The organism is Roseibium sp. RP-7, assembly GCF_053005225.1.
Genome location: NZ_JBRKQA010000005.1, coordinates 1 through 91,887 on the forward strand (window position 1 = coordinate 1; position 91,887 = coordinate 91,887).

Sequence of the window (91,887 nt, forward strand, 5' to 3'; positions counted from 1 at the left end):
ACCCACTTGGACCAAACGCGCAGCGCGCCAAGGACAAACAAAAAAACAACGCGGGATGGAGCAGCCCGGTAGCTCGTCAGGCTCATAACCTGAAGGTCGCAGGTTCAAATCCTGCTCCCGCAACCAAATAAAAAAAAGGCCGCCCAAAAGGGCGGCCTTTTTTGTTGGATCACGGCGGGGGCAGGGCGGAAGACCGGAAACCTAGGCCGTTTCGGAGAGAACCTGTCCCAGCGTTTCCACCATCTTGTCAATCATGCCTTCTTCTACAATCAATGGAGGCGAAAGGGCGATGATGTCGCCCGTCACGCGGATCAGCAAGCCTGCTGAAAAGGCAAAGAAGCCTTCAGGTGTAATGGCGTGCCGCATCCAATTGAAAGAACACGACACGCCTTTGAGTTACAGCATCCAGGTCGCGATGCCAGGGAAGAACAGCAAGATTGCGAGAACAAAGAGCTGCAGCACGATAAACGGAAGCAGAGCTCCGTAGATGTTGCCGAGCGTAATGTCCGGTGGTGCCACGCTTTTCAAATAGAAGGCCGCCGGTCCAAACGGTGGTGTCAGGTAGGAGACCTGCATGTTGACGGCAAACAGGATGCCGAACCAGATCGGATCATATCCTAGCTGAACGACAATCGGCACGAAGATGGGCAAGGTCAGAAGGGCGATCCCAATCCAATCCAGGAACATGCCCAGCACTAGCAGGATCAGCATCATGATCAGAATGACGGCCACCGGCGACGCGTCGAGACCAAGCATGACCGCGGAGACGAAGCGGTTGCCCCCCATCAGGTTGTAGACACCGACGAGCACGGCTGCGGCGATCCCGATCCAGATGATCATGCCGCAGGTTTCCAGCGTGTGGACCAGACTGTCCTGAAGCATACGGGCGTTAAGTTCCCTGCGAAGCAGTGCGATGATGAGCACTGACGAAACCCCAAGTGCAGCTGCTTCGGTGATAGAGGCGATGCCTCCATATATGGAACCCAGAACCGCTACCACGATGAACACAGGGGCGATCAGGGACCGGATCGCACTTCCTATTGTTTCTTCGGCGCGTTCTTCCGCGGAAATTGGTGGCCCGAGGTCCGGGTTTCGGAAACAGCGTACTAGAACATAAGCGATATAGCAGCCGAGCAGCATCAGGGCAGGTGTGACTGCCGCAACGAAGAGGTCGGCAATGGAAACACTTGCCACCAGCCCATAAATGATCAGAACGATCGAGGGCGGCATCATGGTCCCAAGCGAACCACCGGCGCAAACGACGCCTATCGAAAGGTCACGGTCATATCCAAGCCGCAGCATCTGGGGCAAGGCCAGAATTCCCAGTAGAACAATCTCACCACCGATGACGCCGGACATGGCGGCCATCAGGGTGGCGACGATCAGCGTTTGAACAGCGACACCACCTGGCAACCGTCCGGCAAGAACCCTCATTCCGTTGAAGAGGTCCTTTGCGATGCCTGATCTGTCGAGGAGCGCCGCCATCAGGATGAACATCGGAATGGCGACGAGGGAATATTCCGTAATGAAGCCGAAGATGCGAGCCGTAACCAGCGGTAACGCATTTCCTCCGAACCAGCCGAACGTGAAAACCAGGGCTACGAGCCCCGTCACCCAGGCGAGAGGCTGACCTGTAAGCAACAACACGAAGATGCTGCCAACGAGCAGAATTGTACCGTATTCAATACCCAGATCGTTGAGGCCCATGTCATTGGCCTCCGCGTTCGCTGTAGGCAGCGTCATCGCCGCGGATCGCCTTGATCAGGTGCATCAGGGTCTGAACGAACATCAGGCAAACGCAGATCAGAATAATGATTTTCAGCAGTGCCGGTGTCGGTGGGTTCCACGCCGTACCCGTGCCCTCCAGATGAATATCGCCGTTGGGTCGGTGGGTAGCCTTCCAGGCCATTGTCGCGCCCGCGTATCCCAGTCCTGCAAAGAAGATCATCGCGATCAAGGAATTGACGATATCCAGCCATCGACGCACCCGGGGCGAAACCGAGTCATAAATCATGCGCACGCGAATATGCTTGTCGCGAGCGAGCGCTACGGGGCCGCCGATCAGGAAGATGGCTGCTATGAGGAAGGTCGTGCTCTCGTGAGCCCAATACGTCGGGCTATCAAAAACGTAACGGGCGATAACCTCATATACGCTGATGGCAAACGCCAGAAAGATAGCCCAGGCAAAGAGCTTCGCGGACCCGGCAATGAACCGGTCGAGGCCGGTTCGCAGGTTCGCCTGGCCATTGTCCTCCAGGTCACTCACATCCGGATTGTCCGGCATGGATTCTTCTCCCGTCGCGCAGTTGGCAAGCTGTTGTGGAAATAGGGGATGGCCAATCAGTCTTGGCTGACGGCCACGCACCGGCATCTCGTTTCACCCGTTATGGACAGATAGAAACAAGGTCAGGCCGCACCCGGACCTTTCGGTCCGGGTGCGGCTGCGTCAACGGAACGTTGGTCAGATCAGAGCTGGTTCCGGCCCTTCAGATAAGCGACCACCGCATCGTAGTAGCGTTGGGTGAGGTCGTTCTTGCCGGCCCAGTTTTCCCATTCCTGCTGCGCGATCCTGCGGAACTTCGCTCGCTCGTCGCCGGACCAGTTGACAATTTCGATCTCCGGGTTTGCCTTGGCTTCCTCTACTGCGGCCGCATCGAGCTTGCGTACGGAATAAACGTGATCGAAAATGAACTGGTCAACGGAGGCGTTCAGGACGGCCTTCAGGTCGTCCGGAAGTTCATCCCAGATCGATTTGGTCATCGAAATGTCGATCAGCGGCAGGGAATGAAAGCCCGGATACAGCGGATAGTGGGCAACGTCGTTCATGCCCTGCGACTGGTTGGTTGCAAAAACCGTGTAATCGGCCGCCTGGACAACGCCCTTGTCGAGAGCCGTGAAGACCTCTGAACCGGGAAGTGCTACCGGAGAGGCACCTGCCTTGGAGAAGATCTCGTAGACCATGCCTTCCGGTGCACGCATCTTGACGCCCTTCAGGTCTTCCACGGAGCGGATCGGAACACTGGAGACGAAAGCTTCCGGCTCAGTTGCCGCCGCTCCGATGAAATGGACGCCATAGGGCTCGACCAATTCGGCGTAAAGCTCGTGACCGCCACCGGATTGCATGAACCCGATCAATTCGAACGGATCGCTCCAGGCACCGACCAGGTTGCCCATCATCGCGAAAGCGGGATCCTTGCCGGCGAAATAGCTCGGATCGGTCAGATGCCCCTGAAGAATGCCGGAGCCAACGGCGTCAAGCGTATCGGTATGCGGGACAACGGCACCAATCGGCAAAATCTCGATCTCGATCCGCCCGCCGGACATTTTCTCGACGTTTTCAGCCCACTTCTGCTTGTTGATGAATCCGGGTTCACCAGCCGTTTCCGAGGTCTGGAAGGTCCAGTTGTAGTCGGCGGCCGTTGCGGCGGTCGGTGCTGAAAAGACCGACAGGGCAAACAAGCTTGTTAGAATTCCGGTCTTCAGTGACGACAGACGCGCAAAACATCCCTCTCTAGTCACAGTTTGTTTCATGCGTGCTGCAAGGTGCTGAAATCGCACACCGCCGCGCAGCGTTTTCCTGTCTTGGTGATAATTATTCGATTGCATGTTTTCCTCCCACATACATCGCCACAAGTTGGCTAGCCAACGCCAGGCACGTCACGTTACGCGGCCAGAAACCAAATATGACAGGTCAATTCACGCAATCCATTTGCGGGAACCCGCAATTTGGGTGTCGTTGCCGGCATTGCATCTCAGGGATGTGAGGGGTGTTCCGAGTGCGGCGACCTTGCGTGACGGGGGGTATCGGGGGAGGCCTTCAGATCTTACCTTGATCGCATGGAGAGTGCGTGCGGCCGACTCCGACGCCAGCTGATTGCATTCCTCACGCCAGTGAAGGGCTACCCAAGTACAAAACGCCCTGGAAACGAATGCTTCCAGGGCGTTTTTCTTGTCATTTGGTCCAGGTTCAAGCGGTCGTGTTCTGCGCTTGCGGCTGCTCTGCTGGTTCCTCGTGTTGTGCAAGCGGGCGATTGCCCGAGAGCTTGCGGACCAGCACGTAGAACACCGGCGTCATGAAGATCCCGAAGAAGGTCACGCCGATCATGCCGGAGAAAACCGCGATGCCCATCGCGGCTCGCATTTCCGCACCGGCGCCGGTGGAAAGCACGAGCGGAACCACACCCATGATGAAGGCCATCGAGGTCATCAGGATCGGGCGCAGACGTAACCGGCTGGCTTCGACTGCCGCTTCAACCGGCGTTCGGCCTTCAAATTCCAGTTCCCTTGCGAATTCCACGATCAGGATCGCGTTTTTCGCAGAAAGCCCGACAAGCACCACTAACCCGATCTGGGTGAAGATGTTGTTGTCGCCATGTGTCAGCCAGACGCCCGTCAGGGCCGCAAGGACACCCATCGGTACGATCATCACGATCGCCACCGGAAGCATCAGGCTTTCATACTGGGCGGCAAGCACCAGGTAGACCAGAAGCAGGGCCAGAGGGAAGACCAGGAACCCGGAGCTGCCGGCAAGGATCTGCTGGTAGGTCAGGTCCGTCCACTCAAAGGCAATGCCTTTGGGCAGGGTTTCTTCCGCAATCCGCTCGACCGCTGCCTGGGCCTGGCCGGAGGAAAACCCGGGAGCCGGGCCACCATTGATGTCAGCCGCAAGGAAACCGTTGTAGCGGGTTGCCCGTTCCGGCCCGGTGGTGGCCTCCACCTTCAACAGGGCGGAGAGCGGGATCATCTGGCCGGTGGCAGAGCGAACCTTCAACTTGCCGATATCGTCGGCATGCGCCCGGTACTGGGCGTCCGCCTGCACCCGGACACTGTAAGTGCGACCGAAGGCATTGAAGTCGTTGACATATAGTGAACCCAGGTAGATCTGCAGCGTCTCGAATACGTCCGTTACCGATACGCCGAGCTGTTCCGCCTTGGTGCGATCAAGATCCGCATAAAGCTGGGGCACATTGATCTGGAAACTGGAGAACAGCCCAGCCAGTTCCGGCGTCTGATAGGCTTTGGCCAGGAAGGCCTTGTTGGCCGCGTCGAGTGCCTGGTAGCCGAGACCTGCCCGGTCCTCGATCTGCAGTTTGAATCCGCCAGTGGTGCCAAGGCCCTGAACAGGCGGCGGCGAGAACATGGCAATAAACGCGTCCTGGATCGTGCCGAACTTCTGGTTCAGCTGCATCGCAATGGCGTCGCCGGACAATTCCGGAGATTTGCGTTCCTCGAAATCCGTCAGGGTGGCAAAGACGATGCCCGCGTTGGAAGAGTTGGTGAAGCCGTTGATCGACAGGCCCGGGAAGGCGATGGCGTGTTCGACACCTTCCTGCTCCATGGCGATCTCGCTCATCCGGCGGATGACGTCTTCGGTCCGGTCCAGCGTGGCAGCGTCGGGGAGCTGGGCAAAGCCGATCAGATACTGTTTGTCCTGTGCCGGCACGAAGCCGCCGGGGACTGTTGTGAAGAGACTGTAGGTCGCCCCTGCAAGTGCCATGTAGACCACCATGACGATGGTCTTGCGGGACAACAGGCCGCCGACGCTCTTGCCATAGGCGTTGGAACCGGCGCCGAAGGCCCGGTTGAAGCCCTTGAAGAACCAGCCGAACAGGAAGTCCATCGAACGTGTCAGCCAGTCCTTGGGCGCATGGTGATCCTTCAGGAGAAGGGCGGCCAGGGCCGGGGACAGAGTGAGCGAGTTGATGGCCGAGATGACAGTCGAGATTGCGATCGTCAGTGCGAACTGGCGATAGAACTGACCCGAAAGGCCGGTGATGAAGGCCAGCGGGACAAACACCGCCACAAGCACCAGTGCAATGGCGATGATCGGTCCGGAGACTTCCTTCATGGCCTTGTAGGTTGCCTGGCGCGGGTTCAGCCCGTTTTCGATGTTTCGTTCAACGTTTTCAACGACCACGATCGCGTCATCGACCACGATGCCGATGGCGAGAACCAGCCCGAAGAGGCTGAGAGCGTTGATGGAAAAGCCAAAGACATACATGACGCCGAAGGTGCCGATGATCGACACGGGCACGGCGATCAGCGGAATGATCGATGCGCGCCATGTCTGCAGGAACAGGATCACGACGAGGACCACAAGCACAACAGCTTCCAGCAGCGTGTCGACAACCTTCTCGATGGAGGACCGAACAAACTTTGTGGTGTCGTAGACGATTTCGTATTTGACGCCGTCAGGCATGGCGACCTGAAGGTCGTTCATGGTCTCGACCACTGCGTCGGAGATCGCAATTGCGTTGGAGCCAGGTGCCTGGAACACAGGAATGGCGACGGCCGGTTTGCCGTCGAGCAGGGAGCGCAGCGAATAATCGGCTGCACCAAGCTCGATCCGGGCAACGTCGCGCAATCGGGTGACCTCACCGTTTTCACCGGTACGGACAATGATGTTGCCGAACTCTTCCGGTGTCTGAAGACGACCTTGCGCATTGACGCTGAGCTGAACGTCGACACCCTTCAGGTTTGGCGAAGCGCCGATAATGCCGGCCGCGGCCTGCACGTTCTGTTGACGAATGGCGTTGGTGATGTCGCTGGCTGCCAGGTTATGGCCGGCCGCCTTTTGAGGGTCGACCCACACACGCATGGAGTAATCGCCGGAGCCGAACACCTGCACTTGGCCGACACCCTGCAGGCGGGCCAGCCGGTCCTTGATGTTGAGGACGGCATAGTTGCGCAGGTAGGTGATGTCGTAGCGATTGTCCGGCGAAGTCAGGTTCACGACCATCATCAGATCGGGAGAACTTTTCACCGTGGTAATGCCAAGGCTTCGTACTTCCGCCGGAAGACGGGGTTCGGCTTGCGAAACGCGGTTCTGGACAAGCTGCTGAGCCTGATCGGGATCAGTGCCGAGCTCGAACGTGACCGTGAGTGTCATGACGCCGTCAGAGGTCGCCTGGCTGGACATGTAGAGCATGCCCTCGACACCGTTGATCTGTTCTTCCAGCGGCGTTGCCACCGTCTCGGCAATGACCTTCGGGTTCGCCCCCGGATAGGCGGCGCGCACGACGATCGATGGCGGTACCACCTCGGGGTATTCTGAGATCGGCAGCGCCCGCAGACCGATCAGGCCGGCGATGAGGATGAGGACAGACAGCACACCGGCAAAGACCGGGCGGTCGACGAAGAATCTCGAGATATTCATATCCAGGCCCTTTCCGGTCGGAAATCGGGACAACACGTCCCCGGCCGGTGGCGGCGCCACCGGCAATCATGACTTGAATTGTTGAAGAGGGGAGGTGGAGCGCCTTGCACTCCACCTGTTCACTCAGTTTGCAGCGGCAACGTCGTTTTCGAGCTGAGGATCGACGAGTGCACCAGAGCGGATCCGCTGCAGGCCGTTGACGACGATCCGTTCACCCGGTTCGAGGCCGCTGTCGACGATACGTGCACCTTCCGCGGTCCTGCCAAGGTCGATCGGCCTGTAGGCCACCTTGTTGTCGTCACCGACGACATAGACATATTTCTTGTCCTGGTCGGTGCCGATGGCGCGTTCGCTGATCAGGACCTTCTGTTCCGGCCTTGGTTCACCCATGCGGATGCGCACGAACTGGCCCGGGATCAGCCTGCCGCCCGGATTGTCGAAGACTGCCCTGACACCAATTGTGCCGCTGACGGCGTCAACCTGGTTATCGACCAGCTGCAGCTTGCCCTTCACCGGGTGTCCGGCGGTTGACGAGGTTTCGATTTCGACGGGGATCATGTCCAGTGGCGGTACCGCTGCATCTGTCTGCGGCAACTCGGCCAGAACCCGCGAGACCAGGTCTTCACTTGCGTTGAAGCTTGCATAGATCGGATCGACAGAGACAAGGGTTGTCAATGCCGGCGATGCGGAGCCCGCGGCAACGAGATTGCCGACGGTGATCTCGATCTTGCCGACACGACCCGACACGGGTGCCAGCACCTTGGTGTAGCCAAGTTCCAGCTTGGCCGACCTGAGAGCTGCCTTGACGGTTCTGAGGTTGGCCTGTGCTTCGGCGTAGGTGTTGCGGCGCTGGTCGAGGACGCTTTGGGAGATGGTCCGGTTTTCGATCAGCTTGTTGCCACGATCCAGTTCCAGCTTGGCGAGGTTGAGCTGCGTTTGCGCAAGTTCAACCTGACCTTCCCTCTGAGCGACGGCGGCCTCGTAGGGAGCCGGGTCAATGGTGAAGAGCAGGTCACCTGCTTCCACCAATGCGCCTTCACGGAAATCGACGGATTGAATGGAGCCGGCCACACGGGAGCGGATCTGCACCCGGTCAACGGCTTCGAGCCTGCCGGAGAAATCTTCCCACACGGTTATTTCGCGGGATTTGACCTCGGCAACGGTCACCGGCACCGCCGGGATGGCGACTGTGCCGCCCGCGGCCGTTGCAGGGCTGCTTGCCGGAAGGTTCATGATGAGGACAGCGGCTGAAACAGAGACAGCAACTGCCAGACTGGCGCCCGTCAGGGCCCAGCGCTTGCTTCTTGATGTCATTGGTCTCTCCTTGGAAACCCTGCTGAAAACACAATCTTCAGAAGGGTTTGGATATCAAATCAGTGGACGCTGACGGACTGCACGAAACCGGAAAACTGCGTGCTTACGGTTTCTTGCCAGGATGGGGTCTCGTCCGTCTTTCCGCCGTAGAGTGATGGCCAGCCTGTCCCGGCGGGGAGAACATGCTGGTGAACTTCAACGCCTGCATTTTTCAGGCAGGTCGCAAAGCCGAGTGTTTCGTCCTTGAGCGGATCGTCCTGAGAAGACAGAACAAGCGCGGGGGCAACGCCGGTCAGGCGTGAGCACATGCATGGGGCTGCATAGGGGTGGCACATGCCGGTGCTGAGATAGTGGCTCCAGCCGTCGGCCCAGATGTCCTTCATGCCGAACTCGCCGGCCTTCTGAAACGACGCAGAGCCCATGAAAGGATCAAGCAGGGGTGACAGAAGGATCTGTCCGTCAAGTTCATCGGCGAAATGATCCCGCGCCTTCAGCGCGACCGCTGCGGCGATGTTGCCGCCAGCTTCGACGCCGCCGACAAGAAGCAGGGATTTCCGATTCCCAAGGCCGGCGCGCTTTTTCGCCAGATAGGAGAAGATCGAAAACCCCGTTTCCAGCGGCTTCGGAAAAACGCTGCCAAGCGGTACATTGTAATCCGGCATCACGACAATGGCGCCGGTTTCGGCAATGAGATGCGCAAACTCGCTTTCCTGCGGGACGGTGCCTTGAAAAGCGCCGCCGTGAAAATAGATCAGGACTGGCGGCGACTTGCTGTATTCGGCACCCTGGTAGACACGTGCCGCCACGGGGCCGATGGCCACCTTGTCGAGTGTCATATCCTTGATCTGCACCGTCATTTTCAGCGCCGTTTCGTGTCTGTTGGTTGAGGGAGAACTGGGTACACCAGCTCTCTTGCATGTCCGATAGGTATTGTTGTTCCAACTCTGGAATAAGGGGTGTATTATTGGTTTCACTATTCGAATTTTCGAATAATAAGCCTATTTTTTGATCAGGACGCCCAGAAATGGATCAACTCTCCGCCATGCGCGCCTTTGTGAGGGTGGTTGAAACAGGAAATTTCACCCGAGCCTCCGATTCCCTTCAGATGCCGAAGGCGACGGTTACCAACCTGATCCAGAATCTCGAGAAACATCTGCAGACCAAATTGCTCAACCGGACAACGCGGCGCGTCATCGTGACGACGGACGGCGCGCTTTATTATGAGCGGGCCGTTCAGATCGTTTCGGAGGTCGACGAACTTGATGCCAGCCTGTCCCAGGCCCAGAGCAATCCGGGTGGGCGGCTGCGCGTGGAAATGTCAGGGGCCTTTGCTGACTGGTTCGTGATACCGGAGCTTGGCGGTTTTTACGAAAAATACCCGGATATCCGTATCGACCTCGGGATCGGCGACAGGACAGTCGACTACCTGGCAGAGAATGTTGATTGTGCCTTGCGTGGTGGTGCACCGGCTGATCAGTCGCTGATTGCACGGCGGGTGGCGGAGGTCGGCCTGACCACTTGCGCGGCAGCGTCCTACCTGGAGCGGGCAGGTACACCGGAAACCCCGGCAGACGTGAAGGCGAACCACTATTGCGTCAACTATTTCGTTGCCGCCACCGGACGCACACACCCGTTCACCTTCCGCAAGGACGGTGAGGAAATTCTGGTCGACGGACGCTATCATTGCTCGGTCAACGATGCCCGCAGCTATGTGGCGGCGGCTGTTGCCGGTCACGGTATCGCGCAGCTGCCTGACTTCATGGTGCGGGAAGAGCTGAAGCGCGGGGACCTCGTGCCGCTGTTGACGGAATGGTCTGCCGACACCATTCCGCTTTATATCGTCTACCCACCCAACCGGCACCTTTCGAACAAGGTTCGCGTTTTTGTCGACTGGCTGGTGCGCCTGCTTGCCGATGTGCCGGCGCCCGCCCAGTCTTCGGTATGAAATGCTGGCAAGAGGTGCAGCGCAAGAAGGCTATCCACCGCGAGGCTGACCCCAATCAGATGCCGAACCTGTCCCGCAGCCGGTAGACCAGCACCGATGGTGCCAGGAACCACGGATTGCCCTGGTACAGCGGCCGGGTCGGGAAGGGGATCTTCTCGAACGCGGAGAGTGATTTTTCTCGGCCGGCAGCTTTCTGGCCCATACGCATGCCGAGATAACTCGCCATACCCACCCCGGACCCGCAATAGCCGCCTGCGTGAAACAGGCCGTTGTCTTCGCCAGCATGGGCGAGTGTGTCGAAGGTGTAGCCGACAAACCCCATCCAGGCATGGCTGATCTGAACGGAGCCAAGTTCCGGAAAGAGGGCCGTCATATCGCGGTGGAGCTTGAGCGCGCTGTTGCGCGGGTCCGTTTCGCTCAAGGAGACCCGGCCGCCAAACAACACGCGCTTCCGGTCGGGGGACAGCCGGTAGTAATAGACCAGTTTTCTGGTGTCGGAGAGGACCCGGTCCGTCGGAAACAGCCGGTCGATCGTTTCACTCGGGATTTCTTCCGTAGCGATCACGTAGGAGCCGATCGGGATCAGCCTCCGCTGAAGCCAGGGCGACAGGGGGCCGGAGTAACCATTGGTCGCCAGAATGACCTTGCCTGCCTTGAGGGAGCCGTCGCTTGTCAGGACCTTGAAACCTGACGTCTCGCGTTCAAGCGACACCACCCGGCACTTGCCGCGCACCATCGCGCCTTCCGCCAGCACCTTGTTCAAAAGTGAAGGATGGTACTTGCTGACATCGATGCTGCAATGATGCGGATTGACGATACCGCCATGATAGGCATCGGTCCCAAGCTCCCGTGCCATGTCGCTTTTCGGCACCATGAAGGCATCGGTCTTCCACACGGGGTGTCCGGCGGCACAGTCTCTGGCAAGGCTCTCGTAAAGATGGGGCTTGTGGGCGCCGTGGAAGCGGCCGGTTTCCCGTAAGCCCATCTCCAGTCCATCTTCCCTTGAAAGTGAGTGCATGTAGTCGAGGGACGCCTGGCCTTCCAGGCAAAGCTGGGTGGCGAGCTCCCTGCCATAGCGGCCCGCCAGGTTGGAAAAGGACGGCTTGAGGCTGGTCGAAAGCTGGCCGCCATTGCGCATGCTGCAGCCCCAACCCGGGTCTTCCACATCGAGAACCAGTGTGCCGAGGCCTTCACGGGCGGTCTGCAGTGCGGCGTTCAGGCCGGTGTACCCACCGCCAACCACCAGCACATCGACCTCTGGGGGCAAACCTGTATCCGGCAGTACGAGTTTGGGCGCGATATCCTGCCAGTATGGTGTCGTCTTGTAGTTGTCCGCAAAAAGAGCCTGAGTCATTACGTGCCTTACGCCGCTCGTGTGTCTTCCAGGATAAGGTCCGCGCCTTTTTCGCCGACCATGATCGCAGGTGCGTTGGTGTTGCCGGACGTGACCGTCGGGAAAATAGAGGCATCGACAACCCGAAGCCCTTCGACCCCGTAAACCCGTAGGCGCGTGTCGACGACGTTTTCGTTCGCGTCCGGTCCCATGCGGCAGGTGCTGACAGGGTGGAAGACTGTGGAACAGCGGCTGCGGACATCCGCCAGCATGTCCTCGTCGGTCTGGACACCCGTGCCGGGTGTGATCTCCTCGTCGATAACCGATTGCATGGCAGGGCTTTCGGCGATCTTGCGCATCAGCTTGCTGCCTTCGATCATCTCCGTGAGATCGCGGTTGGTGCTGAGCGAGTTCGGGTGGATCTCCGGCATGTCGAACGGATCGGAGGAGCGCAGGCAGATATGGCCGCGGCTGGTAGGCCGCGTCGGCTGGAAGCCGAGGAGGAAGCCGGGGAACGGGTCCGGGTTCATCAGCGGACGTTTCCCCTTCGGCGCCTTGGTGTAGCTGACTGGCGAGAAATACAGCTGGATGTTCGGCCGTTCACAATCCGGATTGCTTCTGACAAAGCCACCAGCCTGATTGACACTGAGCGACAGTGGACCACTGCGGGTCAGGACATAGCGGATGCCCTGGGCGAGCTTGCCCCACCAGGGATAAAGCTGCTGGTTCAGCGTCGGCACTTTGGACCGGTAGAGATAGTCAAGACCGAGATGGTCCTGAAGGTTCTTGCCGACAGCAGGGCTGTGCAAGGTGGAGGAAATGCCCTTGGCCTGCAGTTCCGCGCCATCACCAATGCCGGACAACATGAGGATTTGCGGCGAGTTGACGGCACCTGCACTGAGGATCACTTCCCGGCGGGCCTTCACGGTCTGCTCGGTGCCGCCTCGGCTGTAGACGACACCGGTCGCCCGTCCGTTCTCAAGGATCAGCCGGGTCGTGTGTGCGTTGGTCAGGATGGAGACATTCTGACGTTTTTTCGCGCGTGAAAGATAGGCGCGGGCCGTCGACATGCGGAACCCGTTTTTTGCGGTTATCTGGTAGAGGCCGACACCTTCCTGGCTTCTGCCATTGAAATCCGGGTTACGGCTGAAGCCGGCTTCCTCGCTGGCTGCCAGGAAGTTTTGACACAGCGGGTGGACGTCCTTGTCCATGGAGGAGACATAAAGGGGGCCATCCCCGCCGCGATAGTCGTCGGCACCGTTGCAATTGGTTTCCGAGCGCTTGAAATAGGGCAGAACGTCCTGCCAGCCCCAGCCGGTGTTGCCGAGGGCCTTCCAGTCCTCGAAATCCGCATGCTGACCGCGGATATAGACCATGGCATTGATCGAACTGGACCCGCCCAGCACCTTGCCGCGCGGCCAGTAGCCGGAGCGGTCGTTGAGCCCCGGGTCCGCCTCGGTGTGGTACATCCAGTTGATGTTCCGGTTATAGAAAGCCTTGCCGTAGCCGATCGGCATCCAGATCCAGAAATTGAGATCCGAGCCGCCTGCCTCCAGAAGGCAGACGGTGTATTTGCCGTCTTCCGACAACCGGTCGGCAAGCACCGAGCCTGCCGAGCCCGCGCCGACGATGACAAAGTCGAACTCCGCCATGAATGCTCCTATTGAGAGGTCTTGTCGCGCTGGATGGCAATCGATAGCAGCGCAAGCAGTCCGGACCCGACCATGAGCACGAAGGAGACGGCATTGAGGACCGGCGTCGAGCCGACCTTTGCCATCCGATCATACATGGTGATCGTCAGTGGTGCTTCCGAGCCGACAAGAAATAGCGTGGTGTTGAAGTTCTCGAACGAGACCAGGAAGGCGACGATGCCGGCCGCGATCATCGCCGGTCGCAGGAAAGGCAGCGTGACGGTGCGCAACACGCGGACCCGGCTTGCCCCCAGGTTGAAGGCGGCTTCTTCCATCGTGGCGTCGAATTTCTTCAGCCGGGCCGTGATCACCAGCGAGGTGATGGTGGTGATGAAGGAAAACTGCCCGAACACGACAAGCAGAAGGCCTGGCCTCAGGAACTCAAGCTCCAGATCGAACCTGTTTTCCATGTAGTTCGCGGTGTCGCTGGCCAGGACCAGGATGGAGATGCCGAGGATGACACCCGGGATCACCAGCGGCACCACCATCAGAATGTAGAAGAAGTTCTTGCCCGGAAACTCGCCGCGCACGAACAGAAACGCATTGGTCGTGCCGACGAAGACGGAGAGCGCCGCCACGAAGATTGCGATGACGAAGGAATAATAAAGCCCCTGCAGCAAACGCCGGTCATGGAACATGCCGAGTTTTGGTTCGGTGTCGCTGAAGAACCAGTCCAGCGTGAAACCTTGCCAGGGTAGTGCCGGGAACAGGCTGTCGTTGAAGGCGAAGGCTCCGGCTGAAATCAGCGGCGCTGCCAGGAAGATGAAGAAGGCAACGACATAGAGCCGGTAGCCCATCAGGAACGGAGAGGAGTTCTTTTGCGCAAGCATCGTCTGTCCTCCTCAGCTCTTGGCCACGGTGTTGGCGAGGGTCTGGCCGGAGAGTTTCAGGCCGAGCCAGATCACGACGGAAGTAAAAATCAGGAGCAGCATGCCGAAGGCCGCGCCTCCCTCCCAGTTGAAGCGGGTGATGAACTGATTATAGATCTGTTCGGTAAACCAGCTCGAATTCTTGCCGCCGAGCAGGATCGGCGTCAGGTAGGAACCTGCCGTCAGCATGAAGGTGACGATACAGCCGGCCACGATGCCCGGCATCGCGTAGGGAATGATGATCCGGCGCAGCACGGTGAAGCCGCTGCCGCCCAGATTGTACCCGGCCTCGATCATTGAATTGTCCATGCCGTCCAGCGTCGAAACCAGTGGCACGATCATGAACAGGATCACGGTGTAGACGAGGCCGATGATGACCGCGATGTCGTTGTAGAGAAACTCGACAGGCTGGCCGACCAGTCCGGTCCAGAGCAGGAAATTCGAAATCACACCGGTTTCGCGCAACAGCAGGATCCAGCCGAAGGAACGGATCAGGTCGCTGACCCAGAGCGGGATCAGGCAGAGCAGGAACAGGCCACCGCGCGCCCTGGGGCCGGCGATCTTGGCGATGTAGTAGGCAATGGGAAAGCCGATCAGCAGCGCCAGTGCAGTGACCAGCAGGGACATGGACCCGGTTCGAAGAAGCGTGTTCCAGTAGATCGGTTCGTTGATGAAATCCAGATAGTTGGCGAAGCTGTACTCATAGACGCGCGGTGCCACTTTCTCGCGGAAGGAGAGGAGCACCATGCCGATGTGCGGCAGAATGATCAGAAGCAGGATCCAGAGCGCGAAAGGCGAAAACAGCAGGATCAGCGACAGCCGTTTGATGTCCTTGTTCTGCATCATGCGCTCTCCGCGCGGGCAAAACACATGGCCTGACGAGACGACCAGATCAGGCGCACGTCTTCTCCGGGTTTCAGGTCGTTGTTGCCGGTTACCGTCACATCGGACTCGATAAGCTCGCCGCTGCCGGTCCGTACGAGCACACGGCTGTTGGCACCGTTGAAGAGCAGGCTGTCGATGACACCGCTCATCTGGTTGTCGCCTTCTGTCACGGCCTGGTCCGCTTCGGATGCGCGCACCGTGCGGATGAATTCCGGCCGCACGAAAATCTCCACCTTGTCGCCATCACGAATGGTCTGATCCGCGCCGGCACTGAAACTCATCGAAAGGCCCTGGTCGGTTTCCACCTTGCCACCCGTGCCATCTGCGGATTTCACCGTGCCGGACCAGCGGTTGCTGTCGCCGACAAAGCCGGCGACGAAGGCAGTCTTGGGGTGATGATAGAGATCCTGCGGCGTGCCGATCTGTTCGAAAATGCCCTGGTTCATGATGGCGACGTTATCGGACATCACCAGTGCTTCCGACTGATCGTGGGTGATGTAGATAAAGGTCGTGTTGAACTGGTGCTGCAAAAGCTTCAACTCGATCTTCATCGCTTCGCGCAGCTTCAGATCGAGCGCGCCGAGCGGTTCATCGAGCAAGAGTACATCCGGATCGAGCACCATGCAGCGAGCAATGGCGATGCGCTGTTTCTGGCCGCCGGACAACTGGTGGATTTCCCGCTCGCCAACGTCGGGCAGGGCGATCCGCTCCAGCACGTCCTGAACCTTGCGTTTGATGTCGGCATTGCCCACGCCCGCGCACCTGAGGCCATAGGCGATGTTCTCGTAGACGTTCATCATCGGGAACAGCGCCAGATGCTGGAACACCATCTTGACGTTGCGCCGGTTGGGCGGCACGCCGAGTACCGACTTGCCCTTGATCTTGATGTCGCCGGAGGTCGGGTCCTCGAAACCCGCGATCATGCGCATCAGGGTTGTCTTGCCACAGCCCGACGGACCGAGAATGGAGAAGAACGAACCGCTCGGGATCTCGAAGGAGACACCCTTGACGGCGCGAAATCCTCCAAAACTCTTGGCAAGGTCGAGGCATTCAAGATCGTAGGCGGGTGAGGTGTGTTTCATCAATGCGGGCCAACTGGAAGGGATCGGGGTTTGGAGCGCCGGGTTGTGTCCGGTTGCTTCTCTCCGGTGTTTTGATTTTTTCAAAAAGGAAAGGGCTGCCGGAATGGTTCCGGCAGCCCCGAACCTGATCAGCCGCCTGTGGCAGCCTTGATCTTCTCGAGGGTCTTGCCTTCCATGTCTTCCACGCCGGGAGGAATGTTGGCAAAGAACTTGAGATTGTCGATGTCGGCTGCGGTGAAGGCCGCATTGACGGCTGCCTTCTTGTCTTCCGGCAGCAGGTCGGTACCACCCTTGACCGCGGCAATCGCGCCGGTGCTGCCGGACATGATGGTCACGTTTTCCGGCCGCAGCACGAAGTTGATCCACTTGTAGGCGGCATCATCCGCCTTGCCCTTGCGCGGCAGGGCGAAGGTGTCGATCCAGGCTAGTGCGCCTTCCTTCGGCGGAACGAAGACAATGTTCTGGTTCTGGTCGTAGAGCTTGTAGGCGGTGGAATCCCAGGTTTCGGATGCCACGATTTCGCCTGACAGCATCATCGCGGAAAGGTCGTCGCCGCCTTTCCAGTAGGCCTTGATGTTGTCCTTGCACTCGATCAGCTTGTCGGCGACCTTGTCCAGGATGCCCTGGTATTTCTCAAGATCCGCATAGGCCGCGAACGGGTCTTCGCCCATCGAGAAGGCCGTGCCGAGCAGGATCGTGCGCTTCAGGCGCATCGAGGTCTTGCCCTTGTAGGCCGGGTCGCACAGGTCGGCCCAGCTCGAAAGGTCCGGAGCCTTTGTCTTGTCGGCCATCAGGCCGGATGTGCCCCACTGGTGGGGAACCGCGTAGACTTCACCCTCGATCGTCGTGTTTGCCTTCACGCCGTCAAGCAGCTTGGCTTCCATCGCACCGGTGTCGATCTTTGAGAGATCCAGCGGCTTGTAGATGTCATATTCCAGCTGGGCCGCGTAGATGCGGTCGTGGCTTGGCTGGGCAAGGTCGAAGCCGGCACCACCGGTGGCGCGCAGCTTGGCAATCATTTCCTCGTTGTTGGAGAAGGTGACTTCAACATCAATGTCCGGATATTCTTCTTCAAATTTTTGGACCAGTTCGTCGGGAGCGTAAGACCCCCAGGTCAACAGGCGCAGGGTCTCTGCCTGGGCAGAGCCGGCACCGGCAAGCATGGTTGCGGCCAACAGGCCGGTTAGTGTTGTTTTCAAATGCATGACGTCCTCCTGAATGCACTCAGCGTACTAACCGGAAAAAAGCCTAGGTTGGAATTGGCCTGCCAAATATATCCATTGCAGATAATTTAGCAGTCCAATTGACCGAGGGTGCACCTTAGCTGGTGCAGCAAACAGGCAGGATTTTCTTGAGAACCTTCATGCCTTTGCGGATGTCATCCTGCGCGGAGCTGCCGAAGCCGAGGACAATGCCGCGCTGCGGTATCCGGCCGAGAGCGTAGCGAGACAGGGGGGCGGTGGTGATGCCGTGTTTGGCCGCTTCAGCGACGATCCTGTCTTCGTCGTATCGGTTCGACAAAAGGCCGACAGCATGAAAGCCACTGCTGGTTGGCTGCAGGTCGATGTCTCCTGCAAGACTGGCGCTTTCTGCCATCAAGGTATCGTGACGGTGCTTGTAGAGTTGGCGCATGGTGCGGATGTGGGTTGCGAACATGCCTTCATCCATGAATTCGGCAACGATCGCCTGGGTGACGGTCGGAACACCGGCAAGCCAGGTCAGGCAGACCCGTTCGAAGCTTTCCACCAAGCCTTCCGGCACCAGAACGAAGCCGAGCCTGAGTGCTGGAAACAGGGACTTGGAGAAGGTGCCGACATAGATTACCCGGCCGTGGGTGTCGATGCTCTTGAGTGTTGGTGGTGGCTGGTCGCCGAAATAGAACTCGCCGTCGTAGTCGTCCTCCACGATCATGGCGTCGGCTTCATTGGCGGCTTTCAGAAGCGCCAGGCGGCGGGAAAGGCTCATGACGTGGCCGAGTGGCTGCTGGTGCGATGGCGTTACGAAGGCGAGCCGAAAGTAGGGCGCCTTGGCAAGGCCGTCCTCGATGCAAAGGCCTTCCGCGTCAACGGCGACGGGAATTGGCCTTGCGCCAATGGCAACAAAAGCGTTGCGCGCACCAATTGCGCCAGGATTTTCAAACCAGATCGGCTCGCCCGGATTGACCAGCATGCCGCCGACCAGGGAAAATGCGCGCTGGGCGCCGTTGGTGATGAATATTTGTTCGGGGTCGCACTTGATTCCGCGGGAGGCATTGAGCTGACGGGCAATCGCCCGGCGCAGCGGCATGTAGCCGAAGGGCTCGCCGTAGCCGGCAATGTGGTCGCGGTCCTTGCGCCAGTGCCGTGCGGAGAGTTTTGCCCATTGCGCCATCGGGAAGGCGTCGAGTGCCGGCAGGGCTGTGACGAAGGCCTGCGATTTGTGCGGCAGGCGCGAGCGCAAGGTGAAGTCCGGGATGGCATGCCGGGTCGCGTGGGAAAGGCGCGGCACGACGGGGGTGATGTCGCTGGCCTCCTGTGACGGCTTCGGTGCAAGGCGGGCGTTCAGCGCTTCACTCACGAACGTGCCAGCGCCTACCCTTGCCTCCAGAAGACCCTCGGAAATCAGGCGGTCGGTCGCATCGATTACCGTCGTGCGGGAGACGCCGATCTCCTGCGCCAGGGTGCGTGTGGCCGGCATCCGGTCACCCGGGGTCAATGCCCCCGTCAGCAGCAGGTCGCGCAGGGCCATGTAGAGCTGGATCGAAATTTTCTTTTCGGCCGTCTTGTCGATCTTGATCGACGAGAGCACAGCGCCGGCATGCCGTTTCATCGCATTCTCCCAAATTGGTATGAGAGTTTGCGCAAAACGGACCTTCTATCAAGTCCAATTCTGGATAAGGGTCGGTTCACGAGCCAACCCCTATCCATCGGGACCGTCCGTCCGAGGACCGGATAAGACAATGAAAATACAATCAATAGAAACATTTACCAATGAGTTTGTCTGTTTCGTTCGTGCAACCGCCGAAAACGGTGCGACCGGATGGGGGCAGGTAGCGCCTTACTACGCGGATATCACCGCGGAGGTCGTCCACCGTCAGGTTGCACCTTATGCGCTGGGCGAAGACGCTTTCGACATTGAACACCTGATGGAGATCATCCCGGAACGGGAGCACAAGTTTCCCGGCTCCTATCTGCGCCGGGCGATGGGGGGACTGGACACTGCCCTGTTCGACCTTCGCGGCAAGCTGGAAGGTAAGCCGGTGTGCGAACTGCTCGGCGGAACGCCGGGCAAGGTGCGGGCCTACGGGTCGTCGATGAAGCGTGACATCACGGCGAAAGACGAAGCGGATCGCCTCAAGAAGCAGCAGGACCTTTACGGCTTCGACGCCTTCAAGTTCCGGATCGGTGCCGAATGCGGCCGCGACCAGGACGAATGGCCGGGCCGGACGGAAGAAATCGTGCCGACCATGCGCAAGGCCTTTGGTGACGACACCGCACTGCTGGTCGATGCCAACTCCTGCTATTCGCCAGCCAAGGCCATCGAGATCGGCCGGTTCCTGGAAGCCAACGGCATTTCTCATTACGAGGAGCCTTGCCCCTACTGGCACTATGACCAGACCAGGCAAGTGACAGATACTCTCGACATCGATGTGACAGGGGGGGAGCAGGATTGCTCTCTGGTGGACTGGCAGCGGATGATCGATGAACGGGTTGTCGATATCATTCAGCCGGACGTCTGTTATCTCGGTGGTATGGTCCGCACCATGAAGGTGGCACAAATGGCGCATGAGGCAGGCATTCCCTGCACACCGCATGCGGCCAACCTGTCGCTGGTGACGCTGTTCACCATGCATCTGCTGCGGGCGATCCCGAATGCGGGCAAATATCTCGAATTCTCCATCGAGGAAGCCGACTATTATCCCTGGCAATACGGCCTCTTCACCGCTTCGCCATACGAGATTGTCGACGGGCACGCCACGGTGACAGATGCGCCGGGGTGGGGTGTCGAGATCAGTCCGGAGTGGCTGGCGAAATCCACATACAAGATCAGTTCCCTGGAAGGCTAACGATGTCCGGAGCAAGCGAACTCATCGCGGAATATCAGGCTACGGGCACGCTGAAGGCGTTGCCCCTCGGCCATTTCATCGACGGCAGCTTCACGCAGCCGTCCCATAACCGCACCATGGAAAGTTTCGATCCGGGCCGGGGCGAAGCCTTCGCCCGCTTCACGGCGGGCACCGCCGAGGATGTCGATCAGGCGGTAAAGTCGTCAAAGGTTGCTTTTGAGTCCGTCTGGCGAGACATGGCGCCGGTGGAGCGATCCCGGATCCTTCTGCAAGCGTCCAGGCTTATCCTGGAAAATCTCGATCTTCTGGCCGTTGCCGAAACGCTGGACAGCGGCAAGGCACTGCAGGAAGCTCAAGGCGATGTGCGCGGTGCGGCTCGTACGTTCGAGTATTACGCGGGCGCTTGCGACAAGCTGCAGGGAGACAGCTTTCCCCTTGGACCGAATTATGTCGGTTACGCCATTCACGAGCCGGTCGGGGTCACGGCCCACATCATTCCGTGGAACTTTCCGATCTCCACCGCTGCGCGCGGATTTGCGCCGGCGCTTGCAGCCGGCTGCACGGTTGTGGCAAAGCCTGCCGAACAAACGCCGTTCACCGCACTGCTGCTTGCGAAGATCCTGCATGATGCCGGATTGCCGGCAGGCGTGTGCAATGTCGTGACCGGAACCGGCGCCGAAACCGGTGCTCCACTGACAGCCCATCCGGATGTCGACCACATCACGTTCACCGGTTCTGTCCAGACGGGCAAAGCGGTGATGAAGGCGGCAGCCGACGAGATCACCCGCGTGGTGCTGGAGCTAGGTGGCAAATCGCCCGTGGTGGTGCTTGGCGATTGTGACCGGGAACAGGCGCTATCCGGTGTTCTCGGTGCGATCTACGAGAATGCCGGCCAGATCTGTTCCGCTGGATCTCGTCTTGTGATCGAGAAGAACATTCACGCGGACTTCGTTGCGGAACTGGTCAAACGCACCAAGGCCCTGAAGCTCGGGCATGGCCTCGGCAACCCTGATGTCGGGCCGGTCAATTCGGTGGAGCATCTTGCGAAGGTTGCCGGTTTTGTCGACCGCGCAAGGGCGCGGGGAGCTGATATCGTGACGGGTGGCGCCATAGCCGCCGACCCGAAAACCGGCAAGGGCTGGTTCTATGAGCCGACAATCGTCGACAGCGTTTCTGCGAGTGACGAGTTGGCGCAGGAGGAAATCTTCGGGCCGGTGCTGACGGTGCAGGTGGCTGATGATGCCGATCATGCCCTGGCACTTGCCAACGATTGCCAGTACGGCCTGGTCGCAGGCATCTACACGTCGAATTTCGCAAAAGCCCATCAGCTCGCGCGCAAGATCGATGCCGGCCAGATCTACATCAACGAGTATTTCGCCGGTGGGATCGAGGTGCCGTTCGGTGGCAACAAGAAATCCGGTTTCGGCCGCGAAAAAGGTCTCGAAGGTCTCAAGAGCTACTGCAAGACCAAAAGCATTGCCGCCAGGATCGGCTAGAACTTGTCGCGTTTCGTCGGAAACGCTTTTCACTGCCTGAAATCGGGGATTTCGACGCAAGAAGCGATGCAAGATCTTTCCAGTTAGACGCGGCACGCTCCAGGGCAGAGTTCAGTCAGCCGGATCAGAGCGATCCGAACCTGCTCAAACATCCTGTTACCTCCCCTGAAAGGCCGGTTCGGTTTACCGATCCGGCCTCTTTTTTGTCGAGGCTGCGTGCAGCGCGGGAGGATCTCACACCGGAAACCTGCGCTGCTTGAAGAACTCCCAGAGCGACTTGTTCAGCGTCTGTGTCTTCTGGATCGTTTCCCTGACGAGCGTGATTTCCCGGGCATTGATCGGGCTGGACTTGCCGTATTCGATCTTGTGTTTCTGGTCGCTGATGCGCATCAGGATGGTTGAGGCATTGCGCCCCTCGTTGTCGAACGAATAGATGCAGTGATTATATTTGTTTTTCAATTTCAATGTCTTGTGCATGTCCCGCGTTAGGCTCAGCACCTCTTCCCTCAAGTCCGGTTTCTGCGCGTCGAGCTTGGCCAGCCGTTCGACCAGATCAATTCGGGCACGCGACGTGTTGAGGGTCAGGAAGATCACCGTCGCGACTTCCTTGGTGACGCCGGCGAGGCCCGCGATCATGTGGATCAGCAGGCTCTCCGTGTTGGTCCACGTATAATTCAGCCGGCCCATGAGGGCGAGAAACGTCTGGAATTCGTCCGCCATTGTGGGCGCATCTGCCGCGCTCATCTTCAGGCCTCTAGGTTGGGTGGTCGTTGTTCCGTCTGAATGTAGATCGCGGCTGCTTCCGTTCTGTTTGAAACGCCGAGCTTTGAAATGATGTGATGAATATGGAGCTTGATGGTGTGCTCCGACAGGGACAATTTTTCGGCGATGTTCTTGTTCTGATATCCCTCTGAGATGAGGCATAGAACTTCGGTTTCCCGTTTCGTCAGCTTGCCGAAGCGGTTCCTGGTACGGCTGCGGTGCCTGCGCTGATGCATGGCCGGGGCTGCGCCGTAAGGCCTTTCCATCCCCATGTACTTGATGGCATCAGCCGGCAGATAATGGCCGCCGTTGAGCATGAGACGGATAGCGCCTAGCCAGAGATCGATCCGAAGGTTCATCGGCAGCACGCTCTTGATCAGGCCTTCCTGGAAATAATCGCTGATGATCGAGGGGAACGACAGATCATCATTGATCAGCATGCAGAGGTTTGCTTCAGGGAAATTTTTCCGCAGGCAGGCAATAGCTTCCTTGCGCTCCGCGCTGAAGCCTTCGTCAATCAGGAAAAGGCGTTTTGAAAATTCCCCACGGCGCTCCGAGCGATAAAGATCGATTTTCTGAGTGATACGGATAAAACGTCCATCTTCTATTTCCCGGTCGATTACTCCTTCCAGTTCCTTCGGAAACTTTTCGGACGCTCCAATATAATAGATTGAACCTTTATTCTCGTAATTTACGCTAGTCATTACTGTCACCCCTACAAACTAAGATAAAATTTAATTTGGACTCTCTTTCACTTGCAATTGCCAGAAACAGGGCCTGGGAGAAGCGTTTTTGTAAATATTCATCCGGCTTATTCTGCCGTCGGCATTAGCCATGCGGTTTTTAAAATAATAAAATTTCTTATCTTGTTTGTTCAGACCAAGGATAGGTGCGGGAAATGGGTGGCTGTCGGAAAATGAACATGCCGTCCAAATCGCAGTATTAACAGGGATTTGTGCAGTGACCCCCTAGTCTGAATTTCTCCTCACCCATAACTTGTATATAACAAACTTACCTTAGGTTATATTAATAATTCGATTTAGTCGCGGATCAGATTTTGCTTCAAGATATTGCAATTAAATACTTTTTTGACCTCGCGTGATTTACCTATGTCGCTAGATATCCGCGAAACTTGAATGGTAAATGTTTAGTTAAGATTTCCGGCTTATTGCAATCTCCCTGTTCTGTCATTGTTTTCATCGGCTGGGAGATTCTCGTATTTGTGTAAATCCTCGGTTTGTGGATCCTTATCCTCAAATTTGACTTCCAGCCGAAGAGTAAATGGAACAGCTAAATCTATTTTGATTAGCTGATGTGGTTGTTTTTGCCATTTTCCATTTGATCTGGGGCGGTAACGCTCCTCTTAACCACGACAGCCCTATGCAAATCGATAGAAGACGATCTGCCGAGCTGTCCGATCTGAGGACAGAACCATGAGCGAATACGTTTGGCATAAAAACGAGCTGAACATCGATAAGTCGTTCAATCCGACTTATTCTAGCGAGTACAACACCAACTATAATCACGAAATAAACATCGACAATTCGAAGAGCTACGAGTGGGAATACTCGGACGACGACAACACCCAGGATGTGAACAACCAGGTGTTCAAGTATGTCGACAGTGACTTCGATCCCGTGATCAATGTGGATTTTGAGAACGGTCCTTCGGACGTCGACAACATTGACCTGGACATCGGCGACCATGCGAGTGTCGAGGACATTCTGATTGCGAAAGGCAACATCGACTTCGACCCGGGCGACGACATCAAGGTCGAAGACGTCCTCAATGATGCGCTGAACGGCCTTGGGAACGATACCGGCATTGCAATCAACAACAGCAACCAACTGGAAGACAACGACTGGGCAAAAGACACCTTTGTCGCCAATGAAGGGTCCTTCACGCAGAAGCTGACTGCCAACGGCGGTTCGGCGGAAGCTGATGACGGTCTGGCTTTCGGTGGGTCGTCAATGACCGTGGATGCCCTTGATGATGCGACGGTTATTGGTGAAGTGATGGCCGCTGCCAATGCCGCCAACGCAACCGAAGCGTTCGTCAACGAGCTGGTGCAGGGTGCGAACATTCTCAACAACTCGGTCGATACGACGATTGTCGGCGGCGATCTCTACACCGACAGCGTTGGTGAAGACGAGCTCTAAGATGTTCGATCGGCGCTGCGGTTTTCTGTTTCGAACCTGTTTCCGAAACGCCAGCTGCGCCCGTTTCCAAGTCAGAATGCGGTGTGAACGCCGGTCTTGCGAAACCTGGCTCGCCGCGATGAACAAGGACTATTATCATGTCTGGTAAGCGTGGAACTCAATTCAATTACTCTGATTTCGATGCAGTCGATGACTCGAAGATCATCAACAAGGCCGAAGTCGTGATGAACTTCGAAGAAGGTTTTGTTTATGACGACGACGATGTCGTGGACATCGACCTGGAAGAATGCGCTGAAGTCGACGAGATGCTCGTGAGCGTCAACGGCGGCATCGACTACAGCCCGGGCGACGACATCACCGTTGAAGACATTTTGAACGAAGCCCTCAATGGTGGCGGCAATGATGCCGGTGTCGTGCTCAACAACAGCAACCAGCTGGAAGACAACGACTGGGCCAACGGTACGACGGCAACCAACAACGCCGGCTTCAACCAGACCCTGAGTGCCAAGGGTGGCGATGCCGAAACCGATGACGGTATTTCGGCAGGGGGCTCCAGCGGGTCGGCATACGTCGATGCTGACATGCAGGCATTCGGTGGCCATGTCGGCACCTGGTTCGGTCATGCCGGTTTCCATGGCATGTCGGTCGACCTGGAAGGCAATCTGGAAATCGATGACCTCGGTTCCGGCAGCGTCAGCGTCATCGCTGATGACGATGCGCTCGTCCAGGGCATGAATGCAGCTGAAGCATCCGCTTCCAACGATGCATCGGCATTCACCAACACGCTGGTGCAGGGCGAAAACATCCTGAACAACTCTGTCGACATGACCATTGTCGGCGGCAACATGGACAGCCTGATGACCGGTGAAGATCTCGGCTCCCTGAGCTGATCCGGTTTGTTCCTGAATTGATTTTCAATTCCGGAAAACAGCAGCAGGCGCGGAGCTCACTTGCTCCGCGCCTGCTGAACGCGGTCTCTCGTATTTAGATTCGCGCGAGTTTGACCGCGAAAACGACCCTTCATTCAGATTAGGGGGCTGACATGTTTTTTTATGATGACCTTACGCGTGAAGCGATTTCGCATTTTGTAGGAAGCTTTTCCATGTCACTCGAGGAGGCCCGCGCCCGCCTTGAGTATCTTGAATTCCGCGCGGCACAGCTTGCTGCCGAACAGGCAGAGCAAGGTGAGACGATGGAGGCGCTGCCGACAGTCTGGCCGGACTATCAGCTGCTCGACCTCAATCCGAATATCCATTACGAATTCGATGGTTACAGCTACTATGACGACGTTCCCGCCGCCCTGAACTTTTATGAGTGGGATGGCATTGGCATGCGGGCACATCTGATGCCGCCGCCGGTTGAGGGGACTTTCAATCCCTACACCATCGCGCTGACAGGCGGTGTCCGCTTCATAACGTTCCAGCACGAAGTGCTGCCCAACAGCTTCGCCGTTGTGTCCCGGTCCGAAAACGTGCTGGAGGACAACGACTATCTGTCCAACACGGGTCTCCACTATCATTTCGATTACGAAGCACCATCACTCATCTCCTTCCTCGATGCGCTTGAGGCCGCCGGGATCACCGGCAGGTTCAGCTTTACGGAAGCAGACAATCCGGCTGGCAATCTGAGCGCGACCGTCGCAGCCTGGACGGAAACAGCCCAAACCATGCAAACCGGCGCTCCCGGTGTCGGGCAACAGGTTCTGGCAACCGGAGATGACACCGGGCAGCTCTATCAGAACGGTATCGTTGTCGAGGAAGCCGCCCGTCTTGATGAAGTCATCAAGCATTTGAGGGGCCGTGCTCCGGACGATGACGCCGACGCGAACTCCGATGACGTGGTGCTCGAGGGACCGCAAAGCGCCTCAGGCGAGTTGGCTTCGCTGGTGGACACCGCCGGAACCTCCGCTTCGCTGCAAATCAGTGCCGGCAACAACACACTGATCAATCAGGCCATTCTGGTGGACGTCTGGGGCAAGGCCGCGACCATAGCTGTGGCCGGCGATTATTACGATCTCGACATTATCAGCCAGACAAATGTTCTGGCAGCGACGCATCTGGCGGGTCTTGGCGAGTGGGCGACGGATCCGAGCACCGGCAGCTACAACATCGCATCGATCATGAACACCGGTTCGGATCTGCCCATGGATGTTGCTCCGGTCGGCAATCATTCACTCTGGGATATCACCTTCCACGACGGTGACATGACCTTCGTGAACTGGCTGACCCAGAAGAACTATCTGGTCGACAACGACACCATCGTCTACCAGGAAGACGGCTCGGGCACGACGATCATGTCCGGTGGCAATATTCTGACAAATGCTCTCAACCTCACGGAATTGAGCACCTTTTTCGATCTGATCCTGATCGGAGGCGACTATTACTCGGCCAATGTGATCAGCCAGACCAACGTCATGGTCAATTTCGATCAGGTCATTGCCGAAGGTACACAAGACGCTTCCATGCCGACGCCTGACGGGCAGATCGACAATCTGCTCTGGAACGAGGCCTATATCGTTTCCAACTACAACAGTTCCGTCGTCGACCTGGATCCGGCAAGCGCGAACCGGCTCGCAACGGCAGGTGAGGAGGATCTCGGCGACGACTTCCTGTCCGGGCTCTTCAGCGGGGAAGCTTCGCCTTTCAACCAGCTGAACGTTCTTTATATCTCCGGCGATGTCTACGACATCAATTACCTCGAACAGGTCAATATCCTGGGCGACAGCGACAGCATCGCCACGCTTGGGGTCGATGTCTCAAGCGAAGGCACCAGCATCAACGGCGATTCAAACCTTCTCTACAATGCCGCGGTGATCCAGGAAGCCAGCGTGGACAATGTTGTTCGCGTCGGTGGCGACACCTATTCGGAAGCTTTGCTTTACCAGGCGGAGATCCTGACGGCAGATGTCGAGCAACCTGATCACGGCGGGGCGGGTCTTGCGTCGGAGGCGGTTGTCTTCCTGGCCGACGGCATGCTGACCAATGGTGACAACGATCTTGAAACCGTCAACCTGAACCAGGTGCCGGACGAGGTCTGTGTCGATCCGATGGCGACGATGGTCGCTTAGGGGAGGCAGCTCATGACCATTTCATATGATGTTGCCGATGGGCAGCGGACGAACCGGGCGGGTGAGCCGCAGGTGCTGGGCCCCGATGCGAAAAAGGGTGATGCACGACTTGTCGGCGCAGAGGCAGCAGCCGCTGCGGGCGGACCAACCCTGAAGTCGGGAGACGCAAGAGCGAAACCGGCGGACGGCGGCAAGTCCGCCCGGACAGGCACAGGCACAGGCACAGGCTCTGGCAAATCCAAGGCTGAAAAGCCCGAGTTCCACCGACGGACGACACCGCCCGATCTTTCCAAGGCACTCGAAAACGGCGTCGCCGCCGTTCGACGCAATCTTCTCATCGTGCTGATGTTTTCCTGCGTCATCAATGTGCTTGTGCTGTCAATTCCGGTCTATCTGTTCCAGATCTCGGACCGGGTCCTGACCAGCCGCTCGCTGGACACGCTGGTCATGCTGACAGGCGTGATCGTCGGGGCGGTCCTGCTGCAGGCGGCCTTCGATGCCATCCGCCGCTTCATTCTTATGCGCACGGCGGTCGAACTCGCATCGCAACTGGGTTCACCCATCCTCGCAGCCGCCGCACGAGCTTCGCTCAACAGCAACGGCAAGGAGTACCAGATCCTGAACGACCTGCAGCAATTGCGGGGTTTTCTGGTGTCCGGCACCATGATGGCATTTCTGGATGGTCCCTTCGCGCCGCTTTTCCTGGTGGCGATCTACCTCATTCATCCGCACCTCGGGATGATCGTCGGTGGCACCTGTGTGATCCTGCTCGTGATCGCGGTGATCAACCAGAAGATCACGTCCCGGCATTTCAGCGATGCCAACCAGAACCAGAGCAAGGCGAACCTGCATCTGGATGCCATGTCCAGGAATTCGCAGATCATCAACGCCCTGGCCATGATCCCGGAAGCGGTTCACCTGTGGGGGCGCGATACGGCTGCTTCGCTGCGCGCGCAGGTCAGTGCGCAGGACAGAAACATTGTTTCGGCCTCCATCACCAAGGCTGTCCGGCTTCTGACGCAGGTGGCGATGCTCGGGTGGGGGTCATTCCTTGCCATCCAGGGTGAACTGACCGGGGGGATGGTGATTGCCGCCTCCATTATCGGCGGCCGGGCGCTGTCGCCCATCGAGGGGGCGATCGAAGGCTGGAACCAGTATCTGCTGTCGCGCAATTCCTATGGCCGGATCTCGACACTGCTGAAATCCTCGCCGCTCAACTCCGAACGTCTCGTTCTGCCCAAGCCGCAAGGCCGGCTTGATGTCGAACGCCTGCTTTACGTGCCCCAGGGGACCAAGCGGGTCGTGCTCAACAGCATCACCTTCTCGCTGAAAGCCGGGGACTCTCTTGCGATCATCGGCAACTCGGGAGCCGGAAAAACCACACTCGGCAAGATGCTGGTGGGATCCATCCTGCCGACATCGGGCGCGGTGCGTCTGGACCTGATGGACCTGCGCAACTGGAACCAGCGGCAGCTGGGTGAGAACATCGGTTATCTGCCACAGGACGTTCAGCTCTTCCCGGGCACGATCAAGCAGAACATCGGCCGCATGCGCGAAGATGCTTCGGACGAGCAGATCTACGAAGCCGCCTGTCTGGCCGACGTGCACGCCATGATTTCCGAATTGGCCCACGGCTACGAAACGGTCGTCGCGGCCGACGGTGCACCGCTGTCAGGCGGTCAGAAGCAGCGTATCGCGCTTGCCAGGGCGTTCTTCGGCAATCCACGTTTCGTCGTTCTGGACGAACCCAACTCAAATCTGGACACCAATGGCGACGAAGCGCTTGCACGGGCAATGGCACATGCCAAGGCCGAAGGCATCACCGTCGTCGCGATCACGCAAAAGCCATCCCTGCTGAAATGTGTCGACCGGATCCTTGTTCTGGCCGACGGCTCCATCAGCATGTTCGGCTTCCGCAACGAGGTGCTGGAACTCCTTGCCGACCGGAAGAAACAAAGAGCGGTTCAGCAACAAGGATAAGCGTTGGCAGCCGCCAGGGACGGCTCAAGCCAGGGGGAAAAGATGAGCAACGCTCTGACACATCACGAACCGATGGACTGGTATTCGGCAGTGCCGAGATCGATTTTCTGGCACACGCTGATCGGCGTTTTCATGCTGGTCTTCTTCATAGGAGGCTTTGCCGCCTGGTCCTTTACCGCGCCGTTGGCAGCCGCCGTAATTTCTAGCGGAACCTTTGTCGCAACCGGACAGAACAAGCAGATTCAGCACTACGAAGGCGGGATCGTGAAGGAGATCCTGGTGCAGGAGGGCGAGCGCGTTCAAAAAGGCGATCCGATTGTTCGTCTCGACGAAACCGTCGCATCCGCAAACGAGCGACAGCTGGGTCTCAAGCTGGCGCGGCTGGAAGCGATCAACGCCCGTCTGCGCGCCGAATATCTCTGGCTGAAGGAGGTGGAATTCCCGCAAACATTGCTGGACCTGAAGGACGATGAGGAAATTGCCACCATCATCGCCGGCCAGAAGCTGAGTTTCATCGGATCACAGGCCAAGCTGACGAGTGATATCAGGATTCTGGAGAGCACGATCGAATCCCTTCAGCACCGCCGCGACGGCTACCGTGAACAGCATGATGCCATGATCAGGCAGCTTGCGATCCTGCAGGAAGAACACACGGGCAAGAAACTTCTCTTCGAAAAAGGCCTTCTTCTGAAGCCGACCCTGAATGCACTGGAAAGAGCGATCGCAGAAGCGGAAGGGCAGATCGGGAGGCTGGCATCGTCCATGCAGGAGGCCAATGCCCAGGTCCTGCAACACCAGGAACAGGTCAAGCAGACACGGGCTGCCTATAACGAAAAGGTGCTTGATGACCTGCAATCGATCGAGGCCGAGCTGGATGCGGCAAGAGAGCAGTCCCGCAAGGCGCGCAACGTTCTCGAGCGTGCCGTCATTCAGGCACCGGTTTCGGGGACCATCGTACGCATGCACTACCACACAGCCGGTGGGGTTATCGAAAGCGGCAAGACGATTGTCGAGATTCTGCCGTCCGACGCACCGCTGATCATCGAGGCACTGATTTCGCGAACCGATATCGACAGCGTTCATATCGGCCAGCAGGCCACTGTTCGCCTGTCCGCCCTCAATCAACGCACCACGCCGGTGCTGGAAGGCGAAGTGCAATATGTGTCCGCAGATGCAATCACCGACAACAGCACGGGCATCATGCGCGAGGTTTACGTCACTCGCATCGATATCTCGCCGGGCGAACTGACAAGGGTGCTTAACTTCGTTCCGACCCCGGGCATGCCCGCGGAAATCATGATCCAGACGGCCGAGCGAACCTTCATGCAGTATCTGACCAAGCCGATCGTCGACAGCATGTCACGTGCCTTCCGGGAGGAGTAGGCAACTGGACGCATTTTACGGTCGACGGCCGCTTTTCAGCGCAAGATTGCGCGGGATTGCATGCGGTGGCTGATCAACCCGGATTGTCTGATGTGGTCTTCAGGCAATGTCCGCCTTGGCCGGTTCGTTAGTCGCGGACCGGCCGCTTTTTTGGGATTGTACCGGTTGAAGGGTGACAGCTGCAGTCAGGTGACGCGGCGAAAAGAGGGGTTGTTTTCGCAAGGTAATCCGCCAATTATGAAAGCGGTGTTTCCAGGACTTGTACCAAGCCGGAAACAGGGTTTTCATGTGATTGCGCCAAATGCGAAACCGGGTCGAACTGCTGTTGAAGACTTTTAAAATCAACGGATTGGCTGTCTGGTCTGTTGTGGTGTTTCTGGTGCTGACGGGCCTGTCAGCTCACGCGGCGACGGACCCGTTCGCGGAACGGCGCATGGCTCTTGTGGTCGGCATTGCGGGCTATGAGAACGCCCCCGATCTGAGCAACACCACCAATGACGGCAAGCTGATTTCGGATACCTTGAACGAACTGAATTTCGAAGTGTCCGAGCATTTCAACATCGGGCTTGCGGAGTTCCGGGAACTGCTGGACCGTTTCGCCTTCGAGGCGGAAACGGCGGATGTGGCTCTCGTCTATTTTGCCGGACACGGGATCGAAGTCGGCGGACGCAATTTCCTGGTTCCCTCCGACGCCAAGGCCGGCAGCCGGCAGCAGGTTGCCGATACCTCGATTTCTCTCGATGACATTCTGGAAGCGGTCGACAAGGCTCGGCAGCTCAGGATCGTGATCCTGGATTCCTGCCGGAACGACCCGTTTGCCGATGTGGGCGGGCAGGAAACGCTCACCGTAAATCAGGGGGCTTACGGCCGCGGGCTGGCAGCACCTTCTCCCGAACGCGGCACGCTGGTGGCCTACGCCGCCGAAGCAGGAGCCGTTGCACTGGATGGGGCAGGTGAAAACAGTCCGTTTGCATCGGCGCTGGCCCAGACCTTGAAGATCAGGGATCTGGAAATAGGCCTTGCCTTCCGGCAGGTGCGCGATTCCGTGCTGAAAGCCACCGCCAACGCGCAGGAGCCGCACACCTACGGCTCACTGTCCGGCAAACCCTACTTCCTTGCGGGCGGCAGCCAGGAGGTCAACGTGCTTGCGGCGGCAGACCGTCTTAACGCCTGGGGGCGCCTTGAAGTCAGCCAGGAAGAGCAGTTGCAGGTGGCGGCAAGGGAGGGCGACAGCAGGGCGCTGAAAGGCCTTGCCTACATGCGCCTCAACCCGAGCGAGGACCGCTACGATCCCTCCCGCGCGGCAGCATTTCTGGAAACCGCATCGGAAGCAGGTGATCCTGAAGCCATGTTCGAGCTTGCCCGCATGTATGAGCGCGGCATTGGCGTCGAACAGGATGTCGAAAAGGCATTGGAACTGTTTCGCAAGTCCGCAGACGAGGGCTTTGCGGATGCCATCAACGATCTCGGGTTCCTTTATTATCAGGGCGGCCTGGGGATCGCGCGTGATCCGAAAAAGGCAATCGAGCTGTTCGGAAAGGCTGCCGATCAGCGGCACCCGGAAGCGATGTTCAATTACGCAGCCCTGATCGATGACGGTGTGGTCGATGGCAAGGAACCGGACGATGCGGCAGAATATCTTTATCGCGCCTTGAGATCCGGCAACGAAGAAGTTTTGAGCCAGCTCTCGGAAAACCCGAAAATGTTCAAGGCCACGACACGGCGCTCCCTTCAACGGAAACTTTCAGAACGCTCTTTCTATACCGGGACCATCGACGGCCAGTTCGGCCCGCAGACCCAGAGAGGTCTGCGCAAAGCTTACGGGCTTTCCGAATAGGGGCCAAAGCGTTTGCCGGCTGAGATCGATTTCCACCTTCCAAAGCCTTTGTTGCGTGTTGCATGACGCAGGGTAATTTTTGACTTGTTCTTTTATTCCAAGGGGTTAAAATTGAAAAAGAACAATCAAAAGAAACATTTCGGGAAATATCAATCCCTGATTTCAATGTAGACAGTGCAGACGTTTTTCTAAGTCATATTGCAGGTTTTTTCTGCTTTTCCGCTAGCAGGTGTCGCGCCAATCGTGGTTGCTGCCCGGTTCGATCAGTTGTCTCTGGTGATTTGTTCGATGTGTTTGAATAGTTGATTGGAGGAAGTCATGTTTGGAAACAGGTTTTGCGCAGGTGTGGCCGTTGCCGTGCTCGCCGGACAAGTCGTGACGGCTGCCAGTGTGCCTGCTTATGCGGTCGCCGTGCCGGGTGGCCAGTCGCTTGCGCCGACAGATCCATTGGGTTCGGTTCTGGAGGAGCTTCTGCTTGCCCAGTACAGCTCTTCCATGAGCAGCGAACCGTCTGGCCCTTCCTATGATGTCGATCGGCAGGAACGCGACCCGAAGCTGAGCGCATCCTATGATCTCGACGAAAGGGTCACCCGCGGTGTCATCTGGATAATTCAGAACGGCAGCAACGAGTGCCGTAATTCCATCCGACCCGAATACCGCTTCGACTGTTTGAGGAATGTTCTGGGGCGCGCCGCCTCGACAATTGAAAACCGGCCAAACTATCGCGACGCGGCGCGGGAATTGCGGAGCCTTTCCCGCAAGCTCGATGGCATTGTCTCAAAATACCAGGACCGGAGCGCTCCGCGCGCGGCCGTGGGTCAGCGTACCTACCGGGCCGTTTCCACGGCCAATCTCGAGCAGGCTCGCCGTGAAGCATCGGAAGCCATCGACGAGAGCGTCACCAAGCTGCTGCGTTCTGCTGGAAACTCGGAAAAGCGCAAGACGCATTATTCCCAGATCGCAACCGCTGTCGGGTCCACCAAGCGTTTGCTGCGGTCTTAAGTATCATCGACCTGGCTGGCGGTCGCCTCAGTCCGCCGGCTGCTGATCCGGGATCTCCTCCGGAGTGATGACCGGCGTTTCACCGACATCGGGGGCAGGTTCGACAAGCTCGCGGTCTCCGACCGGGGCTGGCTTCAAAACACCATCGCAGTCCGAGAGGCTGGCAGTTTCTTCAGTATCGGTGGGAACCCTGTCTTGCGACTTTGCGCCGGGTTCAACCTTGCAGTCTTCGCTCTTGTCGTCTGCAAGAGCGGTGCCGCACACAAGGGTCAGTGCGGTGGCAAGGGCTGCAATCGTCCGGACATTTTCGTGCGGGCGCATACTATCCTCCAATGGATGTCTCTCCATTGGAAACGCCCGAACCGTCATCGGGTTCAATTCGAGTGGATTTACCGGCTCCGCCCATGGGTGGAACCGGCAAGTTGCTTGTACGTACTCTTCAGTCGATCAGGTGATGGTCTGGCCGGTCTTTGCCCAATCCGCAAGGAACTGCTCCAGTCCCTTGTCGGTCAACGGGTGCTTGACTAGCGCCTTGATCGTTGCCGGCGGCACGGTTGCCACATCGGCGCCGATCAACGCGGCTTCCTTGACGTGATTGACCGTTCGGATCGAGGCGGCAAGAATTTCGGTCTCAAAGCCGTAATTGTCGTAGATCTGCCGGATCTCGCGGATCAGCTCCATTCCGTCCATGACCATATCGTCCAGTCGGCCAATGAACGGGGAAATGAAGGTTGCTCCGGCCTTGGCGGCCAGCAGCGCCTGATTGGCGGAAAAGCACAAGGTGACGTTGGTCTTGAACCCTTCGGCAGTCAGTGCACGGCAGGCTCTGAGACCATCCAGCGTCAGCGGCAGCTTGATGCAGATGTTGGGGGCGATCCTTGCAAGGGTCTTGCCTTCTCGCACCATTGCCTCGAACTCGGTCGCCGTGACTTCGGCCGAAACCGGACCTTCGACAATGGAGCAGATCTCGCGGGTCACTTCTGTGATGTCCCGGCCGGACTTGAGGATCAGGGACGGGTTGGTAGTAACACCATCGATAAGGCCGAGTTCTGTGAGGTCGCGGATGTCGCTGACATCCGCCGTGTCGACAAAAAACTTCATGTCTCTCTTTCCGTTTGGAATGGCGGGCAGCGTTATCCGCGGATCTTGCGGGCGGCCTGCTGCAGCAGCTCGAAAGCCTCGTACCGCTTGTTGTGGTAGGATGTGGCCTCGGCGCCGCCGGGTGCATAGGTTTCGCCGGCAGCCGACATGGCGGCCATGGCGGCCGGAATGTTCTTTTGCAGGCCACCAGCGACAGCGCCGAGCATGGCCGAGCCGAGAAGGACCGGTTCCGCGGTTTTGGGAGCGGCGATCACGAGGCCCGTGGCATCGGCCAGAAGCTGACGCACCAAAGGGCTCTGGCCTGCACCGCCACTGACGACGATGGTGTCCGTCCGGATGCCCTTTGCGGTCTGCGCCTCGACAATCTGTCTGAGGCCGTATCCGAGACCGCAGATGCCCGCGACATAGAGCCTGACGAGAGCGGCGACGGATGTGTCCATATCAAGGCCCGCAATGATGGCCTTGGCTTCCGGATCGGCAAACGGCGCACGGTTGCCGAGAAATTCAGGGACCACATGCAGACCGTCTGCCAGCCTTGATATGTCTGTCCCCTCCGGTGCAAGCCGCTCGGCTTCAGCAGCAAGCCACTGGTTGAGGCCGAGACCTGCTTCCCTTGCCTGCTTGAGGGCCTCAGTGGAGGCCGGGTGGAAACGGACCAGATGGTCGATGGCGGCACCTGCCGCCGACTGGCCCGCCTCGTTCAGCCAGAGGCCTGGAACCATCGCGGAGAAATAAGGTCCCCAGACGCCTGGCACGAAGGCAGGTTCTGTTGTCGAGGTCATGGTGCAGGCGGAGGTGCCGAAGACATAGGCCATCCGGCTTGTCGCCGATCCCGCCTCTGTCTGGTCCTGCCACCCGACCGTGCCGACACCGCCCGCATGAGCGTCGATCAGCCCGGCAGCAACGGGTGTCCCTTCATGCAGACCCAGGTCTGCCGCCGCTTCTGCCGTCAGTCCGTTGCCCAGAGCCGTTCCCGCATCGACAATGGTGGTGCCGATGCGGTCAAAATCATTCGCGCAGAGTTCGGCAAGACCGATGGACTGGAAATAATCGGCGTCCCAGCGGCGTTCATGACCAAGGTAGGTCCATTTGCAGGTAACCGTGCAGATGGACCGTGCAAGGCTGCCGGTTGCCCGCCATGTCAGGAAATCGGTCAGGTCGAAAAAATGCTCGGCTTTGCCGAAGATCTCTGGCCGGTTCTCTTTCAGCCAGAGCAGCTTCGGAGTTTCCATTTCTGGTGAAATCTGGCTGCCGACATAGCGCAGCACGTCGTGGCCACCGGCGTTGATGCGTTCGGCCTGGTCAAGGGCGCGGTGATCCATCCAGACGATTATGTTGCGCTCCGGATGGTCCGTATCGCCTACCGGCAGCGGGCTGCCTTGCGGGCCGATGACCACCAGCGAACAGGTGGCGTCCATGCCGATCCCGGCCACATCGCCCGGATCGATCCCGGCCGTGCCAACCGCTTCGCGTACGGTGGCGGCCACGGCTTGCCAGATGTCGTTGGAAGATTGTTCGTAAAGGTTTGGCCCCCGGTTGAAGAGGGCGATGTCACGTTTTGCCGATGCAACCAGATTGCCGGACTGGTCGAACAGACCAGCCCTGGCACTGCCTGTGCCGACATCAATACCAATCAGAAATTTGCTCATGCCTCAAAGGTCCACACTTTGCGGCAGAATGACAAGGTCCCTGATGGTGACGCCGCGCGGGCGGCTGAGCATGAACAGCACGGCATCAGCGACTTCCCGGGGCTGCATCAGGCTGCCGTTGGCGAGGGCTTCGTCCATCTTTGCCTTGGGCCAGTCATCGAGAAGGGCTGTAACCACAGGTCCCGGCGCGACCGCTCCAACGCGCACCCCGTGTTCGGCGACCTGGCGCCGTACCGTGTGAACGAAGGCCTGCACGGCAAATTTCGAGGCGGTATAGATCGGCTCCCAGACGACCGGTACAAGGCCGGCGATGGAACTGGTGACGATGATGTCGCCGGTCTTGCGTTCCACCATATGTGGCAACACGGCGCGAATGGAGCGGAACGCGGCATTGATGTTGAGATTGAGAACCTTGTCCCACTGGTCCGGGTCGCCGTCGACGACGCTGCCGCCGACATATGCTCCTGCATTGGCGTGGAAGATGTCGAGGTGTCCGGTCTTTTCCACGATCCGGTCCAGCATGCCATCGACAGTGGGCCCGTCCATGAGGTCGACCACCAGTGGAATGGCGTCCGGCCCGAGCTCCTGGCAGATCGCGTTCAGTCTGTCTTCGGCACGGTCGATCAGGACCACCCGGCAGCCGGCTGCAAGCAGGCTCCTGGCGCATTCCAGGCCGATCCCGGACGCGGCACCAGTAATGGCCGCGACCTTGCCTTTGAGTTCATCGGTCATGTTCGAAATCCTTGAATTGAAATCCGGTCAGGCGCGGCCGTGAGAGACGCGGCTCTGGCGGGCGAGACTGTCGACGATGACGGCAATGGCGAGCACGCAGCCGGTGATCATGTAGCGGAGCGAGGACGACATGTTCAAAAGCGTCAGCCCGTTGGAGATCGACTGGATGACGATGATGCCAAGCAGCGCCGACCATGCCGACCCGCGTCCGCCGAACAGGCTGGTTCCACCGATAACGGCGGCTGCGATAGCGTTGAGGTTGACGTCACCGGTGCCCGCCTGCTGACTGGCGGAGGCAAGCCGTGCGGAAGACAGAACACCGCCGAGGGCCGCCAGCAGCGAGCACAGCGCAAAGGACGTGAGGTAGGTGAAGGTGACATTGATGCCGGCTCTGCGCGCAGCCTCCGCGTTGCCGCCAACTGCCTTCACGGACCGCCCCCACTGGGTGCGTGTGAAGACATAGTTCATGACAACGACAAGCAGGGCGAAGAGGCCGAACATCCAGGGCACGCCGCGACCGAGGTTCAGATAGAAGACGGCGGCTTCGAAGGCGATGGTGGTGAACAGCGCCTTGAACACTAGCCCGCCAACAGAGCCAACGGAGAGATTGGCTGCCTGGCGCTGGCGCCGGTTGCGAATTCCCATCACGAGAATGGCGACGCCAGGCAACAGGGCGACTGCGTGAGAGGCCCAGGCCGGCATCATCAGAAGTTGGCCGAAGTTCACCATCCAGGAGCCGTAGGGCAGGTTGATGGAGCCGGTGGAGCCGAGCATGTAGAGCTGCAGGCCGAGAAGCGCCAGCAGACCGGCGAGGGTCGAGACGAAGCTGGGCATGCCAAGCTGAGTGCGCAGCAGTGCATAGACCGAGCCGATGACCGCGCCGGTGCTGAGCGCCGCCAGGATCGCCAGTGGCAGGGGAACACCCTGATTGACCCAGAGCACGCCGATCAGGGCCGAGCCGACACCGCTCATGGAGCCGACCGAAAGGTCGATCTCGCCGAGCATCAGCACGCAGACGATGCCGAGCGCGATGACGCCGACTGTCGAGCAATCGAAGAGCAGGTTCACAAGGTTGTTCGGCGTAACGAACAGCGGATTGAGAATGGTGAAGACCGTCCAGATGACAATGAGGCCGACAATGACGGGCAGGGAGCCGAGGTCGCCTGCCTTCACACGATCGATGAAGGCGCTGATGACGTCGGTCAGGCTGCTGGCATGCTTGACGCGCGTATCGCTGCGGTCGAGCAGCCGGGGTTCGGGAGCGGAGCCGTTCATGGTGGTTTCCTTGTTTATGCCGTGGCGCCTGCGGCCGCCCGTTTGCTGGCGCGGCGGGTGACGGCATTGTCGGTTGCGCCGGTAATGGCTCCGACCAGTTCCTCGTTGGACGATTGCGGCGAGAACACACCGTTGTTGCGGCCAAGCCGCAGCACCACGATGCGGTCTGCGACCGCGCGCACGTCTTCCATGTTGTGGGAAATCATGATGACGCCGAGGCCCTTGTCGCGGACCCGCTCCACCAGGTTGAGCACTTCCGCCGTCTGGGCAACGCCAAGGGCGGCGGTGGGTTCGTCCAGCATGATGATCTTCGGGTTGAGCAGCAGGGACCGGGCAATGGCGACGGTCTGGCGCTGGCCGCCGGACAGCGATGCGATCGGTTCGCGCACGCTTGGAATGCGGGCCGCCAGCTCGTTGAGCAGCTCCCAGGAGCGGACTTCCATGGCCACTTCATCCAGATGCCAGGGACTGCGTTCCTGGCCCAGGAAGATGTTGGCAACGACGTCGAGGTTCTCGCACAGGGCGAGATCCTGGAACACGGTTGCGATGCCAAGGTGCAGGGCGTCGCTCGGCCCGTGCATCGTCACCGGCTTGCCTTCGAAGTGAATGGTGCCGGAAGTCGGCGCGTGGACGCCGGAGAGCACCTTGATGAGGGTCGATTTTCCGGCGCCGTTGTCACCGACAAGGGCAACGACTTCACCTGGATGGACGTCCAGCTCGATATCGGTCAATGCCGACACCGCGCCGAAGTTCTTCGAAATGCCCTTGAGGCTCAGGATCGGCTGCCGATCCGTGGCGGATTGGGGAGAAGTGGCGGTCATCTTGTCCGGCTCATGGTTTTCTGGGTCCTCTGGATGGCCACCCGGCCTTCCGGGTGTCGACCCTTGGGGTCGGGCGGCCTGCTTGGGAGGAGGAGTTATTGGATGCCGAGTTCCTTGCAGCCTTCGGCATAACGGCCCGTGCACAGTTCCTCAGCCGTCTGGATGCCCATATCGATGATCTCTTCCTTCAGGTTCTCGCGCGTGACCACGGCCGGAACGAACAGCTCGGAAGGTGTTTCGTAGAGCGTTGTCTTGGCTTCCGGCGTTTCCCCGTTCAGGAACTGCACGGCAACCTTGGCAGCCGCCGCGGCAACGATTTCAGAAGGCTTGGAGATCGTGTTGTACTGGTCGCCGGCAATGATCAGCTGCAGGGCCGCGATGGTGGCATCGTTGCCGGTTACAGGCGGAAGCGGGTCGACGCCGGCAGCCTTCAGGGCGGCAATGGCGCCGCCGCCGGTGCCGTCATTGGCCGCTACGATGCCGACGATCTGATCGCCGAAGCGCGTGATCTGGCCGCTGGCCCATTCCTGGGCTTTGGGCGGTGCCCAGTCCGGCGTGTCGAATTCGGCCAGCGTCTCGTACTTGCCGGTGGCGATACCTGCATGAATACCGTCCTTGATCAGGCCGGCAGCGGCATCGGTGGGCGAGCCGTTGATCTGCAGCAGGCCGCCTGCCTCCGGTGAGATGCCCTGTTCTTCCAGATGGCGCACCAGGGACTCGGCGATTGCCTTGCCGATGCCTTCATTGTCGAAGGAGACATAGTAGTCGGCGGTCTTGTCCGGGATAGGGCGATCGTAGGCGATCACTTTCACGCCCTGGCTCTGGGCAAGGGCGACGAGCGAGGCGGCCGCGCTGGAATCCACCGGATCAAGCACAATCACCTTGGCGCCTTGTGTCAGAACGGAGTTGAACTGCTGCTGCTGGCGCGCCACGTCTGCATCCGCGTTCTGGTAGATGACGGTGCAATCCGGGCAAAGCTTCTCCATTTCCGCCTTGAAGCCCGGGAAATCATGTTCCTCGTAGCGGGTTGATGCCTGGTCTGGCATCAGGAATGCAACGGTGCCGGATGCAGCCTGGACAGCGGTTCCCTGCAGCAGGGCGGCGGCAACGATGGCCGCGCCGGCAAGTTTCTTGTTCATCGGGTTCATTTCAGTTTCCTCCATCAATAAAACGGTCCGTCGGCCCCGTCCTCGGGTGCGCTCAAGACCGGTTGGTTTCCTGAAAGACCACTGCTAATCTTGGCCGAGCATGATCGAGTCCGCGCAGAAACCCTGACGCCTTAGCCGGTGCAACGGCACGGGGCGTCTTTACGGGTTCCGGCGGATGAGAGGATCTACCTGCCGCTTCGGTTAGTGGGTATTTCAGGACGATCTTGCCGACGCGCGGGGTTGCTCACCGCACTCCGCGCGTTTCTCGTCCGGATCAACGGGACTGATAGCGTTTGAGTGTCCGTTGATCCTGAAGTCCGATTTTCCTCCTCTTCCTCCCATGTGTCCGTGCGGTCTTTGCCGCCTGTCTGCCGTCGTGCCCAGTTTTGGCGGATGGCATCAGTGGATCTTCTTTTCCTGCCCTTCCGCCGAGGCGCTGTCCCTCGGTGCCGGGGTGTGTGTTTGCGAATGCATGTCTTCGCCTGCTTCGAGATCTCGCACCGAGGCACGGACGATCAGGCTCGCGTTCAGCACTGTCGGTGTAACGGGTGCCTTGCTGTCACCCTCGATCCGCTGCAGCAGCCGGCGCCAGGCGGTTTCCGCGATTTTGTCGACCGGCTGTCGGATGGCCGTCAGTCCGGTGTTGCGGGCGGACATCCAGGCATAGTCGTCAAACGCGACGACAGACGCGCGGCTCGGGATGTCGATCCGGTGTTCGGCGAGGGCGGACAACACGCTGAGTGTCGTGACGTTGGTAAGCGCGATGATTGCTTCCGGCAGGGGATTGCGTTCCATCCAGTCCAGGAGCGTTCTGGTGCCTGCGGTGATATCGGAACCCAGATTGAGAATGGTCGGCCGTTTGCCGGTTTGCGCCTCGATGATGGCGGCAGCCCCTTCCGTTCTTTCCAGAATCGGAGGGTGATCCAGGTCGGAAACGCCGATTGCAATGTTCTGGTGGCCACGCTCCAGCAGATGCCTTGCGGCAATCTCGCCCGCCTCGCGGTTGTCGATGGTCACCGTATCGGCAATTGCCCCTTCTGCAGCAACACGGTCGACCAGAACCATCGGCAAGGTGGATTTTGCTTCCTTCAGTTCCGGCGGCATGGTGCTTGAGCAGGGCACGGCAATCAGCCCTTCCGGCCGCCATGCGAGCAACGCCTTCAGACGTGAGGATTCCACCGCGCGGTCGTTGTGTGAGCTGGCGACGATCACGTCGTAACCTTCCGCTGATGCGGCGGTTTCCAGTCTGGAGACGATGGTGGCAAAAAAGGTGTCGGTGAGGTCGGGGACAATTACCGCGATGATACGGGTTCGGCCTGAGCGCAGCTGGGAAGCGGCCCGATCAAGCTGGTAACCGAGTTCGCGCGCAGCCTTGTGCACGCTCTCCTTCAGCTCGTCGTTGACCGGTTTGCGCCCGGAAAAGACGTTCGATACCGTCGCGATCGACACGCCCGCAAGAGCGGCGACTTCCTTGATGGACGGTTTTTTCCGGGACATCTGCCAGCGCCTCCCAACGCTGTTAAACGTTTTACAGTTAAACGTTTAACAGTGCAGTTTGAGGTTGGCAAGCGGAAAAATGGGAAAGGTAGGCTCAGCGGGTTTCAAAAAGGCGTTGCATCCCCCTCTGCGCGCCCTGGGAGGCATGGGCGCGGAGGGGGCTTGGCAAAAGGCGAAAGCGCGGTGTTAGCGCTTCCAACCCTCGGTTTTCATCAGGACCGCGGCTTCCGGGGTCTGGAGGAAGTCCAGAAAAGCCTTGGCTTGCGGGTCGGCGTCGGGGGAAAGCACGACGTTGACATCGCGCCAGATGCGACGGTTTTCGTCCAGTTCGACAAGGGACAGAACGTCCGGGTTGTTGATAGGCCAGTTCGGCCAGGTGATCCAGGCATCGGCCTCAAGGTCCTTGAAGGCCCGGAAACTGGCACCGGAGCCTTTTTCAAACGCGACGATGTTCGATCTGAACGCCGACACGTCACCGAGATTTCCGGTCCTTCCGGCGATGTCTTCCCAGACGCCTGTGCCGGATGTGTTGGCGACACCGGCGCCCTCGGTCACGACGATCTTGATCCCGTCCTTGAGCAGGTCTTCAAAGCCCTCGATCTTTTTCGGATTGTCTGCGCGCACGGCGATGATGGCGGGCCGGATGTAGATTGGCTGAACCTGGGAAGAGTCAAAATTGCCATAGGTTTCCAGAAACGCCGTCATCGATTGTTCGGATGTGCCCCAGAGGATATCGGCATCCGCCTGGGCTTTTGCGGACCAGGTGGTTTCCGGGCCGGCCGTGATTTCGACCTTGTTGCCGGTTTTTTCTTCAAAGGCCTTTGCAACTTTCTGGAACGCCGTGTGCGGGCCGCCCGCACCATAAAGCCTGACAACTCCGTCGGCGGGGCGGTGTTTGATGGATGGATCGGCGAGTGTGCTTTCCTGGGCGAGTGCAGGGCCGGCGCAAACCAGCAGTGCGAGCGCACAAAGGGAAGTTTTCATATCGGAATTCCTGAATTCTGTTGGCTTGTGACGCATGCGCGCCGAAGGCGGCCTTGCGCCGCCCCCGCACCTGACTACGCCAGCCGGTTGCCTGGTCTTCCCAAGAGCGGGGTCACGAAAGCGCGAGGTCTCTTTCAGAATGATCTGGCGACTTTCAGTTCGATTGTTGCGCCGGGTCGAGCTGGGTCTGGATCAGGTGGGCAAGGTTCAAAAGCTGTGAGCGCGGCATGTCGCCTGTCACCGCGTAGGTGAACCCGGTGTCGCTCCAGAAAAACGCCTGTTCAGTGCCGGATTCCGCGAACTGGAATTTCGGTTCACCGTCGACCCCGCGGCGCAGATAGACGGTCACCCGGTTGCCGTCCGCATCGTCATACATGAGCTGTGCTGCCGGATCCGCCCCGCTAGGCAGCAGGCGACCGCCCATCAGCGTCAGTCCGGCAACCCGCAGATCGGGAATGCGGAACGGATGGTTCAGCCGATTGCCGAGCCAGGTCGCCAGATGCCGCTGGTCGCTGGCTGCCACCTCGACCGGATGGGCAACCTCAACGGTGAATGTTCGGTGAGCCGTCAGGGCATCGGCCAGGAAGGGCTGATACGCTGGCAGGCTTGCATCCGGTTTCAGGGACCAGCCGGCAAAGACGCCAACCAGCAGGGCCGCAGCGATGGAGGCGGCCATGCCGGCGCGCGGCAGCCATCTGCCCCCTGAAGGCGCGGTCAGGCCGGGAGGTTCTGCAGTGACTCGGGAATAGGCTGTCTTCAGGTTTGCCGAGATCCGGCGGTCCGCCTCAACCCGGGCGGCAGCTTCCGGATTGTCCCGAAGATAGGTTTCGACCTCGCGTCTGCGATCCGCAGGCAGCTCGTCGTCGACGTATCGAACGAGGTCTTCCTCCCGGATGGGAGGCACCGTCTGGGAATTCATGTCACGCTCCTTAGATGGGGACGCTCGGAGGCGCGGGGGTCTTCTCTCAGTCTGGCACGAGCGCGGCTTATGCGCGACATGATGGTTCCTTCGGCAACGTTCAGGATTGCGGCGGCTTCTGCATAGGTAAAGCCTTCCACGCCGACCAGGAACAGTGCTTCGCGCTGGTCTTCGGGCAAGGCCAGCATGCGGTTCAGTAGATGCTTGAGCTCGGCGCTGTCCTGCTGCGAGGCGGGCGCCTGAAGCTGGTTTTCCAGATCGTCCAGGTCGATATGGTTCGAATGGCGCCGCAAGCGCCGCCAGCGGCTGACGTGAAGATTGCGCATCATACGGAAGAGCCACGGCCGCAGTGGTACAGACGACCGGCGAAGGCTCCATTTGCGCAAGGCCCGTTCCAGGCAGTCCTGCACAAGGTCTTCCGCTTCCGCCTGGTCGCAGGTCAGCGTTACCGCGTATCGATGCAGCGCCGGCGTCTCCCTGAGCAGGTTTTGGGTATTGTCGGGCAAGAGCTCTTCCTCGTGGACACTACTGACACCAACGCTTGTGCTGCGCGAATTATTCCGTCGCCGGCAAAAAAGAAATTTCGGCTCCTTCGGGAAGGAAAACACCACCACCTGCGTGGACAGCACCGGATGCGGCCGATCGCATCTGGAACAGTGAACGAATGGAGATCTGAAATGAAGCCGATCAGTCAATTTGCCGCTACTGCCTTCGCAGGTACGGTTCTGTTTGCATCCGCAGCCCTGGCCGGGCCGGGTGAAGACCTGGCACGTACCCATTTCAACAACATCGCAACCGGCAAGGTCGATGCCCTCAAGGCGTCCTATTCCGACAAGGCCGTGCTGGAATGGGTCGGTGGCCCGCTGGATGGTGTCTATACCGGTGCTGCAGACATAGGCACGGTCTGGGCCAAGTTCACAGGCGCGCAGGGCAAGCTGAAGGTCGATGTCTCGAATGTTCAGGAAAACGCAAATCCAGCTGGCGTGACGGTGACTGCCAATGTGCGCTTTTCCGGCAAGAACACGATCCCGGTCCGCTACGTCCTGACCTATCGGAGCGGCAAACTGGCAAGCGAAGTCTGGCAGATCGACCCCAAGCTCGCGAAGTAAGCCGGCATTTCCCTGCCTGCCGTTCCCGCCTGCATGGCAGGGGAAACCGGCGCGCAAGCATCCTGCGTTTGCAAGAACGCAGGATGTCTTTTTTTGCGCAGGGCAAGGCCTAGGTTCTGCAAAATCTGGCCTAGGTACGATCACTCCTCTCACCACGGTGACAGGAGGCCTGTGGTTGATAGGCGTTCTCTTGTTTTGGAAGATCGAAAGGACGCCCCATGAACAGAACACCCGTCAATCCCTGGCCCTGGTCGCTCAGGCTTGGCTACAATCAGGCCGAAATTGTTGAAGGCATGGGCAGGCAGCTGATCTGCGCCGGACAGACCGCTGTCGACGGGCGCGGAAATCCTCAGCATGCCGCGGATATGCGCGGTCAGATCGAACTTTCACTGAACAACCTGGAAGCCGTACTGGCCGAAGCGCGGATGACCCTGGCCAACGTCATTCAGGTCAAGGTCTACACAACGGATGTGGACGAGGCCCTGAAGAATTTCGACGTCCTGGGAGCGCGGTTCGGCCGCCTTGACGCTGCGCCGCCAATGACACTACTTGGCGTGAGCCGGCTTGCGCTACCTCCGCTCATGTTCGAGATCGAAGCGACCGCTGCCGACTGAGGCCCGACACCTGAACGCAGCTTCGAAGCGGCTGCATCCGGTTTTCTGGAGCGTGAGGAAACGGAATGCGACGCGCGGAAAGACTGTTTCGGATCATCAACGAGATGCGGACCCGCGACGTAATCCGGGGCGCAGAACTTGCCGAACGGTTCGAAGTCAGCCTCAGCACGATTTACCGGGACATCGCCCACCTTCAGGCGTCCGGCCTTCCCATCGAAGGGGAGGCCGGTATCGGCTATCTGCTGCGTCCGGGCTTCGATCTGCCCAACATGACGTTTACCCATGATCAGGTCGATGCGCTGGCGATCGGCCTTTCCTTTGTGGAACGCACGGGCGACCCGGCGCTGGCATCGGCGGCACATGAAGTGCGTGCCATGATCCAGGCCGGCATGCCGGATCCCGATAAACGCAAGCTGGCCGACGCGCCGTATTTCAGCCTGCAGATCAAGAACAGCGCCCCACCGACCGTCAGTCTGATCCGCGAGGCCATCCGGATGCAGCTCGTTGTCGATATTTGTTACGAGGATGCCGATGGAAAACCCACGGAGCGCAGCGTCCGCCCGCTTGTCATCTGGAATGTGACAGACGGGTGGATGTTCAGTGCGTGGTGCGAAATGCGGCAGGCCTTCCGCACCTTCCGTTTCGACCGTGTCGTAAAACTGAGTGTCACAAGCACGGTTTTCGAGGACGACGAGACAAGAGGACTGCGTGCTTTCCTGGCAACCGAGCCTTGCGAGGAAGAGGGGTGACGCCAGTTAGTTACAGGATGTGTCAGGCTTAGCTTCGGTCACGCCGTTCCAGATAACTAAAATTTCCAGCTGTTTGGATCGTTGTTTGGCTTCGACGAGACAAATTTGTCATCAATTTTGCCGCCAAGCTTTGCAAAATACATGAGTTTTTGAACATGAAACAGTTCAATACACTGGTCGCCTTTAGAGAAGTTGACTGCGGCAGTAACGAGGCGGCAGTTTTCGAGTGAATACACACCGTTCGAGTCAATTCGGTCAATGCTCATCCAGTGATCTCGATATCTACCAGTAGAGTTTGTCAACTGTTCAAAGTTTTTGTTCGTTTCTTCACACCTACCAGCGGCTCGAGTGACGAGAATGTCAAAGTCCTTCTCATTCAATAAAAATGGAATTTTTTTGTTCTTGGCCCTTTTTTGGGCTTGATAGTATACTTTTAACTCTTCTTTGTTGGCTGTGCGCGTTTTTTTTCTTGCTTCTTCAGTCTTTTGTTTAAGTTCTTGAATTAAATTTGGGATAATTGGCGCCATTTTTTGAGTTGCCTTTTTTGACTTGTAAAATTTTTTAAGCTGAATCTTAGGAAATATTAGTCAAAGAGATTGATTTGCAGTAAATTGCAAGTGGTACATATTTGTCTTATTTATTCAAATTTGCATTTGGGTTGATACCAAACAGTTTATTCTTCGTCGTAGTCAGCTGTATCCTGTCAGGAATTCTTACTGGCTGCACTTGATGACTCGGGTTTCAGTTATTTAGACTCGCGGGAACGGAGTACCCACTGAGCTAGCAGATACTCCAAGGGAAGCTAATGGAAAATTCTGGGATAGCTGCACTTCCAAGTTCAGGCTGCCAGGCTGGTCATCTCTTCCTCTGCCCAGGAGCCATCCGGCTGGTAGCGCGCGGCCATACGTCCGTTCCGAAGCGTGAACAGATGCAGCCAGCCGTGTTCGAAAAGGTTCCGAACATCCGGGTGCGCATCCAGAATGGCAGATATTGCCTCTTCGGGGGCTTCGATCAGAACCGACAACCGGAGAGGGGTGTGCATCCCTTTCTCGCCATCATGCAGTGCCTGTGCAGGTAGGCCGGGCCGCAGGCGCCCGCCGTTGCCTTCCACAACGCCAATGCCGCCAACCACATTGTGGATGAGTTTGTTGCCGCCACCGAAGACATCCGGCGCGACTGAAGAGCCATAGTATTGAAGGCTGATCCAGCTCGCCACGACCACCGGGGCGGTGAGGATGAGTTCAAGCGTCTTGAAGTCCTCGTCCGTCTGCCAGTCGTAGCTGTGAAGGAAGGCCCGGCCTTCCAGATTGGCCTTCGACGTCAGATGTCTGGGGGCTGCGATGAACGCGGCACAGTCTGCAAGTCCCCACTCCGGCCTGATTTCGGCCCAGTTGAATGCTCTGGCAGCAATGGAGGCAGCATTCGTGCCCGGCAAGCGCAAGGCGCGCTCGGCCCGTGCCTCGGCTCCCGCCCGTTTCAACCATTTTTGCAGAAGGTCGAATTCATCCACCGGGCCGGATTGGTCCTTGTCGAACAGGGTGATCTCGTCCGTTGTCGTGTCGTGGAGCGCCGCGACAAACCGGGTGTCGTCAGGAAGGTCGATACCGTGAGCAGCAAGGCCGGAGCGGGTTTCGGCATCGTTCAGCAAGCTTGCAAGCAACCGCGCTGAAACCTCACCTGAATGACCACCGCATGCGCCGCAATGATAAGCGCTTTCATGCGGATTGTTTTTCACATTGGCTCCGTGGCCAACAAGCAGAACCACCTGCGCATGATTGTTCGTGAGGCTCATGGCCTTCAGGATCGCAGCGGCGGTCGCTGATTTCGTCTCGGCATCAAGCGCCGGGTCGAGCCTTGGGGCGGCACTCGTCGAGACCTTTCTTGTGGGGCGGCCGAGGGAATCCTTCACCAGCTTGGTTACATACAGAGGGCCGGCAGCTTCCACATAGGCGAAGGACGAGACAGCGGCCTGGCGGAACCTGTCCAGTGCCCGTATGGCCCGCGCACCGATGCGTGCCGTCTTTTCCTCACCGGGAGAACCGTGGCAAGTTGAGGTCATGGACGGTTTCAGCAAGACCGGCAGGAGATTTTCTTCAACATCGGAGCCGTGGTCCCTGTGCGCAGCAGGAAGACCGAAGAAACCCGCAAACCCGAGTGTTTCGATCGATGGGCTCTGGTTTTCCAGCGCCCGACGGAAGACTTCAGAGCGCACGTCGATGCAGAACGCCGCCTGAAGGGCAGGGCGCTCCCCGGTGTTCTTTGTCGGCGCCTTCAACTGTTGGCCGAGTGACCGCTGGTATGCCCGCTCTGCCGCGTCCTGCAAAATGGCATCGATAACCTGGTCCCGATCCGGAACAAGAGGTGCGGCATGAAGCTGATGCGTGGCCTGCCATTGGTCGGCGACAGCCGGGAAGCGGTTGAAAAGCGCCTCTTCCCAGATCAACCGGACGGCCAGCAGGTCGCCGAGCGTGCCGTCCGTGGTGCCGTTCTGTTCTGCACGCCACAGCAGCCAGCGTGCATGTTGCGCCCAGCCTCCAAGGTCCATCAGCAGCCGGTGAAACAGGGTTTCGGCAGCCGGAACGCTGATGCTCAGCCGGTCGGTTACCCGCAGGATTGCCTGTTCGGAAGTGTCCGGAGACGTGGTTACATGGGAGCAGAAGCCCGTCAGTCCGGCAATTTCGGGTGTCAGGTCACGGCTCGCCCAGGACCGCCAGGCAGCATAAGCGCCCTCACCCGGGGCTGGAGACCAAAGCGCCTGGCCGCGGTCGAAGTAACCGGCGGCCCACAGACCAACGGTTTTTTCGATAACCGACGGCCAGTCGATGCCGGATACAGAAGCTGCGAGTTCGGCAATGGTTGGTACGGCTGCCGGTACCGGTCCATCCATTTGGGCGAATGCCTTGAGCTGCGCGACATCCGTTGGCTTGTTGCCGGCGTTGCTTGCCTCAAGGGCGGCCGTCAGGTCTTCATCCAAGATGCGGCCACAGGCGATCTCGGTGCCGTAGCTGCTTCTGGGCCGGGTCAGGCTGATGCCGCTCGTTCTGGCAAGGCGCGCGGATGCTTCCGCGAGGCCTTCTCCAACCTGGCCGAGGAACGGATTGACGGCAACGGTTGCATCCAGCGGAAAGGCGGGCGGGATGGCCCGTATGGCTGACGTGCCTGCCTCGAGGATGCCCGAAACCCGTAGCGAGCTGAATTGGGTGTGCTTGATAAACATCTGAAGTGCCTCGTCTTACTTGGAGTTTGCAACCCGGTATCCGCCGATGAAACGGTCGAGGAGGGCGTTGAGGTAAAGGCCGTTGGCGATGTGAACGCGCAAGCCGGCGGTCGACGGGTGGTGTGACCAGAGCGGGAAAAGCGTCTGAGCAACGGCAACGATGCCGAAGGAAAGCACCGCCAGGACGATCAGCGCCCATTCGAGGGGGCCGGCGACAGGTGCCTGCGGCAGAGCTGCGCCCCACAGAAGGTTGGCAAGCTGCTGGAAGCCGAAATAGGCAAAGGCAACGATGACTGCGGCCAGCGAGGTGCGATACGTCAGTTCAGCGGGGGCCGCATCTGCAAGACCTTGCGCCACCAGATAGGCCACACCGAAGATGAGCATTGCTCCGATGGCAAGCGCCTGAGGGGTTTTCGGGCCTGCGATCATCGAGAAGGCGAAGGAGACTATCGCGTAGAGAAACAAGGCGATCGCGAAGGACCGGAGCACGTTGGCAACGCTGGGAATTGCGATCGGGCCGGGGCGCCGCAGCTTGGCCACGGCCAGAACCGCTCCACCCGAGGACAGGAAGGCGTGGGCCTTGTAGAGGGAGTGCGCGACCACATGGAGCAGCGCGAGTGGCCAAAGACCGAGACCACACTGCAGCAGCATGAAACCCATCTGGGAAATCGTTGACCAGGCAAGGGCAGTCTTCACCGCGCTTTGGGTCAGCATGACCACTGCCCCGAAGAGAGCGGTCAGGCCACCAAGGGCCACGAGTGTGCCCATGGCGCCAGGACTGGCCTGAACCAGATCTGCCGTCCTGATCAGAAGAAACCCGCCGGCGTTGATGATGCCTGCATGAAGCAGGGCGGAAACCGGGGTTGGCGCCTCCATGACTTCCGTCAGCCAGCCGTGCAGGGGGAAGGCGGCCGATTTCAGTACGGCTGCCAGCACCAAAAACACCACAGCCAGATGTTCGACGAAGGAGAGATCAGGCCCGACCGTTTCAGAAAGCTGTCCAAGCTGTGCGGTGCCGGTGCTTGCCATGAACAGCCCGGCGGCCAGCAGCAGCGAGATGTCACCTGCATGCCAGACAATCGCGAATTTTGTGGCGGCCCGTTGGGCGGCGGCGCGCTGCGGGTAAAACAGCAATAGCCTGCGCAGGCAGAGGCCGATCCCGGCAAAGCCGAGGACAAGCAGGAACAGGCTGCCCGACTGGACGACCACCAGTACGGCCGCAAGTGCCGTGAGCATCAAGCCGTGGAAGGCCCCTTCTCTCGTTTCGCCGTCGAGGTAGGTCCGGGAGTAACGCATCACCACCCAGCCGATGAAGGCGACCAAAAGGGTCATCGTCACGCTGATGGGGTCGAGCCGCACAACAAGCGTAAACGGACCTTCGAACAAGGTTGCTTCCGTTGCTCCCAAGACCAGAAGCTGCACCAGACCGGCAAGGGCAAGCACAAGGGCGATAAATGCACTTGCTTCCGAAGCCTTGGGATAGAGCCCTGGGCGGCGGCCCGGACACATTGTTGAAACGGCCGCTGAAGCCAGCAACAGCACCGGCGCAAGAAGGGGTAAAGGGAACAGGTACGGCATGGGAACCTCACGAACGCTGAAAGACGCCGTGGATATACCGTCTCGTTTTCTTGCAAAAAATTACATATTATAATCGAAATCGTTCTATAATTTGGAAGTATTGTCGTGCTGAACCTTCATCATCTGCGGCTTTTCCGGGCAGTTGCGCGGGATGGAACACTGACGGGGGCTGCCAGGGTGCTGAACCTGTCGCAGTCGGCGCTATCCTCGCAGATCAAGACGCTGGAAGCCTCCCTTGGACACGATCTGTTTGAACGACGTGGACGTGGGCTGGTGCTGACGGAGGCCGGGCGGATCGCCCTTGATCACGCGGAAGCGATCTTTCGGACCGCCGAGGACCTGACGGCGACCCTGCGCAACACGGGCACCGAGCGCAAGGCTTTGCGGGTGGGAGCACTCGCAACGCTTTCGCGAAATTTCCAGATCGGCTTCCTGGAACCCCTGATCGGACGATCGGACGTCGAAGTGGTGCTGCGCTCCGGAGCGCAGGCAGACCTTTTGAGGGCCCTGGAAGCACTGGCGATCGACGTGGTCCTGACGAACCTTGTGCCAGCCCGGGATGCCTCCAGTCCCTATCTCGTACATGGACTTTCCGAACAGCCGGTCAGTCTGATCGGACCCGCAACCGCAGCCGATCTGGCGGGGCTGCCCTTGCCGGAGCTTCTGTCTTCGCAGCCGCTGATCCTGCCGACGCCGGAATCGGCCCTGAGGGCATCTTTCGACGCGATGGTCGAGCAACTGGGTGTCGTCACCAAAGTTGCCGCGGAAGCCGACGACATGGCGATGATCCGCTTGCTTGCGCGCACGCACGCGGGGCTTGCCGTCATTCCGCCGATCGTCGTGAGGGACGAGCTTGCTTCGGGACGGCTGATCGAACTGGGCAGGCTGGAAGGGCTCAAGGAGGAGTTCTTCGCCGTCACGCTGCACCGGCGCTTCCCGAACCCGCTGGTCGCCGACTTGCTTCAGGCTTTCAAAAACAAGACGGACTGAGCAAGGGTTTCAAGCCTTTGCCCAGTCCGAAACGTGGTACCGAGGTCGCGTCAGTACGCAACCGACAAATGCGGGCCGGTGTTCTTGTCGACCACTTCCGGCTTGTCGGTTTCCACCTTGCCGGTCCAGCCGCCGCCAAGCGCCTTTTGCAGGGCGATGTAATAGGTGGTCAGGCGGACACGGCTCTGGATGAGCGTGTCTTCGGCGGAGTAGGTCGAGCGTTCAGCATCGAGGGCATCGAGGAAGCTGGCGGCACCGGTCTGGTAGAGCGATCTGGAAAGCTCGGCGGCCGACTTGTAGCTTTCCGCCGAACGCCGCTGACTGGCGACACGCTTGCGTTCCTGGGTGAAGCCGACAAGAGCGTTCTCGACATCTTCCAGTGCTGTCAGCACCGATGCCTGGTAGGCGAGGAAATACTGATCGCGCTGGGCTTCGGCAATCTCGACGCCTGCCGCCAGTTTGCCTGCATTGAAGATCGGCACGGACAGCGACGGGCCGAAGGCCCAGCTGATCGAGGAATTCTTGCCGAGATCGCCAATGTCGGCTGCGGCGGTGCCGATGGAACCTGTCAGGCTGACGGAGGGATAACGCGCTGCCGTTGCCTGACCGATTTTCGCGGTTGCCTCGGCAAGCTGGCGTTCAGCCAGGCGAACGTCCGGGCGGGTCAGCAGGATGCTTGCCGGAATCCCGACAGGGATAGGCAGTTTCGGTGTCGGAATCCGGCTGCTTGCCAGCAACCGGTCGGTAAGGGCTGTCGGCTGTTGACCGGTCAAAACGCTCAGCCGGTGCATGGAAGCGGCAAGAGCTGTCTTCAGGGCCGGAATATTGGCCTCTGTCGACGCCGCCTGACCTTCCGCGTTGGCAACGTCGAGACCGGAGGACGAACCAGCCTGGAACCGCTTGCGGATGAGATCGGCCGAGGACTGCTGCGATTTCGCGGTGTCCTGCGCCAGTTTCAGCCGCTGCTGAAAGCCGCGCGCTTCGACATAGTTGGTGGCAAGGTCACCGATCAGGGTCAGCAAGCTTGCCCGCAGCTCTTCCTCGGCAGCATCAAGACCGTATTTGGCTGCTTCCTTTGCTCGGCGGTTGGCGCCGAAGATGTCGATCTCCCAGGCGGCATCGAAACCACCGTTCCAGAGCGTGCCGACGCTATCGGACCCACTCGATTTGGAGCGGGTCACGCTGGCCGCACCGTCAAGGCTCGGAAAGAGCGATGAGGAGGCCTGTTTGTAACTGGCCCGGGCTTCACGCACCTTGGCCTTGGCTGTGCGGACATCCAGGTTGTTCTGAACCGCGAGCGAGATCAGGCTGTTGAGCTGGGCATCGCCCAGCTGCGTCCACCAGTTGGCAAGTTGCGGCACGGAGGCAGGCGTTTCGCCTGTCGTGTTGCGCCACTTGCCGGGCACGGAGACATCCGGGCGCTGGTAGTCGGGGCCGACGGAACAGGCACCCAGCAGGGTCGCCGCCATCAGGCCCGCACCCAGCCGCAACCAGGTCTTGCGGCGTTGAGAGGGGACGGCGCAGGCAGAGCCGGTCTCAGGTTTGAAAAGGGTCATCGAAACTCTCTCAATGGGCTTTGCTGCCTGAAGTGTCGGGGGCTGCTTCGTTCGTCTGCTTGCGGCTGAAGATGCGCCGCACGGTGACGAACAGAAGCGGCACGAAGAAGATGCCGAGCACGGTGGAGGCGATCATGCCGCCCATGACGCCGATGCCGATGGAGTTCTGCGCACCCGAACCTGCCCCGGTGGCAATCGCCAGTGGCGTCACACCCAGGATGAAGGCGAAGGACGTCATCAGGATCGGCCGGAGCCGCTGGCGAGCGGCGTCCAGTGTCGCCTGCAGCAGGTCCTTGCCCTGGCGTTGTTGTTCGATGGCGAACTCCACGATCAGGATGGCATTCTTCGCCGCCAGGCCGATGGTCGTCAGCAGGCCGACCTTGAAGTAGACGTCGTTGGTTTGCCCGAAAATCAGGGCCGCCGCCAGGGCGCCGAAGACGCCGATTGGGACCGACAGCATCACCGCGAAGGGGATCGACCAGCTTTCATAAAGGGCGGCAAGGCACAGGAACACGATCAGGATCGAGATCGCATAAAGCGATGCGGCCTGATCGCCTGAAAGCCGTTCCTGATAGGACAGGCCGGTCCATTCATGAACGAAGCCTGCCGGAAGCTGGGCCACGAGCGCATCGATTTCCGCCATCGCGTCACCCGAGCTGATGCCGGGAGCCGCCTGGCCCTGCAGTTCCACAGCCGACGCGCCGTTGAAGCGCTCGAGCCGCGGGGAACCATAGGTCCAGCGCGATGAGGCGAAAGCGCTGAAGGGCACCATGTCGCCATTGGAATTGCGCACGTGCCACAGGTCCAGATCGGACGGCTGCATGCGGAACGGGGCATCGGCCTGCACATAGACCGGCTTGATGCGGCCACGGTCCATGAAGTCGTTGACGTAGTCGGACCCCCAGGCAATCGACAGGGTGTCGTTGATGTCCGGAATGCCGAGGTCGAGCAGGCGCGCTTTCTGCGTGTCGATGTCGACCTTGAACTGTGGCTGGTCTTCCTGGCCGTTGGGCCGTGTCGCCGCCAGTTTGCCGGATTGTGCCGCCATGCCCAGCAACTGGTTGCGAACCTCCATCAGCCGGTCATGACCGGCGCCATTGATGTCCTGCAGGTAGAACGAAAAGCCGTTTGTGTTGCCCATGCCCTGAATGGCAGGCGGGGCAAGGGCGAACACACGGGCGTCCTTGAACTGCGAGAAGGCTCCCATGGCACGGCCTGCAACTGCCTGGGCGGCAAGCCGCGGGTCTTCGCGCTCGGTGAAGTCCTTCATGCGGATGAAGGCGAGGCCGACATTCTGTCCCTGACCGCCGAAACCGAAGCCGGCGACGGTGAAGACGCTGTCGACCGCATCCGGCTCGTTCTCCATGAAGTGGGTGCGTACCTTGTCGAGCACGGTCAGTGTCCGGCCCTGGGTCGCGCCAACGGGCAGGTTGACCATGGCAATCAGAATGCCCTGGTCTTCCTGCGGCAGGAAGGAGCTTGGCAGGCGATTGAACATCCAGCCCATGGCAACGCCGATTGCGATGAACAGCACAAGGAAGCGCTTGCCGCGTTTCAGGATGCCGCCATTTGCCGCCCTGTAGCCGTTTGCACTTGCGTCGAAACCCCTGTTGAACCAGGCGAAGGGACCACGCTTGTGGCCGTGGTCACCCTGCTTCAGCATGGTGGCGCACAGCGCAGGCGTCAGGATGAGCGCAACGAATACCGACAGCACCATGGCCGAAACGATGGTGATCGAGAACTGGCGGTAAATGATCCCGACGGAGCCGCCGAAAAACGCCATCGGCACGAAGACGGCGGACAGCACCACCGCAATGCCGATCAAGGCGCCGGTGATCTCGTTCATGGATTTGCGGGTCGCCTCACGCGGCGGCAAACCTTCCTCCGCCATCACGCGTTCGACGTTTTCCACCACGACGATGGCGTCATCCACCAATAGCCCGATGGCGAGCACCATGGCGAACATCGTTAGCGTGTTGATCGAATATCCGAACAGCGCAAGCACCCCGAAGGTGCCGAGCAGAACCACGGGCACGGCAAGTGTCGGAATGATGGTCGCGCGCAGGTTCTGCAGGAAGAGATACATCACCAGGAACACCAGCACGACTGCTTCCAGCAGTGTGTGGACCACCTTCTCGATGGAGAGCTTCACGAAGGGGGTGGTGTCATAGGGATAGACCACATCGACCCCGGCAGGCAGCGTCGAGGAGAGCCGGTCGATGGTGTCGCGTACCCGCTGGGCGGTGTCGATGGCGTTTGCACCGGTCGCAAGCGAGACCGCAAGGCCGGACGCCGGCATGCCGTTGTAGAAGGCAGAGGTGCTGTAGCTTTCGTTGGCAACTTCCACCCGGGCGACATCGTTGAGGCGAACGACAGAGCCGTCTTCGGAGCTCTTCAGAATGATGTCGCGGAACTGCTGTGCAGTCTGCAGGCGGCTGGAGGCGGTGATGGTCGCGTTGAGCTGCTGACCCTCGGCCTGCGGCAGACCGCCAAGCTGGCCGGCGGAAACCTGGGTGTTCTGGGCCTGGATTGCGGAACTGACATCGCTCGGCATCAGGTTGTATTTCAGCAGTTTCGTCGGGTCGAGCCAGATGCGCATGGCATAGCCGGAGCCGAACAGCCGGGTTTCACCGACGCCCTCGACGCGTTTCAGCGTGTCGTTGAGCGTGTTGTCGACATAGTCGGCAATGTCGGTGGAAGTCAGGCGTCCGTCCGTCGAAACGAAGCCGAGCACCATCAGGAAGCCGGAAGTCGACTTGGTGACGGTGATGCCCGTGTTCTGGACGATCTGCGGCAGCTGGCTGGAGACGAGTTGCAGCTTGTTCTGCACCTGCATCTGGGCAACGTCCGGATCCGCCTTGGAGGAGAACGTCAGCGAAATCTGGGCTGAACCGGAGTTCGAAGACGTCGCGGTCATGTAGTCCAGGTAATCGATCCCGGACATGCCCTGTTCGATCACCTTGGTAATCGAGTTTTCGACCGTCGCCGCATCGGCGCCCGGATAATTGGCGCTGATGTTGACGGTGGTCGGTGCAATTTGCGGATATTGCGAAACGGAAAGGGTCGTGATGGCCAGTGCGCCTGCCAGCATCGTGACAATGGCAATAACCCAGGCAAAGATCGGCCTGTCGATGAAGAAAGCTGACATCAGTCGGAAGTCTCACTTGTGTTCGACACCGCCTCACCGCGGCTTTCCACCTCCCCCGTCGCTTCGTCAATGGTCACCAGAGTGCCTGTTGCCTCCTGGCCGGCCCGTACGAACAGCGAGCCTTCAACGATGACCCGGTCTCCCTCCGAGATGCCTTCGTTGACCAGCCAGTTATTGCCGATGTCGCCTTCGACCCTCAGGACGCGCTCTTCCACCTTGCCGTCCTGGTCGAGGAACAATGCCGTCGGTTCGCCCCTGGCGTTGCGCGATACGGCGCGCTGCGGCACGAGGAACGAGTTCTGCGCAATGCCCTCCTCGACGATCGCCTGGACGTACATGCCCGGCAGGAGCAAACGATCGGGGTTCGGGAATTCGGCGCGCAGCGTGTAGGTGCCGGTTGTCGGGTCAACGTGGGCTTCCGAAAATTCCAGCTTGCCGGTTTCGGAGTATTCTTCCCCTGTTTCCAGCAGCAGGCGCACCTGCACGTTATCGCCGGACAACTTGATCCGGCCTTCGCGCACGGCCTTTCGCAGCTTCAGCAGGTTGGTGCTCGACTGGGTGACGTCGACATTGATCGGGTCAAGCTGACGGATGATGGTCAGCGGTGCCGACTGGCTGGCGGTCACCAATGCGCCGACATTCAGCGTCGAGGCTTCGATGCGACCCGAAATCGGTGCCTTGATGACGGTGTTGTCGAGATTGATCCTTGCAGTCTGCACGCTGGCCTTTGCGGAGGCGATGTCCGCCTTTGCCTGGGCGAGCGCCGCTTTGGCGTCGTCCAGCTCCTGCTTGGCCACGGCGTTCTGCGTGATCAGTTCCTCGTAGCGCTCAACCTTGGTCTGGGCGCTCGGCAGGGCCGCTTCGGCTTTCTGGAGAGCTGCCTGGGCGCTGTCGTGTGCTGCCTTGTAGAGATCGTCCTCGATCCGGTAGAGCACGTCTCCGGCGGTGACCTCCGTGCCTTCCTTGAACAGGCGTTCCTTGATGATGCCGCCGACCTCGGGCCGGACTTCCGCGTCCAGGGACGCTGCGATCCTGCCCGAAAGCTTGGCCGTGATCGCGACCGACTCGGGCTCAAGTTCGACAACGCCGACTTCCGGTTTGGGCGCGGCGCCTCGCATCTGCTGGGCCTGAGCAATGCCGGACCCCAGGCTGGTGGAAATCAGGAAAGCGAAGAGAAAAGCACGGAACGGCTTCTTCGTAGAGCACAGGTACGCAGTGCTCGAACCGAGAGGGGTACACGTCATTTCCGGGAGGAACCTCTTTGGAAGCGAATGCTGTGGAGTATTAGAAAACTCTCGGGTACCATTATTCGCTTCAAGGTTCCCTCGTCAATCGAATTTCGGTATCAGTTCGTAACGGGGAGGAGACAAAATGAGCTCTTCAAGAACAAAAATTGTGCAAATGGGTTCCTGTCCAGGCGGACTTGATGACTGTAACGAGCAGCGGCAACGCGGACGGCAGAAGGTCCATGACGAGGCGACGCTGAAGGCGCGCGTTGTCGAGGTCGCCTTCGGCACGTTCCAGAAGCATTCCTACAACGGCACGACCATGGCACTGGTCGCCAAGAATGCCGGGATTTCCAAGCGGACGCTTTACGAGTTGTTTCCGTCGAAAATCGAGCTCTTCGCGGAACTCGCGATACGCCACCGTGCCAATCTTCTTGATGTGCCGGCAGGCCGAAAGGCCGAAACCCTTGAAGAAGCCCTGAGGGCGGTCTTCAAGGTTGACCAGAGCGATGAAAAACACAATCAGCAGGCTGCCGAAATGCGTCTGTTCTATGTGGAGGCCGTCGCGAACGAAGAGCTGGGCATGCTTTTGAGGAAACACTGCGGCAGCGAACTGCATGATGTGGTGACTGCCTGGGTGGAGGACGAGGTCGAAAAAGGCCGGATCGTGGTCCAGTCTTCGCGCGACACGGCAAAGTATCTTCTGGATGTCCTCATTGCGGCTCGGCTGTTCCGCCCGAAGACACCCGACATGATCACGGGCCTGTCGGATATTCGCACCTACCTCAATCACACGATCCAGCTCATCCTGAACGGCCTGCTGCCACGCTGACCGTTCAGGAGGGATGCATCAGGATGCCTTGGCCTTGCGAAGAGGGGCGGGATCGGCTCTTTGCAGCCAGTGACCGAGATCCAGCGTCGACCGCTGACCAAGTTCTGCACGGTTCTTTTCAAGAAACTCATCGGCAGCAGTGCGGCCTTCCTCGCGCAGTTCTTCCAGGAACGGCCAGGTGGAGTTGAGTTTGGATTGACCGCTGCGGCCATTCATGCCGGCACCTGCAATCCGGTGGATCCGCAGGTTGGCGACCGGATTGGAAACCGGGCTGGCGGCACGATTGGCGTTGAGGCCTGTCAGGCTCGGCAGGAAACCTTGCCGGGGCGACTGTGTGCCAGCGCCAGCTTGATGTTGCAATTCCGCCAGCAACCGCAGTTCCTTGATCAAAGGCGCATTGAAGGAGATCTCCTTTTCGCGCGCCGCGATCTGCTGGGCATCCTGCGGCAGGGCAGCTCGTTCGGTGGGGCTCGTCTGGACCAGCAGCAGATCCGCATCGCCCGGCTCCAGAACCAGAGGCATCAGGCTGGGGTTGCCGGTATAGCCGCCGTCCCAGTAATGCTCGCCGTCGATTTCGACCGCGTGAAAGAGGGACGGGAGACAGGCGGATGCCAGAAGCACATCGGTGCTGACGGCGCCGTTGGAAAAGATGCGCGCTTCACCCGAACCGACATGGGTCGCGGTCACATGCAGCGGTATGGCCGAGCGGGCAATGGCGTCGATGTCGATCGTTTCGTCTATGATTTCCCGTAAAGGGTTGAAGCCTGCCGGGTTGAGATCGTAGGGCGACAGGAAGTTCATTCCCGCGCCGAAGAGAAACGGCAGGCTTTCGAAATCTATTCCCAATCCACCGAGCACAGCTCTCGATGTCGTCATGTTGAAGGGGGTAAACCGGCTTCGTTTGGAAACCGTTTTCCAGAAGCCCTCCAGTGACGTTCGCGCTTCGTCGCGCCCGCCTTTCATTAGGCCGGTCAGCAGTGCCGCCGCATTCATCGCGCCGGCGGATGTGCCCGAAAGGGCGTTGATCTCGAGTGTCTCTTCCTCCAGGAGACGGTCCAATACGCCCCAGGTGAAGGCGCCATGGGCACCGCCACCCTGGAGCGCCAGGTTCACACGTGTCCTGCGCGCTCCTTTGGCGCTATGTGAAACAGTATGTTTCAAGGTCCGGGTTCCTTTCCACGAAGTAGTGTCCAGCCCCGAAACGTTTCCTCGTGATATTTTTTGCTTGAGTTTCGTGCCCGGCCGCTGGTGAGCGGATTTCGGCGGTAAACCATTTTACGGCCTGCCGGTGCATCGGAAGACTAAGATATGCTGCAATGCAGCATCTTTCAATGCGTGCACGCGTTTCGACAGGCTTTTACGGTGAGAAACGGCAGCCTTCCGCGGGAAAAATACTGCTGCGATGCGATGTTTCGAAGTCTGCGCGACAAAAGGGAGGCTTGCGCAAGTTCCTGATTCCATGCCTGAATTCAGATACCTTCCCGGAATGCACGGGCAGGTGATGTCGTTTTGGCTGAAACTTTGTGCAGACGATCGGGAGGATGCAGCGCAATGAGCGTGAAACTGACTTTTCTCGGAGGCGTCGGCACTGTTACAGGTTCGAAATATCTGCTGGAGAAAGACGGCACGCGTGTGCTGGTCGATTGCGGCCTGTTCCAGGGTTACAAGCAATTGCGGCTCAAGAACTGGGCGCCTTTGCCTGTCGATCCGAAAACGATCGACGCGGTCATCCTGACACACGCCCATCTGGATCACTCCGGCTATCTGCCCCTCTTGGTTCGCAACGGATTCAAGGGGCCGGTAGTCTGCACAAGGGCGACGCGGGATCTGTGCGCGATCCTCCTGCCGGACAGTGGGTTCTTGCAGGAAAAGGACGCGGAATTCGCCAACCGTCACGGGTTCTCGAAGCACCGTCCGGCCCTGCCGCTCTACACGAAAAAGGATGCGGAAGTGTCACTGGACCGGTTCCGGCCAGTGGACTTCGATGACGTGCATGAAATGCTGGGCGCTTTCAGCGTTACCTTCCGCAAGGCCGGGCATATTCTGGGGGCGGCGATTGTGGAGCTGACCTGGGGTGGCACAAGGATCGTCTTTTCCGGAGACCTCGGGCGCTACGGTGATGCGACGATGTTCGATCCGTCGCCGATCCGCGAGGCGGATTACCTGCTGGTCGAATCCACCTATGGCAACCGCCGGCACGAAAACCTTGATGCCGAGGACATCCTGGCCGAAGCCATCACCAAGACCGCGCGGCGCGGTGGCACCGTTGTCATCCCCTCCTTTGCGGTCGGCCGGGCGCAATCACTGCTGTTCCACATACAGAGCCTGAAGGAAGACGGCCGAATTCCCGACCTGCCGATCTTTCTCGACAGTCCCATGGCCGTCAGCGCCTCCAACATCTACGGCAAACACCCGGACGACCACCGGTTGACGCCGGAAGAATGCGACTGGTCCAACGGGGCGGCGCATTATGTGGCCGATGTGGAGGAATCCAAGGATCTCGATCGCAATCGCATGCCCAAGGTCATCGTTTCGGCCAGCGGCATGGCGACCGGCGGCCGGGTGCTGCATCACCTGAAACACTATGCGCCCGACCATCGCAACATGATCCTGTTCGCGGGGTTTCAGGCGGGGGGAACGAGAGGCGCGGCGATCACGTCCGGTGCGGCAAGTGTCCGGATCCATGGCTCCGACGTGCCGATCCGGGCTGAGGTCGGCAACCTGCACATGCTGTCAGCGCATGCGGATGCGGACGAAATCATGCGGTGGCTGGGAAACTTCGAGCGGCCGCCAAAGATGACCTACATCACGCATGGCGAACCGGATGCCGCCGACACCCTGCGCTACAGGATCGAGAGCGAGCTGGATTGGCCGTGCTGGCTGCCGGACTACCGGGAAGACGTTGAACTGGAATAACGATCGCCAAGCGCTCCTTCTCCCAGGTTCCGTACAGCAGAAATGAATGCCGGTATCGAAACCTGCAAGGCACTGGAAATAATTGTTTCTGCTATTTGCCGTTGCGTCAGAATTGTCGCAGTGTTTAAGGTAGGGGCCAAGGTGTGTAGGGAGTACTGGCTGTGTGGCGTTCTGTTCTCATGTCCTCGATCATGGCGGTCGCCGCCGTCACGTCTGCCAAGGCCGATGCCGTTGTGATCGGCGTGCCCGCCTGGCCCTCGGCTCAGGTCACCGCCTACATCATCGATGATATTCTCAAAGAGCGCCTCGGTGTAGAGACGGAACTGCGTGATCGAGGCACCCTGACAATTCTCTCCGATATCGGCCGGGGCGAGGTCCAGGTACATCCGGAAGTCTGGTTCCCCAACCTGTCTGCAATGGCAGGGCGGTTGAGCGAGGAAAAGCATGTTCTGTCGCTCAGCCCCAAGAGCGTCGCCGCGACGCAGAATATCTGCGCGACACGCGCAACGGTTGAACAAACCGGCATCAAGGCGGTCGCCGACCTCGTGAAGCCCGAGATGGCCGCGCAATTCGACAGTGACGGCGATGGCAAGGGCGAGATCTGGATTGGCGCTCCGAGCTGGTCGTCAACGGAGATCGAAAAGATCAGGGCGCATTCCTACGGCTACGACCAGACAATGACGCTGCTGGAAATGCCGGAAGATGTCGCCATGGCCGCCGTTGATGCGGCCGTATCCTTCGGCAAGCCCGTGGTCTTCTATTGCTACGGACCGCACCATGTTTTTGAACTTCATGACATCGTGAAGCTGGAAGAGCCAGCGTACGACCCGGCACGCTGGACAATCGTCACCCGCGCCCAGGACAACGACTGGCTGGAAAAGTCACACGCCGACACCGCCTGGGATGCGTCCAGTTTCAAGATTGCCTTTGCGACTTCCCTTGAAAGCGGCATGCCCGAAGTGGCTTCGTTCCTGTCAGCCATGGAACTGACACCGGCCGATGTGACCGGGATGAGCTATGCCGTCGTTGTCGAGGGCAAACCGGCAGAAGATGTTGCAAGGGACTGGATTGCCGCGAATGCGGACAGGATCGGGGAGTGGACCAAATGATCAAGCTGCCGAGCGCATTTCGCACTGTCTTGAACTGGGTGCCGGCCATTGCGGTGCTGGCCTTTGCCGGCGTGGCGCTGGCACAATCCTTCCAGACGCAGATCTACGATCCGACGACACGCAAATGGGTGGACTATACCCCGCGCGCGGCGGCGAAATTCTATAACCGGCATGGCCAGTCGCCTGAAGAATTCCGGCGGCAGGTGGTTCCGTTCCGCACGGCTGAAAAGCCCGGTACCATCATCATCGATGGAGACAGGCACTTCCTTTACCTGGTTCAGCCCAACTTTCAGGCGATCCGATACGGGATTGGCGTGGGCCGCGACGGCTTCGGCTGGGCCGGCATCGTCAAGATCGGCCGCATGCAGGAATGGCCGACCTGGACACCGCCACCGGAAATGATTGCCCGTGATCCTGAATCCGCCCAGTGGGCGGGTGGCATGCCTGGCGGGCCCGACAATCCGCTCGGCGCCCGTGCGATGTATCTTTATATCGGCAACAAGGATTCCATCTACCGCATCCATGGCACCAACCAGCCCTGGACGATCGGTCTCAATATCTCATCGGGCTGTATTCGCCTGAACAACGAGGATGTCGCGGATCTTTACAGCCGCGTGGAAGTTGGCGCGAAGGTGATTGTGCTGATGCAGGGGGCTGCCCTTTACAAGGGCGTCTGAGAGCTGGCGGTGAAGGGTGGGAGAAACTTGAAATGAACATCAGGGTATCGAACAGGCTTGCTGCGGGACTGGCTGCCGGGCTTTGTCTTTCCGTCGTCGCGGGCTGCAACACCAGCTCCAACCAGACACCGACCGCCGGTGCCGTGCGTTCGTCAGGCGAAACCGCACCAACCGACCTGCAACTGCTTTGTGCCTCGAAGGCCGCCGAAGAGCTGCAGGTTACCGGCGGCAATGTTCTGCCCGTCAGCTCCATGCCTTCGGGCGAAAACGCCTACCAGGTCAACCTGACCTTCGATGGCGGGCAGGCGGTTTGCGTCATTGACGAAGCCGGCACCGTTCAGTCGATCAATCGCGTTTAAGGAAGAGCCGGGCGGCTTCAGGCCTCCGGCAGATGCTTCAAGAGTGAAGCCTTGGCCCCGTGGATGTGTTCCCGGGTGAGGTTGGAGGCGAGGTCCGCGTCGCCTTTTTCGCAGGCTTCCAGAATGGCGAAATGTTCGCGTCCCGCCCGTTCCATGCCGTTGGACATGACCAGCTGGGCCCGGATCTGCCGTTCCACCCGGTCGATGGCGTTGTCGGCAATCTCCTGAAAAAACTTCAGATCGCTGGCGCTGTAGAGCGTTTCGTGAAAATCGCGGTTGAGGTCGCCATAGGCCATCGGATCGGTGGCCGAGGAGAACGCCGCGCATTTTTGCCTTGCGTCTGCCAGCAGCTCCTTCGACATCAGCGGCACGGCATTGCGAATGATTTCCGGTTCGACCAGCGCACGCAGGTCAAAGATTTCCGCCGTTTCCCTGGGTGACAGACCGGCGACGACAGCCCCCTTGTAGCGCTGCGTCTTGACGAGGCCCTGTTCCTCCAGGCGGGAGATAGCTTCACGTACCGGAATGCGGCTGGTGTTGAACAGGCGGGCGATTTCGTCCTGGCGGAGAGGTTCGCCTTCTTCAAGCTGGCCCTCGATAATGGCTTTCCGCAGCGCGTCGAACACAATCGACGATGCCGAAGCAGTCGCGGAAATATCCATCGTTTTCAGTTTCATAGGACCAATTCTCCCTGAAGCCACCTTTTACGGGATCGCCCTTGATTGGTGAAGTGAAAATGATTTCGAATATTTTATATTGAATATTGGATCCAATCTGGTTTATCAATCTCGAGCCCAAGGGAACGCAGCAGGCAGCAGTTGACGGAACAGCTGGTGCTGCGAGGTCCGGGTGCGGTGCACCGAAGGCTGGAAGGCCCGGCGCACGATGAGCGAAGTCCGACGGGAGGCGCATCTGCCGTCCGGCGGACGAGACGGAATACCCCGACAGCTCGGGAGGCTGTCGGGCAAAGACCTGGTCCGGATCGAGCGGGAAACCCGCCGGCCGGGCAAGAAAAAACCCGGAGCGTGCAAGCGCCGGGGCCAGAATGCTTCAGAAGGAAGAGGGGAACTCATGATCAGGAAATTTGTGGCTGCCGCAGCCCTTTCACTTGCCGCCGCGCTGCCGGTCAAAGCCGACACGCTGGACGATGTTGTCGATCGTGGTCAGCTGAAATGCGGCGTCGTGCTGGACTTTCCGCCGATCGGCTATCGGGACGAGAACAACGAGCCGGCCGGTTTCGACGTGGAATATTGCAATGACCTCGCCGCAGCGCTTGAAGTCGAGCCGATCATCTATCCGGTAACCTGGGCCGAGCGCCTGCCGGTGATCGTGACCGGCCGCGCGGATGTGGTGTTCGGCGCAACTTCCGACAGTCTCGCCCGTGCCCGTACCGTCGGTTTCACAATTCCCTACGCGATCTATTACGCGCAGGGCGTCGTCAACACGGAAAGCGGGATCAGCGCATTTGAAGATATCCGCGGCAAGCGTGTCGCTGCTGCCATCGGCACCGTGCCGGAGCAGGAGTGGCTCAAGATCGCGGCCGAATGGGGCGAAGAGCATCTCTACCAGGGCTATCAGTCCGAAAACGAAGTGTTTCTTGCTGTTGCCCAGGGCAAGGCCGATATCGGCCTGACCACCAACACCGCCGTCAAGCCGGTCACCGACCAGTATGAAACGCTGGAGCCCGGCCCGCGCATGCCTTGGACCACGGATTACACTTCCGTTGTCGCCAAGCGCGAAGACGTGACCTGGCTGAACTTCCTCAACCTCTTCGTCACCCACCAGGTCCGCTCCGGCCGCTATGCCGAGCTGTGGGGCAAATATGTCGGTGGCGAAGCTCCGGAACTGCGTATCCCGGGCGTGATGTACTGAGGGTGAAGCCTTGACGGGTGATCCTATCCTCCTCGGATGAGCGCGGGGTCACCTGCAACTTGCAACAAATACAGTGCCACCCCGGGCGACCTAAGGGAGACCCGGGGCTCACTCACCCCCGGAAAGTTTGAAGCGTGTGCTGATCCTCGGCGAAGAGATCCGCGGCTTCAGCAAGTTTCACCAAGAGTAGGCCCCGGATCTGCGCCGCGCTTGTCCGGGGTGACACCCGGAACAACAACCTCGGCAGTGCTCTTGTCTGACGGGATCTCACGAATGCGTATGCCTTGCCCCGATAAGGCGGGATAGCCGGAGCAATTCGTAACAAATGTTCGACTATAATTTCCATTGGCGGCCGGTGGTGAAAAGCCTGCCCGATCTGCTGGAGGCCGGGTTGCTGACGCTTGAAGTCGCGACCCTGTCGATGGTGATCGGCATCGTGGTCGGTCTTGCGCTGGCACTGATCCGGCTGAAGCTGAAGGGGCCGCTCTACTGGCTTGCGACAACGTGGGTGGAACTGGCGCGCAATACGCCTGCGCTGTTCCAGCTGTTCTTCTTCGGCTTCGGGCTCGGCGCCTTCGGCATTCACCTGACGCCGTTTTTCATCGTACTTGCCGGGCTCAGCTTCAACTGTGCCGGCTATCTGGCGGAGAACTTTCGCGGCGGCTTTCAGGCTGTGCCCGAGACGCAGCTGCGGGCGGCACGGTCGTTGGGAATGACCTCCTGGCAGGCCTATACCCGCATCGTCATCCCGCAAGTTTTTCGCATCGTCTATCACCCGGTCACCAACCAGATGGTCTGGGCGGTGTTGATGTCTTCACTCGGCATGCTGGTCGGGTTCCGCGAACTGTCAGGCGAGACCCAGTTCTTCGCCAGCCGCACCTTCCGCATCTTCGAATATTTCGCAGTCACGGCCGTCATCTACTACGTGATCGTCAAATTCATCCTGGCGGCGTCCCGGCTCCTTGCCATGCGCCTGTTCCGGTACTGAGGGGGCTGACATGAAAGAATCCATCAGCTTCTTTTCAGGCTTCAACATTCACGATTTCTGGTTCCTCGGTGAAGCTGCACTCCGGACCCTCTGGATCTCGGCTGTTTCGATTACCATCGGGACCGTGCTCGGCGGTCTGTTCGGCTGGATGCTTTACGAGGGCCGGCTGGCGGCGACGCTGCTGCTGGGGCCGGTGCTGGATGTGTTCCGCTCCGTGCCGCTGATTATCCAGCTAGTGCTGTTCTACAATTTTGCGCCCATCGTCGGTCTGGATTTCGATCCGTTTGCGTCGGGCGTGGTGATCCTGACCGCCTACACCGCTTCTCTGGTAGCCAACGTTGCCCGCGGCGGCATCGAGGCTGTCGGCAAGCCGATGCGCCGGGCGGCGCGTTCGCTGGGGCTCAGCTACTGGCAGGACATGCGCTACGTGGTGTTGCCCATCGGCGGGCGGGCCGTCTTTCCGGCCTGGGTCGGTGTTGCGCTCGGCGTCATGAAGGATTCCGCGCTGGTGTCCGTGCTCGGCTATGTCGAGCTGCTCAAGGCCAGCCAGATCCTGATCACGCGGACACAGGAACCCTTCCTGATCCTCTCCCTCGCCGGCGCGTTCTACTTCGCGCTGTCCTTCCCGATCTCGCGCTATGCCGCAAAACTGGAAAAAAGGTGGGCCCAATGATCGAGATACGCGGCCTTGAGAAATATTTCGGCGCTCTTCAGGTGCTCAAGGGCATCGACCTTGATGTCGAAAAGGGCGAAGTGCTTTCCGTCATCGGCGCGTCCGGGTCGGGCAAGTCGACACTGCTTTATTGCATCAACGGCCTGGAGCCGATCCAGAAGGGATCGGTGGTGGTCGACGGCACCGACGTTCACGCCAAGGCGACGGACATCAACAAGCTGCGCCAGAAGCTCGGCATGGTGTTCCAGCAATGGAACAGCTTTCCGCATCTGACCGCGGTGGAAAATGTTGCGCTGGCGCCGAGGATCGTGAAAGGCAAATCGAAGGCGGAAGCAGAGGCGATTGCGGAAAAGCAGCTTCGCCATGTCGGCCTTGCGGACAAGCTGAAAGTGTATCCGAACAATCTGTCGGGCGGGCAGCAGCAGCGTCTCGCGATTGCGCGGGCACTGGCCATGGAGCCGACCTACATGCTCTTCGACGAGGCGACATCCGCTCTCGATCCGGAGCTGGTCGGCGAAGTGCTGGACACGATGCGCCTGCTGGCCGAGGAAGGCATGACGATGATCTGCGTTACCCACGAAATGGGCTTTGCCCGGGACGTCTCCGACCGGGTCGCCTTCTTCCACAAGGGCGTAATGGAGGAGATCGGCCCGCCGGCCCAGATCTTCGGTCAGCCTGAATCCGAGAACACCCGAAAATTTCTTGCTAACGTGCGCTGACCCGGCGCAACTAGACCTTACCGTCAGGCCTCAAGGCCCGTGCTTCGCACGTGGGAGCCAACCGACAGGCCTGACCCATCCAGGAGTGAATGATGACGTCCAATATCTTTTCCGGCTGCATGCCTGCCCTGATGACCCCGTGCAAGGCCGACCGTTCGCCCGATTTCGACGCCCTCGTGAAGAAGGGCAAGGAACTGATCGAAGCCGGCATGTCCGCCGTCGTCTATTGCGGCTCCATGGGCGACTGGCCTCTCCTGACGGACGAGCAGCGCATGGAAGGCGTCGAGCGTCTGGTGAAGGCGGGCGTGCCGGTGGTCGTTGGAACCGGTGCGGTCAACACCAAATCCGCCGTTGCCCATGCCGCCCATGCGGCAAAGGTTGGCGCACATGGTCTCATGGTCATCCCGCGCGTTCTGTCTCGCGGCATCTCCGTGTCGGCGCAGCGCAACCATTTCAGCGATATCCTGAAAGCGGCTCCGAACCTGCCGGCGGTGATCTACAACAGCCCCTATTACGGTTTCGCCACCCGCGCCGACCTGTTCTTCGACCTGCGCCGGGAATTCCCGAACCTGATCGGCTTCAAGGAATTCGGCGGCCTTGCGGACCTGCGCTATGCGGCTGAAAACATCACTTCGCAGGACGACCAGGTGACGCTGATGGTCGGTGTCGACACCGCTGTCTATCACGGCTTCATCAACTGTGGTGCGACCGGCGCGATCACTGGCATCGGCAATGCCATTCCCAAGGAAGTCCTGCATCTGGTGGCGCTTTGCAAGAAGGCCGCAGAAGGTCATGCGGAAGCGCGCCTGCGGGCAAAGGAACTGGAAGAGGCGCTGGCTGTTCTGTCCAGTTTCGATGAAGGCCCGGACCTGGTGCTCTACTACAAGCACCTGATGGTGTTGAACGGCGACACCGAATACACGCTGCACTTCAACGAGACCGATGCCCTCAACGATGCGCAGCGCAACTATGTCGAAGCGCAGTACAAGCTGTTCAAGACCTGGTACGCCGACTGGAGCACGCAAGGCGGCGTGATCGCCGAATGCGCGTAATCGACAGCCATACCGCGGGTGAACCGACCCGTGTCGTGCTCGACGGTGGCCCCGATCTCGGATCGGGGACACTGGCGGAACGCGCCGGCCGGCTGGAGGCCGAGCATCTCGATTTCTGCGCTTCGGTCGTTCTGGAACCGCGCGGTCACGATGCCATTATCGGTGCGCTGCTGGTGCCGCCGTCCGATCCGGATTGTGTTGCCGGGGTGATCTACTTCAACAACCTGCAGAACCTTGGCATGTGCGGCCACGCCACCATCGGCCTTGGTGTCACCCTGGCGCACCTCGGCCGGATCGGGCCGGGGCGGCACAAGTTTGAAACGCCGGTGGGCGTGGTCGAGATCGATCTGATCGACGCCAACACGGTGTCGGTGGTCAACATCGAGAGCTACCGGCTGGCGAAGGATGTCACGGTCGAGGTCGAAGGCATTGGTCCGGTCACCGGTGATGTTGCCTGGGGCGGCAACTGGTTCTTCCTGGTCAAGAACAGCCCGGTTGCCCTGACGGGTACCAATATCCGCCCGCTGACCGACCTCACGCTGAAGATCCGCGATGCGCTGGAAAAGGCCGGTGTTACCGGTAAGGACGGTGCCTGGATCGACCATATCGAGCTGTTCGGGCCGGCCGAAGACCCGTCCGCGCAAAGCCGCAACTTCGTGCTGTGCCCGGGTGGTGCCTATGACCGCTCGCCCTGCGGAACAGGCTGTTCGGCCAAGCTGGCCTGCCTTGCCGCTGATGGTGCGCTGGCACCGGGTGAGGACTATCTGCAGGAAAGCGTCATCGGCAGCGCCTACAAGATCAGCTACCAGCCCGGCCCGGGCGGCGGCGTTATTCCGACCATCACCGGACAGGCCTTCGTCACGTCCGATGCCAACCTGATTTTCAATCCGGCGGACCCCTACCGCGCAGGGATACGCCTTTAAGCCCCGGATAAGCCAAGTCATGGATTACAGGAATTTTGTCGGCGGGCAGTGGCTCGAAACAACCGACAGCACGCCCAACGTCAACCCGTCCGATATCAGCGATATCCTCGGCTACGCGGCGAAGGCCGGTGTCGATCAGCTGGACCAGGCCATCGATGCAGCGCATCAGGCGGCACCCGGCTGGGCGGCGTCGACGCCGCAGCAGCGTTTTGATGTGCTGGATTTCGTCGGGACGGAACTTCTGGCTCGCAAGGCCGAATTAGGCCGTCTGCTTTCGCGTGAGGAAGGCAAGACACTGCCGGAAGGTATTGGCGAGGTTGCGCGCGCCGGGCAGATTTTCAAATTCTTTGCCGGCGAAGCATTGCGCCTCGCTGGCGACAGACTGGCATCCGTCAGGCCCGGTATCGAAGTTGACGTCACCCGGTTTCCGATCGGGGTTGTCGGGCTGATTACACCTTGGAACTTCCCGATTGCAATCCCTGCCTGGAAGATCGCTCCGGCACTTTGCTACGGCAACGCAGTCATCTTGAAACCGGCTGAGCTGGTGCCGGGTTGCGCGCATGCGCTCATCGAGATCCTGTCCCGGTCCGGCTTGCCGGAAGGCGTGGTCAACCTCGTGATGGGACGTGGCTCGCAGATTGGTCCGCGTCTGGTGGAAAGTGCGAAGGTGAAGGCGATTTCCTTTACCGGCTCGGTGCCGACGGGGCGGGGGATCGCTGCGGCCTGTGGTCAGCACCTGAAGAAGGTACAGCTGGAAATGGGCGGCAAGAACCCGATGGTGGTTCTGGACGATGCCGACCTTGCCATCGCCGTCGAAGCTTCGCTCAACGGTGCCTTCTTCTCGACCGGTCAGCGCTGCACGGCAAGCTCGCGGCTGGTCGTGACCGAGGGCATTCACGACCGGTTCGTCGAAGCCCTTGCCGAGCACATGCAGGCGCTGAAGGTCGGCAACGCCCTGGAAGATGGGGTGCAGATGGGGCCGGTGGTTGATGAGCGGCAACTGCAGCAGAACCTTTCCTATGTCGATATCGCGGCAAAGCAAGGCGGCAAGGTTCAGGGTGGGGAACGGCTCAACCGCGACACGGAAGGTTTCTACATGGCGCCGGCCCTGGTGAGCGAAACCGACAACGCCATGCGGATCAACACCGAAGAGGTCTTCGGTCCGGTCGCATCCGTTATTCGCGTGAAGGATTACGAGGAAGCGCTGTCTGTCGCAAACGATACGGAATTCGGGTTGAGCGCTGGTATCTGTACCACGTCGCTGAAACATGCCAGCCACTTCAAGGCCAATGCCGAGGCCGGCATGGTGATGGTGAATCTGCCGACGGCAGGTGTCGATTATCACGTGCCTTTTGGCGGCACCAAAGGATCCAGCTTCGGCTCGCGCGAGCAAGGCCGTTACGCGGCAGAATTCTACACTTCGGTCAAGACTGCCTACACGCTCCCCTAAAGTGTGGCCAACGGGCAGCAAACTGCCTGCGGGGCACTTCGCCCTGCCTCGCAGGCCTTTTTGAAAGACTTTGAAAATGGCGGACGAGACCGTCCAGGATATCATCGTGATCGGCGCCGGCATCATCGGCATCAGTTCCGCGCTTGCCCTGCAGGCAAGGGGGCGGCAGGTGCTTGTGCTGGATCGGCAGGCGGAAACAGCGCGCGCATCGGAGATGAACGCCGGAGCTTTCGCCTTTACCGATATCGTTCCGCTGGCAACGCCCGGCATCATGCGCAAGGCACCGAAATGGTTGCTCGATCCGCTTGGTCCTCTCTCCGTTCCGCCCGCCTATGCCCTCAAGATCGCACCCTGGATGTTGCGGTTCTGGCGGGCAAGCTGGCCGGATCGCTACCAGGCGTCGATGTCGGCACAGGCCGCCTTGATGAAGCTGGCGCAGGAGGCGCTTGCCCGGCAGGTTTCGGACACCGGAGCAGCCTCCCTGATCCAGGACGAAGGGCAGCTGCAGCTTTATGAAGGCGAAGCGGAATTCCGTGCCAGCCTGCCCGGCTGGGAGCTGCGCAAGCAACATGGCATCCGCTTCGAACTGCTTGAGAGCCCGGAGGCTATCGCCGCCGTTCAGCCGGGTCTTGACCGTCGCTTCACTCATGCCGCCTTCACGCCGGACTGGACCAACACTTGTGATCCAGCCCGCTGGCTGGCGCATCTGACGTCTGTCTTCCTGCAGCGGGGCGGACGGATCGAAAGCGCTGACGTATCAGGTCTGAAGCCAAGTGAAGACAGTGTTCAGATCGAAGCTTCCGATAAGGCCTGGATGGCGAAACAGGTCGTCGTGGCGGCAGGTGCCTGGTCGCACCGCCTTGCAAAGACGATCGGCGACCGCATCCCTCTTGAGACCGAACGCGGCTACAACACGACGCTGCCGGAAGGCTCCTTTGACCTGAAAACCCACCTGACCTTTTCCGGTCACGGCTTCGTCGTCACCAAGATCAATGGCGGCGTCCGTGTCGGAGGGGCCGTCGAACTGGGTGGGCTGACGCTTCCACCGAATTTCAAACGCGCCGACATCCTGCTGGTCAAGGCCCGGCGGTTCCTGCCCGCCCTGAAGACAGACGGCGGCAAGAAATGGATGGGCTTCCGGCCCTCAATGCCCGACAGCCTGCCCGTCATCGACCGCTCACCCGGTGACCGCCGGGTCGTCTATGCCTTCGGGCATGGTCACCTCGGCCTGACGCAGTCCGCGGGGACGGCCGAACTGGTCGCCAATCTCGTATCCGATACACAAAACCCCGTCGATATGGCCGCCTTTTCCGTGCGGCGCTTCTAAACTCTTTTGGAGGAGGAACTTCATGAAAATTACGGCCATCAACGTCTTTCAGGTCGACCTTCCCCTGAAAGAAGGGCGTTACAGCTGGTCCAACGGCAATTTCGTGGAAGTCTTCGACAGCACTGTTGTCGAGATCGAGACCGACGAAGGCCTCAAGGGCTATGCCGAATGCTGCCCGCTCGGGTCTGCCTATCTGCCGAGTTATGCCCTTGGGGTGCGGTCAGGGCTTCAGGAACTGGCGCCCCACCTGATCGGGAAGGATCCGCTCAATATCGGTGCAATCAACCGGGTGATGGATGCTGCGCTGCGCGGTCATCCCTATGCCAAGGCGCCGATCGACATCGCCTGCTGGGACCTGCTGGGCAAGGCGACGGGCCAGCCGCTTTATACGTTGCTTGGCGGTGCAGCCCAGGACGACGTGGTGCTTTACCGGGCGATCAGCCAGGAAGCGCCGGAAATCATGGCAAAGAAGATCGAAGGTTATGCCGCCGAAGGCTATACCAAGTTCCAGCTGAAGGTCGGCGGCGATGCCAATGACGATATCGACCGCATCCACGCCACCCGCGAAGTTTTGAAGAAATCGGATCTGCTGGTGGCCGACGCCAACACCGGCTGGACCCGGCATGAAGCCGCGCGCGTCGTCGGGGCAGTGTCCTCGCTTGATGTCTATATCGAGCAGCCCTGCCTCACATATGAGGAAAGCGTCTCCATTCGCCGCCGGACGGCGCTGCCCTTCGTTCTGGACGAGGTGATCGACGGTCCGAACACGCTGGTGCGCGGCATTGCCGAAGACGCGATGGATTGCATCAACCTGAAGATCTCGAAGGTCGGTGGCCTGACCAAGGCCAAGCTGATGCGTGATCTCTGCATTGCCCACGGTATTCCGATGACGATCGAAGACACCTGGGGCGGGGACATTGTCACGGCGGCGATCGCCCATCTTGCGCGCTCGACCCCATCGGATTTCACCTTCTCGGCAACGGACTTCAACAGCTACGGCACGATTGATATCGCGGAAGGCGCACCCAAGCGTGTCAATGGCCGCATGACGGCTTCCGAGCTGCCGGGCCTCGGCATCACGCCGATCTTTGATGCTTTGGGCGAACCTGTCGCTCGCTATTCCTGAACCGGCTGACCTCAAGGGCAGAGACATGCGCAGCAGCAAGACCATCCATGTGATTTCCTGCCACGCGGAAGGCGAGGTCGGCGACGTGATCGTCGGCGGCGTCGCCCCTCCGCCAGGCGAAACGCTCTGGGAGCAGAGAAGCTTCATTGCGAAGGACCAGACGCTGCGCAATTTCGTGCTGAACGAACCGCGCGGCGGTGTGTTCCGTCATGTGAACCTGCTTGTCCCGCCCAAACATCCGGAGGCGGATGCCGCCTTCATCATCATGGAGCCGGAAGACACGCCGCCGATGTCAGGATCCAACTCCATCTGCGTCTCCACGGTACTGCTTGACGGCGGTATTGTTCCGATGGCCGAACCGGTCACGGAGATGGTTCTGGAAGCGCCCGGCGGACTGGTGCGGGTGAAGGCCGAATGCCGGAACGGCAAGGCGGAGCGCATCTTCGTCCAGAATGTCACCAGCTTTGCCGACAAACTGTCAGTGCCGCTGGAAGTGGAAGGCATCGGCACGCTGACGGTCGACACCGCCTATGGCGGCGACAGTTTCGTGGTCGTCGACGCCGAGGCGCTCGGGTTCGGGATCGTCGAAGACGAGGCCAAGGACATTGCCCGCCTGGGAGTCCGGATCACCAATGCAGCCAACGAACAGCTCGGCTTTTCCCATCCGGAAAATGCCGACTGGAACCACATCTCCTTCTGCGCCTTCTGCGGCCCACTGTCGAAGACGCCGACGGGCCTTTCCGGACGGTCCGCTGTTGCCATCCAGCCGGGCAAGGTCGACCGCTCCCCAACGGGTACGGCCGTTTCTGCCCGGATGGCGCTGATGGCGGCGAAGGGGCAAATGAACGTCGGCGACACCTTCGAAGCCGTTTCCATCATCGGGTCCACCTTCACCGGCCGCATCGTTTCACAACAGATGGCGGGCGACCGGGCCGGGATTGTTCCGGAAATTTCCGGGCGTGGCTGGGTCACCGGCATTCACCAACACATGCTCGACCCAAGCGACCCCTGGCCGGGCGGCTACAAGCTCAGCGACACCTGGGGTGCGTGACGGCTGAAGACTGGTGAAGCGTGAGCGCCAATATTGATCGGAGAGATTGCCGAAAATTCAGTTTGCGGAGGGTGGCCTCAAATTGGCTCGATTGAAGCATTAGCTGTTGGTGTGCCATCTCCTCCGAGTAAGCAATATGCGACTTGTTAAGACACTATTTTTTGCCATCTCACTCGGTCTGGTTTTCGGACGTGTCCAGGCGAAGGACTTTGATCCTCCTTCCGCTCAGGAGGTTGAAGATGCCGGAGTTCAATGTGAGAAAGCGCTCTCGAAGGACTGTCTGCACACTTTGGCACTAGGCCAAGCTTTTGAGGAAGACCGGCGTACCGGTTCGAGCAAGCAGTTCAAGGCGTACCTTTGGCGAATTTATTCGGTCGACGAAATTCGCTCCGAGCAACTCAGGGATATGAGCCCGCCAACGGTGGAAACGCTGCTTGATGCCGGACAATGGGCAGAAGCCGAAAAGCTATTTCTTGAATACCATAAAAGTACGATCTTTGAGTTCGGATCGCCGAGGGGAACCTTCATAAATCAAATGATACTCGCTCAACTTGAGCAGGGAGAAATCGAGCTGGCGATACAGGCTGCTGGAAGCCTTGGTGATGTTTGGAATGAGCGGCTGGAAGCTCATCTGATCATAGTGAAGCACCTGCTTGATCGCGGCAATCATGAGCAGGCTCTGAAAATTGCTGACAACCTTACCCGCCATTTTCATAGAGCGGCTGTTCTGAGCGAAATCCTGGTGAGGCTCGTTTTCAGAAAGGAATTTGAGGCGGCACTCAGAGTGGCGCATTCGCTAAAAACCTTGGCGCTGGTTGATCCTCATTTTTTGCCCCGTGCTTATAAGGCTTATCTCGCTATAGCGCGTGGCCAGCTGGAAGCAGGGGATGTCACCGCCTCAAAACGAACGATGGGATTGATTCCCGACCTCAACGACGCAACAGACACAGAGTTTGAAGTCTTCGTAGAGGCCGCAGATTTGCTGCTAAAGCTTGGAAACAGAAAGTCTGCTCAGGTTATGTCATTAAGAGCTTCTGGGGCAGCAAAGCAGACAACAGGGACTTCCAATGATGACAAAGTTCGGCGTCTGGCCGTTGCGGGGCGCTTTCTCGTTTGGTCTGGCATGGTTGATAAAGGGCGTGCCGCCTTTGAGCAGGCTGAACAACTTCTTTTGGATCGAAGTGCCAAGGGGCTAGAGGCCCGCATGGCATTTCACGTTAACAAGGTTCTGGCCGGATCTCGTGAGGCCACGCAATCCGACCGGAAAGTCATCTACAGGATCCTTCGCACAGAGAAGACTTTTGAGCGATCTCTGTTGTCCGAAGTGAAGCCTTTGCTCGATGCTGGATTCGACGAGGAAATGTATCAGGCGATTATTGCGCTTGATGCAAATGAGCGCCGATACAATGTTACCAATGATCTGATGTTGTCTCTTATCGAAAAAGACATTGAAGCTGGAAAGTTCGAACGCGCTGAACAAGTCGCTGAAAGCGCAAATACCTGGGTTGTCAGGGCAAGAGGTGTCTTTGCCGTTGCCAGCAAAACGTCGACTTCAGAAGCACGCAGGTTGCTAAATGAGCTGCATGAATGGGCCAGAAGCAATCACAGGATCAGAAATTTCGAATGGACAGCAAGCCGAATTGGCTATGATCTTTTCCGCTTATGCGGCATAGGTGCAAAACAGGTTCAGCTAGGCTTTGTGGACGATGCGCATGCCACGTTGAAACAAGCTTACGTTTTGGCAAACAAGATGAGTTTTAAAGCCAAGGCTGCGTCCTTTCTGTCCATCGCCGAAGCATTAGACGGCACTCTGCCTGCCAAATATACTCAATAATCCACTTCAGCAGCTGGTCATCGAAAGTATGCTGGTGTGTCTCGATTGAGACTATTTTTCTTTGCATTCTAAAGACTGTCTCTTCAGTTGCATTCACCAACACATGCTCGACCCAAGCGACCCCTGGCCGGGTGGCTACAAGCTCAGCGACACCTGGGGTGCGTGATTGTCGGGTTGAGGTGACGTAGAGAATGACTGGTCTTGTTGGGGTGTTTCCCTAGCGGGACTTGTCATAAATATCGGTATGGCTCTACTGGCAAGCTTCCTTACGTCATTCGTCTATAAGGAAAAACGTCAAGTAAACTGAATTCCTCAACTCCATTCCTCTAAAGCGAATTTTGGAGGAAAGGAAAAATTATCAGTATCGGCCGGTTAAGACTTGTGAGTGGTGCAGGAAAGCATTTTAGTAGCGCCAAGACCTGAATATTTGCGAACGCATGATTATGGACAAATTGGCGAAAAGAGGCGTTTGCCTCATTGGTTGCGGTTTCATGGGCAAGGCTCTGGTGGAAGCCTGGCTGGCAAAGGGAATGCCTGCCGGTTCCATCTACGTGCGCGATCCCCGACCGTCCGGCTGGCTGCAAAGCCAGGCGGGCGTCAACATCAACGAGCCTTTCCCGGCGTCTCCGGCCGCGATTGTCATCGCCACTCGTCCGCAGATCGTGGAGAAGGTTCTGGCGCCGCTCGGCTCCTTCGGTGGTGGCGAAACGGTGATCCTGTCGATTGCGGCCAGCAAACCGATTTCGGTGCTGGAAAAGCAATTCCCGGATGGAACGCCAATCATTCGCGCGATGCCCAACCTGCCGGCAACGGTCGGCTCTGCTGTCTCGACCTTTGTTGCCAACGAGGCGCTGACTGCCAGCCAGAAGGTGGAAGCCCTCAAGCTGATTGCCGCCTTCGGCTCGGTTGTCGAATTGCCGGACGAAGGCCTGCTGCCGGTGGTTACTGCCTTGTCCGGTGCAGGGCCTGCCTATGTGTTTGCCATGGCCGAGGCCTTTGCCGCGGCAGGGGCACGCCTTGGTCTGCCGGAGGACCTTGCTCATGAGTTGGCCGTGCGTACAGTGGCCGGCGCCGGGCGCATGCTTGCGCAGCCGGACGCGGATGCGACCGGGTTCCGCGTCGCCGTGACGTCCAAAGGCGGCACGACCGAAGCAGGCATGCTGGAGTTCATGGCTGACGAGAACGGCATTCAGGATCTCGCCCGCCGCACGGTTGAAGCCGCTGCCGAGCGCTGCAAGGAACTGTCCGGACTGAAACCTGCCGAGCAACCCCGGACCCTGCGGCTCGTCAGGGACTAGCGGCGGTTTCCAGCAGAAGCCGCCTGGCTCTTCCGCACGTCTCTAGGCTTTCAGAACTGAGGCTATATCCGAGGTTTGCAGCCGCTGGTAAGCGGATTGGATTGTGCTGCCAAAGGCCGCTGACCCTGGCAGGTCGTCGCCGAAAACCTCCGAGAGCGACAGCATCCTGTCGACATACGCGTTGCCGTCCGTTTCCTGCACAATGGTGCTAATCCTTGCGGACAGGGGGTCGTTCAACGGCAGCGAGGCGCCCGTTCTTGAAACACCGCGGCAATAGAGCATCCATGCGGCAACGGCGAGTGCCGATAGCGGCCAGGGGCTGTTGTCCTTCAGATGTTGCCGGATCGGTGCCAACAGCCGTTGCGGCAGTTTCTGGCTGCCGTCAGAAGCGATCTGGGTGGTCTTGTGATGAAGCGCGGTGTTTTCAAACCGGGCAATCAGGGCTTCGGCATAGGCCTTGATATCGACACCGTCCGGCACGGACAGCGTCGGGGCCTGTTCACTCAGCATCAGGGTGAGGGCTGCCCGCCGGAAGGCCGGATCGGCCATGCAGTCGGCAATCGTTTCCTTGTCTGCCAGCGCCCCAAGATAGGCGAGAAACGAATGGCTGCCGTTCAGCATCCGAAGTTTCATGTCTTCAAACGGCGCCACATCTTCAACGAATTCAGCACCTGCCAGATGCCAGTCCGGACGTGGGCCGGCAAACCGGTCTTCAATTACCCACTGGCGGAAGGTCTCGCACAGGATACCGTTCCGGTCAGCGTGACCTAGTGCGTTCTCAAGCGTTGCGAACGAACTGTCGGTCATTGCCGGTGTGATGCGATCGACCATGGAGCAGGGGAAAGTGCAATTGCCTTCGATCCATTCTGCCAAATCCGGGTTGAGCCGCGCGGCGAAATCCAGAACCGCACGGCGGCACAGCTCGCCGTTTGCTGGGAGATTGTCGCACGACAGGATCGTCAAACCGGCGAGACCTGCTGCATGTCGCCGCCTGAGGCCTTCCACCAGCACGCCGATGGCCGTGGAAGGGGCATCTGGCGTTGCAAGGTCTCGCCGGATGCCGGCGTTGTCTTCATCCAGCCTGCCGTCCTTCAGGCAATACCCTTTCTCGGTAATAGTCAGTGTGATCACGGCGAGATCCGGATCGGCGATCCGGTTCGGCAAGGCATCGACGCCATCACGCTTTGGGTGGACCGTCGCACAGATCGCGCCGACCTTGCGCAAGGAGAGGTCGTCACCGGCCATCTCGCCGACAGTGAAAAGTCCGTCCGCCTCGTCAAGGCTGGTGAGTTCGTCCGCACCGGAGTTGAGCCGGGCAACTGCGACACCCCAGTCGCTTGCCGTTCGGCGTAGCATCTCGTCGTGAAACACCAGAACATGCGCCTTGGCAAAGGCACCAAAACCGATGTGCAGCAGTCGGATGCGCAGCTTTGTCCGGTCGTAGTCGACCGTTTCAACCAAGTGACTGACGCTGCTCATGACTGGCTCACCGTGAAGTCGATTGTTTCGCCCGTTTTCCGCTCGGTCCCGTTGACGGCCAAGGTGCCGGCACCGGCCAGCCAAAGGGTGACCTTGTCGAAGGCGGGTTGCCAGTTGCCGGATCTTTGCCAATCCAGATGGACTGTTTCCCCTGTTCGGGAGAGGCAAAGCCGGGTCAAGCAGCTCTCGCCAGCCAGTGCGTCCACCGTGTCACCGTCATCGTCATAAAATTGCGAGTGCCTGTCCGGAGTTCCTTCCGGCTGTGGGTAGATACGCCACGTGCGCAAGGTGTCGGAAGACGGTGTCGACCTCAGGTTTTCGGCTGCCATTGGCAGCACCGTACCGCCTCGAACGAACAGCGGAATGGTATCAAGAGCCACCGGCACGTCCACCACCTGGCCGCCTTCATGCCAGCTGCTGCCGTCAAAGGCCCACCAGCCTTCTTCGTTGGCAGGCAGCGTGACCCGCCGCGACGTTGCGCCTTCCTCGACCACTGTCGCGACCAGAAGATCCCGGCCCAGCAGGAAATCGAATTCAGCCTCCCGGCAGGTAGGGTCGTTCGGATAATCCAGGAACAGAGGCCGCAGCATCGGCTCGCCTTCGGTCACGGCACGGTGCAGCAGGCCGTAAAGATAAGGGATCAGCTGCGCCCGGAACTTCAGCGCGTTGCGTACGAGCGGCGTTATTTCCGGATACATCCAGGCTTCGTTGGCGGTGCCGTCGTCGTTCCAGGAATGGATCGTGAAACGCGGATGGAAGATGCCGTTCTGTACCCAGCGCAGGAACAGCTCCGGCTCCGGCCGGGGGCCGGCAAAGCCGCCGACATCGTGGCCGATGTTGTAGAAGCCGGAGAGGCTGAGGCCGAGGCCCATCGGAATGTTCCAGCGCAGCGTGTCCCAGCTGGTGAAATTGTCGCCCGTCCAGGTCTGGGCATAGCGCTGCGTGCCGGGGCAGGCGCAGCGGGAAATCAGGTAGGGCCGCTTTTTCGGCTGGTGGGTAACCTGGGCCTCAAACGAGGCCCGTGTCATCAGCTGGCTGTGCAGCGGACGGATCAGATTGACCGGTATCGGTTTTCCGAAACCGGCGCAGACCGCTTCGTCGTCCCACACCTCATATTCGTTGTTGTCATTCCAGGTGCAGGGTATGCCTCTGGAAAAGAGCTTTTCTTCAAGGTTCTTCTTCCACCAGCGGACGGTGTCCTCGTTGGTGAAATCAAGGTGTGAACCATAGCCGTCCCAGAAAGGTGACTGCTCGGGTGTGCCGGTTTCACTGTCGCGAATGAAGAGCCCGGCCTCGGCTGCTTCCTTGAATAGCGGGTGGTCGTCCAGAAGCACCGGCTTGATATTGGCGATGAGGTTGATGCCGGCCTCGGCATAGGCCCGGGTCATGGTCTCGACATCGGGGAAGCGGTCGGTGTTCCAATGGAACACGTAGCGCTTGCCCTTGATGGCTGTATAGCCCGACGACATCTGGAAACTGTCGCATGGCATGTCTTCTTCCGACAGCTTGCCAAGGAACTCCATCAGCCGTTCCTGTGCATTTTCGGAATCGGTATAGGCCATGGTCGAGCCGGAGTACCCAAGTCCCCACCGTGGCATGAAGGCGGTGCCGCCTGTCAGCCGGTGATGCTGCTTGACGATATCCAGAACGCTCGGTGCCCAGCTGAAGTAATAGTCAAGGTCACCATCGGCGGCGCGGAAGGCGCGGAAAGGCAGGTGGTAGTTGTCTTTCTCGTTGCCGAGGTCGAACCAGCAGGGAGCCAGCGTGTCGTAGTAGAGCCCGACTGCGCCGAGCCGGCCCTTGTCGGTGATGGTGAAGGGAATGTGCTTGTAGAGCGGGTCGGTGGTTTGCGCGTCGTAGCCCATTGCATCGAGATTGCGCATCTCGAACCGCCTGCCGGTGCGCTCCAGGCCACCGGCCTTTTCGCCGAGACCGTAGTATCGCTCATCCGGGTTTCGCCGCATGAAATGATGATTGCGATGGTCGCGGCGCCCGATCATGTAGGCGTCCTGGGGCCGGTCGCGGGCGATCTCCTGCCAGGGTTCGCCGGCAGCGGGCCGGCTTTCCCAAACGAAGGCAAGCGGAGTATTGATGGTCAGACGCAGGTTTTCCGTTTCCAGGACAAGCCTGCCGTCCTGCTCTTCCAGCACGAAGTCGGGGCAGGAAAAGCCTGCGAGGTCGTCCCGCGTACGGCCGTCGAACGGCACGTCGCCTTCCGGTGCGATGGCCCAGGTCCGGTCCAGACGATAGGTCCCGTCCTTCAGAAGAACAACGCGGATGAGCGCATTTTCGAGAACCTTGACCACCAGGCGGTGCCGGTTCTCGACTTCAAGTGCGATCCCGGCGCTGGAGCGGCCCAGGTAACGCCAGTTTATGAGGGCTTTCATGACAGATCCTAGTAGCCGAGGAGAACGCGCGGCAGGAACAGGCTGAGGGCAGGTACGTAAGTGACCAGCAGCAGGAGAGCGACCAGCACCGCGTAGAAGCCGAGCATGGGTCTGAGTACCTGGCCGATCTTCACCCCGCCGACCGAGCAGCCGACAAAGAGTGCCGACCCCACTGGCGGTGTACAGATGCCGATACACAGGTTGAAGGTCATGACGACGCCGAAATGCACCGGGTCCATGCCGAGATCTTCCACCACCGGCAGGAAGATGGGGGTGAAGATCAGCAATGCGGGCGTCATGTCCATGAAGGTGCCAACCACAAGCAGCGCCAGGTTGATGATCAGCAGCAGGACGAGCGGATTTTCAGAAAGGCTCAGCAGCGTGTCGGAGATCGAATAGGGGATATCCGCAAAGGCCATCGCTTTCGACATGGCGATGGAACAGCCGATCATCAGCAGCACGATGGACGTTGTCACCGCGCTTTCCAGGATGATGCCCGGAAGTTCGCGCGGCGAGATTTCCCTGTACCAGATCACGCCCAGGAAGAGCGTATAGACAACAGCAACGGCTGAAGCTTCGGTTGCCGTGAAGATGCCGCCGATGATACCGCCCATGACGATCACGATCAGGCCAAGCGGCAGCATGGCATCCAGCGTCTTGGCGATAACTTCCTGGCCACTGGGCCGTTCGGCAACCGGGTATCCCCTGCGCTTGGCAATAATGCCGGCGACGACCATCAAGCTGAGCCCCATCAGGATGCCCGGAATGTATCCGGCAACGAACAGGGCCGCGATGGAGGTGCCGTTGGTAATCAGCGAATAGACGATGAAGGTTGCGCTCGGTGGGATCAAAAGGCCTGTCGGGCAGGAGGCGATGTTCACCGCCGCGCTGAACGCCGGATCGTAGCCTTCCTTCTTCTGAAGGGGAGACATCACGCCACCGACAGCGGCGGCCGAGGCAACGGCGGAGCCCGAGATGGAGCCGAACATCATGTTGGCGATGACGTTGCAGTGGGCAAGCGCGCCGGGCAGGCGGCCGGCCAGAACCTTGGCGAACTCGATCAGGCGCATGGCGATGCCGCCCCGGTTCATGATGTTGCCCGCCAGAATGAAGAACGGAATGGCCAGCAGGGTGAAGCTGTCGAGACCGGAGGCGACCTGCTGCGCGACGATATAGACCGACTGGTCGAACGACATGAACAGCAGGAAGGTGGCGAAAGCTGCAAGACCGATGGCGAAGGCGATCGGTACGCCCAGGATCATCAGAATGGCGAATGTCCCGAACAGGACGAGGACAGATTGGATATCCATGAAGTTACTCGTTCCCGGTCAGGTTTCAGTCCAGAGGGCCGCCGACGCTGGCTGTGCCTTCCTGCTCGTTCGGGCCGCGGCCAGTGCGAAAGAGGTCGGCCAGAAATGTCAGGCAGTAGTAGAGAATGCAGAGCCCGGAGAACGGGATCGCGATATAGACGAGGCCCATGGGAAGGCGCAGCGCCGGGGATACCTGCTGGGTTTCCAGTGTCCGGCTGACCAGGTCGAGCCCGCCGTAGACCATCACGACCCCTGCAAAGAGTGCGATGGCGGCAATGATGCCGACATTGACAAGAAGGCGCAGGATGCCGGTGGTGATGACGGGCAGCAGGTCGATGGCAAGGTGTCGTCGCTGGCCGAAGGTGTAAGCCCCGCCCAGCAGAGCAACCCAGATGAACAGGAAGCGGGCCATTTCATCTGTCACCGTGCTCGGGCTTTGCAGCACGTAGCGCGAGACGACCTGCCAGACGACACAGGCAACCAGGACGGCGAAGGCGATGGTGATGACGAGACGCAGGACCATGTCCACGCCTCTGGTGATGACTGTCACGATATTCCTCCCGCGCAGGCCTCGTTCTTGCCGCGGCAACAGGCGCGGCGTGGGCTCCGACACATTAAGACATGCGTCAGGAAATTAAATTGGTCAACCAATTTTCCAAAAAAGGTTGACTGATTTTGAAAATTGGACGAACAATTCCTCATCCGCGGCGGTCTGGCCTTGCAAGTCCCGCGGCCAACCGATCCGTTCCGGCACGGAACGCAAGTCCTGCGGCCAAGGCTGCAATTGGGAGGAAATCATGTCGAAATTCGTTAAGCTGGCGGCTGTTCTTGCCGCGGGCGTCGTCGCTCTGGGTTCTGCCGCCAGCGCCAAGACGCTGCGCCTCAACCACAACAACCCGGAAGACCATCCGCTGCACAAGTCGATGCAGTTCATGGCCGAGCGCGTTGAAGAGCTGACAGACGGCGATCTGAAAATCCGCATCTATGCCAACGCCCAGCTTGGCACCCAGCGTGAATCCATGGAGCTGATGCAGAACGGTTCCCTGGACATGGCCCGTTCCAACGCATCCGAGCTGGAGGCCTTCGAGGAATCCTACGGTGCGCTCAACCTGCCCTACATCTTCGTCAGTGCCGACCACTACTACGATGTTCTGACCAATGACATCGGTGCGGATATTCTTGCCTCGTCCGAAGACAAGGGCTTCATCGGCCTTGCCTATTACATCGAGGGCGCACGTTCCTTCTACGCCAACAAGGCGATCCATTCCCCGGCCGACCTGAAAGGCATGAAGATCCGCGTTCAGCCGAGCCCGTCCGCCATTCGCATGGTTGAGCTGCTCGGTGCCAACCCGACCCCGATTGCCTGGGGCGAGCTTTACAGCGCCCTGCAGCAGGGTGTTGTCGATGGCGCTGAAAACAACCCGATCGCGCTTACGTCAGCCCGTCACGGCGAGGTTTCCAAGGTCTATTCCGACGACGGCCACACCATGATCCCGTCCGTCGTGATGATTTCCACCAGCTCCTGGAACGATCTGACCGACGAGCAGAAGGAAGCCATGCGCACGGCCGCACGTGAATCCATGGATTTCCACCGCGAGCAGTGGGATGCCATGAGTGCGGAAGCGGTCGAGACCGCGAAGAGCGAACTCGGCGTGGAATTCGTCGAAGTGGAAAAGGGCCCGTTCATCGAAGCGGTCCTGCCGATGCATGAGGAAGCGGCGGCCAAGTCTCCGGTCGTTGCCGACCTGATCAAGCGCATCAAGGCAGCTGCGCAATAACATCTGAAAACACCTGAAAGTCCCGCCGGAGACCTGACCGATGCTCGAACGCTCCCATCTCGCCGACAACGCCTTGCAGGCGCTGCATGACGAAGACTATGACGTGCCCTTCAACACGCAGTCCTTGTGTCATGACGGCCTGATCTTCATGGGTGGGCGGGCATCGGAAAGCCTTGATGGCGACTGGACTTTCTGTGTCGATCTGCTCGACACCGGCCTCCGGCAGAAATGGTTCGCCATGCTGCCGGAGGCGCCGGAAAACCGCACTGAACCCTGGGACTATGATCCCTACATGGGGGAAACGGTGCCGGTTCCATCCAACTGGGCGACGATTAAGGAGAAGTGGTACTTCTTCGAAGGCAGCGCCTGGTACACGCGGGCTCTCGACATGGAGACGGTGGACAGTTCCAAACGCCAGTTTCTGAGGTTCGGTGCCGCGAGCTACGACTGCAAGATCTTCCTGAACGGCGAGTTCCTTGGCAACCACTACGGTGCGTCGACACCTTTCTGCGTCGAGCTGACAGGCAAACTGAAGACCGGCCGCAACTGGATCATGGCCTGCGTCAACAACACCCGGACACGCGACCGGGTGCCGATGCGCAATACCGATTGGTTCAACTACGGTGGTCTCTATCGGGAAGTGGCATTCTTCGAAACACCGAAGACCCTTATCAAGGACTTCTTTCTCTACCTTGTGCCGGACGGCACATACTCCACGCTGCGAGCCGAAGTCACCGTCGACGGTGTGCCGGCTGGTGCTGTGACGCTTTCCATTCCCGGGCTTGGCATCAAAAAAGATATTGTGCTGGATGCGGACGGCAAGGGAACGCTCGACATTTCAGCCCGGCCGCAATTATGGAGCCCGGAAGCGCCCGTCCTTTATGATGTCAGCGTTTCGTGCGGCGAAGACCGTGTGTGCGACCGGATCGGTTTTCGCCAGATCGAGCGCCGCGGCACGGATATTCTGCTGAACGGGGCGCCTCTGTTCCTTCGCGGGATTTCCGTTCACGAGGACGATGCACTCCTCGGCAAGGTGACAAATGAGGATGATTTGCGCCGCCGCTTTGCCCATGCGCGCGAACTGGGCTGCAACTATCTGCGACTTGCACATTATCCGCATCACGAACGGGCGGCTCAGATTGCTGATGAACTCGGCTTTTTGCTGTGGGAGGAAATCCCGGTCTACTGGGCCATCGATTTTGCCAATTCGGCGACCTATCGCGATGCTGAAAACCAGTTGTCGGAACTGATCAAGCGGGATCGCAACCGGGCAAGTGTCGTTATCTGGTCCGTGGGAAACGAGAATCCTGACACGGATGCCCGGCTTACCTTCATGAAAGGCCTTGCCGAAACCTGCAAACGTCTCGACCCGACCCGGCTGACTTCCGCAGCCTGCCTGGTGAACCACGCCCGGAACCGGATCGAGGACAGGCTCGCGGCGCATATCGATATCATCGGCCTCAACGAATATTACGGCTGGTATGAAGAGAATTTCGATGACCTTGCCGCGATCGGGGAGAATTCGGACCCGGACCGTCCAGTGGTGATTTCGGAAACTGGTGCTGACGGCGTTATCGGTGAGAAAGGTCCGAAGTCTGGCCTCTTCAGCGAAGATTACATGGCCGAAGTCTATATCAGGCAGATCGCAACTCTGCGCGAACTTGGATATATCAAAGGCATGTCGCCGTGGATACTTTACGATTTTCGTGTTGAACGGCGCCAAAATATTTTCCAGAACGGCTATAACCACAAGGGGCTGATTGCCGCCGACAAGAAAACCAAGAAAAAAGCATTCCATATCCTGGCCGACTATTATCGCGAGATTGCAGCTGCCGGGGAGGGTGCAAGGAAGGCCTCATGACCAGCGATGCTGCAAAGCGCCGGTACCAGGAAATCGCCGAACTTCTCGCAAGGCGTATCGAGGAGGAGGGCTACAGGCCCGGCGACAAGTTTCCGACCGAGCGGCAGATTTCCGTGGAACTCGGCATCAGCCGGTCCCTGGTGCGCGAAGCTTTCATCGTTCTTGAAATCGAGGGCTATCTTGATGTGCGCAAGGGGTCCGGCAGCTATGTGGCCGCCGGCGAGAAGATTTCGCTTCATATTCCGAAAGCAGACTACGGACCCTTCGAATTGCTGCAGGCCCGCCAACTCCTGGAAAGCAGCATTGCCGGCTTTGCCGCCACCACGATCACCAAAAGCGACATCATTCATCTGCGGGAGACGCTTGATCTGGAGCGCAGGGCGATCGAACACGGTGAGGAAGATTACACCGCCGACCGGCAGTTCCACCGGCAGATCGCCGAAGCAACCCAGAACAGTGTTCTGGTGGACCAGGTGGAAGACCTCTGGAACAAGCGTGAAAACAGTTCCATGTGGGCTCGGCTGCATGACCGCATCTTCGATCTCAGCTACCGGGCCAAATGGCTGGATGATCACGCCGAAATTCTGGAGGCATTGCGCCACCGTAACTCCGAGAAGGCGCGCCTTGCCATGTGGCAGCACCTGGAAAACGTTCGCCTGACCCTGCTTGAGCTTTCCGACGTCGGCGACCCTGATTTCGACGGTTACCTTTATACCCCGGCACAGGCCGCGCCCTGAACGCCGGCGAATGATGTGCGCCAGACGCAAGACCCCAAACACAAAACGCTGCAGCGATAACAACAAGAAAGACTTCAGGCGATGATCGAAAGCTGGCGCTGGTTCGGACTGCAGGACCCCATCTCCCTGAGGGATATCCGCCAGACAGGTGCACGCGGCATCGTCACCGCCCTGCATGACATTCCCAACGGCACCTTCTGGCCGGAAGAGGAAATCGCGTCCCGCCGCCGCATGATCGAGGCAGCCGGCCTGGAATGGGTCGTCACCGAGAGCATCCCGGTGCATGAGGACATCAAGACCGGGGCGCCCGGATGGGAAAAGTGGGCGGTAAACTGGGCGGAGACGGTTCGCGCCCTGGCGCGCCAGGGCATCAGGACGATTTGCTACAATTTCATGCCCGTGCTGGACTGGACCCGGACGGATCTCGACTACGAACTGGAAGACGGTGCAACCGCCCTGCGGTTCGAGTTCGCGGCCTATGCCGCTTTCGATCTGTTCATCCTGCAGCGGGAGGGCGCTGAGGCGGACTATGATGCTGCCGATATTGCGCTTGCCGAGGAACGCTTTGCCCGGATGTCCATCGAGGAGCGGGACAGGCTGACCGCAAATATCATTGCAGGACTGCCCGGTTCGGAAGAAAGCTACACGCTGGAGACATTCCGGGACCGCCTCGCGTCTTATCGCGGTATCGGCCGGGAAGAGCTTTTCCGGAATCTTCAGAACTTCCTTGAAATCGTCGTGCCGGCCGCCGAGGAGGAGGGTGCCGTCCTGGCCATCCATCCGGACGACCCGCCGAGGTCTCTCTTCGGTTTGCCGCGAATTGTCGGGTCGATCGATGATCTGCAGCGAATTGCCGGCATGAACCCGTCAATGGCAAACGGCTTTACCGTCTGCTCCGGGTCGCTTGGTGTCAGCGCCGGCAACAATATTCCCGAAATCATCGATGCATTGGGTGAGCGGATCCATTTCGCCCATCTGAGGGCAACCAGGCGCGAGCAGGATTCTCGCAGTTTCCGCGAAGATGCGCATCTTGAGGGCGACGTCGATATGGTCGCCATCATTCGTGCACTGCGGCGCATGGAACGACAAACGGGTAAGTGGATCCCGATGCGGCCGGATCATGGGCATCGTATATTGAACGATCTCAGTGGAACCTCGACGCCTGGGTATCCAGCGATCGGCCGGTTGCGGGGACTGGCGGAGCTGCGCGGTGTGACCCGGGCGGTTGATATTCTGGACACAGTCGAAGCGGCGGCTGAATAGGTCATTCGGGCAAGGCAACAACCTTGACCGGGCGCGGTATCCGATTACATCCATCTGCTGAGAAACTTCACGGCAATGGCGATGGCACCGGTCATGCCCGAGATCCCGGAGACCTGAATGGAAAAGAATGTCGATACCCTTGTAGAGGACGGGCACGATGTCATCCTCATAGAAGGACTGAAAGTCGCGACGCAGATCGGCATTCTGGACAGCGAGAAAAACCGGACACAAACCGTCTGCTTCGATATCGAAATGCAGACCGTTACCGGCTATCGCCGGATTGTGCGCGAAACGGGTGCGTTTGTTTCCTATGCCGACGCGGTCGAATTCATTCTGCAGAAGGCAGCCTCCGGCGGTCATATCGACCTGGTCGAGGATTGGGCTGAAGCCGTTGCGGATTTCGTTTTGACGAATGAGCTGGTTGAAGGCGTCAGCGTGAAGGTCACCAAGCCGGACATCTTTGAGGAAGCTGCGGGCGTCGGCATTCGCATCAAGCGCCGCCGGCCGTCCCGTTGACCTTGCCCTCTCACCGCATTTTCCTATCTGCACTGAAACCTGCCTGATCCCGCCCGGCTTTTCCGGGCAAGAGGTTCGACACCGGGAGCCCCGCCTCACATGATTTCCGCCGACCGCCTGCTTCCTCTCTGGCTCAAATATCGCGATGCTCTCGAAGCACCGATCCGAACCTTCGAATTTGAAAAGTTTGGCCGGCGGTTCGAGGACCGCACCTATCAGATGGGCGTCCTGAACCTGTCACCGGACAGCACCTATCGCGAAACGGTCTGCCATACCTTCGAAGCGGCGCTTTATCGTGGTCGGCGCATGACGCTGGAGGGGGCGGCGATGGTCGACATCGGCGCGGAGTCGACCGGCGAGACCGCAGACATCGTCGCGGCCGAGCGGCAGATCGACCGCATGCGCCCGGTCGTAAAGGCTCTTGCCGACGAAGGCATTCTTGTTTCCGTTGAAACCTATCATCCGGAAGTGGGCGTCGCCCTGCTGGAGGCCGGAGCAGGAGTGGTCAATCTGACGGGACGCGTTGACGACCCGGCCTTCTACGAGGCGATTGCGAAGCATCAGGCCGGTATCGTCCTGTGTTACACGCCGGGCAAGAATGCCCGTTCCGACGATTACCTGCCGCCAGCTGAAGATATCTTCGATCACCAGCTCACATTCTTCCGCGAGAGGGTCCATCTGGCCACGGAAGCCGGGATCGAGCGGCTGTGGGTTGATCCCGGCTTCGGCTTTGCGCTGCACTTGCCGGACGGGCCGGACCGGATCCGGTATCAGACAGACAGTATTCTCCAGTCGTTCCGCCTGCGGGAACTCGGTTGGCCGGTGACCGTGCAGTTGACCGGGGCAGTGTATCTGTTCCGTGATGAAGTTCGGGTGGCGCAGACCAGCGCGGCAACTCTGGCCGTCATGTCGAGGGCAAACCTGGTGCGCAGCCATGAAGTGCCACGCGTGCAGCCGGTCCTGAACCTGCAGGATTTCGCCTGAACTGTTGGCCGCTTCCTAGAGTCTGTTTCTTGAAGGGCGAGCCGAGACAAACCCGAGCCAACCGGAGGAGTGCATATGGCAACCGACAGGATCGCACTGGTGACAGGGGCCGGCAAACGGCTCGGCAAGGCCATCGCCAGGGGGCTGGCGAATGAAGGTTATGCCATGGGCCTCCATTACAACTCTTCTGCCGAGGGTGCGCAGGAGCTTCACGACGAGATTGTCGCCGAGGGCGGCAAGGCCGCACTCTTGCAGAAAGACCTGAGCCGGCCCGAGACGGCCGGTGGCCTGATTGAGGACACTGCCGCTGCACTGGGTGGACCGGTCGAGGTGCTGGTGAATTCCGCATCCGCATTCAATACAGACAGCTTGTCTGACCTGACGATCGATACCTGGCAGTTCCTGATGAACGTCAATGCGGCCGCGCCGGTATTCCTGATGCAGGCATTCGCCAACCAGGATCCCTTGCCGGAAGGCGGAGCGATCGTGAACATGCTCGACACACAGATGCTGTCGGCGTCCCCGGAACGGTTCAGCTATTTTTGCGGAAAGTTCGCGCTCGACGGGGCAACCCGTCTGGCGGCCTACGATCTGGGACCCAGGGGCATCCGCGTGAATGCGGTTGCTCCGGGCCTGATCCTGCCGAGCGACCAGACCCAGGAAAACTTTGACGCAAGGCAGAAGCTGACGCCAATGGGGCCGGGCCTCGGGCCCGATGATGTGGTTGATGCGGTGATCTATCTGGTTGGGGCCAAACAGGTGACCGGACATACGCTGGTAGTGGATGCCGGGCAGCGGCTGATGGGCTTCGGAAACGCGCCAATCGGATGAAATTGAGGAAATCCTTGGGATTTCATGGTTAGCGAATGGTTAATATCCACTGCCACGAAAATGGGGCGAATTTTCTTTCAAAAAAAATCAAAACCGGTGTTGACGGGTTGGGTTGGTCTGCGTATAACCCGGTTCATCGACGGCGGCAACGTCGCTGGCGACAGGGTTTTGTGACCTTAATTCCAGAAAATTGGTCCTAGTGGCCGGGCTTGATGG

At 59.4% G+C, this 91,887-nt stretch carries 77 protein-coding genes and 1 tRNA gene; 39 read left to right on the top strand and 39 right to left on the bottom strand.

All coding sequences use genetic code 11. The features are described 5' to 3' along the window. Positions 1 to 49 precede the first annotated feature (49 nt). Positions 50 to 126 (top strand) — tRNA-Met (locus tag ACVDG9_RS28130). Between the two features lie 75 nt (positions 127 to 201). On the opposite strand, the gene ACVDG9_RS28135 is transcribed toward ACVDG9_RS28130, so the two are convergent. From ACVDG9_RS28135 to ACVDG9_RS28165, 7 genes are all read right to left on the bottom strand, one after another. Further along, positions 202 to 366, bottom strand: coding sequence for a hypothetical protein (locus ACVDG9_RS28135; RefSeq protein ID WP_447239655.1), 165 nt, complete (start codon positions 364 to 366; stop codon positions 202 to 204). Between the two features lie 30 nt (positions 367 to 396). Continuing rightward, entirely contained in the window at positions 397 to 1,743 is a 1,347-nt protein-coding gene (locus ACVDG9_RS28140) for a TRAP transporter large permease (RefSeq protein WP_208984788.1), read from the bottom strand. Next, positions 1,709 to 2,284: a TRAP transporter small permease subunit gene (locus tag ACVDG9_RS28145; RefSeq protein ID WP_031268996.1), complete on the bottom strand. Its 576-nt coding sequence runs from the start codon at positions 2,282 to 2,284 to the stop codon at positions 1,709 to 1,711. Before ACVDG9_RS28145 ends, ACVDG9_RS28140 begins: the two co-directional genes overlap by 35 nt. 182 nt (positions 2,285 to 2,466) lie before the next feature. Continuing rightward, positions 2,467 to 3,531 (bottom strand): TRAP transporter substrate-binding protein, encoded by a 1,065-nt coding sequence (locus ACVDG9_RS28150; RefSeq protein WP_051990202.1) that lies wholly within the window; start codon positions 3,529 to 3,531, stop codon positions 2,467 to 2,469. A gap of 436 nt (positions 3,532 to 3,967) precedes the next feature. Then, a complete protein-coding gene (locus ACVDG9_RS28155) occupies positions 3,968 to 7,156 on the bottom strand; it encodes an efflux RND transporter permease subunit (protein ID WP_447239614.1) in 3,189 nt (1,062 codons plus the stop codon). A gap of 123 nt (positions 7,157 to 7,279) precedes the next feature. Then, a complete protein-coding gene (locus ACVDG9_RS28160; protein WP_023000087.1) occupies positions 7,280 to 8,470 on the bottom strand; it encodes an efflux RND transporter periplasmic adaptor subunit in 1,191 nt (396 codons plus the stop codon). A 59-nt stretch (positions 8,471 to 8,529) separates the two neighbouring features. Next, a complete protein-coding gene (locus tag ACVDG9_RS28165) occupies positions 8,530 to 9,327 on the bottom strand; it encodes an alpha/beta hydrolase fold domain-containing protein (RefSeq protein WP_023000088.1) in 798 nt (265 codons plus the stop codon). Positions 9,328 to 9,494: 167 nt separating this feature from the next. Here ACVDG9_RS28165 and ACVDG9_RS28170 point away from each other — a divergent pair, with 167 nt between their 5' ends. Further along, positions 9,495 to 10,415, top strand: a complete 921-nt coding sequence (locus ACVDG9_RS28170) for a LysR family transcriptional regulator (RefSeq protein WP_023000089.1) — start codon at positions 9,495 to 9,497, stop codon at positions 10,413 to 10,415. A 55-nt stretch (positions 10,416 to 10,470) separates the two neighbouring features. Here the strand turns inward: ACVDG9_RS28170 and ACVDG9_RS28175 are convergent, their stop codons facing one another. The 7 genes from ACVDG9_RS28175 to pdxR all read right to left on the bottom strand — a co-directional run bounded on the left by ACVDG9_RS28175 (position 10,471) and on the right by pdxR (position 19,083). After that, positions 10,471 to 11,769 carry an NAD(P)/FAD-dependent oxidoreductase gene (locus ACVDG9_RS28175; protein WP_447239615.1) on the bottom strand — a complete coding sequence of 433 codons (1,299 nt, stop codon included), beginning with the start codon at positions 11,767 to 11,769 and terminating at the stop codon, positions 10,471 to 10,473. A gap of 8 nt (positions 11,770 to 11,777) precedes the next feature. Further along, positions 11,778 to 13,400: a GMC family oxidoreductase gene (locus ACVDG9_RS28180; RefSeq protein ID WP_447239616.1), complete on the bottom strand. Its 1,623-nt coding sequence runs from the start codon at positions 13,398 to 13,400 to the stop codon at positions 11,778 to 11,780. Between the two features lie 8 nt (positions 13,401 to 13,408). Next, positions 13,409 to 14,269: an ABC transporter permease gene (locus ACVDG9_RS28185; protein WP_055661526.1), complete on the bottom strand. Its 861-nt coding sequence runs from the start codon at positions 14,267 to 14,269 to the stop codon at positions 13,409 to 13,411. Positions 14,270 to 14,281: 12 nt separating this feature from the next. Beyond that, positions 14,282 to 15,154 (bottom strand): ABC transporter permease, encoded by an 873-nt coding sequence (locus ACVDG9_RS28190; protein WP_023000093.1) that lies wholly within the window; start codon positions 15,152 to 15,154, stop codon positions 14,282 to 14,284. Beyond that, positions 15,151 to 16,275: an ABC transporter ATP-binding protein gene (locus tag ACVDG9_RS28195; RefSeq protein WP_447239618.1), complete on the bottom strand. Its 1,125-nt coding sequence runs from the start codon at positions 16,273 to 16,275 to the stop codon at positions 15,151 to 15,153. The genes ACVDG9_RS28190 and ACVDG9_RS28195 overlap by 4 nt, the downstream gene beginning before the upstream one ends. Positions 16,276 to 16,403: 128 nt before the next feature. Continuing rightward, on the bottom strand, positions 16,404 to 17,480 hold the full coding sequence (locus ACVDG9_RS28200; RefSeq protein WP_023000096.1) for an extracellular solute-binding protein: 1,077 nt from the start codon (positions 17,478 to 17,480) through the stop codon (positions 16,404 to 16,406). A 115-nt stretch (positions 17,481 to 17,595) separates the two neighbouring features. Further along, complete coding sequence (gene pdxR / locus ACVDG9_RS28205; protein WP_447239619.1) at positions 17,596 to 19,083, bottom strand: MocR-like pyridoxine biosynthesis transcription factor PdxR; 1,488 nt, start codon at positions 19,081 to 19,083, stop codon at positions 17,596 to 17,598. A gap of 130 nt (positions 19,084 to 19,213) precedes the next feature. Between pdxR and ACVDG9_RS28210 the strand changes: the two genes are divergently transcribed. Together ACVDG9_RS28210 and ACVDG9_RS28215 are read left to right on the top strand one after the other, a co-directional pair. Further along, complete coding sequence (locus ACVDG9_RS28210; RefSeq protein WP_447239620.1) at positions 19,214 to 20,320, top strand: mandelate racemase/muconate lactonizing enzyme family protein; 1,107 nt, start codon at positions 19,214 to 19,216, stop codon at positions 20,318 to 20,320. A gap of 2 nt (positions 20,321 to 20,322) precedes the next feature. After that, a complete protein-coding gene (locus ACVDG9_RS28215; RefSeq protein ID WP_447239621.1) occupies positions 20,323 to 21,816 on the top strand; it encodes an aldehyde dehydrogenase family protein in 1,494 nt (497 codons plus the stop codon). A 234-nt stretch (positions 21,817 to 22,050) separates the two neighbouring features. Here the strand turns inward: ACVDG9_RS28215 and ACVDG9_RS28220 are convergent, their stop codons facing one another. Together ACVDG9_RS28220 and ACVDG9_RS28225 are read right to left on the bottom strand one after the other, a co-directional pair. Then, a complete protein-coding gene (locus ACVDG9_RS28220) occupies positions 22,051 to 22,560 on the bottom strand; it encodes a hypothetical protein (protein WP_286189704.1) in 510 nt (169 codons plus the stop codon). Between the two features lie 2 nt (positions 22,561 to 22,562). Next, positions 22,563 to 23,282, bottom strand: a complete 720-nt coding sequence (locus ACVDG9_RS28225; RefSeq protein WP_023000101.1) for a helix-turn-helix transcriptional regulator — start codon at positions 23,280 to 23,282, stop codon at positions 22,563 to 22,565. Between the two features lie 729 nt (positions 23,283 to 24,011). Between ACVDG9_RS28225 and ACVDG9_RS28230 the strand changes: the two genes are divergently transcribed. The 7 genes from ACVDG9_RS28230 to ACVDG9_RS28260 all read left to right on the top strand — a co-directional run bounded on the left by ACVDG9_RS28230 (position 24,012) and on the right by ACVDG9_RS28260 (position 34,006). Next, a complete protein-coding gene (locus ACVDG9_RS28230; RefSeq protein ID WP_023000102.1) occupies positions 24,012 to 24,737 on the top strand; it encodes a hypothetical protein in 726 nt (241 codons plus the stop codon). A gap of 137 nt (positions 24,738 to 24,874) precedes the next feature. Next, positions 24,875 to 25,627, top strand: coding sequence for a hypothetical protein (locus tag ACVDG9_RS28235; RefSeq protein ID WP_023000103.1), 753 nt, complete (start codon positions 24,875 to 24,877; stop codon positions 25,625 to 25,627). Positions 25,628 to 25,839: 212 nt separating this feature from the next. Then, a complete protein-coding gene (locus ACVDG9_RS28240) occupies positions 25,840 to 27,804 on the top strand; it encodes a hypothetical protein (protein WP_447239622.1) in 1,965 nt (654 codons plus the stop codon). Positions 27,805 to 27,816: 12 nt separating this feature from the next. Continuing rightward, positions 27,817 to 29,784: a type I secretion system permease/ATPase gene (locus ACVDG9_RS28245; RefSeq protein WP_447239623.1), complete on the top strand. Its 1,968-nt coding sequence runs from the start codon at positions 27,817 to 27,819 to the stop codon at positions 29,782 to 29,784. A gap of 42 nt (positions 29,785 to 29,826) precedes the next feature. Next, positions 29,827 to 31,167 carry an HlyD family type I secretion periplasmic adaptor subunit gene (locus ACVDG9_RS28250; protein WP_031269001.1) on the top strand — a complete coding sequence of 447 codons (1,341 nt, stop codon included), beginning with the start codon at positions 29,827 to 29,829 and terminating at the stop codon, positions 31,165 to 31,167. A 325-nt stretch (positions 31,168 to 31,492) separates the two neighbouring features. Next, positions 31,493 to 33,004: a caspase family protein gene (locus ACVDG9_RS28255; RefSeq protein ID WP_208993872.1), complete on the top strand. Its 1,512-nt coding sequence runs from the start codon at positions 31,493 to 31,495 to the stop codon at positions 33,002 to 33,004. 318 nt (positions 33,005 to 33,322) lie between these two features. Beyond that, entirely contained in the window at positions 33,323 to 34,006 is a 684-nt protein-coding gene (locus tag ACVDG9_RS28260) for a hypothetical protein (RefSeq protein WP_447239624.1), read from the top strand. A 27-nt stretch (positions 34,007 to 34,033) separates the two neighbouring features. Here the strand turns inward: ACVDG9_RS28260 and ACVDG9_RS28265 are convergent, their stop codons facing one another. The 11 genes from ACVDG9_RS28265 to ACVDG9_RS28315 form a co-directional block, all read right to left on the bottom strand. Continuing rightward, entirely contained in the window at positions 34,034 to 34,327 is a 294-nt protein-coding gene (locus ACVDG9_RS28265; RefSeq protein WP_447239625.1) for a hypothetical protein, read from the bottom strand. A gap of 126 nt (positions 34,328 to 34,453) precedes the next feature. Continuing rightward, positions 34,454 to 35,107: a fructose-6-phosphate aldolase gene (gene fsa / locus ACVDG9_RS28270; protein WP_055661536.1), complete on the bottom strand. Its 654-nt coding sequence runs from the start codon at positions 35,105 to 35,107 to the stop codon at positions 34,454 to 34,456. 32 nt (positions 35,108 to 35,139) lie between these two features. Beyond that, entirely contained in the window at positions 35,140 to 36,756 is a 1,617-nt protein-coding gene (locus tag ACVDG9_RS28275) for an FGGY-family carbohydrate kinase (protein WP_447239626.1), read from the bottom strand. A gap of 3 nt (positions 36,757 to 36,759) precedes the next feature. Next, positions 36,760 to 37,488: an SDR family oxidoreductase gene (locus tag ACVDG9_RS28280; protein ID WP_447239627.1), complete on the bottom strand. Its 729-nt coding sequence runs from the start codon at positions 37,486 to 37,488 to the stop codon at positions 36,760 to 36,762. Positions 37,489 to 37,515: 27 nt separating this feature from the next. Next, positions 37,516 to 38,763: a sugar ABC transporter permease gene (locus ACVDG9_RS28285; RefSeq protein WP_075283601.1), complete on the bottom strand. Its 1,248-nt coding sequence runs from the start codon at positions 38,761 to 38,763 to the stop codon at positions 37,516 to 37,518. Between the two features lie 14 nt (positions 38,764 to 38,777). Next, positions 38,778 to 39,584 carry an ATP-binding cassette domain-containing protein gene (locus ACVDG9_RS28290; protein ID WP_055661540.1) on the bottom strand — a complete coding sequence of 269 codons (807 nt, stop codon included), beginning with the start codon at positions 39,582 to 39,584 and terminating at the stop codon, positions 38,778 to 38,780. Positions 39,585 to 39,679: 95 nt separating this feature from the next. Beyond that, positions 39,680 to 40,747, bottom strand: coding sequence for an ABC transporter substrate-binding protein (locus tag ACVDG9_RS28295; RefSeq protein WP_370198791.1), 1,068 nt, complete (start codon positions 40,745 to 40,747; stop codon positions 39,680 to 39,682). 384 nt (positions 40,748 to 41,131) lie between these two features. After that, complete coding sequence (locus ACVDG9_RS28300; protein ID WP_447239628.1) at positions 41,132 to 42,229, bottom strand: LacI family DNA-binding transcriptional regulator; 1,098 nt, start codon at positions 42,227 to 42,229, stop codon at positions 41,132 to 41,134. Positions 42,230 to 42,415: 186 nt separating this feature from the next. Beyond that, entirely contained in the window at positions 42,416 to 43,213 is a 798-nt protein-coding gene (locus ACVDG9_RS28305) for a substrate-binding domain-containing protein (protein WP_062486836.1), read from the bottom strand. Positions 43,214 to 43,367: 154 nt separating this feature from the next. Further along, entirely contained in the window at positions 43,368 to 44,132 is a 765-nt protein-coding gene (locus ACVDG9_RS28310) for an anti-sigma factor family protein (RefSeq protein WP_447239629.1), read from the bottom strand. Beyond that, positions 44,129 to 44,638, bottom strand: coding sequence for an RNA polymerase sigma factor (locus tag ACVDG9_RS28315; RefSeq protein ID WP_197923201.1), 510 nt, complete (start codon positions 44,636 to 44,638; stop codon positions 44,129 to 44,131). Before ACVDG9_RS28315 ends, ACVDG9_RS28310 begins: the two co-directional genes overlap by 4 nt. 171 nt (positions 44,639 to 44,809) lie before the next feature. Here ACVDG9_RS28315 and ACVDG9_RS28320 point away from each other — a divergent pair, with 171 nt between their 5' ends. The 3 genes from ACVDG9_RS28320 to ACVDG9_RS28330 all read left to right on the top strand — a co-directional run bounded on the left by ACVDG9_RS28320 (position 44,810) and on the right by ACVDG9_RS28330 (position 46,604). Beyond that, complete coding sequence (locus ACVDG9_RS28320; RefSeq protein WP_367022395.1) at positions 44,810 to 45,241, top strand: nuclear transport factor 2 family protein; 432 nt, start codon at positions 44,810 to 44,812, stop codon at positions 45,239 to 45,241. Between the two features lie 218 nt (positions 45,242 to 45,459). Then, on the top strand, positions 45,460 to 45,855 hold the full coding sequence (locus ACVDG9_RS28325) for a RidA family protein (protein WP_447239630.1): 396 nt from the start codon (positions 45,460 to 45,462) through the stop codon (positions 45,853 to 45,855). Between the two features lie 65 nt (positions 45,856 to 45,920). Continuing rightward, positions 45,921 to 46,604, top strand: a complete 684-nt coding sequence (locus ACVDG9_RS28330) for a helix-turn-helix transcriptional regulator (RefSeq protein ID WP_447239631.1) — start codon at positions 45,921 to 45,923, stop codon at positions 46,602 to 46,604. Positions 46,605 to 46,660: 56 nt separating this feature from the next. Here ACVDG9_RS28330 and ACVDG9_RS28335 read toward each other — a convergent pair whose 3' ends face one another. The 3 genes from ACVDG9_RS28335 to ACVDG9_RS28345 form a co-directional block, all read right to left on the bottom strand. Beyond that, positions 46,661 to 47,131 (bottom strand): hypothetical protein, encoded by a 471-nt coding sequence (locus ACVDG9_RS28335; protein WP_447239632.1) that lies wholly within the window; start codon positions 47,129 to 47,131, stop codon positions 46,661 to 46,663. Between the two features lie 311 nt (positions 47,132 to 47,442). Continuing rightward, positions 47,443 to 49,821 (bottom strand): YbcC family protein, encoded by a 2,379-nt coding sequence (locus ACVDG9_RS28340; RefSeq protein WP_447239633.1) that lies wholly within the window; start codon positions 49,819 to 49,821, stop codon positions 47,443 to 47,445. 15 nt (positions 49,822 to 49,836) lie between these two features. Next, entirely contained in the window at positions 49,837 to 51,399 is a 1,563-nt protein-coding gene (locus ACVDG9_RS28345; RefSeq protein ID WP_447239634.1) for a proton-conducting transporter transmembrane domain-containing protein, read from the bottom strand. Between the two features lie 99 nt (positions 51,400 to 51,498). On the opposite strand from ACVDG9_RS28345, the gene ACVDG9_RS28350 reads away from it, so the two are divergent. Continuing rightward, complete coding sequence (locus tag ACVDG9_RS28350) at positions 51,499 to 52,389, top strand: LysR family transcriptional regulator (RefSeq protein WP_447239654.1); 891 nt, start codon at positions 51,499 to 51,501, stop codon at positions 52,387 to 52,389. Between the two features lie 50 nt (positions 52,390 to 52,439). Here ACVDG9_RS28350 and ACVDG9_RS28355 read toward each other — a convergent pair whose 3' ends face one another. Genes ACVDG9_RS28355 through ACVDG9_RS28365 form a run of 3 tightly spaced genes read right to left on the bottom strand, consistent with a single transcriptional unit; the run spans position 52,440 to position 58,337 of the window. Beyond that, the gene (locus ACVDG9_RS28355; protein WP_447239635.1) at positions 52,440 to 53,945 is read right to left on the bottom strand and encodes an efflux transporter outer membrane subunit; all 1,506 of its coding nucleotides are present in this window, start codon (positions 53,943 to 53,945) and stop codon (positions 52,440 to 52,442) included. A 10-nt stretch (positions 53,946 to 53,955) separates the two neighbouring features. Next, positions 53,956 to 57,093: an efflux RND transporter permease subunit gene (locus ACVDG9_RS28360; RefSeq protein WP_062486849.1), complete on the bottom strand. Its 3,138-nt coding sequence runs from the start codon at positions 57,091 to 57,093 to the stop codon at positions 53,956 to 53,958. Continuing rightward, complete coding sequence (locus tag ACVDG9_RS28365) at positions 57,093 to 58,337, bottom strand: efflux RND transporter periplasmic adaptor subunit (protein ID WP_209009653.1); 1,245 nt, start codon at positions 58,335 to 58,337, stop codon at positions 57,093 to 57,095. Before ACVDG9_RS28365 ends, ACVDG9_RS28360 begins: the two co-directional genes overlap by 1 nt. A gap of 157 nt (positions 58,338 to 58,494) precedes the next feature. Between ACVDG9_RS28365 and ACVDG9_RS28370 the strand changes: the two genes are divergently transcribed. Then, complete coding sequence (locus ACVDG9_RS28370) at positions 58,495 to 59,151, top strand: TetR/AcrR family transcriptional regulator (RefSeq protein ID WP_055661552.1); 657 nt, start codon at positions 58,495 to 58,497, stop codon at positions 59,149 to 59,151. 18 nt (positions 59,152 to 59,169) lie between these two features. Here ACVDG9_RS28370 and ACVDG9_RS28375 read toward each other — a convergent pair whose 3' ends face one another. Then, positions 59,170 to 60,312 carry a patatin-like phospholipase family protein gene (locus ACVDG9_RS28375; RefSeq protein ID WP_447239636.1) on the bottom strand — a complete coding sequence of 381 codons (1,143 nt, stop codon included), beginning with the start codon at positions 60,310 to 60,312 and terminating at the stop codon, positions 59,170 to 59,172. A 390-nt stretch (positions 60,313 to 60,702) separates the two neighbouring features. Here ACVDG9_RS28375 and ACVDG9_RS28380 point away from each other — a divergent pair, with 390 nt between their 5' ends. From ACVDG9_RS28380 to ACVDG9_RS28395, 4 genes are all read left to right on the top strand, one after another. After that, the gene (locus ACVDG9_RS28380; RefSeq protein WP_447239638.1) at positions 60,703 to 62,067 is read left to right on the top strand and encodes an MBL fold metallo-hydrolase; all 1,365 of its coding nucleotides are present in this window, start codon (positions 60,703 to 60,705) and stop codon (positions 62,065 to 62,067) included. 161 nt (positions 62,068 to 62,228) lie between these two features. Then, entirely contained in the window at positions 62,229 to 63,176 is a 948-nt protein-coding gene (locus ACVDG9_RS28385; RefSeq protein WP_228148018.1) for an ABC transporter substrate-binding protein, read from the top strand. Further along, positions 63,173 to 63,853, top strand: a complete 681-nt coding sequence (locus ACVDG9_RS28390) for a L,D-transpeptidase (protein ID WP_055661555.1) — start codon at positions 63,173 to 63,175, stop codon at positions 63,851 to 63,853. The genes ACVDG9_RS28385 and ACVDG9_RS28390 overlap by 4 nt, the downstream gene beginning before the upstream one ends. Positions 63,854 to 63,885: 32 nt before the next feature. Next, complete coding sequence (locus ACVDG9_RS28395) at positions 63,886 to 64,212, top strand: hypothetical protein (protein WP_152505437.1); 327 nt, start codon at positions 63,886 to 63,888, stop codon at positions 64,210 to 64,212. Between the two features lie 17 nt (positions 64,213 to 64,229). On the opposite strand, the gene ACVDG9_RS28400 is transcribed toward ACVDG9_RS28395, so the two are convergent. After that, positions 64,230 to 64,889, bottom strand: a complete 660-nt coding sequence (locus tag ACVDG9_RS28400) for a GntR family transcriptional regulator (protein ID WP_023000135.1) — start codon at positions 64,887 to 64,889, stop codon at positions 64,230 to 64,232. A gap of 394 nt (positions 64,890 to 65,283) precedes the next feature. On the opposite strand from ACVDG9_RS28400, the gene ACVDG9_RS28405 reads away from it, so the two are divergent. The 12 genes from ACVDG9_RS28405 (at position 65,284) to ACVDG9_RS28460 (ending at position 78,525) form a co-directional block, all read left to right on the top strand. Continuing rightward, the gene (locus tag ACVDG9_RS28405; RefSeq protein ID WP_075283613.1) at positions 65,284 to 66,084 is read left to right on the top strand and encodes a transporter substrate-binding domain-containing protein; all 801 of its coding nucleotides are present in this window, start codon (positions 65,284 to 65,286) and stop codon (positions 66,082 to 66,084) included. 325 nt (positions 66,085 to 66,409) lie between these two features. Beyond that, positions 66,410 to 67,072 (top strand): amino acid ABC transporter permease, encoded by a 663-nt coding sequence (locus tag ACVDG9_RS28410; protein WP_447239639.1) that lies wholly within the window; start codon positions 66,410 to 66,412, stop codon positions 67,070 to 67,072. A gap of 10 nt (positions 67,073 to 67,082) precedes the next feature. Beyond that, positions 67,083 to 67,745, top strand: a complete 663-nt coding sequence (locus ACVDG9_RS28415; RefSeq protein ID WP_023000138.1) for an amino acid ABC transporter permease — start codon at positions 67,083 to 67,085, stop codon at positions 67,743 to 67,745. Further along, entirely contained in the window at positions 67,742 to 68,464 is a 723-nt protein-coding gene (locus tag ACVDG9_RS28420) for an amino acid ABC transporter ATP-binding protein (RefSeq protein ID WP_447239640.1), read from the top strand. Before ACVDG9_RS28415 ends, ACVDG9_RS28420 begins: the two co-directional genes overlap by 4 nt. Positions 68,465 to 68,556: 92 nt before the next feature. Next, positions 68,557 to 69,516 (top strand): dihydrodipicolinate synthase family protein, encoded by a 960-nt coding sequence (locus tag ACVDG9_RS28425; RefSeq protein WP_031269009.1) that lies wholly within the window; start codon positions 68,557 to 68,559, stop codon positions 69,514 to 69,516. Beyond that, on the top strand, positions 69,507 to 70,439 hold the full coding sequence (locus tag ACVDG9_RS28430) for a 4-hydroxyproline epimerase (protein ID WP_447239641.1): 933 nt from the start codon (positions 69,507 to 69,509) through the stop codon (positions 70,437 to 70,439). The genes ACVDG9_RS28425 and ACVDG9_RS28430 overlap by 10 nt, the downstream gene beginning before the upstream one ends. Before the next feature lie 19 nt (positions 70,440 to 70,458). Further along, positions 70,459 to 71,889 carry an aldehyde dehydrogenase family protein gene (locus tag ACVDG9_RS28435; protein ID WP_447239642.1) on the top strand — a complete coding sequence of 477 codons (1,431 nt, stop codon included), beginning with the start codon at positions 70,459 to 70,461 and terminating at the stop codon, positions 71,887 to 71,889. Between the two features lie 76 nt (positions 71,890 to 71,965). Beyond that, positions 71,966 to 73,216 carry an NAD(P)/FAD-dependent oxidoreductase gene (locus tag ACVDG9_RS28440; protein ID WP_447239643.1) on the top strand — a complete coding sequence of 417 codons (1,251 nt, stop codon included), beginning with the start codon at positions 71,966 to 71,968 and terminating at the stop codon, positions 73,214 to 73,216. 22 nt (positions 73,217 to 73,238) lie between these two features. Next, entirely contained in the window at positions 73,239 to 74,342 is a 1,104-nt protein-coding gene (locus ACVDG9_RS28445) for a cis-3-hydroxy-L-proline dehydratase (protein ID WP_447239644.1), read from the top strand. A 25-nt stretch (positions 74,343 to 74,367) separates the two neighbouring features. After that, positions 74,368 to 75,393: a trans-3-hydroxy-L-proline dehydratase gene (locus tag ACVDG9_RS28450; RefSeq protein ID WP_447239645.1), complete on the top strand. Its 1,026-nt coding sequence runs from the start codon at positions 74,368 to 74,370 to the stop codon at positions 75,391 to 75,393. A 136-nt stretch (positions 75,394 to 75,529) separates the two neighbouring features. Continuing rightward, entirely contained in the window at positions 75,530 to 77,227 is a 1,698-nt protein-coding gene (locus tag ACVDG9_RS28455; protein WP_447239646.1) for a tetratricopeptide repeat protein, read from the top strand. A gap of 443 nt (positions 77,228 to 77,670) precedes the next feature. Continuing rightward, entirely contained in the window at positions 77,671 to 78,525 is an 855-nt protein-coding gene (locus tag ACVDG9_RS28460; RefSeq protein ID WP_228148129.1) for a pyrroline-5-carboxylate reductase family protein, read from the top strand. A gap of 42 nt (positions 78,526 to 78,567) precedes the next feature. Here the strand turns inward: ACVDG9_RS28460 and ACVDG9_RS28465 are convergent, their stop codons facing one another. Genes ACVDG9_RS28465 through ACVDG9_RS28480 form a run of 4 tightly spaced genes read right to left on the bottom strand, consistent with a single transcriptional unit; the run spans position 78,568 to position 84,251 of the window. Beyond that, complete coding sequence (locus ACVDG9_RS28465) at positions 78,568 to 80,004, bottom strand: mannitol dehydrogenase family protein (protein ID WP_447239647.1); 1,437 nt, start codon at positions 80,002 to 80,004, stop codon at positions 78,568 to 78,570. Next, the gene (locus tag ACVDG9_RS28470) at positions 80,001 to 82,391 is read right to left on the bottom strand and encodes a glycoside hydrolase family 31 protein (RefSeq protein ID WP_447239648.1); all 2,391 of its coding nucleotides are present in this window, start codon (positions 82,389 to 82,391) and stop codon (positions 80,001 to 80,003) included. Before ACVDG9_RS28470 ends, ACVDG9_RS28465 begins: the two co-directional genes overlap by 4 nt. A gap of 8 nt (positions 82,392 to 82,399) precedes the next feature. Beyond that, on the bottom strand, positions 82,400 to 83,701 hold the full coding sequence (locus tag ACVDG9_RS28475; protein WP_447239649.1) for a TRAP transporter large permease: 1,302 nt from the start codon (positions 83,699 to 83,701) through the stop codon (positions 82,400 to 82,402). Positions 83,702 to 83,726: 25 nt separating this feature from the next. Then, on the bottom strand, positions 83,727 to 84,251 hold the full coding sequence (locus ACVDG9_RS28480; RefSeq protein ID WP_088665207.1) for a TRAP transporter small permease: 525 nt from the start codon (positions 84,249 to 84,251) through the stop codon (positions 83,727 to 83,729). A 247-nt stretch (positions 84,252 to 84,498) separates the two neighbouring features. Here ACVDG9_RS28480 and ACVDG9_RS28485 point away from each other — a divergent pair, with 247 nt between their 5' ends. From ACVDG9_RS28485 to ACVDG9_RS28515, 7 genes are all read left to right on the top strand, one after another. Continuing rightward, positions 84,499 to 85,479: a TRAP transporter substrate-binding protein gene (locus tag ACVDG9_RS28485; RefSeq protein ID WP_447239650.1), complete on the top strand. Its 981-nt coding sequence runs from the start codon at positions 84,499 to 84,501 to the stop codon at positions 85,477 to 85,479. Positions 85,480 to 85,519: 40 nt separating this feature from the next. Then, entirely contained in the window at positions 85,520 to 87,340 is a 1,821-nt protein-coding gene (locus ACVDG9_RS28490) for a glycoside hydrolase family 2 protein (protein ID WP_447239651.1), read from the top strand. Next, positions 87,337 to 88,077, top strand: a complete 741-nt coding sequence (locus ACVDG9_RS28495) for an FCD domain-containing protein (RefSeq protein ID WP_075283622.1) — start codon at positions 87,337 to 87,339, stop codon at positions 88,075 to 88,077. Before ACVDG9_RS28490 ends, ACVDG9_RS28495 begins: the two co-directional genes overlap by 4 nt. An 81-nt stretch (positions 88,078 to 88,158) precedes the next feature. After that, positions 88,159 to 89,340 carry a mannonate dehydratase gene (gene uxuA / locus ACVDG9_RS28500; protein ID WP_447239652.1) on the top strand — a complete coding sequence of 394 codons (1,182 nt, stop codon included), beginning with the start codon at positions 88,159 to 88,161 and terminating at the stop codon, positions 89,338 to 89,340. Positions 89,341 to 89,457: 117 nt separating this feature from the next. Then, positions 89,458 to 89,856, top strand: coding sequence for a dihydroneopterin aldolase (locus ACVDG9_RS28505; protein WP_023000156.1), 399 nt, complete (start codon positions 89,458 to 89,460; stop codon positions 89,854 to 89,856). A 99-nt stretch (positions 89,857 to 89,955) separates the two neighbouring features. Next, on the top strand, positions 89,956 to 90,840 hold the full coding sequence (locus ACVDG9_RS28510; RefSeq protein ID WP_023000157.1) for a dihydropteroate synthase: 885 nt from the start codon (positions 89,956 to 89,958) through the stop codon (positions 90,838 to 90,840). Between the two features lie 75 nt (positions 90,841 to 90,915). Further along, positions 90,916 to 91,671 (top strand): SDR family oxidoreductase, encoded by a 756-nt coding sequence (locus tag ACVDG9_RS28515; protein WP_447239653.1) that lies wholly within the window; start codon positions 90,916 to 90,918, stop codon positions 91,669 to 91,671. The last annotated feature ends 216 nt before the right edge of the window (positions 91,672 to 91,887 follow it).

Excerpts from the sequence above, each read along its gene's own strand:
- ACVDG9_RS28300 (WP_447239628.1), bottom strand. The coding sequence starts at position 42,229 with ATGTCCCGGAAAAAACCGTCCATCAAGGAAGTCGCCGCTCTTGCGGGC.
- ACVDG9_RS28325 (WP_447239630.1), top strand. The coding sequence starts at position 45,460 with ATGAACAGAACACCCGTCAATCCCTGGCCCTGGTCGCTCAGGCTTGGC.
- ACVDG9_RS28140 (WP_208984788.1), bottom strand. The coding sequence starts at position 1,743 with ATGACGCTGCCTACAGCGAACGCGGAGGCCAATGACATGGGCCTCAAC.
- ACVDG9_RS28230 (WP_023000102.1), top strand. The coding sequence starts at position 24,012 with ATGAGCGAATACGTTTGGCATAAAAACGAGCTGAACATCGATAAGTCG.
- ACVDG9_RS28135 (WP_447239655.1), bottom strand. The coding sequence starts at position 366 with ATGCGGCACGCCATTACACCTGAAGGCTTCTTTGCCTTTTCAGCAGGC.
- ACVDG9_RS28175 (WP_447239615.1), bottom strand. The coding sequence starts at position 11,769 with ATGACTCAGGCTCTTTTTGCGGACAACTACAAGACGACACCATACTGG.
- ACVDG9_RS28400 (WP_023000135.1), bottom strand. The coding sequence starts at position 64,889 with ATGAAACTGAAAACGATGGATATTTCCGCGACTGCTTCGGCATCGTCG.
- ACVDG9_RS28470 (WP_447239648.1), bottom strand. The coding sequence starts at position 82,391 with ATGAAAGCCCTCATAAACTGGCGTTACCTGGGCCGCTCCAGCGCCGGG.
- ACVDG9_RS28170 (WP_023000089.1), top strand. The coding sequence starts at position 9,495 with ATGGATCAACTCTCCGCCATGCGCGCCTTTGTGAGGGTGGTTGAAACA.
- ACVDG9_RS28150 (WP_051990202.1), bottom strand. The coding sequence starts at position 3,531 with ATGAAACAAACTGTGACTAGAGAGGGATGTTTTGCGCGTCTGTCGTCA.
- ACVDG9_RS28390 (WP_055661555.1), top strand. The coding sequence starts at position 63,173 with ATGATCAAGCTGCCGAGCGCATTTCGCACTGTCTTGAACTGGGTGCCG.
- ACVDG9_RS28280 (WP_447239627.1), bottom strand. The coding sequence starts at position 37,488 with ATGACCGATGAACTCAAAGGCAAGGTCGCGGCCATTACTGGTGCCGCG.
- ACVDG9_RS28475 (WP_447239649.1), bottom strand. The coding sequence starts at position 83,701 with ATGGATATCCAATCTGTCCTCGTCCTGTTCGGGACATTCGCCATTCTG.
- ACVDG9_RS28145 (WP_031268996.1), bottom strand. The coding sequence starts at position 2,284 with ATGCCGGACAATCCGGATGTGAGTGACCTGGAGGACAATGGCCAGGCG.
- ACVDG9_RS28455 (WP_447239646.1), top strand. The coding sequence starts at position 75,530 with ATGCGACTTGTTAAGACACTATTTTTTGCCATCTCACTCGGTCTGGTT.
- ACVDG9_RS28405 (WP_075283613.1), top strand. The coding sequence starts at position 65,284 with ATGATCAGGAAATTTGTGGCTGCCGCAGCCCTTTCACTTGCCGCCGCG.
- ACVDG9_RS28445 (WP_447239644.1), top strand. The coding sequence starts at position 73,239 with ATGAAAATTACGGCCATCAACGTCTTTCAGGTCGACCTTCCCCTGAAA.
- ACVDG9_RS28340 (WP_447239633.1), bottom strand. The coding sequence starts at position 49,821 with ATGTTTATCAAGCACACCCAATTCAGCTCGCTACGGGTTTCGGGCATC.
- ACVDG9_RS28485 (WP_447239650.1), top strand. The coding sequence starts at position 84,499 with ATGTCGAAATTCGTTAAGCTGGCGGCTGTTCTTGCCGCGGGCGTCGTC.
- fsa (WP_055661536.1), bottom strand. The coding sequence starts at position 35,107 with ATGAAGTTTTTTGTCGACACGGCGGATGTCAGCGACATCCGCGACCTC.
- ACVDG9_RS28360 (WP_062486849.1), bottom strand. The coding sequence starts at position 57,093 with ATGTCAGCTTTCTTCATCGACAGGCCGATCTTTGCCTGGGTTATTGCC.
- ACVDG9_RS28275 (WP_447239626.1), bottom strand. The coding sequence starts at position 36,756 with ATGAGCAAATTTCTGATTGGTATTGATGTCGGCACAGGCAGTGCCAGG.
- ACVDG9_RS28515 (WP_447239653.1), top strand. The coding sequence starts at position 90,916 with ATGGCAACCGACAGGATCGCACTGGTGACAGGGGCCGGCAAACGGCTC.
- ACVDG9_RS28250 (WP_031269001.1), top strand. The coding sequence starts at position 29,827 with ATGAGCAACGCTCTGACACATCACGAACCGATGGACTGGTATTCGGCA.
- ACVDG9_RS28395 (WP_152505437.1), top strand. The coding sequence starts at position 63,886 with ATGAACATCAGGGTATCGAACAGGCTTGCTGCGGGACTGGCTGCCGGG.
- ACVDG9_RS28355 (WP_447239635.1), bottom strand. The coding sequence starts at position 53,945 with ATGACCCTTTTCAAACCTGAGACCGGCTCTGCCTGCGCCGTCCCCTCT.
- ACVDG9_RS28435 (WP_447239642.1), top strand. The coding sequence starts at position 70,459 with ATGGATTACAGGAATTTTGTCGGCGGGCAGTGGCTCGAAACAACCGAC.
- ACVDG9_RS28420 (WP_447239640.1), top strand. The coding sequence starts at position 67,742 with ATGATCGAGATACGCGGCCTTGAGAAATATTTCGGCGCTCTTCAGGTG.
- ACVDG9_RS28260 (WP_447239624.1), top strand. The coding sequence starts at position 33,323 with ATGTTTGGAAACAGGTTTTGCGCAGGTGTGGCCGTTGCCGTGCTCGCC.
- ACVDG9_RS28450 (WP_447239645.1), top strand. The coding sequence starts at position 74,368 with ATGCGCAGCAGCAAGACCATCCATGTGATTTCCTGCCACGCGGAAGGC.
- ACVDG9_RS28185 (WP_055661526.1), bottom strand. The coding sequence starts at position 14,269 with ATGCTTGCGCAAAAGAACTCCTCTCCGTTCCTGATGGGCTACCGGCTC.
- ACVDG9_RS28305 (WP_062486836.1), bottom strand. The coding sequence starts at position 43,213 with ATGAAAACTTCCCTTTGTGCGCTCGCACTGCTGGTTTGCGCCGGCCCT.
- pdxR (WP_447239619.1), bottom strand. The coding sequence starts at position 19,083 with ATGAAACGGCATGCCGGCGCTGTGCTCTCGTCGATCAAGATCGACAAG.
- ACVDG9_RS28285 (WP_075283601.1), bottom strand. The coding sequence starts at position 38,763 with ATGAACGGCTCCGCTCCCGAACCCCGGCTGCTCGACCGCAGCGATACG.
- ACVDG9_RS28365 (WP_209009653.1), bottom strand. The coding sequence starts at position 58,337 with ATGACGTGTACCCCTCTCGGTTCGAGCACTGCGTACCTGTGCTCTACG.
- ACVDG9_RS28415 (WP_023000138.1), top strand. The coding sequence starts at position 67,083 with ATGAAAGAATCCATCAGCTTCTTTTCAGGCTTCAACATTCACGATTTC.
- ACVDG9_RS28370 (WP_055661552.1), top strand. The coding sequence starts at position 58,495 with ATGGGTTCCTGTCCAGGCGGACTTGATGACTGTAACGAGCAGCGGCAA.
- ACVDG9_RS28165 (WP_023000088.1), bottom strand. The coding sequence starts at position 9,327 with ATGACGGTGCAGATCAAGGATATGACACTCGACAAGGTGGCCATCGGC.
- ACVDG9_RS28465 (WP_447239647.1), bottom strand. The coding sequence starts at position 80,004 with ATGAGCAGCGTCAGTCACTTGGTTGAAACGGTCGACTACGACCGGACA.
- ACVDG9_RS28335 (WP_447239632.1), bottom strand. The coding sequence starts at position 47,131 with ATGGCGCCAATTATCCCAAATTTAATTCAAGAACTTAAACAAAAGACT.
- ACVDG9_RS28330 (WP_447239631.1), top strand. The coding sequence starts at position 45,921 with ATGCGACGCGCGGAAAGACTGTTTCGGATCATCAACGAGATGCGGACC.
- ACVDG9_RS28220 (WP_286189704.1), bottom strand. The coding sequence starts at position 22,560 with ATGAGCGCGGCAGATGCGCCCACAATGGCGGACGAATTCCAGACGTTT.
- ACVDG9_RS28430 (WP_447239641.1), top strand. The coding sequence starts at position 69,507 with ATGCGCGTAATCGACAGCCATACCGCGGGTGAACCGACCCGTGTCGTG.
- ACVDG9_RS28235 (WP_023000103.1), top strand. The coding sequence starts at position 24,875 with ATGTCTGGTAAGCGTGGAACTCAATTCAATTACTCTGATTTCGATGCA.
- ACVDG9_RS28245 (WP_447239623.1), top strand. The coding sequence starts at position 27,817 with ATGACCATTTCATATGATGTTGCCGATGGGCAGCGGACGAACCGGGCG.
- ACVDG9_RS28215 (WP_447239621.1), top strand. The coding sequence starts at position 20,323 with ATGTCCGGAGCAAGCGAACTCATCGCGGAATATCAGGCTACGGGCACG.
- ACVDG9_RS28295 (WP_370198791.1), bottom strand. The coding sequence starts at position 40,747 with ATGGAGGAAACTGAAATGAACCCGATGAACAAGAAACTTGCCGGCGCG.
- ACVDG9_RS28160 (WP_023000087.1), bottom strand. The coding sequence starts at position 8,470 with ATGACATCAAGAAGCAAGCGCTGGGCCCTGACGGGCGCCAGTCTGGCA.
- ACVDG9_RS28410 (WP_447239639.1), top strand. The coding sequence starts at position 66,410 with ATGTTCGACTATAATTTCCATTGGCGGCCGGTGGTGAAAAGCCTGCCC.
- uxuA (WP_447239652.1), top strand. The coding sequence starts at position 88,159 with ATGATCGAAAGCTGGCGCTGGTTCGGACTGCAGGACCCCATCTCCCTG.
- ACVDG9_RS28440 (WP_447239643.1), top strand. The coding sequence starts at position 71,966 with ATGGCGGACGAGACCGTCCAGGATATCATCGTGATCGGCGCCGGCATC.
- ACVDG9_RS28200 (WP_023000096.1), bottom strand. The coding sequence starts at position 17,480 with ATGCATTTGAAAACAACACTAACCGGCCTGTTGGCCGCAACCATGCTT.
- ACVDG9_RS28240 (WP_447239622.1), top strand. The coding sequence starts at position 25,840 with ATGTCACTCGAGGAGGCCCGCGCCCGCCTTGAGTATCTTGAATTCCGC.
- ACVDG9_RS28505 (WP_023000156.1), top strand. The coding sequence starts at position 89,458 with ATGGAAAAGAATGTCGATACCCTTGTAGAGGACGGGCACGATGTCATC.
- ACVDG9_RS28190 (WP_023000093.1), bottom strand. The coding sequence starts at position 15,154 with ATGATGCAGAACAAGGACATCAAACGGCTGTCGCTGATCCTGCTGTTT.
- ACVDG9_RS28290 (WP_055661540.1), bottom strand. The coding sequence starts at position 39,584 with ATGACCGCCACTTCTCCCCAATCCGCCACGGATCGGCAGCCGATCCTG.
- ACVDG9_RS28510 (WP_023000157.1), top strand. The coding sequence starts at position 89,956 with ATGATTTCCGCCGACCGCCTGCTTCCTCTCTGGCTCAAATATCGCGAT.
- ACVDG9_RS28495 (WP_075283622.1), top strand. The coding sequence starts at position 87,337 with ATGACCAGCGATGCTGCAAAGCGCCGGTACCAGGAAATCGCCGAACTT.
- ACVDG9_RS28155 (WP_447239614.1), bottom strand. The coding sequence starts at position 7,156 with ATGAATATCTCGAGATTCTTCGTCGACCGCCCGGTCTTTGCCGGTGTG.
- ACVDG9_RS28490 (WP_447239651.1), top strand. The coding sequence starts at position 85,520 with ATGCTCGAACGCTCCCATCTCGCCGACAACGCCTTGCAGGCGCTGCAT.
- ACVDG9_RS28225 (WP_023000101.1), bottom strand. The coding sequence starts at position 23,282 with ATGACTAGCGTAAATTACGAGAATAAAGGTTCAATCTATTATATTGGA.
- ACVDG9_RS28310 (WP_447239629.1), bottom strand. The coding sequence starts at position 44,132 with ATGAATTCCCAGACGGTGCCTCCCATCCGGGAGGAAGACCTCGTTCGA.
- ACVDG9_RS28425 (WP_031269009.1), top strand. The coding sequence starts at position 68,557 with ATGACGTCCAATATCTTTTCCGGCTGCATGCCTGCCCTGATGACCCCG.
- ACVDG9_RS28345 (WP_447239634.1), bottom strand. The coding sequence starts at position 51,399 with ATGCCGTACCTGTTCCCTTTACCCCTTCTTGCGCCGGTGCTGTTGCTG.
- ACVDG9_RS28460 (WP_228148129.1), top strand. The coding sequence starts at position 77,671 with ATGGACAAATTGGCGAAAAGAGGCGTTTGCCTCATTGGTTGCGGTTTC.
- ACVDG9_RS28265 (WP_447239625.1), bottom strand. The coding sequence starts at position 34,327 with ATGCGCCCGCACGAAAATGTCCGGACGATTGCAGCCCTTGCCACCGCA.
- ACVDG9_RS28180 (WP_447239616.1), bottom strand. The coding sequence starts at position 13,400 with ATGGCGGAGTTCGACTTTGTCATCGTCGGCGCGGGCTCGGCAGGCTCG.
- ACVDG9_RS28320 (WP_367022395.1), top strand. The coding sequence starts at position 44,810 with ATGAAGCCGATCAGTCAATTTGCCGCTACTGCCTTCGCAGGTACGGTT.
- ACVDG9_RS28210 (WP_447239620.1), top strand. The coding sequence starts at position 19,214 with ATGAAAATACAATCAATAGAAACATTTACCAATGAGTTTGTCTGTTTC.
- ACVDG9_RS28380 (WP_447239638.1), top strand. The coding sequence starts at position 60,703 with ATGAGCGTGAAACTGACTTTTCTCGGAGGCGTCGGCACTGTTACAGGT.
- ACVDG9_RS28195 (WP_447239618.1), bottom strand. The coding sequence starts at position 16,275 with ATGAAACACACCTCACCCGCCTACGATCTTGAATGCCTCGACCTTGCC.